This window comes from Methylomonas rivi, assembly GCF_024505165.1.
Taxonomy (GTDB): Bacteria; Pseudomonadota; Gammaproteobacteria; order Methylococcales; family Methylomonadaceae; genus Methylomonas; species Methylomonas rivi.
The window spans coordinates 1-115343 of sequence record NZ_JANIBK010000001.1 but is presented as its reverse complement, the minus strand read 5'-3'; the positions used below and the strand labels follow the sequence as shown (position 1 = coordinate 115343).

General features: G+C 52.0%; 113 protein-coding genes and 3 tRNA genes (1 of these 116 running past the window's edge). 74 read left to right on the top strand and 42 right to left on the bottom strand.

Annotated features, from left to right (window positions below; all coding sequences use genetic code 11):
* From NP596_RS00580 to NP596_RS00515, 14 genes are all read left to right on the top strand, one after another.
* Positions 1-112 carry the 3' portion of an MBL fold metallo-hydrolase RNA specificity domain-containing protein gene (locus NP596_RS00580; RefSeq protein ID WP_256613252.1) on the top strand. The gene continues 1307 nt to the left of window position 1, outside the view, so 112 of the gene's 1419 nt are visible here — the last part of the coding sequence; the start codon falls outside the window, past its left edge; the stop codon is at positions 110-112.
* Positions 113-274: 162 nt separating this feature from the next.
* Positions 275-1264 carry a UDP-N-acetylglucosamine 4,6-dehydratase (inverting) gene (gene pseB, locus NP596_RS00575; RefSeq protein WP_256613251.1) on the top strand — a complete coding sequence of 330 codons (990 nt, stop codon included), beginning with the start codon at positions 275-277 and terminating at the stop codon, positions 1262-1264.
* Between the two features lie 15 nt (positions 1265-1279).
* Positions 1280-2434, top strand: a complete 1155-nt coding sequence (pseC, locus tag NP596_RS00570) for a UDP-4-amino-4,6-dideoxy-N-acetyl-beta-L-altrosamine transaminase (protein WP_256613250.1) — start codon at positions 1280-1282, stop codon at positions 2432-2434.
* A 41-nt stretch (positions 2435-2475) separates the two neighbouring features.
* The gene (gene pseF, locus NP596_RS00565; protein ID WP_256613249.1) at positions 2476-3189 is read left to right on the top strand and encodes a pseudaminic acid cytidylyltransferase; all 714 of its coding nucleotides are present in this window, start codon (positions 2476-2478) and stop codon (positions 3187-3189) included.
* A 4-nt stretch (positions 3190-3193) separates the two neighbouring features.
* Complete coding sequence (gene pseG / locus NP596_RS00560; protein WP_256613248.1) at positions 3194-4234, top strand: UDP-2,4-diacetamido-2,4,6-trideoxy-beta-L-altropyranose hydrolase; 1041 nt, start codon at positions 3194-3196, stop codon at positions 4232-4234.
* An 89-nt stretch (positions 4235-4323) separates the two neighbouring features.
* Complete coding sequence (locus tag NP596_RS00555; RefSeq protein WP_256613247.1) at positions 4324-5238, top strand: class I SAM-dependent methyltransferase; 915 nt, start codon at positions 4324-4326, stop codon at positions 5236-5238.
* Between the two features lie 13 nt (positions 5239-5251).
* On the top strand, positions 5252-6733 hold the full coding sequence (locus tag NP596_RS00550) for a phosphosulfolactate synthase (protein ID WP_256613246.1): 1482 nt from the start codon (positions 5252-5254) through the stop codon (positions 6731-6733).
* A complete protein-coding gene (locus tag NP596_RS00545; protein WP_256613245.1) occupies positions 6730-7947 on the top strand; it encodes an ATP-grasp domain-containing protein in 1218 nt (405 codons plus the stop codon). The genes NP596_RS00550 and NP596_RS00545 overlap by 4 nt, the downstream gene beginning before the upstream one ends.
* 42 nt (positions 7948-7989) lie before the next feature.
* Positions 7990-9033, top strand: coding sequence for a pseudaminic acid synthase (gene pseI / locus NP596_RS00540; protein WP_256613244.1), 1044 nt, complete (start codon positions 7990-7992; stop codon positions 9031-9033).
* A gap of 256 nt (positions 9034-9289) precedes the next feature.
* Positions 9290-10138, top strand: coding sequence for a flagellin N-terminal helical domain-containing protein (locus NP596_RS00535; RefSeq protein ID WP_256613243.1), 849 nt, complete (start codon positions 9290-9292; stop codon positions 10136-10138).
* A gap of 66 nt (positions 10139-10204) precedes the next feature.
* A complete protein-coding gene (locus tag NP596_RS00530) occupies positions 10205-10630 on the top strand; it encodes a flagellar protein FlaG (protein ID WP_256613242.1) in 426 nt (141 codons plus the stop codon).
* Between the two features lie 33 nt (positions 10631-10663).
* Positions 10664-12079: a flagellar filament capping protein FliD gene (gene fliD, locus NP596_RS00525; protein ID WP_256613241.1), complete on the top strand. Its 1416-nt coding sequence runs from the start codon at positions 10664-10666 to the stop codon at positions 12077-12079.
* Between the two features lie 17 nt (positions 12080-12096).
* A complete protein-coding gene (fliS, locus tag NP596_RS00520) occupies positions 12097-12483 on the top strand; it encodes a flagellar export chaperone FliS (protein ID WP_256613240.1) in 387 nt (128 codons plus the stop codon).
* Positions 12470-12814, top strand: coding sequence for a hypothetical protein (locus NP596_RS00515; RefSeq protein WP_256613239.1), 345 nt, complete (start codon positions 12470-12472; stop codon positions 12812-12814). The genes fliS and NP596_RS00515 overlap by 14 nt, the downstream gene beginning before the upstream one ends.
* A 62-nt stretch (positions 12815-12876) precedes the next feature.
* On the opposite strand, the gene NP596_RS00510 is transcribed toward NP596_RS00515, so the two are convergent.
* On the bottom strand, positions 12877-13989 hold the full coding sequence (locus NP596_RS00510; protein WP_256613238.1) for a phosphoserine transaminase: 1113 nt from the start codon (positions 13987-13989) through the stop codon (positions 12877-12879).
* Positions 13990-14021: 32 nt separating this feature from the next.
* Complete coding sequence (locus NP596_RS00505) at positions 14022-15146, bottom strand: ATP-grasp domain-containing protein (RefSeq protein ID WP_256613237.1); 1125 nt, start codon at positions 15144-15146, stop codon at positions 14022-14024.
* Between the two features lie 698 nt (positions 15147-15844).
* Between NP596_RS00505 and NP596_RS00500 the strand changes: the two genes are divergently transcribed.
* From NP596_RS00500 to NP596_RS00445, 12 genes are all read left to right on the top strand, one after another.
* Positions 15845-16918 carry a methyl-accepting chemotaxis protein gene (locus NP596_RS00500; protein ID WP_256613236.1) on the top strand — a complete coding sequence of 358 codons (1074 nt, stop codon included), beginning with the start codon at positions 15845-15847 and terminating at the stop codon, positions 16916-16918.
* Positions 16919-16929: 11 nt separating this feature from the next.
* On the top strand, positions 16930-17298 hold the full coding sequence (locus tag NP596_RS00495; protein WP_013820550.1) for a response regulator: 369 nt from the start codon (positions 16930-16932) through the stop codon (positions 17296-17298).
* A gap of 86 nt (positions 17299-17384) precedes the next feature.
* Complete coding sequence (locus tag NP596_RS00490; RefSeq protein ID WP_256613235.1) at positions 17385-17678, top strand: STAS domain-containing protein; 294 nt, start codon at positions 17385-17387, stop codon at positions 17676-17678.
* Positions 17679-17682: 4 nt separating this feature from the next.
* Positions 17683-19893, top strand: coding sequence for a chemotaxis protein CheA (locus tag NP596_RS00485; RefSeq protein WP_256613234.1), 2211 nt, complete (start codon positions 17683-17685; stop codon positions 19891-19893).
* Positions 19894-19920: 27 nt separating this feature from the next.
* Entirely contained in the window at positions 19921-23724 is a 3804-nt protein-coding gene (locus tag NP596_RS00480; RefSeq protein ID WP_256613233.1) for a methyl-accepting chemotaxis protein, read from the top strand.
* Between the two features lie 9 nt (positions 23725-23733).
* A complete protein-coding gene (locus NP596_RS00475) occupies positions 23734-24285 on the top strand; it encodes a chemotaxis protein CheW (protein ID WP_256613232.1) in 552 nt (183 codons plus the stop codon).
* On the top strand, positions 24272-25123 hold the full coding sequence (locus tag NP596_RS00470; protein ID WP_256613231.1) for a CheR family methyltransferase: 852 nt from the start codon (positions 24272-24274) through the stop codon (positions 25121-25123). The genes NP596_RS00475 and NP596_RS00470 overlap by 14 nt, the downstream gene beginning before the upstream one ends.
* Complete coding sequence (locus NP596_RS00465) at positions 25116-25628, top strand: chemotaxis protein CheD (protein ID WP_256613230.1); 513 nt, start codon at positions 25116-25118, stop codon at positions 25626-25628. The genes NP596_RS00470 and NP596_RS00465 overlap by 8 nt, the downstream gene beginning before the upstream one ends.
* Before the next feature lie 11 nt (positions 25629-25639).
* Complete coding sequence (locus NP596_RS00460) at positions 25640-26716, top strand: protein-glutamate methylesterase/protein-glutamine glutaminase (protein ID WP_256613229.1); 1077 nt, start codon at positions 25640-25642, stop codon at positions 26714-26716.
* 393 nt (positions 26717-27109) lie between these two features.
* Positions 27110-27964 (top strand): flagellin domain-containing protein, encoded by an 855-nt coding sequence (locus NP596_RS00455; RefSeq protein WP_256613228.1) that lies wholly within the window; start codon positions 27110-27112, stop codon positions 27962-27964.
* 21 nt (positions 27965-27985) lie between these two features.
* The gene (locus NP596_RS00450; protein WP_256613227.1) at positions 27986-30499 is read left to right on the top strand and encodes a 6-hydroxymethylpterin diphosphokinase MptE-like protein; all 2514 of its coding nucleotides are present in this window, start codon (positions 27986-27988) and stop codon (positions 30497-30499) included.
* 56 nt (positions 30500-30555) lie between these two features.
* Positions 30556-30756, top strand: coding sequence for a hypothetical protein (locus NP596_RS00445; protein WP_256613226.1), 201 nt, complete (start codon positions 30556-30558; stop codon positions 30754-30756).
* 5 nt (positions 30757-30761) lie between these two features.
* Here the strand turns inward: NP596_RS00445 and NP596_RS00440 are convergent, their stop codons facing one another.
* Positions 30762-31562 (bottom strand): cytochrome C assembly family protein, encoded by an 801-nt coding sequence (locus NP596_RS00440; RefSeq protein ID WP_256613225.1) that lies wholly within the window; start codon positions 31560-31562, stop codon positions 30762-30764.
* Between the two features lie 129 nt (positions 31563-31691).
* Between NP596_RS00440 and ffh the strand changes: the two genes are divergently transcribed.
* The 9 genes from ffh to NP596_RS00395 all read left to right on the top strand — a co-directional run bounded on the left by ffh (position 31692) and on the right by NP596_RS00395 (position 37806).
* Positions 31692-33047 (top strand): signal recognition particle protein, encoded by a 1356-nt coding sequence (gene ffh / locus NP596_RS00435; protein ID WP_256613224.1) that lies wholly within the window; start codon positions 31692-31694, stop codon positions 33045-33047.
* Positions 33048-33130: 83 nt separating this feature from the next.
* On the top strand, positions 33131-33382 hold the full coding sequence (rpsP, locus tag NP596_RS00430) for a 30S ribosomal protein S16 (RefSeq protein WP_256613223.1): 252 nt from the start codon (positions 33131-33133) through the stop codon (positions 33380-33382).
* Between the two features lie 5 nt (positions 33383-33387).
* Positions 33388-33897, top strand: coding sequence for a ribosome maturation factor RimM (gene rimM / locus NP596_RS00425; RefSeq protein ID WP_256613222.1), 510 nt, complete (start codon positions 33388-33390; stop codon positions 33895-33897).
* Positions 33898-33903: 6 nt separating this feature from the next.
* Positions 33904-34665, top strand: coding sequence for a tRNA (guanosine(37)-N1)-methyltransferase TrmD (trmD, locus tag NP596_RS00420; protein WP_256613221.1), 762 nt, complete (start codon positions 33904-33906; stop codon positions 34663-34665).
* Entirely contained in the window at positions 34658-35005 is a 348-nt protein-coding gene (gene rplS / locus NP596_RS00415) for a 50S ribosomal protein L19 (RefSeq protein WP_256613220.1), read from the top strand. The genes trmD and rplS overlap by 8 nt, the downstream gene beginning before the upstream one ends.
* A gap of 92 nt (positions 35006-35097) precedes the next feature.
* Positions 35098-35604 carry a methylated-DNA--[protein]-cysteine S-methyltransferase gene (locus NP596_RS00410; protein WP_256613219.1) on the top strand — a complete coding sequence of 169 codons (507 nt, stop codon included), beginning with the start codon at positions 35098-35100 and terminating at the stop codon, positions 35602-35604.
* Entirely contained in the window at positions 35601-36488 is an 888-nt protein-coding gene (gene xerD / locus NP596_RS00405; protein ID WP_256613218.1) for a site-specific tyrosine recombinase XerD, read from the top strand. The genes NP596_RS00410 and xerD overlap by 4 nt, the downstream gene beginning before the upstream one ends.
* A gap of 3 nt (positions 36489-36491) precedes the next feature.
* Complete coding sequence (gene lpxA, locus NP596_RS00400; protein ID WP_256613217.1) at positions 36492-37268, top strand: acyl-ACP--UDP-N-acetylglucosamine O-acyltransferase; 777 nt, start codon at positions 36492-36494, stop codon at positions 37266-37268.
* A 106-nt stretch (positions 37269-37374) separates the two neighbouring features.
* Positions 37375-37806 carry a DNA-binding transcriptional response regulator gene (locus NP596_RS00395; protein ID WP_256613216.1) on the top strand — a complete coding sequence of 144 codons (432 nt, stop codon included), beginning with the start codon at positions 37375-37377 and terminating at the stop codon, positions 37804-37806.
* Here the strand turns inward: NP596_RS00395 and NP596_RS00390 are convergent.
* The 5 genes from NP596_RS00390 to msrB are packed head-to-tail and all read right to left on the bottom strand — an operon-like array spanning position 37792 to position 44606.
* Positions 37792-39918: a TonB-dependent receptor plug domain-containing protein gene (locus tag NP596_RS00390; protein WP_256613215.1), complete on the bottom strand. Its 2127-nt coding sequence runs from the start codon at positions 39916-39918 to the stop codon at positions 37792-37794. The two genes, NP596_RS00395 and NP596_RS00390, sit on opposite strands and share 15 nt — an antisense overlap.
* 8 nt (positions 39919-39926) lie before the next feature.
* Complete coding sequence (locus tag NP596_RS00385; protein WP_256613214.1) at positions 39927-42287, bottom strand: EAL domain-containing protein; 2361 nt, start codon at positions 42285-42287, stop codon at positions 39927-39929.
* Positions 42280-42852, bottom strand: coding sequence for a YfiR family protein (locus NP596_RS00380; RefSeq protein ID WP_256613213.1), 573 nt, complete (start codon positions 42850-42852; stop codon positions 42280-42282). Before NP596_RS00380 ends, NP596_RS00385 begins: the two co-directional genes overlap by 8 nt.
* Positions 42853-42909: 57 nt before the next feature.
* Positions 42910-44214 (bottom strand): M18 family aminopeptidase, encoded by a 1305-nt coding sequence (locus NP596_RS00375; protein WP_256613212.1) that lies wholly within the window; start codon positions 44212-44214, stop codon positions 42910-42912.
* Positions 44211-44606, bottom strand: a complete 396-nt coding sequence (gene msrB, locus NP596_RS00370; protein WP_256613211.1) for a peptide-methionine (R)-S-oxide reductase MsrB — start codon at positions 44604-44606, stop codon at positions 44211-44213. Before msrB ends, NP596_RS00375 begins: the two co-directional genes overlap by 4 nt.
* Positions 44607-44822: 216 nt before the next feature.
* Here msrB and NP596_RS00365 point away from each other — a divergent pair, with 216 nt between their 5' ends.
* Both NP596_RS00365 and NP596_RS00360 read left to right on the top strand, forming a co-directional pair.
* Positions 44823-46100, top strand: coding sequence for an NAD(P)/FAD-dependent oxidoreductase (locus NP596_RS00365; protein ID WP_256613210.1), 1278 nt, complete (start codon positions 44823-44825; stop codon positions 46098-46100).
* Positions 46101-46109: 9 nt separating this feature from the next.
* Positions 46110-46310 carry a YgaP family membrane protein gene (locus NP596_RS00360; protein ID WP_256613209.1) on the top strand — a complete coding sequence of 67 codons (201 nt, stop codon included), beginning with the start codon at positions 46110-46112 and terminating at the stop codon, positions 46308-46310.
* Positions 46311-46431: 121 nt separating this feature from the next.
* Here the strand turns inward: NP596_RS00360 and NP596_RS00355 are convergent, their stop codons facing one another.
* On the bottom strand, positions 46432-47160 hold the full coding sequence (locus NP596_RS00355; protein ID WP_256613208.1) for a UDP-2,3-diacylglucosamine diphosphatase: 729 nt from the start codon (positions 47158-47160) through the stop codon (positions 46432-46434).
* 49 nt (positions 47161-47209) lie between these two features.
* Positions 47210-47791, bottom strand: a complete 582-nt coding sequence (locus NP596_RS00350) for a peptidylprolyl isomerase (RefSeq protein ID WP_305891628.1) — start codon at positions 47789-47791, stop codon at positions 47210-47212.
* Positions 47792-47902: 111 nt separating this feature from the next.
* Between NP596_RS00350 and cysS the strand changes: the two genes are divergently transcribed.
* Both cysS and fchA read left to right on the top strand, forming a co-directional pair.
* Positions 47903-49276: a cysteine--tRNA ligase gene (cysS, locus tag NP596_RS00345; protein ID WP_256613271.1), complete on the top strand. Its 1374-nt coding sequence runs from the start codon at positions 47903-47905 to the stop codon at positions 49274-49276.
* Between the two features lie 100 nt (positions 49277-49376).
* Positions 49377-50006 (top strand): methenyltetrahydrofolate cyclohydrolase, encoded by a 630-nt coding sequence (gene fchA, locus NP596_RS00340; protein ID WP_256613207.1) that lies wholly within the window; start codon positions 49377-49379, stop codon positions 50004-50006.
* A 55-nt stretch (positions 50007-50061) separates the two neighbouring features.
* Here fchA and NP596_RS00335 read toward each other — a convergent pair whose 3' ends face one another.
* From NP596_RS00335 to queF, 14 genes are all read right to left on the bottom strand, one after another.
* The gene (locus NP596_RS00335; protein ID WP_256613206.1) at positions 50062-50835 is read right to left on the bottom strand and encodes a hypothetical protein; all 774 of its coding nucleotides are present in this window, start codon (positions 50833-50835) and stop codon (positions 50062-50064) included.
* 54 nt (positions 50836-50889) lie between these two features.
* Positions 50890-51396 (bottom strand): thiol peroxidase, encoded by a 507-nt coding sequence (gene tpx, locus NP596_RS00330; protein ID WP_256613205.1) that lies wholly within the window; start codon positions 51394-51396, stop codon positions 50890-50892.
* Between the two features lie 22 nt (positions 51397-51418).
* Complete coding sequence (gene der / locus NP596_RS00325; RefSeq protein ID WP_256613204.1) at positions 51419-52810, bottom strand: ribosome biogenesis GTPase Der; 1392 nt, start codon at positions 52808-52810, stop codon at positions 51419-51421.
* A gap of 5 nt (positions 52811-52815) precedes the next feature.
* Entirely contained in the window at positions 52816-54030 is a 1215-nt protein-coding gene (bamB, locus tag NP596_RS00320; RefSeq protein WP_256613203.1) for an outer membrane protein assembly factor BamB, read from the bottom strand.
* 13 nt (positions 54031-54043) lie between these two features.
* Positions 54044-54706, bottom strand: coding sequence for a tetratricopeptide repeat protein (locus NP596_RS00315; RefSeq protein WP_256613202.1), 663 nt, complete (start codon positions 54704-54706; stop codon positions 54044-54046).
* Between the two features lie 19 nt (positions 54707-54725).
* Complete coding sequence (gene hisS / locus NP596_RS00310; protein WP_256613201.1) at positions 54726-56024, bottom strand: histidine--tRNA ligase; 1299 nt, start codon at positions 56022-56024, stop codon at positions 54726-54728.
* A gap of 17 nt (positions 56025-56041) precedes the next feature.
* Entirely contained in the window at positions 56042-56812 is a 771-nt protein-coding gene (gene pilW / locus NP596_RS00305; protein WP_256613200.1) for a type IV pilus biogenesis/stability protein PilW, read from the bottom strand.
* Entirely contained in the window at positions 56802-57917 is a 1116-nt protein-coding gene (rlmN, locus tag NP596_RS00300; RefSeq protein ID WP_256613199.1) for a dual-specificity RNA methyltransferase RlmN, read from the bottom strand. Before rlmN ends, pilW begins: the two co-directional genes overlap by 11 nt.
* Complete coding sequence (gene ndk, locus NP596_RS00295) at positions 57892-58323, bottom strand: nucleoside-diphosphate kinase (RefSeq protein ID WP_256613198.1); 432 nt, start codon at positions 58321-58323, stop codon at positions 57892-57894. The genes rlmN and ndk overlap by 26 nt, the downstream gene beginning before the upstream one ends.
* Positions 58324-58377: 54 nt before the next feature.
* Positions 58378-60225, bottom strand: coding sequence for a protein translocase subunit SecD (secD, locus tag NP596_RS00290; RefSeq protein WP_256613197.1), 1848 nt, complete (start codon positions 60223-60225; stop codon positions 58378-58380).
* A 76-nt stretch (positions 60226-60301) separates the two neighbouring features.
* Positions 60302-60649: a preprotein translocase subunit YajC gene (gene yajC, locus NP596_RS00285; RefSeq protein WP_256613196.1), complete on the bottom strand. Its 348-nt coding sequence runs from the start codon at positions 60647-60649 to the stop codon at positions 60302-60304.
* A gap of 122 nt (positions 60650-60771) precedes the next feature.
* Positions 60772-61629, bottom strand: a complete 858-nt coding sequence (asd, locus tag NP596_RS00280; protein WP_256613195.1) for an archaetidylserine decarboxylase — start codon at positions 61627-61629, stop codon at positions 60772-60774.
* A complete protein-coding gene (locus NP596_RS00275) occupies positions 61626-61910 on the bottom strand; it encodes an EscU/YscU/HrcU family type III secretion system export apparatus switch protein (RefSeq protein ID WP_013820506.1) in 285 nt (94 codons plus the stop codon). Before NP596_RS00275 ends, asd begins: the two co-directional genes overlap by 4 nt.
* A gap of 6 nt (positions 61911-61916) precedes the next feature.
* Positions 61917-62306, bottom strand: coding sequence for a preQ(1) synthase (queF, locus tag NP596_RS00270; protein ID WP_256613194.1), 390 nt, complete (start codon positions 62304-62306; stop codon positions 61917-61919).
* A 389-nt stretch (positions 62307-62695) separates the two neighbouring features.
* Between queF and NP596_RS00265 the strand changes: the two genes are divergently transcribed.
* The gene (locus NP596_RS00265; RefSeq protein ID WP_256613193.1) at positions 62696-63055 is read left to right on the top strand and encodes a hypothetical protein; all 360 of its coding nucleotides are present in this window, start codon (positions 62696-62698) and stop codon (positions 63053-63055) included.
* 21 nt (positions 63056-63076) lie between these two features.
* Here the strand turns inward: NP596_RS00265 and NP596_RS00260 are convergent, their stop codons facing one another.
* Positions 63077-63649 carry a methyltransferase family protein gene (locus tag NP596_RS00260; RefSeq protein WP_256613192.1) on the bottom strand — a complete coding sequence of 191 codons (573 nt, stop codon included), beginning with the start codon at positions 63647-63649 and terminating at the stop codon, positions 63077-63079.
* A gap of 78 nt (positions 63650-63727) precedes the next feature.
* Here NP596_RS00260 and NP596_RS00255 point away from each other — a divergent pair, with 78 nt between their 5' ends.
* Positions 63728-64423, top strand: coding sequence for an ABC transporter ATP-binding protein (locus NP596_RS00255; RefSeq protein ID WP_256613191.1), 696 nt, complete (start codon positions 63728-63730; stop codon positions 64421-64423).
* 1 nt (position 64424) lies between these two features.
* Positions 64425-66839 carry an FtsX-like permease family protein gene (locus tag NP596_RS00250; RefSeq protein WP_256613190.1) on the top strand — a complete coding sequence of 805 codons (2415 nt, stop codon included), beginning with the start codon at positions 64425-64427 and terminating at the stop codon, positions 66837-66839.
* A gap of 99 nt (positions 66840-66938) precedes the next feature.
* Here NP596_RS00250 and NP596_RS00245 read toward each other — a convergent pair whose 3' ends face one another.
* On the bottom strand, positions 66939-67928 hold the full coding sequence (locus NP596_RS00245) for a magnesium and cobalt transport protein CorA (RefSeq protein WP_256613189.1): 990 nt from the start codon (positions 67926-67928) through the stop codon (positions 66939-66941).
* 281 nt (positions 67929-68209) lie between these two features.
* Between NP596_RS00245 and NP596_RS00240 the strand changes: the two genes are divergently transcribed.
* Genes NP596_RS00240 through NP596_RS00225 form a run of 4 tightly spaced genes read left to right on the top strand, consistent with a single transcriptional unit; the run spans position 68210 to position 72475 of the window.
* A complete protein-coding gene (locus NP596_RS00240; protein ID WP_256613188.1) occupies positions 68210-69547 on the top strand; it encodes a tetratricopeptide repeat protein in 1338 nt (445 codons plus the stop codon).
* A gap of 20 nt (positions 69548-69567) precedes the next feature.
* Positions 69568-70164: a DUF6931 family protein gene (locus NP596_RS00235; RefSeq protein ID WP_256613187.1), complete on the top strand. Its 597-nt coding sequence runs from the start codon at positions 69568-69570 to the stop codon at positions 70162-70164.
* 21 nt (positions 70165-70185) lie between these two features.
* A complete protein-coding gene (locus NP596_RS00230; protein ID WP_256613186.1) occupies positions 70186-70479 on the top strand; it encodes a PAAR domain-containing protein in 294 nt (97 codons plus the stop codon).
* 52 nt (positions 70480-70531) lie between these two features.
* A complete protein-coding gene (locus tag NP596_RS00225; protein ID WP_256613185.1) occupies positions 70532-72475 on the top strand; it encodes a type VI secretion system Vgr family protein in 1944 nt (647 codons plus the stop codon).
* A gap of 18 nt (positions 72476-72493) precedes the next feature.
* Here NP596_RS00225 and NP596_RS00220 read toward each other — a convergent pair whose 3' ends face one another.
* Positions 72494-73252: a PEP-CTERM/exosortase system-associated acyltransferase gene (locus NP596_RS00220; protein ID WP_256613184.1), complete on the bottom strand. Its 759-nt coding sequence runs from the start codon at positions 73250-73252 to the stop codon at positions 72494-72496.
* A gap of 283 nt (positions 73253-73535) precedes the next feature.
* Here NP596_RS00220 and NP596_RS00215 point away from each other — a divergent pair, with 283 nt between their 5' ends.
* Positions 73536-73706: a rubredoxin gene (locus tag NP596_RS00215; protein WP_013820495.1), complete on the top strand. Its 171-nt coding sequence runs from the start codon at positions 73536-73538 to the stop codon at positions 73704-73706.
* A gap of 65 nt (positions 73707-73771) precedes the next feature.
* Here the strand turns inward: NP596_RS00215 and NP596_RS00210 are convergent, their stop codons facing one another.
* The gene (locus NP596_RS00210; RefSeq protein WP_256613183.1) at positions 73772-75478 is read right to left on the bottom strand and encodes a proline--tRNA ligase; all 1707 of its coding nucleotides are present in this window, start codon (positions 75476-75478) and stop codon (positions 73772-73774) included.
* A 171-nt stretch (positions 75479-75649) separates the two neighbouring features.
* Between NP596_RS00210 and NP596_RS00205 the strand changes: the two genes are divergently transcribed.
* Positions 75650-76288 carry a response regulator gene (locus tag NP596_RS00205; RefSeq protein WP_256613270.1) on the top strand — a complete coding sequence of 213 codons (639 nt, stop codon included), beginning with the start codon at positions 75650-75652 and terminating at the stop codon, positions 76286-76288.
* Between the two features lie 41 nt (positions 76289-76329).
* On the opposite strand, the gene NP596_RS00200 is transcribed toward NP596_RS00205, so the two are convergent.
* From NP596_RS00200 to NP596_RS00190, 3 genes are all read right to left on the bottom strand, one after another.
* Positions 76330-77235 (bottom strand): NAD(P)-dependent methylenetetrahydromethanopterin dehydrogenase, encoded by a 906-nt coding sequence (locus NP596_RS00200; protein WP_256613182.1) that lies wholly within the window; start codon positions 77233-77235, stop codon positions 76330-76332.
* A 49-nt stretch (positions 77236-77284) separates the two neighbouring features.
* Complete coding sequence (locus NP596_RS00195) at positions 77285-78193, bottom strand: NAD(P)-dependent methylenetetrahydromethanopterin dehydrogenase (protein ID WP_256613181.1); 909 nt, start codon at positions 78191-78193, stop codon at positions 77285-77287.
* 96 nt (positions 78194-78289) lie between these two features.
* Positions 78290-79084, bottom strand: coding sequence for an inositol monophosphatase family protein (locus NP596_RS00190; protein ID WP_256613180.1), 795 nt, complete (start codon positions 79082-79084; stop codon positions 78290-78292).
* A 92-nt stretch (positions 79085-79176) separates the two neighbouring features.
* Between NP596_RS00190 and NP596_RS00185 the strand changes: the two genes are divergently transcribed.
* The 5 genes from NP596_RS00185 (at position 79177) to NP596_RS00165 (ending at position 82670) form a co-directional block, all read left to right on the top strand.
* Entirely contained in the window at positions 79177-79902 is a 726-nt protein-coding gene (locus NP596_RS00185) for an RNA methyltransferase (RefSeq protein ID WP_256613179.1), read from the top strand.
* Positions 79903-79907: 5 nt separating this feature from the next.
* Positions 79908-80657 (top strand): serine O-acetyltransferase, encoded by a 750-nt coding sequence (gene cysE / locus NP596_RS00180; RefSeq protein ID WP_256613178.1) that lies wholly within the window; start codon positions 79908-79910, stop codon positions 80655-80657.
* An 85-nt stretch (positions 80658-80742) separates the two neighbouring features.
* Entirely contained in the window at positions 80743-81228 is a 486-nt protein-coding gene (locus NP596_RS00175; RefSeq protein WP_256613177.1) for a Fe-S cluster assembly transcription factor, read from the top strand.
* On the top strand, positions 81229-82335 hold the full coding sequence (locus NP596_RS00170) for a cysteine desulfurase family protein (RefSeq protein WP_256613176.1): 1107 nt from the start codon (positions 81229-81231) through the stop codon (positions 82333-82335).
* Between the two features lie 11 nt (positions 82336-82346).
* Positions 82347-82670, top strand: a complete 324-nt coding sequence (locus tag NP596_RS00165) for a HesB/IscA family protein (RefSeq protein ID WP_256613175.1) — start codon at positions 82347-82349, stop codon at positions 82668-82670.
* A 41-nt stretch (positions 82671-82711) separates the two neighbouring features.
* On the opposite strand, the gene NP596_RS00160 is transcribed toward NP596_RS00165, so the two are convergent.
* Entirely contained in the window at positions 82712-83035 is a 324-nt protein-coding gene (locus tag NP596_RS00160; protein ID WP_256613174.1) for a hypothetical protein, read from the bottom strand.
* 171 nt (positions 83036-83206) lie between these two features.
* Between NP596_RS00160 and def the strand changes: the two genes are divergently transcribed.
* The 8 genes from def (at position 83207) to rapA (ending at position 91553) form a co-directional block, all read left to right on the top strand.
* The gene (def, locus tag NP596_RS00155; protein WP_256613173.1) at positions 83207-83734 is read left to right on the top strand and encodes a peptide deformylase; all 528 of its coding nucleotides are present in this window, start codon (positions 83207-83209) and stop codon (positions 83732-83734) included.
* 41 nt (positions 83735-83775) lie between these two features.
* A complete protein-coding gene (locus tag NP596_RS00150; protein WP_371927876.1) occupies positions 83776-84657 on the top strand; it encodes a quinoprotein relay system zinc metallohydrolase 2 in 882 nt (293 codons plus the stop codon).
* Positions 84658-84681: 24 nt separating this feature from the next.
* A complete protein-coding gene (locus NP596_RS00145; RefSeq protein ID WP_256613171.1) occupies positions 84682-85515 on the top strand; it encodes a quinoprotein dehydrogenase-associated SoxYZ-like carrier in 834 nt (277 codons plus the stop codon).
* A gap of 9 nt (positions 85516-85524) precedes the next feature.
* Positions 85525-85848: a DUF2845 domain-containing protein gene (locus tag NP596_RS00140; RefSeq protein ID WP_256613170.1), complete on the top strand. Its 324-nt coding sequence runs from the start codon at positions 85525-85527 to the stop codon at positions 85846-85848.
* A 68-nt stretch (positions 85849-85916) separates the two neighbouring features.
* A complete protein-coding gene (gene cysC, locus NP596_RS00135) occupies positions 85917-86531 on the top strand; it encodes an adenylyl-sulfate kinase (protein ID WP_256613169.1) in 615 nt (204 codons plus the stop codon).
* A 13-nt stretch (positions 86532-86544) separates the two neighbouring features.
* Positions 86545-87504: a DHH family phosphoesterase gene (locus NP596_RS00130; RefSeq protein WP_256613168.1), complete on the top strand. Its 960-nt coding sequence runs from the start codon at positions 86545-86547 to the stop codon at positions 87502-87504.
* Positions 87505-87542: 38 nt separating this feature from the next.
* Positions 87543-88679, top strand: coding sequence for a right-handed parallel beta-helix repeat-containing protein (locus NP596_RS00125; protein ID WP_256613167.1), 1137 nt, complete (start codon positions 87543-87545; stop codon positions 88677-88679).
* A gap of 99 nt (positions 88680-88778) precedes the next feature.
* Complete coding sequence (rapA, locus tag NP596_RS00120; RefSeq protein ID WP_256613166.1) at positions 88779-91553, top strand: RNA polymerase-associated protein RapA; 2775 nt, start codon at positions 88779-88781, stop codon at positions 91551-91553.
* A gap of 48 nt (positions 91554-91601) precedes the next feature.
* Here the strand turns inward: rapA and NP596_RS00115 are convergent, their stop codons facing one another.
* On the bottom strand, positions 91602-91961 hold the full coding sequence (locus tag NP596_RS00115; protein ID WP_256613165.1) for a PilZ domain-containing protein: 360 nt from the start codon (positions 91959-91961) through the stop codon (positions 91602-91604).
* 148 nt (positions 91962-92109) lie between these two features.
* Here NP596_RS00115 and NP596_RS00110 point away from each other — a divergent pair, with 148 nt between their 5' ends.
* Positions 92110-93405, top strand: a complete 1296-nt coding sequence (locus NP596_RS00110) for a DEAD/DEAH box helicase (RefSeq protein WP_256613164.1) — start codon at positions 92110-92112, stop codon at positions 93403-93405.
* Positions 93406-93429: 24 nt separating this feature from the next.
* Here NP596_RS00110 and NP596_RS00105 read toward each other — a convergent pair whose 3' ends face one another.
* From NP596_RS00105 to NP596_RS00090, 4 genes are all read right to left on the bottom strand, one after another.
* Positions 93430-95178, bottom strand: coding sequence for a putative bifunctional diguanylate cyclase/phosphodiesterase (locus NP596_RS00105; RefSeq protein ID WP_256613163.1), 1749 nt, complete (start codon positions 95176-95178; stop codon positions 93430-93432).
* Positions 95179-95183: 5 nt separating this feature from the next.
* Complete coding sequence (locus tag NP596_RS00100; RefSeq protein WP_256613162.1) at positions 95184-95633, bottom strand: response regulator; 450 nt, start codon at positions 95631-95633, stop codon at positions 95184-95186.
* Positions 95630-100705, bottom strand: coding sequence for a PAS domain S-box protein (locus tag NP596_RS00095; protein WP_256613161.1), 5076 nt, complete (start codon positions 100703-100705; stop codon positions 95630-95632). The genes NP596_RS00100 and NP596_RS00095 overlap by 4 nt, the downstream gene beginning before the upstream one ends.
* Positions 100706-100847: 142 nt before the next feature.
* Complete coding sequence (locus NP596_RS00090; RefSeq protein ID WP_256613160.1) at positions 100848-101177, bottom strand: cupin domain-containing protein; 330 nt, start codon at positions 101175-101177, stop codon at positions 100848-100850.
* A 29-nt stretch (positions 101178-101206) separates the two neighbouring features.
* Here NP596_RS00090 and NP596_RS00085 point away from each other — a divergent pair, with 29 nt between their 5' ends.
* Positions 101207-101851 carry an HvfX family Cu-binding RiPP maturation protein gene (locus tag NP596_RS00085; protein WP_256613159.1) on the top strand — a complete coding sequence of 215 codons (645 nt, stop codon included), beginning with the start codon at positions 101207-101209 and terminating at the stop codon, positions 101849-101851.
* On the opposite strand, the gene NP596_RS00080 is transcribed toward NP596_RS00085, so the two are convergent.
* Positions 101841-102167, bottom strand: coding sequence for a DUF2288 domain-containing protein (locus NP596_RS00080; RefSeq protein ID WP_256613158.1), 327 nt, complete (start codon positions 102165-102167; stop codon positions 101841-101843). The genes NP596_RS00085 and NP596_RS00080 overlap by 11 nt on opposite strands.
* A gap of 90 nt (positions 102168-102257) precedes the next feature.
* Here NP596_RS00080 and NP596_RS00075 point away from each other — a divergent pair, with 90 nt between their 5' ends.
* Complete coding sequence (locus NP596_RS00075; protein ID WP_256613157.1) at positions 102258-102959, top strand: TPR end-of-group domain-containing protein; 702 nt, start codon at positions 102258-102260, stop codon at positions 102957-102959.
* Here the strand turns inward: NP596_RS00075 and NP596_RS00070 are convergent.
* Positions 102950-103507, bottom strand: coding sequence for a DUF1415 domain-containing protein (locus NP596_RS00070; protein WP_256613156.1), 558 nt, complete (start codon positions 103505-103507; stop codon positions 102950-102952). The genes NP596_RS00075 and NP596_RS00070 overlap by 10 nt on opposite strands.
* A gap of 11 nt (positions 103508-103518) precedes the next feature.
* On the opposite strand from NP596_RS00070, the gene NP596_RS00065 reads away from it, so the two are divergent.
* A complete protein-coding gene (locus NP596_RS00065) occupies positions 103519-104349 on the top strand; it encodes a thermonuclease family protein (protein ID WP_256613155.1) in 831 nt (276 codons plus the stop codon).
* A gap of 55 nt (positions 104350-104404) precedes the next feature.
* On the opposite strand, the gene NP596_RS21855 is transcribed toward NP596_RS00065, so the two are convergent.
* Positions 104405-105583 (bottom strand): OmpA family protein, encoded by a 1179-nt coding sequence (locus NP596_RS21855; RefSeq protein WP_305891627.1) that lies wholly within the window; start codon positions 105581-105583, stop codon positions 104405-104407.
* A gap of 335 nt (positions 105584-105918) precedes the next feature.
* Between NP596_RS21855 and gltX the strand changes: the two genes are divergently transcribed.
* The 7 genes from gltX (at position 105919) to NP596_RS00025 (ending at position 112106) form a co-directional block, all read left to right on the top strand.
* Positions 105919-107313, top strand: coding sequence for a glutamate--tRNA ligase (gltX, locus tag NP596_RS00055; RefSeq protein ID WP_256613154.1), 1395 nt, complete (start codon positions 105919-105921; stop codon positions 107311-107313).
* A 41-nt stretch (positions 107314-107354) separates the two neighbouring features.
* Positions 107355-107430 (top strand) — tRNA-Ala (locus NP596_RS00050).
* A 25-nt stretch (positions 107431-107455) separates the two neighbouring features.
* Positions 107456-107531: transfer RNA gene (locus NP596_RS00045), tRNA-Glu, on the top strand.
* A gap of 59 nt (positions 107532-107590) precedes the next feature.
* A tRNA-Glu gene (locus NP596_RS00040) sits at positions 107591-107666 on the top strand.
* Between the two features lie 581 nt (positions 107667-108247).
* Entirely contained in the window at positions 108248-109921 is a 1674-nt protein-coding gene (locus tag NP596_RS00035) for an FHA domain-containing protein (protein WP_256613153.1), read from the top strand.
* Positions 109922-110044: 123 nt separating this feature from the next.
* Positions 110045-110584 carry a peroxiredoxin gene (locus NP596_RS00030; protein WP_256613152.1) on the top strand — a complete coding sequence of 180 codons (540 nt, stop codon included), beginning with the start codon at positions 110045-110047 and terminating at the stop codon, positions 110582-110584.
* Between the two features lie 7 nt (positions 110585-110591).
* A complete protein-coding gene (locus NP596_RS00025; RefSeq protein WP_256613151.1) occupies positions 110592-112106 on the top strand; it encodes a phenylacetate--CoA ligase family protein in 1515 nt (504 codons plus the stop codon).
* A gap of 29 nt (positions 112107-112135) precedes the next feature.
* On the opposite strand, the gene trxC is transcribed toward NP596_RS00025, so the two are convergent.
* Positions 112136-112570 carry a thioredoxin TrxC gene (trxC, locus tag NP596_RS00020; RefSeq protein ID WP_256613150.1) on the bottom strand — a complete coding sequence of 145 codons (435 nt, stop codon included), beginning with the start codon at positions 112568-112570 and terminating at the stop codon, positions 112136-112138.
* A 339-nt stretch (positions 112571-112909) separates the two neighbouring features.
* Here trxC and NP596_RS00015 point away from each other — a divergent pair, with 339 nt between their 5' ends.
* Positions 112910-113032 (top strand): hypothetical protein, encoded by a 123-nt coding sequence (locus tag NP596_RS00015; protein WP_256613149.1) that lies wholly within the window; start codon positions 112910-112912, stop codon positions 113030-113032.
* 47 nt (positions 113033-113079) lie between these two features.
* Here the strand turns inward: NP596_RS00015 and fnr are convergent, their stop codons facing one another.
* Positions 113080-113820: a fumarate/nitrate reduction transcriptional regulator Fnr gene (gene fnr, locus NP596_RS00010; RefSeq protein ID WP_256613148.1), complete on the bottom strand. Its 741-nt coding sequence runs from the start codon at positions 113818-113820 to the stop codon at positions 113080-113082.
* A gap of 301 nt (positions 113821-114121) precedes the next feature.
* Here fnr and fabV point away from each other — a divergent pair, with 301 nt between their 5' ends.
* A complete protein-coding gene (gene fabV, locus NP596_RS00005) occupies positions 114122-115312 on the top strand; it encodes an enoyl-ACP reductase FabV (protein ID WP_256613147.1) in 1191 nt (396 codons plus the stop codon).
* Positions 115313-115343: the final 31 nt, after the last annotated feature.

Genomic DNA, 115343 nt, shown 5'->3' with positions numbered 1-115343 from the left:
GCGGAAAAAACCCGCCGAGATTCGTTTGATTCATGGCGACGATGCCGCCAAAAAGGTGCTGCGGCAGGCTTTGGCGGGGCTTTTTCCGGAGATTCGGGTTTTGATTCCCTAAATTTTTGTTAAACCCGGCAAGGCTATTTTGCCGGATTCAGGTGTTAACATATTTGTAAAAGAAGCTTGGTGCGCGTATTCCGGCCTTACGTTTGTAAGTCTTGTTGGGTGGGAACGGCCGCTTGTTTAAATGGTTTAGAATCGAAAAGGTACAATCCAGCGCATGTTAAACGGAAAAAACATATTGATCACCGGCGGCACCGGATCGTTCGGCAAGAAATGCACTCAGTTGATTCTGGAACGTTATAGCCCGAAACGGCTGGTGATTTTTTCCCGGGACGAGCTTAAACAATATGAAATGCGCCAAGTGTTCAATCAAAAGTGCATGCGTTATTTCCTCGGTGACGTCCGCGACCAGAGCCGGCTGAAGCGGGCTCTGGAAGATATCGATGTCGTCATCCATGCCGCCGCGCTGAAGCAGGTGCCGGCGGCGGAATACAATCCGTTCGAATGCATCAAAACCAATGTGCTAGGTGCGCAAAACCTGATAGAAGGCTGCCTGGATACCGGTGTGCAGCGGGTGGTGGCGCTGTCCACCGATAAAGCGGCGGCGCCGATCAATCTGTATGGCGCCACCAAGTTATGTTCGGATAAACTGTTCGTGGCGGCCAACAATATTGCCGGTTCCCGGGATATCCGTTTTAGTGTGGTGCGCTACGGCAATGTCATGGGTAGCCGGGGTTCGGTGATCCCGTTTTTTCTGGAACAGCGTAAAACCGGTGTGTTGCCCATTACCGATCCGGAGATGACCCGCTTCAATATCAGCCTGCTGGAAGGGGTGGAAATGGTGCTGTGGGCGATAGAGAATGCCTGGGGCGGCGAAGTGCTGGTGCCGAAAATTCCTTCCTACCGGATTACCGATCTGGCCATGGCCATAGGCCCGGAATGCGAACATAAAATCGTCGGCGTGCGGCCCGGCGAAAAAATTCACGAGGAAATGATCACCGAAAGCGACAGTTTCAATACCGTGGATTTAGGGCCTTATTTCGCGATTTTACCGGCGGGCGCCAAATACAATATGAAAAACTATTGCGCCCGCACCAGTGCGCAAAAAGTCGAGCCGGGTTTCCGCTACGACAGCGGCAGCAATGAACGGTTTCTCGGCGTGGACGAATTACGAGCCTTGATCGATAACTTCGTGGTCGATGCCTAAACCGCGGAGGCTGTTATGATCCCTTACGGACGGCAACAGATTTCCGATGCCGATATTCAGGCCGTCGTCGAGGTATTGAAATCCGATTATCTGACGCAGGGTCCTGCCGTACCCGCGTTCGAAAACGCCGTGGCCGCCTATTGCGGCGCCGGTCATGCCGTGGCGGTCAATAGCGCCACGTCCGCGCTGCATCTGGCTTGTCTGGCCTTGGGCGTGCGGGCCGGCGATTTCGTCTGGACCAGCCCCATCACTTTCGTGGCCAGCGCCAATTGCGCCTTGTATTGCGGCGCGGAAGTCGATTTTGTCGATATCGATCCCTCGACCTGCAATATCAGTGTGCAAGCCTTGGCGGAAAAATTACATCGTGCCGAGCAATCCGGCCGCCTGCCCAAGGTGGTGATTCCTGTGCATCTGTGCGGGTTGCCCTGCGACATGGCCGAGATTCATCGCTTGAGTAAACGCTACGGTTTTCGCATCCTGGAAGATGCTTCTCATGCCATAGGCGGTAAATATCGAGATCAGCCGATAGGCAACTGCCGTTACTCCGACATTAGCGTTTTCAGCTTTCATCCGGTCAAGATCATCACCACCGGCGAAGGCGGAATGGCGTTAACTAATGATTCCCTGCTGGCCAAGCGTATGACCTTGCTGCGCAGCCACGGTATTACCCGCGAAGCGGCGGAAATGACCCATGAGGCGGACGGCCCCTGGTATTACCAGCAAATCGAACTGGGCTTCAATTACCGCATGACCGATCTGCAAGCGGCATTGGGCTTAAGCCAGCTCAAGCGCCTGGATGCCTTTGTCGCCCGCCGCCACCGGCTGGCCGGGTTTTACCGGCAATACTTGGCCGGTTTGCCGGTGGTGCCGCAGAGCCAGCCGGACGATTGTTATTCGGCATTTCACCTATTCGTGATTCGCTTGCAAAATTCGGATTGTAAAATGCCGCATCGCGAGGTGTTTTGCCGTCTGCGCGACGCCGGGATAGGCGTCAATCTGCATTACATCCCGGTGCATTTGCAGCCGTACTATCGACAACGCGGCTTTAAACCGGGCGATTTCCCGCAAGCCGAACGCTATTACGCCGAAGCCCTTACCCTGCCGCTCTATCCGGATTTGTCCGAGGCGCAGCAATTGCATGTCATCGCAACATTGCGGGCTAGTGTGTAGCAAGGCGTGTCCCGCGCAACATGAGCCAAAAAGAAGAATCAGTGAAAATTGCCGTAATTCCCGCCCGCGGCGGCAGTAAGCGTATCCCGCGTAAAAACGTCAAGGATTTTTGCGGGAAACCCATGATCGCCTGGTCGATAGGCGCCGCGCAGACTTCCGGCTTATTCGATCACATTATCGTCTCCACCGACGACGCCGAAATTGCCGAGGCGGCCAAAACATGGGGCGCGGAAGTGCCTTTCATGCGGCCGCTGGAATTGTCCAACGATTATGTCGGCACCCGCGCGGTTACCAAACACGCTTTGGAATGGGCAATGGCGGCGTACGGCAATATCGCTTACGTCTGTACGATTTATGCCACGGCGCCGTTTATTAAAGCCACGGATTTGAGCGATGGCTTGGCTTTGATGGTTGAAAGCGGCAAGTCGCTGGCCTTCACGGTGACCGGTTTTTCTTACCCGATTCAACGCGCGCTACGCATAACGGAAACCCATGGCGTGGCCATGTTCCAGCCCGAGCACAGAATGACCCGCTCCCAGGACCTTGAACCCGCCTACCACGATGCCGGCCAGTTCTATTGGGCGAAAGCCGAGGCGATCATGCAAGGCATTCCGACGTTTTCCGAGGACGCCGCGCCATTGATTCTGCCGCATTTTCAGGTACAGGATATCGATACCGAAGACGACTGGCTGCGGGCCGAGTTGATGTTCAGAGCCTGGGGAAACTTGCCCGAAACCGGGAAGCGGGGCGGTTAATTGCATGATAATTTTTCGCTGTAACGCCAGCCCCGAGGTGGGCTTGGGGCATCTGGTCCGTTGCCGGGCGCTGGCCTACGCGCTGAAACGGCAAGGCGAGTCCTGCGTGATGGTCGGCCCGCCGAAATCTTATGCCACTGAAGAAGATGCGGAATTTATCGAGGACTGGATAGAGGCTGGGGAATGGGTCTCCGCCGAATGGGATGCCGCGCGTTTTACCGAGATAGTTAGGGATAAATCCGCCGGCTTCGCCGTTTTGGACGATTACCGCATTGATGCGGGCTATCAGAAATTCTTGAGCGCGAAAGGACTGCATTGGTTGCAGTTTGACGGCACCGCCCAAAAACCCTTATGGGCCGATTTGGTGGTTAACGCCAATCCGGCCGCGCGGGCCGATGACTATCGCGATGTGCTGCATAATCCCGGCGCTCAACTGTTGCTGGGGCCAAGGTACGCCGTCTTGCGCGCCGAATTCCCCCCAGTCGCTGCATTACGGCCGGCCGGCCGATCGATCGAACAGGTTTTGGTTGCGTTTGGCGGCGGTGATGATAGGGGTGGCATCGAATTTGCTTTGACATCCTTAATCGAAAATGTGCCGGCTAATTGGCGCTTCGTGGTGATTTCAGGCGGCCATAACCCGCGCAATCCGCAATTGTGCGATTGGGTGGAGACACATGGCCGGGGGCGGGTATCGTTGTCGGTCGATCCCGAAAACGTCGCGGCAATAATGGCGGGTTGCGATCTGGCGGTTATGGCGGGAGGCACCAGTATTTACGAAGCGGCCAGTTGCGGGTTGCCGATGGTTTTAATCGCCATTGCCGATAACCAGATTCGGCCGGCGCGGGCTTTTGCCGACGCCGGGGCGGCGGTTTTTTTGGGGGCATTGCATGAGGTCGGCGCCGGCGATTTGTTGCGCGCGGTATCGAATGTGGCCGCCACCGATAGGCTTAGGCGGGAAATGGTCGAGGCGGCGGGCGCTTGGGTTGACGGTAAAGGCGCGCAACGCCTGGCAAGCAAAATTATCGGTATGATTAGGAAGGAATAATTTTTGCGCGGCCGTTGCGATCAAGAAAACGGCGTGTTGCTTGATGCTTTTGGACGAATCGATTTTATTTAACTCGGCAAATTTTAATCATGACAAGTTTCAGCGTAACTGCATACGGCATTGAAAAAAATAAATACGGTTTTCATGAACTGGTCTCCAAGCCGTCCGAAACCGAGTTGAAGGATTATTACGCGAATAAGTATTATCAACAATCGATCCAGATGCACCAGCACGAATACAGTGCGGAAGATTTGCTTTGGAAGCGGAAAAAACTGGAGCAAAAAGCCTATCTCGCCGAGCAATATAGCGGTAATCCGGCAGGCAACGGGGTGAAGAGATTTCTGGATGTCGGCGCGGGCGAGGGGTTTGCGATGCGCTTTTTTGCCGAAGCCGGTTGGGAGGCCTCGGGCCTGGATTACAGCAGTTACGGATGCACCGTGCATAATCCGGAGATGTTGGAAAATTTGCTCATCGGCGATATTGGAGATTCTATCGATAGGCTGGTCGCGGAAGCGGCGAGTTTCGATTTAATCTTGCTGGACAATATTTTAGAACATGTGCTGGATCCGCTGGCCGTTTTGCAAAAAATCCGGCATCTATTGGCGGACAAGGGCGTGTTGATTATCGAGGTGCCCAACGATTTTTCCAGGTTGCAGCGGGAGTTGATGCATGCCGGCTGCATCGATAGGCCTTTCTGGGTGGTCAAGCCGGATCATATTTCCTATTTTAACGCCGAAGGGTTAACGGCGTTATGCGACGAGGCCGGTTATGCGCGGTTTAAGCTGATTTGCGACTATCCCATCGATTTGGCGCTTTTTAATGACAACACCAATTACGTTATGCATCCCGGAGCCGGCAAGCCGGTTCATAAAGCCAGAATGCGGGTTGAAAACCTCATTCACGATATCTCGATCGATAAGGCCGTTACATTGTATGAGGCGTTTGCCGATCTCGGGCTGGGCCGCAATTTGATCGGGTTGTTCCATAAAAAGTCGGATTTATAAACAGGCATATTCCATGAATGAAATCTTAAAGAAGATGGGGCTGCCTCAAGGCTCCGCCAAGCCGAGAAGCACCGGGTTGACCATGGTGTTGGATAAATCGTTGGGCATCCACGGCGCCATCGATTTGGTCGAGACCGCGGCAGGCTATATAGATACGATTAAATTGGGTTGGGGGACGTGCGCCTTATACCCCGGCGATGTGTTGAGCAAAAAAATTAAAATTTATCGGGACGCGGGCATCAATGTCTGCCCCGGCGGAACCTTTATCGAATCGATATTCGAGTTTGCCGATGTCGAGGCCATGTTCGATTTATTAAAAGATTTGGGTTTCAATACGATAGAGGTGTCTAACGGCATACACCCCGCCATGACGATAAGCGACAAACAGACGATTATCAAAAAGGCGGTTGCCAAAGGCTTTTACACGATCTCCGAAGTCGGGAAAAAATTGCCCGAAGAAGACCGAAAAATGACTTACCGGCACAGGGTCGAAGAAATTAAGCAGGATATTCAAAGCGGTGTCAGCAAGGTGATCATGGAAGCCAGGGAGTCCGGTACGGTGGGAATATTCAATGCGGATGGGCGGATTAATTCCGAGTTGGCCTACGAGTTGTTCCGCAATGTCGATCCGGATAGCGTTTTGTGGGAAGCACCCGCCAAGGAACAGCAAGTCTGGCTATTGCAGAATATCGGTTCCAACGTCAATATCGGCAACGTATCGCCGCTTGATGTGTTGAGCCTGGAGTCCATGCGGCGGGGCCTGAGAGCGGATACCTTCAGAGACTTTTGCAAGGATAGCCGCCGGGTGTTTCTGGAATTGGGGGTCGGCGGGGCGATCAGGGCGCAAAGACGCGGCGACGTGGTGGTGGTGGTGGACGCCTTGCGGGCCAGTACCACCATCGAGCAGTGCATCGCCAAGGGCGCCAAGGAGGTCATTCCGGTCACCAGTGCCACCGATTTGGTCGGCGAAGTCACCATAGGCGAGCGCGGCGGCTCCAAATTGCCCAATGCGGATTACGGCAATAGTCCGTTGTTAATCGGCGCGGATGCCGTCAAGGGCCGGTCGGTGGTCATATCCACCACCAACGGCACCGAGTGCATTATGAGCGCCACAGGTAAAGACAGCGTGGTTTTGGTGGGGGCGCTGACCAACTGTAGCGCGGTAGCCCAGGCGGCGATTGAGATTGCGGCCAAATTAGGGAAAAGCATCACATTGCTTGCCGCCGGTAGAAACAATCAGCCGGCGATTGAAGACAGGGCGGCGGTAACCGAAATCATGAAAAAAATCGGCAATGTGACGCCGCGCGGCGTTTTGGAGCCTTTCTATAGCGACGAGTTGGAAAAAGACTTTCTGGAAAGCGATAGCGGCCTCAATCTGGTGTCCTTGGGCTATATGGACGATGTGGTTTTTTGTTCGAAAATCGATATGTCCGATGCCGTGCCGATTTTCGACGGCAAGCGACTAATCAAATATAGCGCTGAAATGTTTCCATGAAACGAAAACTAATGATCATTGGCGCCGGCCGCGAGCAAGTACCTGCCATTATCAATGCCCGGAAATTGGGGTATGAAACGGTGGTTACGGATATTAATAAGCATGCGCCGGGTTTTGCCTACGCCGATTACGCCGAAGTAGTAAGTACGGCCGATTTCGACGGTAATTTAAAGGTTGCCAAGCAATACCAAATAGACGGCATTATGACGCTGGGTTCCGAGGTGGCCGTGCCCATTGTGGCCAAAATAGCTCGCATGTTGGGGCTGCCGGGGATGTCGGAAGACACGGCGTTGAAAGCCACCAATAAAAACGCCATGCGCGCGGCATTTAAAGCGTTTGCCGTGCCCAGCCCGGTCAGCGAGCCGGTAAACACCTTGGCGGAGGCTGAAAAATTCGCCAACCAATACGGCTATCCGCTGGTGATCAAGCCCAGCAATTCGTCCGGCCAGCGTGGCGTTGAAAAAGTAGTCGATTGGCCGTCGCTGTGCCAGTGCTTCGATGAGGCGATCAAATATTCAACGGACGGTCACGCCATCGTCGAAACGTTTTATGCGGGGCCGGAAATCAATGTCACTGCCGCTGTCGTGACGGGGCAGGTCACGATTTTGTCTTTATCGAACCGGATTACGGCGGCTTCGCCGCACTTCGGTATCGCGGTAGAGCATGTGTTCCCGCCCGACATATCGGCCGAGCAAGCCGGTGCGGTCGAGGCCGCGTCGGTTTTGGCGATTCGGGCGATCGGCCTGGAAAACGGCATTGCCTATCCCCAGGTGGTGGTCGGCGAGGATGGCCCGCAAGTCATCGAAATTGCCGCCAGAATTCCGGGCGGTTTTATGCGGGAAGTGGGCTTGTATCGGTCTGGCATCGATATGATAGATGTGGCGATTCAGCTTGCCATGGGCTGCGCGTTTTCGCTGGCCGACCATGCCGCGATAGAGCCGGTCCCTGCTTTATCGGTGCGATTTATGACCGAGCTGGATTATCCTGTCACGGACAGGCCGGTCGTTGAGATCGAGGGCATAGATGACGCAAAAAGCGCGAACGGAATATTGTCCGTGGACATCCATGCCGAGGCCGGGCGGATGCTGCCTTCCCTGCATAGTTCCGCGGCCCGATTCGGCGCGATAATCGCCAAGGGCAAGGATAGGGACGAGGCGCGTAATAATAGCCGTCTTGCCATGTCGAAAATAAACATTGGCTTTGTTGACGCTTAAGCGGGTCAAAACACGTTTTTAATACACTCTTCCGGACCGTGAATGCAAATTTCCAATCAACGCATAGGTAAAGATCAGCCGCCGTTCATGATTGCCGAAATGTCCGGCAATCACAACCAATCGCTCGAGCGGGCATTGGCCATCGTCGATGCGGCGGCCAATGCCGGCGCGCATGCGATTAAGCTGCAGACCTATACGGCCGATACCATGACGCTGGATGTAACGGAGGGGGAATTCGTGATCGGCGATGCAAACTCTCTGTGGAAGGGGCAAGCGTTGCATGCGCTGTATCAACAAGCTTATACCCCTTGGGAGTGGCACGCGCCCATCATGGCCCGGGCCAGGGAACGCGGTCTGCACTGCTTTAGTTCGCCTTTCGATGAAACGGCGGTGGATTTTCTGGAGACGTTAAATGTACCTTGCTACAAGATTGCCTCTTTCGAATGCGTCGATTTGCCGTTAATTCGCAAGGCGGCCGGCACCGGAAAGCCGCTGTTAATCTCGACCGGCATGGCCTCAATCGCCGAAATTGCCGATGCTGTCGATACAGCCCGCGCGGCGGGGTGCAAAGATCTGGTTTTGTTCAAATGCACCAGCACGTATCCGGCTTCCCCGGAAAATACCAATTTGCGCACCATTGCCCATATGCGGGAATTGTTCGGCTGCGAAGTCGGCCTGTCCGACCATACCCTGGGAATCGGCGCGGCGGTGGCGGCGGTGGCTTTTGGCGCCAGCGTGATCGAAAAACATTTCACGCTTGACCGGGCCGAGGGAGGCGTTGATGCGGCTTTTTCGCTGGAGCCGAATGAATTTGCCGGTTTGGTTGCAGAAACCGAGCGCGCCTGGCAGGCTTTGGGCTGCATCAAATACGGGCCTACGGCGGCGGAAGAAAAGGCCAGATTACGTCGGCGATCGCTTTATATTGCCGAAGACTTGGCTGCGGGAGATGTGCTTACGCCTTTAAATTTGCGGCGTATCCGTCCCGGACATGGGCTGGCGCCAAAGTTTTATGAATTGCTTTTGGGGCGTAAGGTGGCTAAAACTGTGAAGAAGGGCACACCTTTAACATGGGACCTTTTCGAATAATGTTGTCCGTAAAGCAATCCGAAAGCCGCGATGCCCGCTAAAGGCCGTGGGTCGTTATTTTTTAATCGCTTGTTTTCAATGATTTTTTTGTTTTCGGTTTGGGCTGGGTTTTAGGCGGCCAGGAGGGATTAAAAAAATTTTAAAGTATTCCCTGCCGCAGACGATAAATAGGTTGAGTTAAAAAACTTCTTTTAATCAATCAAGAAATGCACTGTTTCGAATGTTGTAAGTCTGAAACAGCGTGGAGGGTGACATCATGGCAATGGTAATCAATACAAATGTTGCATCGTTGAATAGCCAACGTATGCTAGATAGAACGAATATGTCGTTAAAAACCTCGATGGAGAGATTGTCTTCGGGCTTGCGGGTAAACTCTGCAAAAGACGATGCCGCGGGTTTGGCGATTGCGGACAGAATGACTTCTCAAATCCGCGGTATGACAGTGGCTATGCGTAATGCAAACGACGGTATTTCCATGGCGCAAACCGCGGAAAGCGCGATGGGTTCGATTACCGAGACCCTGCAACGGATGCGCGATCTGGGCGTGCAAGCGGCCAACAGAGGCGCGGTGTCGGATTCCGACCGGCAAAAGCTGCAAACCGAATTTAAACAGCTCGGCGATGAGATCAACAGGATCATAGAGAACACCGAATTCAACGGTAAAAAGATCCTGAACGGCAGTTTGGTCGGCGCGATATTTCAAGTGGGTGCGGGGACTTCCACCAATAACCAAATTTCGATTACCGTTTCCGATTTACAAGGCGTTTCCGGTATTAGCGCCGTCGCGGGGGGCGGGGTATCCATAGGTAGCGCTGCTACTTCGGATGGCGTATTGTCCGCTATCAATACTATTGATACGGCGATTTCTAAAATCGACGATTTTCGTGCTACATTGGGTGCCGTGCAAAATCGGTTTACAACCACAATCGGTAATTTACAATCCTCTATCGAAAACCAAAGCGCTGCTCGTTCAAGAATATTGGATGCCGATTTTGCCGTTGAAACCTCCAATTTGAGCCGGTCGCAAATATTGCAGCAAGCGGGTACGGCGATGTTGGCGCAGGCAAACCAATCGACGCAATCCGTGCTTAGTTTGCTTAGATAGTCAAGATAGGAAGGTCACGCGTATCGTGATCTTCCGTTTTTATATGATCAGTATAAGGTGAGCGTCATGAGTAGCGAGATTTCAAATGTGTTGAAGCTATCTCCCGTGACTGTTGTGAATTCAAACAGCAAGCAAGAGTTGCAGCCCGCTAATTCGCCCGGAGTAACCCAAAAACCTCAGCCGCAAGAGCCGGCGGCGGCTGCAGCCGATCCGCAGTCTTCCGCCGAGGCGCAGAGCGAAAAGAGTAAGGCGGATATTACGTTGGGTGCTGTAAAACAGGCAGTTGATAAAGGTAATAGTTTATTTCAGGAAGCGAAGCGTAATCTACAGTTTGAAGTGGATGATGCTACGAAAGAAGTGGTGGTTAAAATTGTCGATAGCGAAAGCGGTGAGGTAGTCCGGCAAATACCCGCGGAAGAAACGCTGGACTTTATACGGCGCATGCAGGAACTGGACGGGCAGCAAGGGTCCATGCTCCAGGACCGTGCTTAACTTCGTTTCGTTCCGAAAAGGTAAGGGGGCAAAATGATAGTATCTTCAACTGGGATAGGTTCCGGTATAGATATTCAGAGTCTTGCCACTCAGTTGGCGAGTGCCGAAGCTCAGCCGGCTTTAAATTCCATCAGCCGTAAAACCAGTGCCGCTAACGCCTTGCTCAGCGGTCTGGGTACCTTGAAGAGTGCGTTGTCCGATTTTAGTAACATTGTGGCTAAACTTAAGGATGGCAATCTTTTTAAAACCTTCAAAACAAGCTCTTCCGATGAGACGGTTTTAAAAGCGACGGCCGCCAGTGGGGCCGTTGCGGGGTCATATGCGGTTGAAGTCGTGCAACTGGCCAAGGCGCAAAAGTCGATTGCGGTGTCGGAATTTAGCAACTCTTCCGCGTTAGTCGGTAGCGGAACATTGACGTTTGACACGCCGTCCGGGTCGTCCTTTAGCGTGACGGCCGACAATACAACCACGCTTGAGGGTTTGCGGGATGCTATTAATCAAGCTTCCGGAAATAGTTTTGTCACGGCCAGTATCGTTAATGTCGACCATGTTTCCACGGGGCCGAGCGATCCCGATAACGGCAAAACCGTTTCAAAGTTGGTATTCACGGCCAAAGATGTAGGTACTAATAACGGCTTTACCGTCACGGGCAGCGATGACGATGGCAATGATGCCGATTTGTCGGGTATGTCCGGTTTCTTTTCTGGAAACCTCCAATCCTTAAGCGACCCTTTAGACGCCATAATAAAAGTCGACCAACAAACTGCTACGCGTAGCAGCAATATCATTTCCGATGTCTTACCCGGCGTAACCCTCGATCTGCAAGGTTCGAATGCCGGCGAGACAGTAGATGTGCAAATCAGTCTTGACGAGGAAGCCGTCAAAACAACCGTGCAAGAATTTGTGGACGGGTACAATAAATTAAGGACTACCACTAAAAACCTTGGAAAATTCGGCGGATCGACCGATGGCAGCGGAACAGGCAATGGCGCGCTGCTTGGCGATTCTACCTTGCGTTTGATTACCGGGCAGATTCGGCAAACCGCAACCGCTACCGTTTCTTCCGCGTCGGGTAGTTACAACTCCTTGGCGATGATAGGCATCAGCATCGATAAGGATGGGGTGATGTCGTTGGACAGCGCCACGCTGACTGAAGCCCTGGATGCCGATATACGATCGGTCAGCGATGTGTTTTCGTCCGAGGATGGTATTTCAACCCGTATGGATAGCCGGTTGGATTTCTTTTTACAGTCCGGCGGTTCTCTGGATACTCGCCAGAATTCGTTGAAAAAACAGATATCGGCTTTGAGTGACCGAAAGCTGGATGTTGAAGAACGGCAAGCGAATTTTCAGGCGATATTACTGAAACAATTCACTGCAATGGATGTGACAGTGGGAACGTTAAATACCACCAGCACTTTTTTAAGTAACTGGATTAGTAATTTGTAAATTAAGAGGAACCTCTTATGTATTCTGCCGCTTATAAAAACCGGGCTCAACATTACACCGAGGTGCATAATGTTGGCGGGATGGGCGAGGACTCGCCGCATCGGCTTATTCAAATGCTGATGGAAGGGTTTCTTGCCAGAGTCAATTCGGCAAAAGGCGCCATGGCGCATGGCGATCTGGAAGGCAAGAGCGTTTTTATTTCCAGGGCCATTGGTATTATTGGCGGATTGAACGAGGCCTTGGATTTGGAGCAAGGCGGCGATTTGGCCGTCAATCTACATCAATTATACGGTTATATTAATGCCCAGTTGCTGCAGGCCAGTTATGAGAATAGCGAAGCCAAGCTGGATGAGGTCGCGGCACTCATGCGGGATATCAAGGAAGCCTGGGATGCTATCGCCTGAACATTCAAGCGAGGTCGATCCGGATTGGATTGGATTGCAGAATGCCATAGTGGAGACCTATGCTGAAAAAATAGAATCGTGTATAAAGCATTCCGCCTGGAAAATGCTGGCGGTTGTTATGGAGGCCAGGCATGCCTATCTGGTCCGGTTATTTTCTCCGGCAGTTTCGGAACAATACAGGACGTTTCTTAAACAACTGGCCGAATCGATTTTGCAGCAGGATGTGCATATTCAGGCGCGCGTCGAAGAGCAGAAAAATATTATTGCCCAACAGCAATTGTCTCTTGATAGAGGGCGTCGGGCGGTGCGAACCTACGCGTCAAATAATTAAGCGCATTTAGTAAAGTCCGATTCAAAAATGGCGATCAAAATCTGAAGATATTCGATTTTTGCCTAGCCGCCAGCGCCATGAAACTTTCGTTGAAAACTCTCCATAAAGTTGGCTAATTCTTCAACGGCTTTTATAGTGACGGCGTTGTAGATCGAGGCGCGCAGGCCGCCAATGGCTCTATGGCCGGCCAGTCCGGAAAATCCCGCCGACTGCGCAGCATCTATAAAGCGCCTTTCAAGTTCGGTTGTAGGAAGATTGAATACAACATTCATTAGAGAGCGGTCGGCGGTGTTCGCGCGGCCTTGGTAAAAGCCGCCGCTTTCGTCTATCTGGCCGTAAAGCAGTTCCGCTTTTCGCCGGTTGATTTGCTCCATGCGTTTCAAGCCGCCAATGTCGTTCATTAGCCAGCGTGTAACCAGCAATACGGCATAGATTGCAAAAACGGGCGGTGTGTTAAAGTTCGAGTGGGCTTTAGCTTGAATCTTGTAGTCGAGAAAACTTGGAAGGTTTGCAGGCGGCGTATGCTCGATCAGATCGTCGCGCACAACGATGACGGTTATGCCCGATGGGCCGATATTTTTCTGAGCGTGCGCATAAATAAGAGAAAAACGCTCGAAATCGTAGGGTTTCGAAAGGAAGTCAGAAGACATGTCGCATATCCTGGGGACATCGTCGCGCCCAAGCACCCGCTGAAATTGCAGCCCTTCCACAGTTTCGTTGGAAATGTAATGCATGTACGGCGCGTCCGGGGAAAAACGGAGTTCGTCGTCGGTAGGTAAGCGTTTAAAATTCGTTTCGACGCCGCTCCAAATAATCCGGACCGGACCTTCAAGTTTGGCTTCCGGAATGGCCTTGCTGCTCCAATATCCCGTTTGTATGTACTCGGCCGCCGCCGATTTCCCTCGCAAGAGCGTCATCGGTACCATGGAAAATTGTTGCGTCGCTCCCCCTTGCAGGAAAAGGACATGGTAATTATCGCTCAAGTCAAGCAGTGTTCGAATGTTGCCTTCAAGTTCGGATATGACCTCCGCAAACCACTCGGAACGATGGCTAATCCCCAGGATCGAAATGCCCAGGCCAGGCACTTTCATGATTTCTTCGCTTAGCTGTAACAGTACATTTTCAGGCAGGGCGCCTGGCCCGCCGGAAAAATTCAGACTATTTTGTAAATTCATTGCGCAGGGTTTGATTCCATTATGGCTTTAAATTAAGCGATTTCTCTGGCAGCGAGGCGGAGTAAATAATCTCGAAATGCCGACGACACCTTTTCCATATGAAAGCGTTTATGGGGGAAAAGCTCTTCATTATCCATGGCATGCACGATCATGGCGTGGTCGATTTCGAAAATCAGCAGCTCGCCGGCGGCTGTTTCCGCGCAATCGATACAGAGATAATCCAGCCCGGTGCGCCGATGAACTTCATTTAAGGCTGTCGCGTGGCGCCGAACGAAGTTATCGAAGTTTTCCATAAACAACCGTTCTTCGTTGCGCTTGGCGGCATCTTCGTACATGCCCGCATTCACGTAGTGAATCATCCAGTGCGACGAAATGGCCATATGGCAAGCAAAGGGGGTTCCGTCGATAATCGCGATTCTGAATTTCCTGAATTGGCCGTCTTGGCCGCTGTAGTCGATAAATTTTGACAAGAAGAAGGTTGCATCTTCAACTCGGGAAAGATATTCCGCAATTTCAGCTGTATTTTCGATTTTGACAAGATCGCGCCCGGCGTGAGAATCGAGAGGCCGCAGGATTATGGGAAAATCATGGTTTGCGATCAATTCGGAAAGAGGTAGCTCAGCATTTGCAACCGATTTGAGGTCGGCGCGGGATATTCTAAATGTCGTGGGGATGAAAAGGCCGGGAATATTTTGCAGAAGTCGGCTGGCGTTATCGCGTCTGGTGCTTGGGATGCATAGCGGTGCATTGATGACAGGCTGCGGCCAGTCTTTTAGTTTTTGGGCTAACGTCTCGATCAGAAGATCGTTTTCTTCCAGTTCGCTAAAGGCAACCATCAGTACATCATGCTCGGGAATCGGTTCGGCCAAAGGATCGCCGGATGAGAGGTAATAATAAGTCAAATCTATATCGGTGTTTTCCAATAAGCAGTCGAGCGGCGTATTAGCGGCCAGATCGCCGGGCGCCATCAGCATCAACAGGCTCAACTTGGCCGGCTGAGAGGATGTGGCAAGATGGTATATCCTGCTCATTTCCAGCGCCTGAGACTGAATTGACAGGCCGATATCGCGCTGTTCGATACATAACATGGCCGTGGCAAGGTTCATCCACAAATTCGAGTTTTCAGGGTTATCGGCGGCTTTAGCGAGCAAGTCCATGCAGGTAGACCTTAAGTCGTCCCCGTTAATGCTCATCCGTAAAAAAGGCGCAAGCCCTATGAATTTGTTGTCGAATTGAACCATAAAAAGGATGCCGGGGGCCTGGATGTTTTAGCTGTTTTATTGCGGTATCGGCTGTCGAGAGCTCGGTTTTCCCTGCAATTGGTTGGGGCTGAAAATTAAGGGCGGTAAATGACGTAACTTCAGTTCAGCCGATAGTATAGTCAAAACGATCCATCGTGGCTCGGTTAATTCTATTCAAAGAGATAAGCCGATTGCGGCGGGGCCAATCACGCCTTTATATCAATTTTCAATCAATCGGCGAAAACGGCCTTGCATAGATCATTATCGGTGGCACACTCCATACCGCTACATCTGGCGGATTCGGCGCCGCACGCCTAACGGTATGGATCGCTCTAAATGTTTTAAGAGCTGATGTTCACCGGATTTTCCGGCGTTTCACCAATTGGGCGAGGTCTGCCGGAGGGACAGGTTGCGTTTTTTGAGTGAAGTTGATAGTGCCGTCACACTAATGTTGCATGAGGGTCGCAAAAAGCCGAGGCAGTGCAAGGTTTTCCGGCGAATCTTGGTATAGCATGCCCGCACTGGTCATTGAGCGGCAATCACACCAATATAAATGTCTATACTACTTTTGTGGCTCCGAATAAAAGCTTAAAACAAGCAAAGGCATTTAATATATGACTCTTTATGACATCCTCGTTTTAGTTTTAACCGGTTTGATCTGCGGTGGTTTTGGCTTTTGGCTGGGTGGAAAAGCCAGTCCAGCTCCCGTTCAAACCCCAATCAATAGCGAACCAACGATTGATGCGAATGCCGTTAAACAGTATGTCAAAAGTATCGATGATTTCTCGCGCTTAATTACGCCGGCATGGGCCGCGCATATCGAGAACTCCCGGCAGGAAATGGAGCGGGCGATTGGCGAGCTGGCCCAGCGTTTTGCCGGTATAACCGTCAGCTTAAATGCCACCTTAAACGCCTCCGGTTCTCCGCTCGGTAATGCTAACGGCGAAATTTTCCTTACCAGTAATCAGCGCTTGCGACAGGTTGTCGGTTCGCTTGAAGCGTCATTGCAAGAAAATTTAATCGTTTTGGAACGGATCCGTTCGCTGACGGGATTTGTCGACGAATTAAAAACCATGGCCAGGGAAGTGGCGCGCATTGCCGATCAAACTAATCTAATTGCATTAAACGCGGCTATTGAGGCTGCCCGGGCGGGCGATGCAGGGCGCGGGTTTGCCGTGGTTGCCGACGAGGTTCGAAAATTATCCAAATTGTCGGGTGAAACCGGAAAATTGATTGGTTCAAAAGTGGAACAGATCAACTTGGCCATGCATTCCACTTTAGTTGCCGTCGAGAAAAGTACGGAAGCTGAAACGTTGGCCGTTTCCTCATCGAACCACAATATTCAAACCGTATTGGAAAATTTGCAGTCGGTTTTCGACGGTCTGCAGCATTATTCCAGCGACTTGAGCCGTTCCGCTCAGGCCATTAAGCATCAAATCGACGAATCCCTGGTGCATTTTCAATTTCAAGACCGCATCGGCCAAGTGCTCATGCATGTCGGCGAGAGCATCGATAAGTTTCCCCATCACATAAGTTCGATCCATGCCGAGGGGGTTGAGGCGCTGCAACCGTTGGATAACGCTGCCATGCTTGAAGCGCTTAAAAGTACCTACACCATGGAAACAGAACACCTCGCGCATGGCGAATCTCCATCTTCTTCACAATCAGACGAAATTACTTTTTTCTAGGAACCGCAAACATGGCAAAAACCATTCTAATTGTTGACGACTCGGCTTCAGTTCGCCAAGTTGTCAAAATCGCATTGACTGGTGCCGGTTACGACGTCATCGAAGGCGTCGACGGCAAAGACGCTCTTAGTAAGCTTACGGGGCAAAAAGTCCATTTGATTATTTCCGATGTGAATATGCCTAATATGGATGGGATTACCTTTGTCAAGGAAGTCAAACAGTTGGCCGCCTACAAATTCACGCCGGTGATTATGCTCACCACCGAATCGCAGGAAGGCAAAAAACAGGAAGGGCAGGCCGCCGGGGCAAAGGCTTGGGTGGTAAAACCGTTCCAACCCGCACAGATGCTGGCAGCAGTTTCTAAGTTGATTTTGCCTTGATTCTTCAAGTGCGAACTTTAATGTTACCCGCACTGAAAAATCTCATATGAGATTTGCGGTAAGCCAGCTTACAGGAATAGTCAGCCATGCAAACTTTAACGATTGAAGACGAGTTGACGATTTTTACTGCCGCCGACCAGAAACCGCGCTTACTTGCCTTTTTGAACTCTGCCGATGATTTGGAAATAAATCTTGCCAAAGTTGATGAAATGGATACGGCCGGGTTGCAATTGTTGATTTTGATGAAACGCGAAGCCGCCCAGACCGGCAAAAAACTAAGGTTTGTGATGCATAGCAAAGTGGTATTGGACATCCTGGAGTTGGCGAATTTGACCTCCGTCTTCGGCGATCAGGTGATATTGGCTCATAACGAGGAGTAGCAACATGAGTTTCGACGAGGAAATGCGCGAAGCGCTGCAGACATTCATCATCGAAAGTCTGGAACTCTTACAAGACATGGAGGAATGTTTGCTCAGCCTTGAAGACGGCGATGATCCAACCGAACGGGTCAATGCCATCTTCAGGGCCGCCCATACCATTAAAGGTTCGTCCGGCTTATTCGGACTCGACCATATTGTGTCTTTCACGCATGTAGTGGAAAGCGTATTGGACGCCTTACGCGATGGAAAACTCGGTATTTCGCCGGAATTAGTAGCGGCTCTGCTGCCGTGTTGCGACCACATCGCACTATTGATTCGAAATGTGGTCGATGGTCAACTGGATGCCGACCCGGCAATTTCGGCGGCCGGACGAGAGCTGATCGATGAATTACAGCAATTTCTGCAACCGGGTTCGGTTGCGGAAAAGGCCGTAACCGTTAGCGAAAAACAAGATATTTTAGAAGCTAGCGGCGGCGGTACCATGGATAGCGGCAATTGGCATCTGTCGCTACGGTTTGGGCCCGATTCGCTGCGCGATGGCATGGACCCGCTATCCTTCATTCGGTACCTGAGTACGCTAGGCAGCATTGCTCAATTGACCACCATTGCCGAAAACATGCCCATAGCGGATCAAATGGATCCGGAAACCTGCTATTTGGGGTTTGAAATCAATTTTAAGAGCGGTGCCGGTAAGGAAGAAATCGAAGGCGTGTTCGAATTCGTCAGGGAAACCAGCACAATTCGGATTCTGCCGATGGACAGCGAAATTGACGAATTCATTTCGCTGATCAAGGAGTTGCCCGAGGACGAAAGTTTCCTCGGCCAGTTGCTGGTCAAAAGCGGCGCCTTGACCAAGCGGGAACTGGAAGACGCTTTAAATCTGCAAGGCGAAGGCGATACAGAGGACGGCGGTCAGGCGGCCAAATCGAAACAGCCCATCGGAGAAATTCTGGTGGAACAGCAGGTTGTACAACAACCTATCGTCAGCGCCGCCCTGGATAAGCAAAAACAAATTAAAGATAACAAAGCCCGCGAAAATCAAAGTATTCGGGTTGATGCCGAAAGATTGGACATATTGATTGATTTGATCGGCGAATTGGTTATTTCCAGTGCCGGCGTTAATTTGCGTGCCTTGGAAACTCGGGAAACCGGCCTGCTGGAAACTACCGGCGAAATGATGCGCTTGGTGGAAGAGGTGCGCGACAGTGCCTTGCAATTGCGGATGGTCCCCATAGGCACCACCTTTAGCCGTTTTCAACGCGTCGTGCGGGATGTCAGCAAGGAACTGGGTAAAGACATCGAATTGATTATCAGCGGCGGCGATACCGAAGTCGACAAATCCGTAGTGGAGAAAATCGGCGACCCTTTGATGCACTTGGTACGCAACTCCATGGATCACGGTATCGAAACCGCCGATCTGCGCCGGCAGCGAAGCAAGCCGGCGCGCGGCAGTTTGCGGTTGAATGCCTATCATGCCTCGGGCAGCATTGTCATCGAAGTCAGCGACGACGGCGGTGGGCTCAATCGCGACAGAATTCTGGAAAAGGCCGTCGAACGCGGCTTGGTTCAACATAATGCGGTAATGAGCGACCAGGATGTCTATGCGCTAATTTTCGAGCCTGGATTCTCCACGGCCCAGCAAGTATCCAATCTCTCCGGGCGCGGCGTCGGCATGGATGTGGTCAAGCGCAACGTCACCGCCTTGCGCGGCAGAATCGAGGTGGAAAGCCAAATCGGCATGGGGACGACCATGCGGATCCATTTGCCGCTGACGCTGGCGATTATAGACGGCTTCATGGTAGGTGTCGGAAAGTCGACATTCGTGATTCCTTTGGATCAAATACTGGAATGCGTGGCCTTGCCGGAAGATACCGGCGATAGAGAATACGTCGATTTGCGCGGCGAGGTGTTGCCTCTGATTCGTTTGCGTCCGTTATTCGAAATCGATTGCGAACCTCCGCGCCGGGAAAACATCGTCGTTGTCGAATATGCCGGCAACAAGGCCGGTTTTATTGTCGACCAACTGCTGGGCGAATTTCAAACCGTCATAAAGCCGCTCAGCAAGCTGTTTGCCCATATCAAAGGGGTTGCCGGCTCGACTATTTTAGGCAGCGGTAAAGTGGCGTTGATTCTGGACGTGCCCAGCCTGTTGGAATATGTAGGCAGCAAAAATGCCTTGGTTCCACCCAGTTTAAGTCAGCATTCAGCCCAATAATTTTAATTTTTGTCTTCGGAGACACCTATGAGCGTTCTAAATCTGTTTGCCAAGCGTGAGCTTGTCGCCGCGGCGGAAAAATTTCAGTCTTTTTTGGATAACAGCAGCAACGGAGTCATTTTTTTCGATCAAAACCTGATTGCAACCCACGCCAGCAAAATGGCGGTGCGGTTGTTCAACGATCATAAGCAGGCATTTGTGGAAACCGTGCCCGAATTTAATATTGCCAAAATCGATGGCGTACGTCTGAGCAGCATGACTTTGATTTCGCATCAAGCGCTCGAAGGCCTGCGTAACAAAAAAAGTTGGACACGCATGCTTGTTTTGGGAAACGAAAAGTTTCATTTCACCCTGACACCTTTCACCGATAGCGAGGACGTTTTTTCAGGCGCCATGCTGGAGTTTTGGTGGGCGACCGAATATCAAAAAATGGAAGAGGAGTCCGCGCGTTCGTCTTCCATTGTTCGGGAAATGACCGTGCCGGTTATGACCTGCGATGAAAATCGAACCATTACTTCGCTCAACCCGGCAGTGTTCCAGCTTTTGGCTCGGCACAAGCCGGCATTGGAAAAGATTTTTCCCGGATTCGACCCCAAAAATTTAATCGGACAAAATATCGATCAATTCCATAAAGACCCGGAATTGCAAAAGCGGATTTTTGCCGATACTAATCGAATGCCTTACAAGAATCGTATCCATATATTAGACATGGCGTTTGATTTGACGGCATTCCCGCTGAAGGACGGCAAGGGCAAAATTACCGGATACGCGGTGGAATGGTTCGATGTAACCGAGGAAGCGCGGGCGGTTAAAGAAATTGACCGAATTACTCAGGATATTACCGATGGCAAATTGAATAAACGCATCGACACAGCGGGGTTTGGCGGAGACATGGCGCATTTGTCGTTGGGCGTCAACCGGATGCTGGATGCCATTATTAATCCTTTAAATAGGGCGGCCGATTATGTCGATCGCATTGCCAAGGGAGCGATCCCCCCTAAGATTGAAGACGAATATCGGGGCGATTTCGGCGCGCTCAAAAACAATTTGAATACCTGTATCGATACTTTGGAGGGTTTGATTCAGCAAATGCAAGACATGGCGGTACAACACGACCTCGGCGACATAGATGTGGCGATCGATGAAAGCCGTTTTTTGGGTAGCTACCGCGCGATGGCCAAAGGCGTTAACGACATGGTGGCCCAGCATATTGCGACGAAGAAAAAAGCCATAGGCGTCTTCAAGGCATTTGGCGAAGGCAACTTCGATGCGCCGATGGAACAATTGCCGGGTAAAAAAGTATTTATCAATGAAATCATTGAATTGGTAAGAGGCAATTTGAAAGGATTTATTGGCGACATGAATCGTATGAGCCGCGAGCATGATGCCGGCGATATCGATGTTTTCATGGATACCGCCAAATTTCAGGGCGATTTTGGCGTGATGGCGAAAGGCGTCAACGACATGGTGGCCGGGCACATCGCGGTGAAGAAAAAAGCCATGGGGGTGGTTAAGGCGTTTGGCGAGGGCAACTTCGACGCGCCGATGGAGCAATTGCCCGGCAAGAAAGCGTTCATTAACGATACCATCGAACTGGTGCGCGGCAATTTGAAAGCCGTAATGGCTGACGCGGACGGTCTTGTTCAGGCCGCGCTGGAGGGGCGCTTGGCGACACGGGCCGATGCAACCAAGCATCTGGGGGATTATCGCAAGCTGGTCGAAGGTGTTAACGCTACCCTGGATGCCGTGATCGGACCTCTGAACGTGGCCGCCGATTACGTCGACAAGATATCCAAGGGCAATATCCCATCGAAAATTACCGATAACTACAACGGCGATTTCAATACCATCAAAAACAACCTCAATAACTGTATCGATGCCATCGGCAGCATGGTGAACGAAGCCGCCAATCTGGAAAAGGCCGCCATCGAAGGCCGTTTGGCCACCCGCGCCGACGCCAGCCAGTATCAGGGGGATTACCGCAAGATCGTCCAAGGCGTCAACAATACCCTGGATGCGGTAATCGGCCCGTTAAACGTGACTGCCGATTACGTCGACCAAATTGCCAAAGGCATTATTCCGCCAACAATTACGGATAACTACAGCGGTGACTTCAACATCATCAAAAACAACCTCAACAATGTTGTCAAAATGATGAACGACTTGCTGGCGCAAACCGACATCATCATCAAGGCCGCCGCCGACGGTGAGTTGGACAAACGCGCGGACGCCTCGTTGTTTACGGGCGGTTGGAACAAACTAGTGATTGGCGTCAACGACACTATCACCAACATCGTCAACCCACTGAACGTCACCGCCGACTATGTCGACCAAATCGCCAAAGGCATCATCCCTCCCACTATCACTACCGAATACAAGGGTCAATACAACGTCATTAAGAGCAACCTCAACGCCGCGGTAAAAATGATGAACGATTTGCTGGCGCAAACCGACATCATCATCAAAGCCGCCGCCGAAGGCGAGCTGGACAAACGTGCCGATGCCGCATTGTTTGCAGGTGGTTGGAACAAACTGGTGCTTGGCGTCAACGATACCATCACCAACATCGTCAATCCGCTGAATGTCACCGCCGACTATGTCGATCGGATTGCCAAGGGTATTGTGCCGCCAATGATTACGACCGAATACAAAGGCCAATATAACGTCATCAAGAGCAACCTCAACGCTGCAGTGAAGATGATGAACGACTTGCTGGCGCAAACCGATATTATCATCAAGGCCGCCGCCGACGGGCAGCTCGATACCCGTGCCGATGCCTCCTTGTTTGTCGGCGGCTGGAACCAATTGGTGGCCGGGGTCAATAAAACCCTGGATGGCGTGATTCTGCCGGTCAACGAAGCGGTTGAAGTATTAACCTTGGTTGAACAAGGCGACCTGACTCGTACCGTCAACGGCGATTACAAAGGCCAACTGGGCGATTTCAAGGACACGGTGAATAACACCATTAGCAAACTCTCGCAGACAATTTCGGAGGTGGTTAGCGCCGCCGACCAGTTGGGTAATGCATCGGAGCAAATCAGTGCTACCTCGCAATCGTTGTCGCAAGCATCCAGCGAACAGGCTGCCAGCGTGGAAGAAACCAGCGCCAGTATTGAAGAAATGGCCGCCAGCATCAATCAAAATGCCGAAAACGCCAAAATCACCGATGGTATGGCGGGTAAAGCGTCTAAGGAGGCCACCGAAGGTGGCATCGCCGTCAAGCAGACGGTGGAAGCCATGAAAAGCATTGCCGGCAAAATCGGCATCATCGATGATATTGCTTACCAAACCAATATGTTGGCGCTAAATGCCGCGATTGAGGCTGCCAGGGCAGGCGATCATGGCAAGGGCTTTGCCGTGGTGGCCGCGGAAGTCAGAAAATTGGCGGAACGCAGCCAAGTGGCCGCGCAGGAAATCGGCGAGCTGGCCGAGAACAGCGTTAAAACCGCTGAAAGCGCCGGCAAATTATTGGATGAAATCGTGCCCAGCATTGCCAAAACATCAGACTTGGTACAAGAAATTGCCGCCGCTTCGCAAGAGCAATCGACAGGGGTCAGTCAAATTAATACGGCCATGAACCAGATGAATCAGATTACTCAACAAAATGCCTCGGCCAGCGAACAGCTGGCGGCCACGGCGGAGGAAATGACCAGTCAAACCGAGCAATTGCAAACGTTGATGAGTTTTTTCAAAATTGAAGGCGAAAAGATAATGCAGAGCCGTCCCACCGGCAAAACGCCGAAAAAAGCCGAAAGGGTAAAACCCGCGGCGCATGTCAGCCGTAACCATGTCGAGGCGGAGTTCGATTTGAGCAAATTCGAGCGCTTCTAGGGAGGCATCATGACCGCGATGACCAAGACAACCGATCAATTACCGGCGAAACAGCATACGGCGGCTGCCGGCCAGTATCTCACCTTCGTATTGGGAGGAGAGGTGTATGCGCTGGGTATTTTAAATATCAAGGAAATCATCGATTACGGCAATCTGACGGAAGTACCTATGATGCCGGCTTTTGTGCGCGGCGTTATTAATCTGCGAGGCAGCGTGGTGCCCGTTGTGGACTTGGCGGCGCGCTTCGGCAAGGGGTGTACCAAAATCGCCAAGCGCACCGGTATCGTGATAGTGGAAACCATTGCCGATAGCGAGGAAGGTAACCAACAAGATATTGGCATCATTGTCGATGCTGTCAATGAAGTGGTTGATATTAGCCAACAGGAAATCGAGCCGCCGCCCAGTTTCGGCACCGGCATCCGCCCCGATTTCATCAATGGCATGGCTAAACGGGATGGCCGCTTTGTCATTTTGTTGAATGTCGGCCGGGTATTGTCGGTGGAGGAGATGTCAAATCTGAGCCGGACGCCCTTAAACAGTGAGGAACATGGCGACGGTTAATCAAAAAACCATGATGCTTAACCATGGCGTTGTCGTATTGCGCCAGAATGAATTTCTCTGGATCAAGGATTATCTGTATAAGCACGCCGGCATCGTATTAAGTGACGGAAAGCAGGCATTGGTGTCCGGACGGCTGGACAAACGTTTGCGGTATCATGGTTTCAATAGTTACAGCGAGTATTTCCGCTTACTCGGTAAGCCGGGTTTCGAACTGGAAACCTCAATGGCTATTGATTTGCTGACCACCAACGAAACGTATTTTTTTAGGGAAGCGAAGCATTTCGAATTTTTGAAAAGCGAATTTTTCCCTAGGCAAAATACCGTCCGGCCCATCAGGGCTTGGAGCGCGGCCAGTTCGAGCGGCGAAGAAGCCTATACCTTGGCCATGGTATTGGCCGAGCACGCCAAAAACAGCCAGTGGGAAATTATCGGTACCGACATATCCACGCGTATTCTTGAAAAAGCGCGCAAAGGTTTGTATTCGCTGAATGCCGCGGAAAAAATCCCCTTGCCGATGCTGAAAAAATATTGCTTGAAAGGAAGCGGCGAATTCGACGGCTTTTTGCTGATCGATGCGGCGTTGCGCAGTCGCGTCAAATTTCTGCACGCCAACCTGATTGATAGGTTGCCCGAGATAGGTAGCTTCGATCTGATTTTTTTGCGCAATGTAATGATCTATTTCGACATGCCGACCAAACAAAAGCTGGTAAGCCGTATTCAAAGCTATTTACGTCCGGGAGGCTATTTCTTCGTTAGCCATTCGGAATCGTTGAACGGTATGCAATGCGATTTAAAAATGATCGCGCCGTCGATTTACCGCAAAAATGACCATGTTTGACCATCTGAATAATCATTTTCGCAAACCCGATTTTTTTATCGATATTTTTCTGCAACCCGGCGAATTTTATTTTGGCGATAGAGAAACGCGCGTTCGAACCTTGCTAGGGTCTTGCGTTGCCATCACGCTTTGGCACCCTCGTCTACAAATCGGCGGCATGTGTCATTACTTGTTACCGTCGCGCTCGGCGAACAACGATAAACACGAGTTGGATGGCCGTTATGCGCATGATGCCATTAGGCTATTTATGCTGGAGTTGGAGCGCTCAAAAACCTGGCCAATAGATTACGAAGTCAAACTGTTCGGTGGTGGCAATCAGTTTCCCGGCCAGGAAAAGCCGAATACGATCAGCATACCGGAAAATAACATTCGAGCTGGCCGCAATATGCTGACCCAGCATGGCTTTGCCGTAAAGGCGGAACACCTTGGGGGCACGGGGCATCGTAATGTGATTTTCGATATGTGGAGCGGTCACGTTTGGCTGAGGCATGTCGCTATACGCTAGGAGTTGAATGCATGCAATCCAATAAAATTAGAGCTTTAATTGTCGACGACTCGGCGGTGGTCCGGCAGGTGCTCACACAAATGCTCGAGAAGTGCGACAGTATAGAGGTGATCGGCGCCGTATCCGATCCGATCTTTGCGATGGCGAAGATGAATCAGGACTGGCCGGATGTGGTGGTTCTCGACGTGGAAATGCCGCGGATGGATGGTATTACCTTTCTAAAAAAAATTATGTCCGTGAGGCCTACGCCGGTTGTGATTTGTTCCACGCTCACCGAAAAAGGGGCGGAAACCACATTGCAAGCATTGTCCGCTGGCGCGGTGGGCATTGTGACCAAACCTAAAGCAGGTTTGAGAAGCTTTTTGGAGGACGATTCCGGAGATATTATTCATGCGGTAAAAGCGGCCGCGATGACCGATATGCGGCGCATGAAAGCCATGACCATGGCAAACTCGAGGCCGTCAGCGATTTCCAAGCCTCAAGCGGATATTTCGAGCGGCAGCTTGGCTATGGCGTCAACTACCGATAGGCTGGTTGCCATAGGCACATCCACCGGAGGGACGCAAGCGTTGGAAATGGTTTTAACCCGGCTTTCGCGCGTTTGTCCGGGTATCGTCATCGTACAGCACATGCCGGAAAAGTTTACCGCGGCCTTTTCCGCGCGCTTGAACAGTCTAAGCGAGATCGAGGTTAAAGAAGCGGCTAGCGGCGACCGGGTGATTCCCGGCCGGGCTTTAATCGCCCCGGGCGGTAAGCATATGTCGATCAGACGTAGCGGCGCCCAGTATGTCGTTGATGTGCAGGATGGGCCATTGGTAAACCGGCACCGTCCGTCCGTGGACGTATTGTTCCGGTCGGTTGCTAAATGGGCAGGCAAAAATGCCTTGGGCATTATCATGACGGGCATGGGCGATGACGGTGCGCGGGGATTGAGGGAGTTATTTAACGCAGGCGCGCAAACCGTTGCCCAGGATGAGCAGAGTTGTGTGGTGTACGGCATGCCTAAAGAGGCTGTTAAACTTGGCGCGGTGCAACAGGAACTGCCTTTGCAGGCCATTGCCGGCTGTATTGAACGTTACGGTAAATAAAATTTAATAACGCTGGATCGAGGATGGTTTTTTCGTTTTTGCCGAAGTTCTCCAGCGCCCCCTCATTTTTTCTCCGCGCAAATGCGGATGTATCCAGACTCTCTACTCTAAGATTGATCAGGCTTGCTTGGTCGCGGCATCGAATAGAATCGAATTACGCACGGCAATACAAACATTACTCCGGCAAGCGGTTGCATCGGCAAATTTCTGCCGGTACTAGGCTGGTGTTTATGCGCTTGCATCCGGATGGGGGCTGTCAAAATATTGGCGAGGTCGTATTTTTGTTTATAAATAATTGAATTAAAAATAAAATTTTGTTTGGCATGAAAAGTGTTTGGTAATAGGCGGCGGCAATAAAGCCTAGTTTATTTATCATTTTTCGGGAGAACCGTCATGCCATCTTCAATGGTCATAAATACCAATATTGCATCGTTGAATAGCCAACGAATGCTAAGCAGAACAAATGAATCGCTGAGCAGCGCCATGGAGAGGCTTTCTTCGGGTTTGCGTGTCAATAGCGCTAAGGATGATGCGGCTGGATTGGCCATTGCCGACCGGATGACTTCTCAAATTCGGGGTATGACCGTGGCAATGAGAAATGCCAACGACGGAATTTCCATGGCTCAGACAGCCGAGGCGGGGATGGGTAACATCACCGAAACTTTACAACGGATGCGGGACCTGGCCATTCAGGCGGCAAACTTTGGTTCCGTCAGTTCGGCGGACCGGGAAAAATTGCAGACCGAATTTAGGCAGCTCGGTAACGAGATTCATCGAATTATTGAAAATACTGAGTTTAACGGCAAGAAAATTCTGAATGGCTCGTTATCAAATGCGATATTTCAGGTGGGGCCGAATACCAGTGCCAATAATCAGATCAGCATCACTATTTCCAATCTTGAAAATATGTCTGGCGTAAATCAATTGTTCGGGAGTTTGGCTTCCATAGGTAGTAATGCAACCTTCTCTAATGTAATGTCAGCCATTACGCATATTGATAAGGCTATTGAGAAAATTGATAATTTTCGTGCTACCCTGGGCGCTATTCAAAACCGTTTTACCACGACAATTTCCAATTTGCAGTCGTCTATTGAAAATCAAAGCGCCGCGCGCTCAAGGATTATGGATGCCGACTTTGCCACGGAAACGGCCCAGTTAAGTAGGGCGCAAATTCTCCAACAAGCGGGTACTGCGATGTTGGCGCAAGCAAACCAATCTACTCAAGGCGTTTTGCGGTTATTGCAATAATTTGGTATTAAAAATCGGGACATGAACGATAATAATGATTTGGTAAGTTCTCATATTCTTGGGCCATTAGCAGTTAACTCATTTGGCGATAAGTTTTTATTTAACTTAAATCGCCATAGTTTCGATAAGGTTAGCGCGAAAACTTTATTTGAAGCAAAGTTTGACGAGGTTTTGTTTAATGAAAATACCTTATATGTAATTGTCGGGACAGACTCGGGGTTGTTGCCGAAATATTTGCGGAATAAAACGATTCCAAAAGGTTCTCGGTATATATTTATCGAGCCGGAATCGGTTTTGACGGTGCTAAGGGAACAAGGCCTACTTGCGCATGCAGAGCAAAATGAACGCATATTGTGTATTAGCTGGCAAGATTGGTCTTCGGCTATTCGTAACTTTAAAATAGCCGATTACTTCTATATTAATGCCGTGCGATCTTTTAATGCGTTCTGTGCTCAAGATGATTTCATAAACGAATATGCGGAGTTGAGCTGGAATATTGTTGAAACTTTGGCGCAATTGAATTGGGAAAATAATACAGCGATTGGGCAGGAAGCATTTATTGACCGGCAAATTAAAAATGTTGCCGATAATAGGCTGCCGGCCAAGCTACTCCAGCATGCCTTTGGCGGACAAACGGTCGTGATTTTGGCGGGGGGGCCGTCATTAGATGAGGCGTTGCCTTGGGTTAGGTTGCACCGGGAACAATTTGTGGTTTTTGCGGTATCCAGAATATCTCGGCAATTATTGGCGGCGGGTATTGAGCCGGATTTCGTTTTTTCCGTGGATCCGCAAGAGATTAGTTTCGACATCAGTAAAGAAATGTTTCGGTTCGGGGCGCGGACGGTTTTTATTTGTTCTTATCATGCCTCATCAAAACTACTGAATCAATGGCAAGGGTTGATGCTGTATCTTGGATCGCGCGTACCCTGGGAATCGCCGTTGAATGTGGCCAATTTGAGTGGCGCCGGACCTACCGTAACCAATGCGGCGCTTAATGTGGCCTACGATTTAGGCTTCAAGCGCGTAATTCTGGCAGGGGTGGACTTGTGTTTCACTAGAGACGGCTTTACTCATGCCAAAGGCAGTAATGAACAGTTGGCAGGCCCCAAACTCAATCTTACCTCCTTGCAAGTGGAAACCAATGGCGGATTTTTGGCGCCGACCGGTAACGATTATGCCCAGGCGATCAAAACGCTGAGTTTGCAGGCCAGAAGAATAGTCCGTTCGGGAGGGCGGGTTATTAACGGCTCGTTAGGGGCGGCCAGGATTGAGGGGGTTGAATATATCCCGCTCTCGGAGATAAAACTCGATGAAACTTCCATTAATGCCAAGTCGGTAGTTGATGCAAAAGTATCTTCTTACGCTTCGGGAGATGATTATTTAACGGATGTATTGGTGGAATTGAAAAGAGCCGAGTTTCAGGTTCAAGCGATCAAGCGATTGGCCGAGAAAGCCCGGCATATTAACGACACTATGTACAATGCTTCCGGGCTGCTCGAAAACTATAAAGATAAAAGAAAGCTGGATCAGATAGAAAAGAAATTCAAACGTCAGCACCGTCATTTCGCCAAATTGGTGAAACGATTCGGTATTAGGCAGTTTATACAGGTGGTTAGGCCTTTTAACGATGAAGATTGGACTTTTGAGGAAGCCAGGCAACTCGGTAATATATACTACGACGCCTATTATGAAGGGACTAAGAAGTTATCTCGGCTGATCGCGGATGCCATACAAAGGGTGCTTGTTCGGCAGCAAGAAAATGAAGCCGATCCCGATTTTGATTTATTGTTCGAACAATGGCGAAAAGATAAAAGTTTTGGCCGGGCGAAGGCGTGGAGGATTAAGCACCCGAATGTGGCGATTTCCGCTGATACGTCGGCCTTATTCAGCGAATTTGAGCGTGAATTCGAGGAAGTTCTTAACCAAAAAGATACCCGGCATTTTGCAAGGATAAAGGCGCGGAGTAAATTAACTATTGTAAGGCAGCGGGCAGGCCTTCTGTTCAAGCATAACAAATTAGAAGAATTGCAGGATTTACTGCTGAGCTTGGATAAGCATGAACAGCAACAAGCCGCGGAACCTTATCGGTATTTGATTAAAGGGTATTTGGCTGAGTTGGCGGGCGATACGGAACTTGCCTTAAATAGCTATCAAAAAATTATTGAGGATGGAGATATTTTGCTTGAGGATGCTTTGATACGCATTGCCAGGATAGGCATCGAGCACAATGATATCCATAATGTGTATTTGGCTTTGGATTGCCTTTCCAAATTGAACCCGGTTTTTTTGCCTTTTTACGCCGAAATACAAAGATTGCAAGGCGATATGCTGGATGCAATCGACGCTTATAGCGCTTACGTGAGTCAATTTCCTTCGGATACGCTGGCGCAAATCAAGCTGGCAATGTTGTATATCGAATGTAAAAGTTATGACGGGGCCGAAATGATGTTGGACTTCATTTTGTCTCAAAAACCGGATCATCAGGCAGCAATCGATATCAAGCGGCAAATGTTGACCGGTAGAGCAATCAATTAAAGCTTGTCCGAGAAGTGCCGAATTGATATGACTATTTTGGGATCGGGAGGTGGGTCGTGGTTGGTTCGATATCCGGCGGTAATGCGCCGGGATTAATGGCGGCGTTGCTGAAAGAGGTTTCGGCAAAACAAAGTCTGGAAGTAACTTTGGCGGCAAAGGCTCGGGATGTGGAAAAAATGCAAGGCGAGGCGGCATTAAAGCTGATAGAAACGGCCGGTAATGTAGCCGGCTCGGGTAAAATCGATGTTCATGCCTAATTGGGTTAGACCCGTTTTAGAATAAGTTCCAATACCAGTTTGCTGCCGAAATAAGCCAGCAACAACAATATAAATCCGACTAATGTCCATTGGATGGCCGTGTTTCCTCGCCATCCATAGCGCATTCTGCCAAGCAAGAGGCTGGAAAATATAATCCAGGCAATAATTGATAGCACGGTTTTATGTACAAGATGCTGAGCAAATAAGTCTTCTATGAAGAGAAAGCCGCTGAATAAAGAAACCGTTAAAAAAAACAGCCCCGTGCCTATCATTTGAAACAATAACGTTTCCATTGCTTGTAAGGGGGGTAGAGCTGCAATCAGGCGTTTGGGGTTATGGCTTCTGAGTTGTTGATCTTGGATAGCTAAAAGTATGGCTTGCAACGCGGCTATATTGAGTAGGCTAAACGCGGTGATCGATGACAGGATATGAATAGTCATCTCCCAATTTTGCGTAGAGATTGGATGGCTTTTTTCCGGAAAAATCATGTCCAGGCCTAGCAGGGCTGCGGCCAATGGCAAAATGGCAATGCCTAGGTTTTCAACCGGTTTATCCAGTGCGGCAATCAATAGCAATAGGACGATAAACAGCGCCACCAGTGTCGCGGCATTGAAAAAGCTGAAGTTAAAGCTATTAAATTCCTGAAAAATCAATATGATATAGATTCCGTGCAGGGTTGCGCCCAGCCATGCCAGTCCGATGGAATTACGGTGCCGTTCGCTACGAGCGATTAATTCTTTGAAAATCAGTATCGAGGCTGCGGTGTAGCTTAAAACCGAAATGATGCCGACAAGAAAGCTATTCATGGCTGAAATATTGGAAATAATCAAAAAGGCGTTGCGAAAGGCTTATGTTAAACTATGCGACCGGATTGTTCTAACCTGTTTCATGTTAGTGCGTGTCAGCCTCAATCATAGAAAATCAAAGACGCAGATATGTTTGATAATTTAACCGACCGCCTAAGCGGTACTCTCAAAAAACTTAAAGGCCAAGGCCGTCTGACCGAGGCAAACATTCAAGATGCGATGCGCGATGTGCGCATGGCGTTGCTGGAAGCCGATGTGGCGTTGCCGGTGGTGACTGACTTTATTCAACAGGTTACCGAGCGTGCCTTGGGGCAGGAAGTGCAATCCAGTCTGTCGCCCGGGCAGGCGATGATTAAGGTGGTGCAGGCCGAGCTTGTAAAAGTCATGGGGTCTGCAAATGAAGAATTGAATTTGCGTACCCAGCCTCCGGCGATTGTGTTGATGGCCGGTCTTCAAGGTGCCGGTAAAACAACCACGGTGGCAAAGCTGGGTCGCCACTTAAAAGAAAAGAAAAAGAAAAAAGTCGGCGTGGTCAGCGTCGACGTCTATCGCCCCGCAGCTATCAAACAATTGCAAACATTGGCGGACGATGTTGGTCTGCGCTTCTTTGAAAGTGAGGCGTCGGAAAATCCTGTCGATATTGTTAATCGTGCCGTGGATGCCGCCAAGCGTCAATTTATCGACGTGTTGATCGTCGACACGGCGGGCCGGCTGCATGTCGATGAGGAAATGATGTCTGAAATCAAGGCTCTGCACGCCGCGATTAAGCCGATCGAGACCTTGTTTGTGGTCGATAGCATGACAGGCCAGGATGCCGCCAATACCGCGAAAGCTTTTCATGACGCCTTGCCGCTGACCGGGGTGATTTTAACCAAGGCCGATGGCGATGCCAGAGGTGGGGCGGCTTTGTCGATTCGGCACATTACCGGCAAGCCGATCAAATTTATCGGGGTGGGCGAAAAAACCGACGCCTTGGAGCCGTTTTATCCCGATCGCTTGGCATCGCGCATTCTGGGGATGGGCGATGTGTTGTCGCTGATCGAGGATATCGAAGAGAAGGTAGACAAGAAAAAAGCCGAGCAACTGGCCAAGAAAATCCAAAAAGGCAAAAGTTTTGACCTTAACGACTTGAAAGAGCAGTTGCAGCAAATGCAAAACATGGGCGGGGTTAGCGCCATGCTGGATAAGTTACCGGGCATGGGAAGCGTGCCGAAAGAAGTTAAAGACAAGGTGAACGACAAGGATCTGGCCCGGCAAATCGCGGTCATCAACTCGATGACGCCGCAGGAACGAAAATTTCCCGACTTGATTAAAGGCAGTCGCAAGCAGCGTATCGCCAACGGTTGCGGTCAAGATCTGCACGATGTCAATCGCATTTTGAAACAGCACAAAATGATGGAAAAGATGATGAAGAAGTTCAGCAAAGGCAATATCGCCAACATGGTGCGCGGCTTAAAGAGCAATATGCGCGGTATGAGAATGTGAGTTTTGTAATTTGTGCTTTCTTTCTATCGAAAATCGCGTAGAATAGTTCAATTAAATTTTGATTCAATGTTCAAGGTATTCAAATGGTAAGCATTCGTTTGTCCAGGGGCGGCGCCAAAAATCGCCCTTTTTATCACGTTGTTGTTACTGATAGCAGAAACAGCCGCGACGGCCGTTATATCGAGCGTTTGGGTTTCTTTAATCCCTTGGCGCGCGGCGGCGAGCAGAGATTGGTTCTGGATGCCGAGCGCGTTCAATACTGGCAGTCCAATGGTGCGCAACCATCTGATCGCGTGGCAAGATTGATCAAAGACGCCGGCAAAGCGGCCGCTTAAGCAATTTGCCAAGCAGTGATTTTCTGAACGCTGGGGAAGTTTCCGGCGTTTTTGGTGTAAAGGGGCTGGTGAAAGTATTTTCGTTTACCGAACCGCGCGAGAACATTTTGCGATATTCGCCTTGGATATTGCAGAAAAACAATCAAACCAGGGAAGTCAAGGTCACTGGCGGTCAACGTCAGGGCAATACTGTTGTGGCAGAGTTGGAAGGCATTGCGGATCGTGATGCCGCGCTGGCACTGATGGGCTGGAAGATTTTAATCCGCAAGCAACAGTTGCCAAAACCGAAGCCCGGCGAATACTACTGGGCGGACTTGGTAGGGCTAAGAGTCGAAACGCAAGAAGGCATACCGCTTGGCGTTGTCGATCATCTGCTGGAAACCGGCGCCAACGATGTTTTGGTGGTTGTGGACGGCGAAAGCGAGCGGTTAATTCCGTTTTTGCAGCAGCATACCGTATTGAATATCGATCTGGATGCGGGCTTGATGGTTGTTGATTGGGAACCGGATTTTTAATACCCAATGCGTTTTGACATCGTTAGCCTGTTTCCTGATATGGTAATGGATGCCGCTAGTTACGGCGTTACCGGTAAGGCGATTGAAAATGGTCTGGTCGATCTGGCGGTTTGGAATCCTCGCGATTTTACCCATGATAGGCATAAAACAGTAGATGACCGGCCTTACGGCGGCGGTCCGGGGATGGTAATGAAATACCAGCCGTTACTGGATGCGGTCAATGCAGCTAAGCGGCATACCCATTTCGCCCGTCGGCGGGTTATTTGTTTAAGTCCGCAAGGCAAATTAATTTCTCAGCAATTGTTGCAGGAAGTCAGTACATCGGAACAATTGATTCTGATTGCCGGCCGTTACGAGGGTATGGACGAGCGCTTTATCGAAAATGTATGCGATGAAGAGTGGTCTTTGGGAGATTATGTGATTAGCGGCGGCGAACTGGCGGCGCTTGTCGTTATAGACTCGGTGACCCGTTTGATTCCCGGCGTGTTAGGCGATGAAGAGTCCGCGAAACAGGACTCGCACTACGACGGATTGTTGGACTGTCCGCACTATACCCGGCCGGAGCAAAGCGATCTGGGGAACGTGCCCGGCGTACTGGTGGGGGGTAATCATGCGGCAATCAAGCGCTGGCGAATGAAGCAATCCCTGGGGCGAACTTGGTTGAGGCGACCGGATTTGCTGAAAAAAATACAATTAACCGCGGAGCAACACGCTTTGCTGAGCGAATTTAAAACTGAAGTTGATAAATTAGGGTGTGGTAATGAGTAAAATTATTGAAGAATTGGAAGCGGCTCAGCTGAAAAAAGATGTGCCGGCATTTGGTCCTGGCGATACCGTAGTCGTGCAGGTGCGCGTAGTGGAAGGTGCGCGGGAAAGGCTGCAGGCATTTGAAGGCATCGTCATTGCCAAACGTAACCGTGGCTTGAACTCTGCTTTTACTGTTAGAAAAATTTCTCACGGTGTCGGTGTTGAGCGCGTATTCCAAACTCACAGTCCTTCAGTGGGCAGCATCGAAGTTAAGCGCCGCGGCGACGTCCGCCGCGCCAAATTGTATTATCTGCGCGACCTGACCGGTAAAGCGGCACGGATCAAAGAAAAATTATCCTGATTCAAACTTAAAACGGGTTCGTGTAATTGGCGAATCGATCCAAAAAAGGCGGCGTTTAGCTGCCTTTTTTTTGTCCGTGATTTGGGAAAGCTATGTCGATAAAGATTGTTTGGCATCATGAAGCCCTTGGTAAGCAAACTAGGCAAACGGTATCCGTATTAAATGCTGAATTAATTCTGACCAAAGTCGGCGATGTTATTGTCGATGCTTCATGGCAAGCGGCGGCGCGGAGCGAAAGGGATCAGTCGGCTCTGGCAAAACAAGTAGAGGCATATTTGCTCAATCCGGATCGCAATCCGCTCGAAGTACAACTTTTAAGGCAGGGTACCGAATATTATCAAAGGATCTGGCAAGCGTTACTGGGTATTCCTTTTGGAGACGTGATCAGCTATTCGGCCTTGGCCGATAAAATGGATTCCGGACCGCGCGCAGTCGCCCAGGCCTGCAAAAATAACCCTTATGCCGGTATCATTCCCTGTCATCGAGTGGTGGCCAAAAGCGGGGTCGGCGGATTTATGGGGCAAAGCCAGGGTGAAATGATTTTGCTGAAGCGCCGGTTGTTGGCGTATGAACGTAGCGTGGCCGAGTCTGCCAAGTGAGCGGTTCAGCGAAAAATATTGAAGCTTTTTTAAATGCCTTATGGTTGGAGTTCGGGCTTAGCGAGAATACTTTGGCGGCCTACGGTAGCGACTTGACCCAGTTCGATAGGTGGCTCAAAAATCGGAGTGTGTTGGAGGTAAGCGAAAACGATATTTCGCGATTTTTGCTGTATCGGCAAAATCAAGGAAATAGCAGCCGCTCGTCTGCTCGGATGTTATCCAGTTTGCGGCGTTTTTACGGTTATTGCGTGCGTGAAAAACAGATCGATACGGATCCCACGCAATTAATCGATGCGCCGCATCTCGGCCGATTGTTGCCTGACTCACTGTCGGAGGACGAGGTCGAAAGACTCCTGCAAACCCCGGAAACTGCGCATTTCCTGGGGTTTAGAGATCGCACCATGTTGGAGTTGTTGTATGCCGCCGGCCTTAGGGTTTCGGAATTGGTGGAGATTACCTTTCAACAGATCAATTTTCGGCAGGGCTGCATACGAATCACCGGGAAAGGTGAAAAAGAGCGCTTGGTGCCCGTGGGCGAGGAAGCGATGGCATGGTTGGAAGGTTATTTGTCTGGGGCCAGGCAGGACATTTTAGGTAACAGGCAAAGCGATTATGTGTTCGTCACTACCCGTGGCAGTTGCATGACGCGGCAGGCATTCTGGCATATTATCAAACGCTATGCCAAACAGGCGGGCATAGACAAGCATCTGTCGCCTCATACCTTAAGGCATGCATTTGCTACTCATTTGCTGAATCATGGCGCGGATTTAAGAGTGGTGCAGCTGCTATTGGGGCATTCGGATTTATCGACCACTCAGATTTATACCCATATCGCGCAGCACCGCTTGAAAGAATTACATACAAAATTTCATCCCAGAGGTTAGTTCATGTCGAATCTTATTCATCCTTTAGCGTATGTGGCGCCTAATGCTCAACTGGCTGCCGGTGTAAGCGTGGGCCCATTTGCCGTGATCGAGGACGGCGCTGTCATTGGCGCCAATTGCCGGATTGGCGCTCATGCTATCGTGCACGGGCGGGTAAAAATGGGCGAAAGCAATATTTTGCACCCGCATGCGGTTTTAGGCGGATTGCCGCAGGATTTGGGCTTCGATCCGCAAACCGAATCCTGGCTGGAGATCGGGGACAACAATGCTTTCAGGGAAGGGTTTACCGCTCATCGGGCGACCAAACCCTCGGCGACCACCAAAATCGGTTCAGGCTGTTATTTCATGAATAATAGCCACGTCGCACATGATTGCAGCGTAGGCGATAAGACTATTTTTGCCAATAATGTAGCGATCGGCGGCCATGTCGAGGTTGGCAATAATGTATTCATGGGCGGGGCCGTGGTTGTGCATCAGTTTTGCCGGATCGGTTCTTATGCAATTGTGCAGGGAACAACGGGTATCAATATGGATGTGATTCCCTTTATGCTGATCGGCGGCCGACCGGCCAAGCATTACCGGCTTAATATCGTCGGTTTAAGGCGGGCCGGGATTGTCGGCGAAAATTACAAGGTGTTATCCAATGCGTTTCGAATGTTGAAAAATAAAAAAAGCCTGGATGAATTGCAAAAAACCGAAGAACTGCAATACTTACTCGACTGGTTGGCGGTAGAATCAAAACGCGGCTTGCACGGTTTTGTTGATATCTCGAATCACTGATATTTCCCGGCGTTCTTTTGGTTTTGTTCGTCTTGATTGAAGAGCGGTTGGTTTCCTTTCTTAATGACGAGTGTATAGCGCTTAGGTTGTGTGCCTTGAACCCAGAATGAAGATTCTCATAATTGATAATACCGGGCAAATATCGGCCAGCTTGGCCGAAGTGGAGGCGGAGTTCGATTGTCTTGCCAATGAAATCCAGGCGTTCAATATTCTGGAAAGGCTGCGGCCGGAGCTGGTTTTTCTGCGTTATGCGTTGCGCGGCGAACAAACGCCGGATTATATTCGGCTGGTGGCTAACGCGTTGCCTGCGGCCAGTGTAATAGTTGTCGGTGAACAAACGTCCGAAGAAGGCGTGCTACAGTGTTTATTGTCCGGCGCTAAAGGCTTTCAAGAACTGCAAGACTTGCGGTATTACAGTTTTCGGTTAGTCCAGGCCGTTAGTCGCGGTGAAGCCTGGGTCAGTAGGCGGGTGGTCGCCAGCTTGCTGGATTCGGTCCGTCAACTGATGCTTGAAAATTCATATTTAAAAGTGCACTGACGCCTCAAAGTAAAAGCTTTGACCGGGAATGGGCAGGTTATTAGGATAGCTGCTGACCGCCGCTTCCCGGCCATGACTATCGAATAAATTGCGCGCCGAAGCGGTTAAATCCAGATGCCCGAACAAGCGCTTGGCGTTTAAGGTCAGGTCTATGGTTTCGTAGTCCGGCAAGGTTCGGGTATCTCCAGAGCTGCTCAAGCGGTGGCCAAGCCAGTTGATTTGAGTTTGGATTTGCCATTTCGGCATAAAATTCCACGCCAGCGCGCTATAAACATGATGTTCCGGTACGTTGCTGACGCGGCGCTGGTTTTCTTCGCTGCGGGCGTATTGCCAAGCGTAATTGCCGCGTAGACTCCATTCGGGGAGAAACTTCCAATCCCATTCGAATTCGCTGCCGTAAGCGCTTTGACCGGCAAGGTTCGTTTCGCTCAAGGGGGCATTTTGAGTGATAAATTCGCCGCCGATCAGGTCTTTGATTTTATAATAATATAGATTGAGTGTGGTTCTGAGGTTAGTTGTCGGCCGATAGTCGAAAGCCAGCTCGGTTGTCTCTATGGTTTCCGGCTGAAGCGATGAGTTGCCAATGAATTGAGGACTATTGCGTTGATATTGTTCCACAAAGCTGGGCGCGCGATAGGCTTGGCCATAGAGGATTTTACCGGTTAATTCGGAGTTGATATCCCAAATCAGCGCCGCGCGTGGATTTAAGGTGCTACCGAAATCCGAATAATGATCGAAACGCAAGCCGGTGGTCAGGTGCCAGTCTTGTGCAAACTGCCACTCATCCTGGATCGCTAGAGACCAAATATCGCGGTGATGGTCGTCCAAGAAAGTAAAAGGTGTACCGGTCAGGTTTTGCAGGCTGCCGGCCGTGGTAGGAAGAGCGGGGCCGTCAAGTACGCCGGCACCAAAATTGCGCGCTTCTTGAGTATTCAGCTCTTCGTAACGGAAGCCGGCGACCATGCGAAGCAGATGGTCGCTAAAGCCTTTGTAGATGCTGGTGACTTCAAAACTGGGGACGGTATTTTTTCTGTTGGAGATGAAGCGCATGCCGTCGGGAAATCTAACCATACCCAGGATTTGCGATGGCTGATTCGTTGCATTACCCGTTGAGTCGATGGGTAGGATAGAACCCGGAGGCGTGTTGTATATATTGGCATTGACATCGGTATGTAAAAAACTGGCATGCGCTTGCAGTTCCCAGTCGTCGAAATCGTTTTCAGTCGAGTAGCGTACATCCGCTAAAAAGTTGCTGCCATTTAATTTGCCTTTATTGTCCAATGCTCCGCCCGTGCCCGCTCGAAAGCCGGCATCGGTTTCATTAAAGGCCCAGAACCCTAAATCCCAATGTTTACGTTGTAAATTCAGATGGCCATTCCAGCGCTCGTTTTGGGTCTGCATGGGGCCGGGCGCGGATGAAAAGCCGGTGCCCGTCAAGGCATCGGCTTGAATAATCCGGTCGGGGTCGGCGCCATTATGGCTGTATTGCAAACTGGCGGCGAGGTCCCAGCCTTGCCATTGTCCGCCGTACTGCCCCCAACTGCTTTTGGTATCCGCATTGCCGCCGCGCGCGCCCACCGTAACGCCATCCAAATCGGCGGCTTTTTTGGTAACGATATTGATTACGCCGGCAAAGGCATCCGCGCCATAGAGCGCGGAACCCGGCCCTCGGATGACTTCGATCCGCTGTATGTTCTCGACCGGAATGACCATGCCGGCCATATGCGTGCCCTGTTGCGGTACCGAAAAGCGGGTACCGTTCATCATCAGCAATACTTCGGAGTTGGTATCGTTACGCATCCCGCGCATGCTGTAACTGTAATCGTTGGTAACCGGTTGGATAGTGACGTGCATGCCGGGTACGGTTTCAAGAATTTCGTGCAACTCGGTGGCGCCCATGGAGGCGATTTGCTCTGAGGTGATGACGCTGGTGACGGCAGCCGAGTGGGACAGGCTTTTCAGGGTGCCGGAGGCGATGCTGACGGAAATATCGGAGAGTTGCGCGGGAGATAGTTCCATCAAATCGTCCATGTCATGCTGTGCGTGCGCAGCACTGCCCATGCAACTCAGCAGCAAATATGGCATTAACTGTAGTTTGGGACGGTATTGCATGCTGTTTCTCAAAGCTCTTTTAAAGGAACCGGCTTGGCGATGCCATAGCCTTGTGCGTAGTTAACGCCCAGTGTTTTCAGTAGTTCGAAAATGTTTTTATTTTCTACAAATTCGGCAATGGTTTTTTTATTCATGACATGGCCCACTTCGTTAATCGCTTTCACCATGGTCCAGTCGATCTTGTCTTCCAGAATGTCTTTTACAAACAAACCGTCAATTTTCAAAAAGTCCACCGGCAAGTTTTTTAAGTAAGCGAAAGAGGATAAACCGCTGCCGAAATCGTCCAATGAAAACAGGCAACCTTTTTTACGCAAGGTGTCGATAAATTGTTTGGCATAGGATAAATTGCTGATGGCAGCTGTTTCGGTGATTTCAAAGCAAATTTTATAAGTCGGAATTTGCCACTTGCGGAATTGCTTGCTGATGAAATCCAACATGGTTTCATCGGATAAGGATAGTCCCGATAAGTTGACCGAACAAAGTTCGACGCGCTCGATAAATCCGGGGGTGCTGCTCAGGTACTCGAACAAATTGCTGATCACCCAGCGGTCCAGGGCGGGGGCAATATTGTAACGTTCGGCGGCGGGTAAAAATGCGCCGGGCGGAATAATGTTGCCTTGTTCGTCGCGGTAGCGCAGCAAGGTTTCAAAGTGTAAGCCTTCTTCGCTATGCATAGTGGGGACAATTAGTTGCCCATACAATTGAAAGCGGTTCTCTTCTATACCCAATCTGATTTTTTCCACCCATTGCATTTCGCCCTGGCGCTCGGCCAAGTCTTCATCGGTTGAGCTGAAGATGTGTATGCGGTTACGGCCTTTTTCCTTGGCGGCATAACAGGCCGCATCGGCTTCTTTTAAAATGTCCACCGCATTGCCTCGGGTACGGTCAATGGAAGCAATGCCGATACTGACACTAATGCTGAAACTCCGGTTATCCCAGGCGAATTGAAAGTCGCAAATAGAGGTACGCAGTTTTTCGCAGGTGAGTAATGCTTGTTCTATATTGCAATGCGACATCAAGATGCCGAATTCGTCGCCGCCCAAACGGGCCAGCACATCGGTTTTACGCACTTGCTGGCGCAGTAATTCGCCGAGTTGGCGCAGTAATTCATCGCCCGCCAAATGGCCGCAGGTGTCGTTTACGACCTTGAATTGATCCAAATCCAGATAACACATGACGTGAATACTGTTGTCTGCCTGGGCTTGTTCGACCAGCGTTTGGATATATTCGTCGAATTGCCGGCGGTTGGTTAGGCCGGTGAGTTCGTCGTGACTGGCCTGATAGGCAATTTTATCGGCAAGGCGGCGGGTTTCGGTGATGTCTTCGCATACCAGCAATAAATGTTGCTGGTTCTGCGCGGTATCCACCAGTCTGGCGGTTTGCCTGACCCAAATAATGTTGCCGTTCCGGCAGATCAAACGCACTTCCTGTTTTTGAACTTGATGAGGGGTTGCCACGCAGTCATTGAAAAAACCGCGGCTAACGGCGATATCTTCGGGATGGGTAAAACTGAAGATGGACATGCCTATGAATTGATTGGCGCCGAGCCCGATTTGTTTGGCGCCGAATTGGTTCACCGATTGAATTTGACCGCTTAGACTCAGGTCGAACACCATGGTCGGATTGTTGTCGTATAAGGCCTGAAAGTTATTTTTTAATGCCAGCAGGCTATTGTTTTTGTATTCTATGGTTTCCAGCATACTGTTAAATGAATCCACCAGAATGCCGATTTCGTCCTCGCTGTGTTTGTTCGCGCGAACCGAATAATCATGATTCAGGCCGATTTTCTGCGCCGTCTTCGCTAGTAAGGTAATAGGTTTGGCTACCCGGTTGAGCAACGGCATGGTCATTAAAAACGAACCTACCAAGGCAATAAATAAAACGACCAACACCAGGCCGACAAATTGCAATTGCCGAATCAGGGCGCCGCTCAGGTCGGCCTCGATCAATACACCGCCTATTCGCTCCTGATCCTGCAGCATGGGCTGGTAAACCTGCAAGGTCAGTTGGTCTACCCGTGTATGCAGTTGATTTGAGCGCAATGGGCAAGGCGTAAGGTTGATGGCTAATTCGGCAAACAGTTGCTGTTGTTTGCCGTATACGCAAGCGCTTCTAAAATCGGGTAGTTTGGTTAATGGCGACAGGTTTTCCTTGGCCAAGGCAGGGTCATCGAACATAACCGCGGCAATACTGCGGTTGGCAATCAGATTCGCCGCGGCCGAGAAGTCTTCCATGGCCTTGCGTTTAACTTCGGTGACGTTGGTGGCAAACAGAATCATAAACGCGAACAGCATCGCGAACAGGCTGGAAACCAGGATGATGGAAAACAGTTTGGATTTAATGGAAAAACGCGAGAACCAGCTACTCATGCTCATCCTCCCCAACGACGGTCGACACTTCGATCAGCTTGGCGCTAATGCCCAGGCCGCTCTGTTTTAAAACCTTGAGGTTAATATGCAGTTTGACTTTTTCTTGCTCCAGCGCAAAGCCGATCATACCGCCGGATTCCGCAAAAAAAGGCTGGCTGCTTACCGTCAGGCTATTCGATAGATTAGCCACCAATAAGGCGTTGGGAATGGCCTCATTAATACGGATATCCGTGTTGTCCAGGTAGACAAGCTGGCAGTTTTTTACCTGCTTAATATTGTCGTAACGGAAGATGCGGATAGGTTTGTCCTGTACGGTTTTTGCTTCCAAGCTATCCAGCAAATCCTGAAAAGGATCGCCTCCCACCAAGCAGATATTAAAAGTCGTGCCTTGCAGAGCGGGCCAGGTAATGAATTTGGTGAAATTGTAAAGATAGGCGGCTTTGATTTTGTATTCGAGGCTTTCCTCGGCCCGTGCTATGCCGACCGTTAGACTAATCAGCAGCACAAACCGGGTGACGGCCACAAACAGAGGTGTGGACAGACCGTCTTTTACGAACAAAACCAAAATATATCCTTATCAGTAGAAACCTGCAGACAAGAATAGTAGAAGTTTGTATTAAAGCTACATGGCGGCGAAGAACTGATTCAGCACTTTAATCAGGTAACCATGATCCAAGGTGCCGGCGCTCTCGCGGACGCTATGCATGGCCCACATCGGATTGCCGACATCGACGGTCGCCATGCCCAGTTTGGCGGAGGCGATCGGGCCTATGGTACTGCCGCAGGGCAAATCGCCGCGATGGGCGTATTTCTGGTAAGGCACCTCGGCTTGTTGGCACAGATCGATAAAGGCGGCCGCGGACAGGCAATTCGAGGCGTAGCGGTGGTTGGCATTGATTTTGATAGCAGGCCCTTGATTGACGCACAGTTTATGGCCAGTCTCGTAGGCATTGGGAAAATTAGGCTGATAGGCATGTGCCATGTCGGCACTGATCATCAGGCTGTTGGCCAGCGCGCGTTGGTAGCCTTGCTTGTCTATAGTTTGGGCCAGGGCAATGCGTTCCAGTACGTCCGGCAGAAAGCTGCCCGCCGCGCCTTTACAGCTTTCGCTGCCGATTTCTTCATGATCGAAAAAAGCGCATACCAAAGTATTGCCGCTGTGCAAGGCGGCATCATTTAATAGGGCGGTTATGCCGGCGTGGCAGGACGTCAGGTTGTCCAATTGGCTGTTGGCGTAAAATGCTTGGTTTTCGCCCCAGAACGCACCTTTTTGGGTGTCATGGATATTGAACTCCCAACTTAAAATTTGTTGGGCTTCCAGGCCGGAGGCGCCGGTCAATAAAGACGTAAACTGATCGGACGGCAATTGCTGGTCGGTAGCCGAGGCAAAAATCAACGGTAGCTCGGTTTGTTTGTTCAGTTTCAGTCCGTCTTCGTTGACGGCTCGGTTCATATGGATCGCCAGATTAGGCAACCTCAGCAGCGGTTGCTCGAAGCGAACCAAACGGCTGGCGATTTTGCCGTTAGCCGTACGATAGGCAATCCGGCCGGCCAAGCTCAAATCCCGGTCGCTAAAGGTAGCCAAAATCGGGCCGCCGTATACTTCCACCGATAAGCGCAGCAAATTGTCGCTTTTGATGGCAGGATTGGGCTTTAAACGTAAACCGGGGGAATCGGTATGGGCGCCGAGGATTTTAAAACCATGCTCGGCTGGGTTTTTACGCCCCGCGACAAAGACGATAATCGATGATTCATCGCGCACCACATAATAACGTCCGCCCGCGGTCAAACACCAGTCGTCCTTCTCATCCAGCCGTTGGAATTTAAACGCGTGCAAACGCTGTTCCAGGGTGGCGATAACATGCCAGGGGCTGGGGCTGGCGTCGATAAAATCCAGACAATCTTGTACCTGTTGCTGTGCACTCATGGTTTATCTTGCAGTTCTAACGCCACGGAATTGATGCAATAGCGCAGGCCCGTAGGTTGGGGGCCGTCGGGAAAAACATGGCCCAGATGGGCCCCGCACTTGCCGCAGGTGACCTCGATGCGGTGCATGCCATGGCTATGGTCTTCATGTTCGCTCAGACTGGTATCGTTTAAAGGTTCCCAAAAGCTGGGCCAGCCGCAGCCCGAATGGAATTTATGTTCGGAAGCAAACAAAGCCTCTCCGCAACACACGCAATGATAAATGCCGGGCGCGGTGCAATCGGTGTATTTGCCGGTAAAAGGCGGTTCGGTACCTTTTTCGCGGCAGACATGAAATTGTTCGGGGGTGAGTTTTTCCCGCCAGTTTGCGTCATTATCAGCTTGGTTGGTCATAGGTATGTTCCCGTTTGCATCTTTCAAGGAAGGCTATTGTACGCCGCAAGACTTTTTCTGCATAACGCGCTATGCTCGGAGATGAGAATATTTTTGTTGCAAATATAATCAAATGCTAATATTCTTGATGCTCTGTTTTCCGAAGCCGATAATTCAATAATAAATGTCCGCGACACGGCCGGGAAAACTGTTTATTCATTCAAAGAGGTGATTGCTATGGCTAGAATTGTGGTTTTAGGTGCGGGTATCGGCGGTGTGCCGATGGCCTATGAAATGCGGGAAGTGCTTGGTAAGGAACACGAGGTGGCGGTAATTTCCGATTCGCCCACCTTTCACTTTGTGCCTTCTAATCCTTGGATTCCGCCCAAGTGGCGTAAACCGGAAGATTTGAAAATCGAACTGGCGCCGGTGATGAAGAAAAAAGGCATCAACTTCATCCAAAAGGCTGCCGTCAAGGTTGATGCCGCCAACAATAAAATCGATTTGGACGATGGCACTTCGGAAGCATACGATTACTTGGTGATCGCCACCGGTCCTCGATTGGCGTTTGACGAGGTGCCCGGATTGGGGCCGCACGGCGGGCATACCTCCTCCGTTTGCCACGTCGATCACGCTGCGGTTGCCGCTCAGGATTGGGAAAAATTCATGGCGGATCCGGGGCCGATTGTGATCGGTGCGGTACAAGGTGCTTCCTGCTTCGGGCCGGCATACGAGTATCTGATGATTCTGGAAACCGAATTGCGCAAACGTAAAATTCGCGACAAAGTGCCTATGATGTTTGTGACTTCCGAGCCTTATGTCGGTCATTTGGGCTTGGGCGGTGTTGGCGATACCAGAGGTTTGTTGGAAAGCGCGTTGCGCGATAAAACCATCAAATGGATTTCGAATGCTAAGGTCGATAAGATCGAGCCGGGAATGATGTATGTTACCGAGGTGGATAATGACGGTAACGAAAAGAAAAAACACGAACTCCCCTTTAAGCATTCGATGATGTTACCTGCTTTTACCGGCGTCGATGCGGTACGCAATTGCGGTGTGGAAGGCTTGGTAAATCCACGCGGATTTGTCATTGTCGATCAACATCAGCGTAATCCGACCTACAAAAATATTTATTCTGTCGGCGTCTGCGTGGCATTGCCGCCAGTGGAAAAAACCCCGGTGCCGGTGGGTACGCCCAAAACCGGTTACATGATCGAATCCATGGTCACCGCCACCGCGCATAATATTCGCGACGAACTGGCCGGCAAGGAACCGTCCGATATTCCCAGCCTCAGCGCTCTATGCCTGGCCGACCTGGGCGACACCGGGGTAGCATTTTTGGCCGTGCCGCAAATTCCGCCGCGCAACACCACCTGGTCTAACCATGGCAAATGGGTGCATTTGGCCAAAATCGGTTTTGAAAAATACTTTATGCGTAAAATCAGAAAAGGTATCAGCGAACCATTCTATGAACGCATGATGCTGAAACTGATGGGCGTAGTGCGTTTGAAATAGGAGCTTGTCATGTCTATCGATCGCATGGTAATGGCGTTTGCCGGTGGTTTTATTTTGATCAGCCTGGGCTTGGCTCACTGGCACTCGCCGAATTGGCTTTGGTTCACGGCTTTTGTGGGCGCCAATTTGTTACAGGCCTCGTTTACCGGCTTTTGCCCGTTGGCTATCATTTTGAAAAAACTGGGGGTAAAACCCGGCTGTGCTTTTTAAAAAAATGATTACCGAGTGAACTTCTGGGTATATCCGGAGTCTATTTGCGCGGAGATAGTAACGAATCCGGTGGTGCGAAGAGTTAATCGAAGTGCCGCCGGATTTTTTTTGCCCGCCGGTTTTATGCCAGCCTTTCCCTCTGAAAGGCTCGTCCGTTCCAGCATAAACATTCCCCACTGTCTTTGTTCCAGTCCGCCAATACAATACGCAGGGCAGGCAGGCCATCAACGGTGAAGTCGTGCGTTGCGGGACGGTGGGTATGGCCGTGAATCAGGGTCCGGCAACGATGTTTTTGCAGAACCTCCGCAACCGTTTGCAGATTGACATCCATGATCTCCAGGGGTTTGTTGCGCTTATGGAAGTAGCTGCGCAAGCGATACCAGCGGGCCGCTAGAAGCCGTAGCCATAAAGGTTTGGATAGCACGTTTCGCTGCCATTCAACGCTATGGGATTTGATCCGGAAGGCCTGATAAGGCAAATCGTCGGTGCATAACAAATCGCCGTGGGTCAGCAGGGTAGGGTGGCCGTTTAAATCGATCACGCTGTATTCCTCCAGCAGGGTCACGCCGGTTTGTTCGGCAAAGCGCGAACCCAGCAGGAAATCGCGGTTGCCTTGCAGCAAGAAAACCCGGGTGCCGGCATCGCTTAGCGCTTTAAGGGCCGTTTTGATAGTTTTATTGGGCGGCGTATTGTCGTCGTCGCCTATCCAGGCATCGAATAAATCGCCGAGTATGTATAAGGCCCGCGCGCGTCCGGCGCGGTGCTGTAAAAAACTTAGAAAACGCCGGGTAATATCGGGTTTTTCCAGCGAGAGGTGTAGGTCAGAGATGAACAGGATGTCTGTTTTCAAGGGATGATAGGCGGCTCCGCCCAAGGCCGGCGGAACCTGAATCAATGGCTTATTCGACGATTTCGGCTTTTTCGATGACGATATCGGTTTTGGGTACATCCTGATGCATGCCGCGGTTAGCGGTCGGCTGTTTGGCCATCTCGTCGACCACGTCCATGCCTTCGATCACTTCGCCGAATACCGCATAACCCCAGCCGCTGGGGGTAGGGCTGGTGTGGTCCAGAAAACTGTTGTCCTTATAGTTGATGAAAAACTGCGCGGTGGCGGAATTCGGATCGTTGGTGCGCGCCATCGCCAGCGTGCCGCGTTTGTTTTTCAAACCGTTATCGGCTTCGTTTTTGATCGGTGCCTTGGTTTCTTTTTGCGCAAAGCCGGTATCGAAGCCGCCGCCTTGCGCCATAAAACCGGGAATCACGCGGTGAAAAATCGTGCCGTCATAAAAACCGCTTTTGACGTATTCGGCGAAATTGGCGGCGGAAACCGGGGCTTTAACGTTATCCAGTTGGATCACGAAAGCGCCCAGCGAAGTGGTCATTTTTACTTTGGTTTGGGTGTCGGACATTTGTTTTTCCGTTGCAAAAGAAAGAGTTGAGAACAAAAACAGCATCAGGTAAACAAAGGATTTGCGCATAATAGCTCCTAAAAATCGCTGCAAGCCGGCAATTCTAGGTGTTTTTATCTTGAAAGAGAAGCCGGAATCTTGATAGATTGCCCGGTCTTTAGCTGTATTCCATTCAATCCGATGCTGAAAATCTACAACACCCTGACTCGAAGCAAGCAAGAATTCATTCCCAAACGGTCCGGCAAAGTCGGCATGTATGTCTGCGGCATGACGGTGTACGACTACTGCCATATCGGCCATGCCAGGGTGATGGTGGTGTTCGATACCGTGGCGCGCTATTTACGGTATTCGGGCTACGAATTGACCTATGTGCGGAACGTTACCGACATCGACGACAAGATCATTCAGCGGGCCAACGAAAACGGCGAGGATTTTTCCGCGCTAACCGAGCGTTTCATAGTAGCGATGCATGAAGACGAACGGGCGTTGGCCGTATTGCCGCCGGACATCGAGCCCAAGGCCACCCAGTCGATTGCCGACATCATTGCCATGATCGCCAAGCTGATCGAGCGCGAGTACGCCTACGTCGGCGCAAACGGCGATGTGTTTTATGCGGTGAACCGCTTTCAGGGCTACGGCAAATTGTCCGGCAAAAACATCGAAGACCTGAATGCCGGTGAACGGGTGGATGTGGATAACGCCAAACGCGATCCTTTGGATTTCGTGTTGTGGAAAATGGCCAAGCCCGGCGAGCCGTATTGGGATTCGCCTTGGGGGCAAGGCCGGCCCGGCTGGCATATCGAATGCTCGGCGATGTCCACCTGCTGCTTGGGTAACCATTTCGATATACACGGCGGCGGCATGGACCTGCAATTTCCGCATCACGAAAACGAAATCGCCCAATCCGAAGGCGCCACCGGCGAGCCCTTCGTCAATTACTGGATGCATAACGGCTTCGTGCGGGTCAACGAAGAAAAAATGTCCAAATCGCTGGGTAATTTTTTTACGGTGCGCGAGGTGCTCAAGCAATACCGCCCGGAAGTGATCCGCTTCTTCATCCTGTCCAGCCATTACCGCAGCCCGTTGAATTACTCCGACGAACAATTGGACGATGCCGGCGCGGCGCTGACCCGGTTGTATACCGCTTTGAGGTGCATCGAGATTACCGATGTGGCTATCGACGCCGATTATAAACTGCGTTTCGAGCAGGCGATGGACGACGATTTTAATACGCCGGTGGCGCTAGCCGTGTTGTTCGATTTGGCCCGTGAACTGAATAAAGCCGAAGATAAAACCCAGTTGGCAGCCAGCTTAAAGCAGTTGGCGGGCATTCTTGGTTTGTTGCAGGACGATCCCGACGGTTTTTTGAAAGGCGGTACCGGCAACGAAAGCTTGGCGGAAGCCGAGATCGACCAACTTATAGCGGCCCGTAAAGCCGCCAAAGTCAACAAAGACTGGGCGCAGGCCGATGCGATTCGCGATCGACTCAAAGAACATGGCATCGTGTTGGAAGACGTGGCGGGCGGTAATACTATCTGGCGCCGCGAGAATTAATCGACTGAAGTAGGCCGGAATAAGCCGATAGGCGTTTCCGGCGGAAGCGGATTGCCGGAAACGCTAACGCTTATTCCGGCCTACACCCTATAGATAAGACATGACGGAAATCAAAGACAAATCGGTGGAAACCTTCCTGGACGAACTGGCCAGCAGACAAGCCACGCCCGGCGGCGGCAGCGCCGCAGCGGTGATGGGTGCGCAGGGGGCTGCCTTGGTTAGCATGGTTTGCAATCTCACCATAGGCAAGCCCAAATACGCGGAGGTCGAAGCCGACCTGCGGGTCTTGCTGGCCGAGGCCGAAGACTTGCGGGCGGTGTTGGTCGGTATGATCAAGGCCGATGTCGATGTGTTCGGCAAGCTGATGGCTTGTTATGCGTTGCCCAAAGCCAATGACGAAGAAAAAGCCCATCGCAGCGCGCAAATCCAGACCGTGTTGCGGGAAGCCACCGAAGTGCCCTTGGCCTGCGCCAAGGCCTGTGCCAAAGCCATGGCCTTGAGCAGGGTGGCGGCCGAGAAAGGCAATCTGGGCGTGATCAGCGACGCCGGCGTGGCGGTCATGGCGGCCTATGCCGGGTTGAAAAGCGCGGCTTTGAATGTGGCTATCAACGCCGCCGGTTTGAAAGACCGCGAATTCGCCGAAGCCAAATTGGCGGAATTACAGGCGCTTATGCAAAATGCCGATAGTGAAGCGGAAGAGATTTATCGGATTGTTAAAGCCAAATTATAGTTTGTGCCCACGATGCGCGGACCCACGGATCGAGGCGTTGATTTTGGCTTAACGCCTAGTCTTCGCCGGCGGGTTTGAGCGTGTCCAAAATGCCCAAGGTATCGATTAATGCCACGGTAATCGGCGAAACGCCGATTACCGTGGCGGCCACGCAGCGTCCTTCTCCATCCTTTAAGCCTTGCACAACTTCAGCCAAACCCTTGCAAAGGTATTGATTGCACACATTCGAGCGGATTGAGCGGGGCAGGCAGCAACCGTTCTCGGCATGGTAAATGCAACTGTTTTCATAGCCGGTCTCGGGCACAAAGCTAAGATAATGCTCAATAATGCGGGTATCCGCCAAGGGCAATAGCCGCCATTGCAAGCGCCGGATTGTGCCCGGTTCGAGCCAGGCGGAGTCGCCTCCCGTGGCGCAGCAATGGCCGCCGCACAGTCCGCAGGCGGCACCTAAGACAGGCAAATCGGCCTGCTTGGCGTCTATGCCATTGGTGGTGGTCGAGGTTTCCTTGATTTCGAATTCCTGATCCGGCAATTCTCCGGCTTCAATTACGATATGTTCCAGATGTTGCCGTAAGGCCTCAATGCGGGCGCCGGACAATGGCACTAGCCGCTTGGTGTTGCGGGGCAGAACAGCCACGCCGGCGTTTTTTGCCTGCCAGGAGGCCGGCAGGCCGGCGCGAATTATCCGTAATGCGGTCTGGCGCCGCTGCCTCTGTTGGAAATCGACATCCTTGCGGCGGCACTCCGGGTTGTCGCACAGGCCGCGGATGCTTTGTATCGTAGAGAGCTCGCATCCGCATCCACGGCAATGGCGGGGTTGCCCGGACATATGGTTATGGCGAAATAACGGGGTTTCGGGGCGGGAAATGCCGAACGGTCGGGTTTAATCCTGATGGGCGAGTACCGCCAAGGCGCCGGCGTAATCCGGTTCGTCGGCGATTTCGCTGACCAATTGCGTGTAGATGACCCGGTCGTTTTCATCGATGATTACTATCGCGCGCGCGGTCAGGCCGGCCAAAATACTATCCAGCAACTGTACGCCGTAATCGTGGGCGAAATTGGAGCGGAAAGTGGACAGCGCGGTGACGTGCTTGATGCCTTCGATCTCGCAGAAACGGGCCTGGGCGAACGGCAGGTCGGCGGAAATCGTTAAAACCGCCGTGTTATCGAGATGGGCGGCCTTTTCGTTGAATTTGCGGGTAGAGGTGGCGCAAGTCGGGGTATCCAAGCTGGGCACGATATTCATCACCTTGCGTTTGCCGGCAAACTCCGCCAGACCCACATCCTGCATTTTGCGGTTGGTGAGTTTGAAGTCGGGCGCTTTGCCGCCGACAGCGGGCAGATCGCCTAGGGTGTTGATGGGTTTGCCTTGAAAGGTAATGGTGGCCATGTGTGCGCTCCCGAGTGAATATTTATTTTTTGCGTTTGGTAAAATCGATCAGGCGCTTGCGTTTTTTCACCTGCCTATCGCTTAATTTGTTTTTCTGGCCCTGAAACGGATTTTCGGGCGACTTGAACACCAAGCGGACCGGGGTGCCTTTTAGGCGCAGTTGTTCGCGGTAGTAGTTCATCAAAAACCGCTTGTATGAGTCGGGCAAGGAATCGGTTTGTACGCCGTGAATCACCACCACCGGCGGGTTGCGGCCGCCCTGGTGGGCGTATTTCAGCTTGATGCGGCGGCCGCCGACCAAGGGCGGCTGATGCGAGGCCACGGCGTCGCTGAGGATGCGGGTCAATACCGGGGTGGACATGTCTATCATGGCCGCGTCGTACAGGCTGTGTACCACGTCGAACAGCTTACCCACTCCGCTACCGTGCAATGCTGAAATCGGGTGTTTTTCGGCAAAATCCAAAAACGGCAATTTGATTTCGATCTGTTTTTTGACGAAAGCCCTGTGCTCTGCGTCCAGGCCGTCCCATTTATTCAAGCCGATAATCAAGGCTCGCCCGGCTTCCAGCACCAGCCCCAGAATATGCGCATCCTGGTCGGTGACGCCTTCGCGGGCGTCGATCAGGTAAATCACTACATGGGCCTTTTCAATGGCTTGCAGGGATTTGATGATGCTGAATTTTTCCACGGTCAGCGATACCTTGGCGCGGCGGCGCATGCCGGCGGTATCGATCAGGGTAAATTTTTCGCCGTTGCGCTCGAAAGGTATATAAATACTGTCGCGGGTGGTGCCGGCTTCGTCGAACACCACTACCCGTTCTTCGCCCAGCAGGCGGTTGACCAGCGTCGACTTGCCGACGTTGGGCCGGCCGACGACGGCAATGGCGATACCGGGGTCTTGTTCCTGGAATTCGTCTTCCACGGGTGGAATCAGATCGTCGATGCGGCCCAGCAATTCATGCACATTGCGGCCATGCGAGGCGGCAATCGGTACAGGCTCGCCCAGCGCCAGGCTATAAAAGTCGTGGGTGACGGTATTGCTGTCGATACCGTCGATTTTATTGACCACCAATACCACCGGTTTGCCCAATTTGCGCAACATGTCGGCGATGGCTTCGTCGGAGGCGTTGATGCCGTCGCGGGCATCGACCATAAAGAACACCACGTCGGCTTCCTGCAGGGCGATCTCCACCTGCTTTTTGGCGAAAACGTCTATGCCTTCCAGGTCGTCGGTGATGCCGCCGGTATCGACCACCAGGCAGTCGCGTTCGCCGCGCTTGACGCGGCCGTATTGGCGGTCGCGGGTCAGGCCGGGATAGTCGGCCACCAGCGCCTCCCGGCTGCGGGTTAAATAATTGAAAAGGGTGGATTTGCCGACATTGGGCCGGCCAACCAAGGCGATGACTGGGAGCATAGTGTTTATCTCGCTTTTAAGGCTGCGAGGGTGCCGTCTTTTGCGTAAATGTATACAGTTCCGCCGACGATAACCGGTTTGGCTTCGATCGGCGAGCTTGCGACTTGAATGCGACCGAGCAGCCTGCCGTCGCTAATGGATAACCAGTGCACATAGCCTTCGAAGTCGCCGGCCACGACATAATTGTCGTAAACCACGGCTGCCGTCAGTTGGCGGTTATGCAAGTCTTTTTGTTTCCACAACGAGGCGCCGTTGCGTTGGTCCAGTTGCGAAACCTCGCTTTTGGTATCGCTGATATACAAATAGCGGTAATCGGCGCTGATGCCGGTATACGAAGAGATTTCGGGATTACGCCAGATGATGTCGCCATCCACTTCCGATACCGAAGTGGTGCCGCCATTGAAACTGGAGATAAAGATGGCGCCGCGGCTTTCCACCGGATCGACGTCCAAATCGACCAGCCGTTCGACTTCGGAGCGGCCGGTAGGCATGGCGATAGTGGCTTCCCAGAGGCTTTTGCCGTCGTTGAGTTGCAAGGCCTGCAACTTGCCGTTGGCCGAGCCGACGATGGCGGTGTTGTCAATGACGATAGGGGCGCCGGCGCCGCGTATGCTCAAGGCCGGTACGCTGCTTTCCGATAGCCATAATTGGGCGCCGTCCGCTTCCCGCAAACCGATGACCTTGCCGTCGGTGGTGCGTACGATCACGATGCCGTTGGCAATGACAGGCACGGCCTGTACTTCGCTTGGCACATTGGTCAGCCATTTTTGTTCGCCGCTGCCGATATCGAAAGCAATCACTTCGCCGGACGTGCAACCCATGACCAAAACTTGCCGGCCCAGGCCGGGACCGGAGGAAAACTCAAATTCGCCGCCGGTTTCCCAAATCAAATCCCCCGTCGCCGCGTTGCGGGCTTGCAGGGTGCCTTTACGGTCGCCGGCGAATATTCTGTCTCCCTGTACGGCGGGAATCAATTTCAGATATTGCTTGTCCGCGCCGTTGCCCACCGATTCCTTCCACAGCACGTCGATTTGTAATTCGGCTGCGTATTCGAGCAAGGGCGCCGGCGGATCGGCACTGTCGTCTTCGCCGAAAATACTGTCGGACAGTCCCGACAGCATTTCGCGGCCCGCGTCCAACCCCGCGCAACCGGAAAGCAACAGCAGGCCGGCAAACAATACCGGGATAGTGCGAAAAGACATGGGCACGGGTTTCAGCATGATTTCAAGCGTGTCACTGCGGTAAGTTTGCTGCCGCCGGGTTGAAGGCAGGCGCTGCAATGTCATCCAGTTTGAATTGGGTCAAGGCGGTGGCCTGTCCGGTTCTGATGGCGTTTTGGTAGGCGGTGCGGGCTTCGTCCAAACGGTCCATGGCGACGTATAAATCGCCCTCCAGTTCGTCGTAGCTGGCGGCAAAACCTTCGGCTTTCGCCGGGTCGACGGCTGCAATCAATTTCAAACCTTCTTCATGTTGACCGGTAGCCAGCATCAGTTGTGTCAAACGCAGGCGGGCAACGTGCCGCAATTGTTCGTCGCCGGCATTTTGTACTTGTTGTTGCAGAATGGCCTTGGCCGCTTCCAGATCGCCCGCGTCGACTTTACTTTTGGCTTTTGCCAGCGCGGCAAAATGCGCGTAAGCCATTGAGCCGTGTTCGACGGCCAGTTGATCGGCCAGTTTCTCGATTGCGGCCGAATCGTTTTTGGCGGCGCTGGCGAGCAGGTTTTGATAAAGCTGCGAGGCCTGGCTGCGTTGCTCCAATTGACGGTTTTGCCAGACATTCCATCCGGTCACCAGCAAAATGGCGGTGACGACGCCGGCAATCAGGGAGCTGTTATTGGCTTCCCACCATTTTTTCAACTGTTCGACTTGTTCTTCTTCGGTATCGTAAATAGCCACGGTGTTTCCCGGTTAAAAGTTATGCAATGGATTTGCTGCGATGCCAGGCCTTCAGCGTTTCCAGCAAGGCGGCATGGCTTAATGTGGTTTGTTCCTGCTCGATGCGAAGCGATTTTAAGGCGGCTTCGCCGCGTTGGGCTTCGTCGTCGCCTATGATAATCGCAAACGCCGCGCCGGACTTGTCGGCTTTTTTAAATTGGCTTTTGAAGCTGCCGCCGCCGCAATTGACTTGCAATTTCAAGCCGTCAATCCGGTCGCGGAGGTGTTCGCTCAGCAACAGGCCGGCCTTTTCGGCTGCCGAGCCGACCCGGATCAAGTAAACGTCCACGCCGGGTTCGATAGACACGGTTTCCAGTTGCTCGACCAAGGCCAGAATGCGTTCCATGCCCATCGCAAAGCCGATGGCGTGGTTGGCCTTGCCGCCCAGTTGTTCGATCAGGCCGTCGTAACGGCCGCCGGCGCAGATGGTGCCTTGGGCGCCGAGTTCGTCGGTGACCCACTCGAACACGGTCTTGCCGTAGTAATCCAGACCGCGCACCAGGCGGGTGTTCAGCTGATAACTAATGCCCAGATCGTCCAGCATGCTTTTCAGGCTGTCGAAATGTTGCAAACTGTCTTCGCCCAAATGTTCCAATAATACCGGCGCCTCGCGCAACATTAATTGCATGTCCGGGTTTTTGCTGTCCAAAATCCGTAGCGGATTGGTTTCCAGCCGGCGCAGACTGTCTTCATCCAGCACGTCGATGTGTTGCTTGAAATACTCGACCAGAACGCCGCGATAGGCGGCGCGCTCGGCACTGGTGCCCAGAGAATTCAACTGTAATTCCACTTTGTCGCGGATACCGAGTTTCTTCCACAGCCGGTCGGTCAGCAATATCATTTCCGCGTCGATATCCGGGCCGGGCATGCCGTAGGTTTCCACGCCCAGTTGATAGAATTGCCGGTAGCGGCCTTTTTGCGGACGTTCGTGCCGAAACATCGGGCCGTAATACCACAGCCGGTGGCTTTGGTTATGCAGCAAGCCGTGTTCCAGGCAGGCGCGCAAACAGCCGGCGGTGCCCTCCGGACGCAAGGTCAGCGAATCGCCGTTTCTGTCGTCGAACGTGTACATTTCCTTTTCGACGATGTCGGTGACTTCGCCGATGGAACGTTTGAATAGCTCGGTTTTTTCGACGATGGGCAGGCGGATCTCCTGATATCCGTAACCGCCGAGCACTTGCCGGGCGTTCTGTTCCAGCCACTGCCAGTAAGGAGATTGCTCGGGCAGAATGTCGTGCATGCCGCGGATGGCCTGAATGGCCTGTTGTTGTTTTGCCATGTGTATTCGTTGCCGGATTATTTGCTTATCGCGGTTTTGGCTTGTAGGGCCTCGGTGGAGGTTGGAAAATTAATCAGTAATTGTTCTTTGTAGTTTTCCGCCGCCTGATGGTTGCCCAGCGCCCGTTCGGTTTGAAAGCCGAACCACAGGCTTTCCGGCGTGTGCTTGGCGACGGCCAGATAACGCTCCAAAAATGCCCGCGCCGACATGTATTGCCGGTTGTTGTAGCTGATTTTCAGCATTTCCAGCAAGGCGGGCGGATATTCGGGTTCGGCGAACAAGGCGCGGCGCAGATACTCTTCGCCCTTGGCCGGGTCGTTTTGCAGCAGCAGACAGATGCCGATATTGCTCAAGGCCAGCCAAGGCCGTTGATTCATCGGCGAATCCAAGGCTTCCCGCAGCATCGCCATGCCTTTATCGTGTTTGCCGCGTTCGCATAAAAAACGCCCGTAATTGTTTTTGGTGCTGTAATTGTCCGGGTCTTTGCCGATGGCGGCTTGGTAAAAGTCGGTAGCTTGTTCGTCGTCCTTGATGCGTTCGTAAAACACCGCCAGCGCATTCAGGGTTTCCGGGTTGCCGGACTCCAGGTCGTATGCCTTTTCCAGTTTTTCCTTGGCCACTTCCAGCATGCCCATCTCCAGATACCGGACGCCCATTTGTAAATTCAGGTTGGCTTTTTCATGGCTGCTCATGCCCTTGCCGCCGAAATCGGGCAGCAGGCCGCAGGCACCGAGTAAGGTGCAAGCGGCCGAGACAGCCCAAAAACGCCGGCCATGCTTACATGGCATGGGGCGCGGTCCTCGCGGTTTGCAGTTTTAAATGCCGGCGGCTTTTGTCCTGGACTTGACCGACCAACTGTCCGCAAGCGGCATCGATATCCTCGCCACGGGTCTTCCTGATGGTGGTGACGATGCCGGCATTGTGCAAAATGTCGCGGAACTTCAAAATCGCCGCCATCTCCGAACAACGGTATTGCGATTGCGGAAATGGGTTGAACGGAATCAGGTTGACTTTGGATGGCACGTGGCTGAGCAGCTTAACCAAGGCTTTGGCGTGCTCGGCGCTGTCGTTGATGCCGTCCAGCATTACATATTCGAAGGTAATGTGCTTTCGCGGGCCGGCTTTGGCGTAGGCGCGGCAGGCGTCCATCAGTTGTGCCAGCGGGTATTTTTGGTTGATCGGCACCAGTTCGTCGCGCAAGGCGTCGATTGGGGCGTGCAACGAAACCGCCATGCTGACGTCGCAGACGTCGGCCAAACGGTGCATGGCCGGTACCACGCCGGAGGTGCTGATGGTGACCCGGCGTTTGGACAAGCCGAAGGCAAAGTCGTCCATCATCAAATTCATGGCGGCAACGACATTGTCGAAATTCAGTAACGGTTCGCCCATGCCCATCATCACTACGTTGGTGATCCTGTGCTCAGGGCCCAGGCGCTGTTGCGCCAGATACAATTGGCCGATGACTTCCGCAGTGGACAGGTTGCGATTGAAGCCTTGTTGGGCGGTGGAACAAAAACTACAGGCCAGGGCACAACCGACTTGCGAGGAAATGCACAAGGTGGCGCGGCGCTCTTCCGGAATGTAGACGGTTTCCACCTTATTGCCGCAATGGGTCTGCATGGCCCATTTGCAGGTGCCGTCCGAAGCCAGTTGTTCGGCGACGATTTCCGGGGTACGGATGCAGCAGTTTTCCTTGAGATAGCCGCGCAGGGATTTGCTCAGGTTGGTCATGTCGTCGAAATCGACGACGCCTTCCTGATAAATCCATTTCAGCAGCTGGGTGGCCCGAAATGGTTTTTCCCCCAGACCGACAAAAAAGGCTTGCAGGCCTTTTCTGTCGAAATCCAGCAGATTGATAGTTGCCGGCTTAGCGGATGCGATCGCAGAGTTCATCGGCCGAGAAGAAGTAAGCGATTTCTTTCGCGGCGGATTCCGGTGCATCGGAACCGTGCACGGCATTTTCATCGATGCTGACGGCGAAATCGGCGCGAATGGTGCCGGGCGCGGCTTCCTTGGGATTGGTGGCGCCCATCAGTTCGCGGTTTTTCAGTACCGCGTTTTCGCCTTCCAACACTTGTACGACGACGGGGCCGGAAATCATGAAGCTAACCAAGTCTTTGAAAAAACCGCGTTCTTTATGCTCGGCATAAAAACCTTCGGCTTGTTCCTGGCTCAATTGCAGCATTTTGGATGCGACCACCCGCAAACCGTTTTTTTCGAAGCGGCTGACAATTTCTCCTATCACGTTTTTAGCGACTGCATCCGGCTTGATGATAGAGAAAGTACGTTCAATTGCCATTATTTAAACTCCAGTTAAGGTTAATGATAAAAATTTCCGAAAATTATAACTTGATTAGATGGACAGTTTTTCGACCCGGCGGTTGTCGCCGTAGAGCCAGTTCACCAGCATGCGGGTGCCGGTAATGGCGGTAAACATCGAGGTCAGAATGCCCAGGCACAGCACCACCGCAAAACCTTTCACCGGGCCGGTACCGAAACCGAACAATAACAAGGCTACCAGCAAGGTGGTGACGTTGGAGTCCAGAATGGTGGAGAACGCTTTTTCATAGCCGACGAAAATACTGGCTTGCGGGCTGTTGCCGTTGCGCAGTTCCTCGCGGATGCGTTCGTTGATGAGGACGTTGGCGTCCACCGCCATGCCCACGGTCAACACGATGCCGGCCATGCCGGGCAGGGTCAGGGTGGCTTGCAACAGGGACAGAATGGCAATCAGCAACACTACGTTGAAGATCAGCGCAAAGTTGGCGATCAAACCGAAGGCCCGGTAGTAGATGACCATGAACACCACCACCAGCAGGAAGCCGATGTTGATCGACAGCATGCCCTGGTCGATGTTTTCCTGGCCCAAACTAGGGCCGACCGTGCGTTCTTCGACGATTTCAACCGGCGCGGCCAATGCGCCCGCTCTTAATAACAGGGCCAATGTACGGGCTTCCTGCGGACTGTCCAGGCCGGTGGTTTGGAAGCGTTTGCTGAAAGAGTCGCGAATGGTGGCGACGCTGATGACTTTTTCGACTTTTTCCTTATGTTGAACTTTTTGGCCGTCGACGATCTGGGTTTCGGACTTGTATTCGATGAATACCACCGCCATCGGCTTGCCGATGTTTTCCTGGGTCAGCTTGCCCATTTTCTTGGCGCCGATGCCGTCCAGCGTAATGAAAACGGCGGCTTGGCCGTCTTGGTCCAAACCGGACGAGGCGTCGGTAATCTGATCGCCGGTGACGATGACCGAGCGTTTCAGCAATAGCGGGGCACCGTTTTTGTCGTAATACACGCGGCTGCCCACCGGCACGTGGCCTTCCAAAGCCGATTTGACGTCGTGTTCCACGTCCACCAGGCGGTATTCCAGAGTGGCGGTGGTGCCCAGCAGTTCCTTGGCGCGCGCGGTATCCTGCACGCCCGGCAATTGCACCACGATGCGGTTGCCGCCCTGTTGTTGGATGATGGGTTCCGCTACGCCCAGTTCGTTAACCCGGTTGCGCAGGGTGGTAATGTTTTGGTCCAGCGCGGACTTTTTGATGGCCAAGATCTCGCGTTCCGGAAGGGTCAGCAGAAATTCGTTGGGGCCGCTTTCGGCCAGATCGAGGTTGCGAAAATCTTTGTTTAATACCGCTGCCGCGGCCACCCGATTTTCCTCGTCGGGCAGTACCACTTTAATGCCGTTGGCTTCCTTGGAAACGGATTGATAACGTACCTTGGCGTCTCTGAAGGCGCCGCGGATGTCGTTGTTGTAACGTTCGTCCGCTTGTTTCAGGGCGGTATCCATGTCCACTTCCAGCAGAAAATGCACGCCGCCGCGCAAGTCCAGGCCCAAATACATGGGTTCCGCGCCCAGCGCATTCAACCAGCCGGGGGTTGCCGGAGCCAGATTCAACGCCACGGTGGCCTGGTTGGCCATTTTGTTTCTGAGCAGGTCCGCGGCCTTCATTTGCTCGTCGGTGTTATTGAAACGGGCCAGGATTTTACCGTCTTTAAAGTCGAGGGTTTTGACGGTAAAGCCGGCGTCTTTAAGCGTGGCGGCCACTTTGTCGGCTTGCGCCTGTTCCAGCGGAGTCGAGTTGCTGGAAGCCAGTTGCACCGCCGGATCGTTGCCGAAAAGATTGGGTAGCGAATAAATGAGGGCAAAAACCAGAACGGTCAGGACCAGGATGTTTTTCCAAAGCGGGAAGTGATTTTGCATGGGTTTCCGTTAAAGCAGAGACAACTGCGCTGTTACCGAAGGTCAAGTGTGAATGGATAGGTAAATGACAGAAAACTTAAACTTTGGGTTTTTTGTTCAAGGTTTTGTAAGTGCCTTTCGGCATCATGTTGGCGATGGCATGGCGTTGTACTTGAATGAAGCTGTTTTCGGCCACTTCCAGTTTGACGAAGTTGTCGTCCAGCTCCGCGACTTTGCCTAAAATGCCGCCGGTGGTGACGACTTCCGCACCTTTGTTCAGCGCCGCCAGCATTTGCTTTTGTTCTTTGTTGCGTTTGGATTGCGGGCGGATGAACAGAAAATAAAAGAAAACTAAAATACCCAATGGAAACAGCATGCCTTCGAAACCGGGTTGTGAAGTTGCGGGCGCGGCTTGGGCCATGGCGTCGGAGATAAAAAAGCTCATTGTTGTCCTCTTAAAATTATTATCGTCGTGTTGTAAAGAGTGTCCGGTGCCGGACCGGAAAGTCGGGCATTATGCCACAGTCGGGCCGGTTATCGCATATCGGCTTGATTTTAGAGTTGTTATCAAAAACAACGACCTATCTGTTCGCCCAGTTTTACGGGCTTGCCGGCGGTCAGTTCGTCCAGCCAGGCTATTTTGTCCTTGCCGAATAGCACGATAATGGTGGAGCCCATATTGAAGCGGCCCATTTCCGCGCCTTTTTCCAGAGTGGGGGCATTGTCCTGGTATTTCCAGGTCCTGGCGGTATCAACGGTTGGCGGGGTGACGACGCCGTGCCAAACCGTTTCCACGCTGGACACGAAAATCGCCCCAACCAAAACCAGCGCCATGGGGCCGGCTTCGGTATCGAACATACAGACCACGCGTTCGTTGCGGGCAAATAAGTTGGGCACGGCATTGACGGTGGTATTGTTGACGCTAAACAGGCGGCCGGGGATATGCACCATTTCTTTCAGGGTACCGGTCAGCGGCATATGCAGGCGGTGATAATCCTTGGGAGAGAGGTATATGGTCGTGAAAGAGCCGTTCTCAAAGGCTTTGGCGCGCTCGGCGTCGCCGCCCAGTAACTCCAGTGCCGTATAGCTATGGCCCTTGGCTTGAAATATCCGGCCGCCCTCTATAGGGCCGGCCTGACTGACGGCGCCGTCGGCGGGGCAGGTGATGGCATCATGTGCTGCCGCTACGGGCCGGCAACCTTCCGTTAATTCACGGGTGAAGAATTTATTGAAGCTGGCGTAATGATCCAGATCCTGAACTTTGGCTTCGCTCATGTTGACCCCGTAAAGGCGGATGATCAGTTTGATGAACAGGTTCTTCCATAATCTGTTTTCGCAGTGAGTGAGCTTGGACATCATTCCGGACAGCGCGTGATGCGGTAGAGCGTATTGGGGAAGTACGGTAACTATATCTTTTAAGGTCATGATTCGGAGTCGGGGGTTTTTCCGCTGATAAAATAGGCAAAGGCGATCACTTCGGCGACGGCGATATACAGCTGCTGCGGTATTTCGTCGCCCAGCGGTACTTGGGCCAGGATGCGCGCCAGTTCGGGTTCGTTTTGCAGCGGCACGCCGTGTTTTTCGGCAATCGCTAAAATTTGCTGAGCGGTAAACCCTTCGCCTTTGGCGGTGACTTTCGGCGCATTTTTGCCGTCGTATTTTAAGGCGACGGCAATGTCGCTGTTATAAAAGGTTCTGCCGCTCACGGTTGCTCAGGGCAGGTTGACCACTGCCGGCGCCTGCCAGTCCCGGTTGCGGTGTTCGGCAATCACTGTTGTGTAAATGCCGCCGCGCACATTAAACTCGGCGCGCAGACGCATGAAGTTAGGCGAAATCGCTGAAACGATATGGTCGAGGATTTCGTTGGTTACCGCTTCGTGAAAGGCGCCGCGCTCGCGGAACGTCCACATATAAAGTTTCAGCGATTTCAATTCGACGCATAGTTTATCCGGTACATATTCGAGCACCAGTTTGGCGAAGTCGGGCTGGCCGGTCATCGGGCACAGGCAGGTGAATTCGGGGATGTCGATGCGAATGGTAAAATCGCGTTCCGGTCTGGGGTTTTCGAAAGTGGTCAAATCTGAGCTGGGTTTTGTAGTCATTGCTGGTTTTCGTTAGTTTAATGGTAACTATTCAGCGTAGGTTGGGTTAGGCGCTAGCCGTAACCCAACGCATCGGCTTATGGCGGTGCCACGGCTTCGATTGCCGGGTTATGCTCTATCGAGCTAACCCAACCTACGCAATTGATCCGCATTGGCTGGCATTCACTGAATAGTTGCGTTTAATGAATCCGCATACCGCGTCCTTGAATTTTATCAGCTATGCGCGTGGAAAAAATTAAAGATTAACTTCAAGGATTTGCAAAACGGGTCGGGCATAGTGTGCGCTAAGTCGGTTTATTCGAAATATCCGCCGGTACTCTTGCAAAATTGCGCTAAAATTCCGCCGTAGTATCACCCGATGCTATCGATGTTTCCATGGGAGGTCGATGATGGACATTACCGCATTAAATCAAAAAAACATACCCGTCGGTCGGAGTAGTGCGGCCGGCGCAAATGCAACGGAAGTTGACGGCTTAGCTAGCCAAAGAAACGTTGCCCCCACGGGCCGCGACGGCGAGAAGGACAATAGTGTGGCCCGCGATAGCGCCACCATCTCCACGGAAGCCTTGCAGTTGTCTAACACGGCTTCCGTGAAACAGGCGACTAATCAAACGCAAATTCCGGATCGCCAAAAAGCGCAGGAAGCGGCCAGCAATATTATTTCCGCTATCCAAAGCAACCCTGCCCAAGCAAAAGATGCCTTCGCCAACGCTTCTCCAACCAGAGCGGCGAATGCCCTGGCGGCTTAAACGCTAGCGCGGCGCCCTGGTTCAATAAAGCCAGGGCAGTAGGCGCCAGCTGGTTCGGCTATATTCGCGATAGGCTACGCCGAACGCTTGCAGCAGCATCCGTTCTTCTATCGTTATTCGTATCCGAAAGCCCCGGAAAATGGGCACGGTTAAACACAATAAGGCTAGAAAATCCCCCATTGCCCAGCCGGCCGCGGCAAGCGCCAGCAGCAAACCCGTGTATGCCGGGTGGCGAACGGCGCGGTAAGGGCCGCTGGTAATCAAGCGGTGTTGCTGTTGGATCGCGACATCTGTGGTAAAAAACCGGCCCAAGTGTTTAACCGCCCAAAACCTAAGGCTCAAACCGCAGCCGAAAACCAACATTGCCAGTAATTGCCGGGGTAGATAAGGCATGGGAATCGGCAGCCACGCCAAGTATTTAAAACCAAAGGCCAACACTAAACTACCCAAAACACTCCGCCAGAGCCAGCGTTGCGAACGCCGTTCCAGTTTCAGGATAGATTGCCGGTCCGGGCGCGATTGCCGGGCCAAACTAATCTCCGCGAAGACCCAAAGCAGGCAAAGCGCCAGCCAAGCGAGGCGAACGGATGTCATTAAGGTTCCTGTTTGAATGGTATGAAATCAGCCGGCGCGGCCAAGCCTCATGTAACATACCGCAATTTGCCGGCCGATATGAAAAAGATCATCGAACTGAAACAGGTTTATAAGGCCTATCCGCAGGCCGGTGCGCCGCAGACTGTTTTGCACGATATCAATCTGGCAATCTTTCCCGGCGAATTTGTCGCTATCGTCGGCCCGTCCGGCAACGGCAAATCGACGTTACTGAATTTGTTGACCGGCATCGACCATCCCAGCCGCGGCCAAGTGATCGTAAACGGCGCCGCCCTGCGGGAACTGAGTAACGAAAAGCTGACGCGCTGGCGCGGTGCCAATGTCGGCATTGTATTTCAATTTTTTCAATTGTTGCCGACTTTAAATCTGCTGCAAAACACCGTGTTGCCGATGGATTTCTTGGGCAAGCTGCCCAAACGCCAGCGCCGGGAACGGGCCATGCAATTATTGGAGCAGGTCGGTCTGGCCGATGCCGCCGACCGTTTACCCAGTCAGGTTTCCGGCGGGCAACAGCAACGGGCGGCGATTGCCCGCGCTTTGGCGAACGATCCGCCGCTGATTGTGGCCGACGAACCCACCGGTAATCTGGATGCCGCCACGGCCGACGCGGTGTTCGATTTGTTTGCCCATCTGCGCGATCAAGGCAAGACGCTGGTGATGGTGACGCACAACGAAGCGCTCGCCGATGCCGCCAGCCGCAAGCTGGAAATCCGTTCCGGCCGCATTCATGCCGATACGCCGGCGCGGGTAGGCTGATTTGCATACCTTATGGCATAAGGCGATTGCCGACCTGGGGCTGTCCAAGTCGCGGAGTCTGCTGGCCGTGGCCAGTATGGCGGCCGGCGTGTTTTGTGTCGGCGTCTTGTTCGGCATGATCGATTTGCAACTCAGCCAAATGGACGCAGCCCACAGGTTGTCGCAACCGTCGCATATCAATCTGATTTTACGCGGCGATGCCGACATGGCGTTGCTGGCAAAGGTCAAAGCCTTGCCCGGTGTGGCCGCTGTCGATACCCAAACGCCTGTTTCCGTGCGGTTTCGGCGTTCGGATGCCGCTGCTTGGGAGTTGGCGACCCTGATCGTTCGTGCCGATTATGCAGCGCAACGCTTCGATAAAATCAGTCTGGATACCGGTCGGTGGCCTTCCGCCGGGCAGATAGCCGTTGAAAATTTATCGGCCCGGTATACCGGTTTGCGGATTGGCGACAGTCTGGAATTGGAAACCAAAGCGGGTAATCGCCGTGTTGCGATTGGCGGCGTTGTGCGGCATCCTTTCGTCAAGCCGCCGAAATTCGGCGGTCAACTGCATTTTTTTACCGACCCTGCCGGTGCGGCGGGGTTTGGCGTGTCCGAGCATACTTTTCGCCAGCTATTGCTGCAAGTGACGCCTCCTTATAGCGAGGATAAAGCCCGCGCAGTGGCTAGCGAGGTGAGTGGCTTGCTGTCCAAGCACGGCATTACCGTGAATGTCACGCTGTTGCAGGATCCGGAAAAACACTGGGGCCGGCCTTTCATGGCCGGTATTAATGGCGTTTTGCAAATCATGGCTATGGTCTCGCTGGTTTTGGCCAGCGTGCTGATCCTGAATACCGTGTCCGCGCATATTGCCCAACAAACCGATCAGATCGGCGTGATGAAAGCATTGGGGGGCGGCCGCTTTACCATAGCCTCGGTTTATCTGCTTGAAATCCTGGGGTGGGCATTGCTGGCGATCGCGCTGGCGATGCCCATCGGTTTGCTGGCGGCATACCTGAGTGCTTGCCAATTGTTGGCGGTGTTCAATATCGACTGCGGCGATTTTCATTATTCGCCCCGGGCGGTTTACCTGATGGTGTTGGGCGGCATCCTGGCGCCGTTGTCGGCCGCATTGGGGCCGATTTGGTGGAGATCCGGCCTGAATGTGCGAATCGCCATGGCCAGTTATGGCCTTGGCGCGGATTTTGGCGGCAACCGTTTCGATTTTTGGGTGGAACGCCTTGGCGCCCGCTGCTTGTCGACCTTGCACGCGGCGGCCCTGGGCAACCTGTTTCGGCATAAGGGCCGCTTTGTTTTGACGCAAAGCGTGTTAATCATTGCCGGGATCCTGTTTATGGTATTGATGAGTCTGGCCGCTTCGCTGAATTTAACGCTGGATAATGAAATGGACCGTAGCCGGTATACGGTGCGGTTGGGGTTCGCTGCCGACCAACCGGCGGACAAAATCAGGGAAATCGCCCTATCATTGCCGAGCAGCCGGCAAATCGAAGTGTGGCGGCGTCTGCCGTTGGAAATGGCTAAAAACGGTCGGGTGTTACGGCAAAAAGGCAGTCTGGGGGTGCAAATGCTGGCGCTGCCGGCCGCCGGAGACATGTATCGGCCTTTGATCGAATCCGGGCGCTGGTTCAATGCCGAAGACGTCGGACAGCCTGTGTTGGTACTGAGCACCGACACCGCCGCTTTAAACGGCATTCGGGCGGGCGATTGGCTGGACGTGGCGATAGGGTCAAAGCGGCAACGTTGGCAAGCGATAGGCACTTACCGTTGGTTGGCCGGCACCAACTACAGCGTCGAACCGGTTTACGCGCTGCTGGAAACTATTCAGCCGCAGGCGCAACAGCCGGAGTTAGCCACTTTTGCCTTGATACAAGCCCCGATGGCTTCTCTTGCCGAGGAAGCCGATTATCTGCGGGCTTTAAAAAGCCGTTTTCAAGCTGCCGGGATGCCTTTGGATGTCTATAACACTCAGGCTAAACTGGAACAACGCCAATTTGCCCGCAATCAGTTTAAACCCATGCTAGGGACGCTGATGGGGTTGGCAAGCATGATTGCGGCCGTGGGAGGCATCGGTTTGTCCGGGACCTTGGCCATCGGCGTATTGCAACGCACGCGGGAAATCGGGGTGCTGCGGGCCATCGGGGCGCCTTCTAAAGCCATATTCGGTTTGTTTTTGAGCGAAGGGCTGCTGCACGGCATGTTGGCCTGGGTTTTGAGTTTACCGTTGGCCTATCTGGCGGCCGAACCTATGACCGAACAACTGGGCCGGACATTATTCGGCATGGCATTGGATTTTACTTTTGCCGGTTGGGCGGCGGTCTATTGGCTGGGCATGGTACTCGGTCTGGCTGGGCTGGCCTCCTATTGGCCGGCCCGTAAGGCCGCGGGCATGACGGTCGGCAAGAGTCTGGCGCATTGAACCGGCAAACTTTAGCGTTGCGGCGAAAATACCGGCCAACGCATCCGGCGGCGGATGCGGCGGCGGATGCGGCCAAACCCGGCGGAGGTTAATATTGGATTATAGCCAGCCCGACCGTTTTAAGCGCCAATACAGCAGTAAACTACCGATCGAAACACCTCCGACCACTAGCGGATAGCTGTATTCCCATTCCAGTTCCGGCATGTGTTTAAAGTTCATGCCATACCAGCTGAACAGCATGGTGGGAATGGCCAGGATGGCGCCCCAGCCGGCCAGCCGTTTCACCACTTCGTTTTGCCTGACGGTCTCAAAAGTCAAATGTACCTGCATGGCGGCGATCAGCATTTCCCGCATGCCGTCCATGGCGCGGTCGATGCGGCTGATATGGTCGGCAATATCCCGGAAGTACAGGCGTACGTCCTTGGGGATATTGATCTCGTGCGAATGCATCAACACGTTGCAAATATCGATGACCGGCATGATGATGCCTTGCATCTGAATGAGTTCGCGCTTTAATTCGTACAGGCCTTCCATGGTTTGCCGGCTGGGGTGGTTGGCGAATATCGCCGATTCCAGGGCGTCGAAACGGGCTTGCAAGCCGTCCAATACCGGTATGTAATTGTCGACGATAAAGTCCATGATGGCATAAAGTGCAAATCCGGGGCCCTTGGCCAGTTGGTGCGGCAAGGCTTCGCAGCGGGCGCGGACTTTGCTATGGCCCAGAGAAGCTCCATGGCGGACCGTGACTAGAAAATGGCTGCCGACGAAAAAATGGGTTTCGCCGAACTCGATACCGTCATTTGCCAGCACGGCGGTATGCAACACAATAAACAGCGAGTCGCCGTATTCTTCGAGTTTCGGCCTTTGGTGGGCCGAGCGGGCGTCTTCCACCGCCAATTCATGCAAACCGAATGCGTTTTGTATGCTGGCGAGCAACGCCGGGTCAGGTTCGCGCAGGCCCAGCCAGATAAAATGATCGGGTTGCCTGATGGCTTCGCCGATGCTGTCCATGTCGATATCGCCTACGCTGACCCCGTGTAGGTAGGCGACGCCTTTCATGATCATGTTGTTATCGTTGGGGTTTGGCAAGAATGGTCTCCGGGTTGTATGGGGCTTGCGAGCGGATTAAGGCGCGGCGCGGTTTTCATGCACCGCCCGAAGCGGCCATGTTGTTTGTATAAAAGTCGGCAGCCTAAAAATAGGCTGCTAAATTTGATCGATTATCATGAAGCGGTTTAATCTTTATGGCAAATTGCCGAACCTTATCGATCAGCCGCGGCATTTTAGGGCTATAGTTGTACTGCAAAACACCAAGCCGTTTTTCTTGGCGACACACGGCGGATTTTATTTTTTAAGTGTTGGGTTGATTCATGACAAATAAAGACGGGCCGGCCGCCAAAGCGCTGGATTTGGATTATGCGCTGGCTTTGGCCATCAGGCTGCATCAAGCGCGGGAACTGGATGACGCGGAAGAGCTGTACCGCACTATCCTCGGGCAATACCCCCGTTTTCCGGAAGCGCTGCATTTTTTGGGTTTGCTGAGGCACCAAAAGGGCGATAACGCGCAAGCGATCCGGCTGATCGAGCAGGCGATTGCGGAAGCGCCGGCGTATTCGGATGCCCATAACAATTTAGGCAACATATTTAACCGGCTGGAGGATTTTGAAAAAGCCGCGGACAGCTATAGCCAGGCGCTGGAGTTAAACCCGGATAATGCGGCGGCGTTTAATAATTTTGGGGTGGTGTTAAGCCAGTTGTCGCGGATAGAAGACGCGATAGAGGCTTTTTCCAAGGCGATTGCGCTGATGCCGGGAAATGCCGAATTTTATCGTAACCTGGGTAATGCCTATAAAAAACAGGGCGAATTTGCCAAATGCATCGAGGCGTATCGGAAAGTTATCGGTTTAAAACCTTACAATGCCGAAAATTACGAAAACCTGTGCGCGGCGATGTGTCTGCAGGGCAAGGCCGAAGACGCCATTGTGTTAGTGAAGGAATGGCTGGAACACGATCCGGCAAATCCCTTGGCGTTGCACCGCTTGCGGTCGTATACCGGCGAATTCGATTTACCCAGGGCCTCGGACGAATATATTGTCCAAACATTCGATGATTTTGCCGATAGTTTCGATATGGTGCTCAAGCGCCTGGAGTACAAGGCGCCGTTTTTGGTCTCCGACGCGGTAAAGGAAATTTTTAGTCAAGCCGAAACGGGTTTGGATATTCTGGATGCCGGTTGCGGAACCGGCCTGTGCGGGCCTTTGCTGAAACCTTATGCCAAATATTTGGCGGGGGTTGATTTGTCCGCCAAAATGCTGGAAAAAGCCAAAAAACGCGGATGTTACGACGATTTGCTGCATGCCGAGTTAACCGAATGCATCGCCTCGTATCCGGCGCGCTGCGATGTGATTGTCTCGGCGGATACTTTGGTTTACTTTGGCGATCTGCAAGCGGTATGTTTGGCGGCGGCGTCGGCGTTAGTACCCGCCGGCCACTTCGTTTTTACCTTGGAACGGACCGAGGAAAATATCGCGCAAGGGTTTAAAATTCAGCCGCATGGACGGTTCGGCCATACGGAAGCGTATGTCGAAAATGTCTTGATGTTGGCCGGCTTGGCGCCGATTTTATTGGAAAAGGTCATGTTACGCTATGAAGGCGGAGTCCCGGTCGATGGGTTTTTGGTAGTTGCCCGCAAGGTTTTGAATCAGTAAAGCTAACGAGTGGAAAATATATGGCTGATTTGGTGTCATTAAATAAGGTTTTAATCCCGAGGGCGGCGCTCATTTGCCAGGATATTGAGCTTGACCAATCGGCCAGGGCCTGTCTGGCCGCCGATCCCGCGCCGGTGGATTTTTTGAAAAGCCTGATCGAGCAAAAATTGTATCCGGATGCCGTGCGTTTTTTGGCTAGGGCGTTACCGAAACGGGAGGCGGTTTGGTGGGCGTGCCTGAGTGCGCGCAGTTGCATGCAGGAAAAGCCCGAGCCGAAATTGGTGCAAGCCGTGGAAGCGGCCGAGGCATGGGTCTATAAGCCTACTGAAACGAATCGGCGCCAAGCCTTTAATGCCGCCGAAGCCGCGTCGTTCGAAAATCCCGCGGCCTGGGCGGGCATGGGGGCTTTCTGGAGCGAGGGCAGCATGGCGCCGGAAAACGTTCCGGCGGTACCGCCGGCGGACAATTTGACCGCCAAGGCCGTGGCTGGCGCGGTGATGTTGGCGGCGGTGCAAAGCCAGCCGGAAAAAGCTAATGATAAGTATCTGTTTTTTCTGGAACAGGGTGTCGACATTGCCAATGGTGGCAATGGTCGGCTTTGGCAACAAGCCGGCTAAAACGTAAAAGAGGATAGGGTTATGGGTCAGCCTGCCGCGAGAATCACCGATATGCATGTGTGTCCGATGTTTACCGGCCCGGTGCCGCATGTCGGAGGGCCTATTTTGCCGCCTGGCGCTATTACAACCCTGATCGGTAAGATGCCGGCCGCGCGGGTTGGGGATATGGCTGTCTGTGTGGGGCCGCCCGATGCAATAGTCAAAGGGTCGGCGACGGTTTTGATCGGCAAAATGCCGGCGGCCAGAATGGGCGATCAGACCGCTCATGGCGGGGTGATTGTGCTGGGTTGCCCGACGGTTTTGATAGGCGGCTGACCCTGCGCTGAAAATGTTACACAAATGATAAGCGGACTATAGGACTTCAATCATGGCTCTATCTCAAGTTGATCGGATAGCATCGGTAACCACGCCGTTGGGCGAGACTGATTTGCTGTTATATCGAATGACCGGCACCGAGCATTTGAGCCAGTTATTCGAATATGAGTTGGAGTTGCTCAGCGAAAAGAACGATATCGATTTAAAGGCTTTGCTGGGCAAAAACGCCACGGTCAAACTATTGTTGCCGGACGGCAAGCATCGCTCTTTTCATGGCGTGGTGACCCGTATCAGTCTGTTCGGCATGTTGGGCCGCTTATATTATTACCGGGCGACCTTGCGGCCTAAGCCTTGGTTGTTGTCCAGAACCGGTAATTGCAGAATCTTTTCCAATTTATCGGTGCCGGATATCGTCAAGAAAGTGTTGGCCGAGCACGGCTATACCGATTTAGAAAATAAATTGTCCGGCACCTATGAGCCGCGCGAATATTGCGTGCAGTATCGGGAAAGCGATTTTAATTTTATCAGCCGCCTGATGGAGTCGGAGGGTATTTACTATTACTTTAAACATACCGACAGCCAGCATACCATGGTGCTGTGCGACGACAGTTCCGGTCATGCGCAACCGCCCAAGCAGACAGTCCGTTATTTGCCGCCCGAAAATCAAGGCCGGCGTAAAGAAGAGCATATATTCGACTGGCGGGTCAGCGAGGAAATCCAAAGCGGGGTTTACGAGCATGACGACTTCGATTTCGAGAAGCCGAAAGCCGAGTTGAAAACCACCTCTAACGATCCCGGCGGACATGAGGAAGACGGCAAGGAAGTGTACGATTACCCCGGCAATTACATCAAAACGGCGAATGGGGATCATTACGCCAAAGTCAGAATGCAGGAGATGCGGGCCGGGTTTGAGTATATTTCCGCCTCCGGCAACACGCGCAACTTGGCGGCAGGCAATAAATTCGACCTGATCGAGTTTCCGCGCAAAGACCAAAACCAGGAATATATTGCCGTTTCCACCCAAATACAGCTGCAAAACAATGGTTACGAATCATTCGGTATTGCCGATTGCATGGAACCTTATCAGTGCTTGTATACGGTCATCAGCAGCAAATTCAATTATCGGGCGCCTAGAATCAGCCGCATTCCGATAGTGCAAGGCGTGCAAACCGCCATAGTGGTGGGAAAATCCGGCGACGAGATTACCACCGATAAATACGGCCGCGTCAAAGTGCAGTTTCATTGGGACCGCGAGGGTAAGAACGACGAAAACAGTTCCTGTTGGGTGCGGGTAGCCCAAGTGTGGGCGGGCAAAAACTGGGGGGCCATCCATATTCCGCGGATCGGACAGGAAGTGATCGTGGATTTTCTGGAGGGGAATCCGGACCGGCCCATCATAACCGGGCGGGTTTATAATGCGGACCAAATGCCTCCTTACGATCTGGACGCCAATAAAACCCAAAGCGGGATAAAGTCGCGCAGCAGCAAGGACGGCTCGTCGGATAATTTTAATGAAATTCGCTTCGAAGACAAAAAAGGCGACGAAGAACTGTACATGCATGCCGAAAAGAACTTTACCCGCGTGGTAGAGAACGACGATGTGCATACTATCGGTTTCGACAAAAAGGATCCCGGCGACCAGAAAGTCGATATTTACAATGATCGAACCGTGACGCTGGACCAGGGTAACGATTTGCTCACCGTCAAAATGGGCAATAGAACGGCAGAGATCAAGCAGGGGAATGACGAGATCACGGTAGGCATGGGCAACCGCACGGTCAAGGTAAACACGGGCAAAATCACCGAAGAAGCGATGCAGTCGATTGAGCTGAAAGTGGGCCAGAACAGCGTGAAAATCGATCAGACCGGCGTAACGATTAAGGGCTTGATGATTAAAATAGAAGGGCAAACCACCACGGATCTTAAAGGCCTCACCACCACGGTTAGCGGCGATGCCATGCTAACCGTCAAGGGTGGTGTAGTGATGATTAATTAAACGCCGAAAGCCGTTTTTTTAAGCGTAAGCGGTTTTTTGCATGCCCGACGCTTGTTCCTTGAAGACGTCGGAGTAAACAGCAAAGCCGTTTTTGTAATCGGTTAACCACAATGGGTTTTGCAGAATATTTTTAACCGATATCTCGTAAGGCGTGCGTACCCCTTTATGGTCGCAGGGGGCGCCGATTTGCGACAGTTCGAAACCTTCCCGTCTGATAAAGCATGCCAGCGCGGGTGCCACGATAAAATACCAATAGTCCAAATTATTTTCCGAAGAATAGTCGACCGCGGCTTTAAACAGTCCCCAAATCATGCTGCGGGTTTGATTTTTGAAATTATAAAACGATCGGACTTTTTCGCTCTCCGCAGAGATTTCTTGCTCGGGTAATCCGTAGGGCGCAAAGCGTTTGGAAGAAAAACGCCGGGCTTCCTTGATGACGCACAACCTGGACATTTCCACCGAGGCCTTGCGTTTAACGTGGCTGATAGGTTGATGAGAGGCGCTATGTTTTTCGAACGGCAATGTGCCATTTTTGTTGAAAACCAAGCGTAATCCCCCCAGCCAATGGCCGGATATTTTGTGCCGGACTAAAAAATGCACGGCGTTATCGTCCCATTCATCGGACTCCATCTCGTCAGGGTAAAGCGTTTTGTCTTCAAAGCCCATTTCCTCGCAATAGACTTGATACCTAAGGTTGTAATGAATTTGTCTGCTTTCCGGCGTGTCCGCCAGGAAAACCTCAAAACAGTTATCAAAAGATTGCTTTTCGGAAACCAATGTAAAACTCCATAAGCTATTGGAAATAGTCCGTGGCTTAAATTCATCGCCGGGAGGGCGGCTAAATTTAAGTTTCGGAACAATTTTAGACTATATCTTTTACAGCGAATGTAAGCTTAAGCTTAAGATTGGATTAAAATCATATGACGAGTTGAAGTAGTCGTGCCGGTAAGGTTGGGCTAAATCCGGGTAATGCCAAAAACTTCGTGGTTTTTTTTTGCCGGTCTCTTGGCTACAATCTCTGCCGTTGATTGATATACATCATATAAACCGGGAGAAAAAAATGGCTGAATTCAGAAAGTACAAATGCAAAACCTGTGGTCATATTTACGATGAGCAGTTGGGCGATCCTCGCAATGGCGTTGCGCCGGGCACTCGTTGGGAAGATGTGCCGGAAGATTGGGGCTGCCCAAAGTGCGGCGCTGTGAAAGCCATGTTTACCTTAATGCGTTAAGCCGATTCGGATAGCTATCTATGCAAAAAAGGGCGCTACGGCGCCCTTTTTATTAAGTGTAAAGTTTAAGCCAGTTTACTTTTCAGGAAGTCGACGATTTCCGAAAAAGGAATTTCGCGGCTTTCATGCTCGGTACGTCCCTGGTACTCGACCATGCCGCTATCGAGCCCGCGGTCGCCAATCACAATCCGATGCGGGATGCCGATCAGTTCCATATCCGAGAACATGAACCCGGCCCGGACTTTTCTGTCGTCCAATAGCACTTCAATGCCTGCATCCAATAATTCGCGGTATATTTTTTCCACCGTTTCCAGCAGTCGGTCGGATTTATGCATGTTCATCGGGCAAATGGCGACCTGGAAAGGCGCCAGTTCGTTGGGCCAAATAATGCCGCGCTCGTCATGGCCTTGTTCTATGGCGGCCGCCACCACGCGGGAAATGCCGATACCGTAGCAGCCCATCAGCATGATTTGGTTTTTGCCGGCTTCATTGATGATGGCGGCATTCATGGCCGCGCTGTATTTGTCGCCCAGTTGAAAGATATGGCCGACTTCGATGCCGCGGGCGATGGTGATTCGACCTTGTCTGTCCGGACTGGGGTCGCCTTCCACCACCATGCGTAAGTCGGCGGTTGCCGGCAGAGGCAGGTCGCGCGCCCAGTTGACGCCGCTGTAATGTTTTCCGTCCCGGTTGGCGCCGCAGATGAAGTCGGCCATTAAGGCGGTAGCGCGGTCGGCGACGATGGGTATTTTTAACTCGATGGGGCCAAGCGAGCCGGGCTTGCAGCCGCAAGTGGCGATAATTTCTTCATCGCCGGCGAATTGCAGCGGCGAGAGTACGCCGGGAATTTTTTCGGCTTTGATAGGGTTTAACTCGTGGTCGCCCCTCAGCAGCAAGGCGACCAATCTGTTGTCGTCGCCTCGTACGATCAAGGTCTTCAGGCATTGTTCGGCGCCGACATTGAAAAACCGGCTGACTTCTTCGATGCTGTGCTGGTTGGGAGTGTCTACCAGGGTTAAGGTTTCGGCCGCTTCAGGGCGTTCGCCTTGGGGTGCCAAGGCTTCGGCTTTTTCGACGTTGGCGGCATAATTGCTGGCGTCTGAAAAGGCAATCGCATCTTCGCCGGAATCGGCCAGCACATGGAATTCATGCGATACCGCGCCGCCAATGGCGCCGGAGTCGGCGATGACGGCGCGGAATTTCAATCCGAAGCGGTTAAAGATATTGGTATAGGTTTGATACATTACATTGTAGGTTTTTTGCAGAGACTCTTGGTCGAGATGGAACGAATAGGCGTCCTTCATCACAAACTCGCGCGAACGCATGACGCCGAAACGGGGACGGATTTCATCGCGGAATTTGGTCTGAATCTGGTAATAAGTGATCGGCAATTGCTTGTAGCTTTTCAGTTCGTTGCGGGCCAAGTCGGTGATAATTTCTTCATGCGTCGGCCCCAGGCAAAATTCGCGGGCATGGCGGTCTTGCATGCGTGCCAGTTCCGGTCCATATTTTTCCCAGCGGCCGGTTTCCTGCCAGAGTTCGGCCGGCTGCAGCGCCGGCATCAATACTTCCAGCGCACCTGCTTTGTTCATTTCCTCCCGCGTAATGTGTTCCACTTTACGCAAGACTCGCAGCCCCAAAGGCAGCCAAGTATAGATGCCGGCCGCAATTTTACGGATTAGGCCGGCGCGTATCATAAGCTTGTGGCTGGCGATTTCGGCATCGGCGGGGGTTTCTTTTACGGTGTTGAGTGGAAATTGGGATGTGCGCATATTGATGAAGTTTTATTGAGTCGATAAGCAGCTATTTTACCGGTTAAGCGGTAAACTGAGAATGTAATAGGGGGTTAATTTTACGGTAAAAATGGCCTATCATGAGCGAGTTTGTGTAATCCGGCTATATTTTGAAGCACGCACCGATGACATTGTCAGGTATTGGAAAATATGATTAAGGTTTTGCTGGTTGATGATCACGAGTTGATAAGAAGCGGGGTCGAGGCATTGCTGAATGCATTCGAAGACATTTCCGTGGTTGCCGTTTGCGATTGCGGCGAAAAGGCTTTGCAAATAATGGAGGCCGAGCTGCCCGACGTGGTGTTGATGGATGTGAATATGCCGGGCATGGGCGGTTTTGAAGCCTGCAGGAGGATTTTACAGCGCTTTCCCAAGGTCAAAATAGTCGGTTTATCCGTGCACAATGGCGGAGCGATACCGCAGCAATTATTAAAACTGGGGGTTGAAGGGTTTGTTTCCAAGGCTTCGCCGGTCAGCGAAATGGTAGGAGCTATTAGGGCTGTAATGTCCGGGAAGCGTTATTTATGCCAGGATGTAGCCAGCAATCTGGTATTCGAATCGATGGAGGGCGGCGAAGCCTCGCCGTTTTCGCAATTGTCGCAGCGCGAAGCGGAAGTGGCGCAGATGATATTAAAAGGCAAGGGCATTCAGGAGATCGCCGAAGCATTGACGCTTAGCGATAAAACCGTCAATACCTACCGCTACCGGCTATACGCGAAATTGAAGATCAAAAACGATGTCGAGTTGACTCGGCTGGCGGTTAAGCACCATTATTCCGAACCGATCTAAATCCGCTGAGTTACCCGCCCAAGGCGGGCGGGTCGCCGAGATTAAACCAAGCCGCGCGCTTTGCCGAAGGCCTCTCTGAAATCGATAACGACGGGCTTGTCGCTCTCCAACATGGATTTTAACAATTCATGCTGTAATTGATATTTGACGTTGCCGACCGCCAGCGCGCCTACCCCAACGGCCTTTGGCGATTGGGCGGCATGCAGCATGGGGATTGCCATATCGTTGGCGGAGATACCCTCGATTCCAGCCGGTGGAACCGCATTCACATCGCCGGCCACTTTTAGTTGCCGGGTTTGAGCCAATACCGCGGCGCTTAATACCCGAATGCCCGCTTTGGCGGTGCAGAACACAATGTCGGCATCCGCCAGCAAGGCGATTTTGTCCGCATCGGTTCTGGCGACGGCGCCGCTCATGTTGGCGTTAAAACGCCGGTTGTATTGTTTGGCAGCGTCGTTTGCGGTCTCCGCGGACAAGTGGTCGACCAAAACGGTGTCGGCACCTTGTAATGACGCAATGATGCCGGTGGCAATGCCGACCGGGCCGGTGCCGCCGAATACCAAGGCCTTGCAGTCCGATAATGCCTTGCCGTGAACGTCTCTTAGGGCTTTTTCCACACAGGCCACCAAGGCGGCGGCGGTGGTGTAAGCGCCGCTGGGATCGGCAAACACGGAAATCTCGAACGGCGGCACCATGGCCGGCTGGGTGGCTTGCAGCATGTCGATGGCCAAGCCGATGTCGCGGCCGCCGATAAAGATTCCGGTTTTTTTGATGCCGGACGGGCTGCGCGAAAAAATGGCATCCTGGGTCAGATTCTGGATGTTTTCCAGTTTGACGTTGGAGTACGGCATCAGCACGTCAAAACCGGCATCGAGCGCCATGTTGATGTCAAACGGACTATTGTTTGGCATCGGGTCGAACATATGAAGTATGCTGCGTTTTGACATTTTGATCTTAACCTCGGTAATTGACGGGTGCTGGCGCTTACAAAACGCGTTAATTAGACGACTTGATAAATTCGCGGGCTACTTCGAAAGCGTGCTCAAAGTGCAGGAATAAAGGTTTGTCGCATTCCAGCATGCGTTTCAACAAGCGGCTCTGGGCCTGATATTTGATGTTGCCGATGGCCAAGGCGCCGATGGCGACCGCGCCGCTGGTGGAGCCGGCCAGCGGCTTGCCGTTGTCGAATGCATCCACGCCGGCAATGCCCGCGGGCGGGACGGCGTTAACGTCCGCAACTACCTTCAATTGCGGTGCGGCGGCGATCAGATCGGCGCCGAGCAATTCGATGCCGGCGGCGCCGGTAGCGAACACGATGTCCGCGGTTTGCATATATTCGGCTTTGTCGGCATCGGCGCCGGCGGTAATGGCGATTTTACCGTCGCCAAATTCTTCGCTGCAAAGTTCGGCGGTGCGCTGGGCTTTATCCAGCTGCCTGCCGACGATTCTGACATGGGCGCCGGCCTGAGCGGCAATAACGGCCGCGGCTTGGCCGACCGGGCCGGTGCCGCCGAGGGCCAGAATATTTTTACCTTCCAGCGTGGTGCCGAATTTGTCGGCCAATTCTTTTTCAACCGCCGCTACCATGCCGGCGGCGGTAGTGAATGCGCCGCTGGGGTCTGCGAACACGGACACTTCGAACGGAGGAAACATGGAGTTTTTCGCCAGTTTCAACATGTCCATGGCTTGTTTGGTTTCGCGGCCGCCGATGAAAATAGCGGTACGTTTTAAACCTTTCGGGCTGCGGGAGAAAATCGCGTCTTGCACCAAACCGCGCACTTCGCTGGGCTCGACATTGATGTAAGGAACCGCCTGGATCCAGCCGGCATCCATCGCCATGTTGACGTCGAAAGGGCTTAGGTTTTTGGCTGTAGTCAGCATGTGTAGGATGAAAGGTTTTTCCATGATTTCCTCTTAGATTTTGATTAGCCTTCAAGTATAAAAGAAAAGGCAAGTCGATAACAATTTTAGGTCTTGCGGCGAATAATGCCAGCCGACGGTTTATTTGAGCTTGTCGGTAACGTGCGGGGCAATGGCGTGATACATCAACTGGTGCATGCGCGGATTGCCGACGATGATGTTGCCGGATTGCAGGTATTTGTCGTTAAAGGAAAAGTCCGTGGCGACGCCGCCGGCTTCCTGAATCAGTAATACCCCGGCGGCAACGTCCCATTCCTTGACGCCGATTTCCCAAAAGGCATCCAGTCGGCCGCAGGCTACATAGGCCATATCCAGCGCCGCGGCGCCGGCCCGGCGAATCCCGGCCGTATCGGCGGCGATGGCTTTGAACATACCCAGATAGGGTTCGATATGCTCCATGGTTTTGAACGGAAAGCCGGTGCCGATCAGCGCGCCGCGCATGCTGGCCTGTTTGGTGACGCGGATCTTACGGTTATTCAGCATGGCGCCGCCGCCGCGTTCGGCGGTGAAAAGCTCGTCGCGGACCGGGTCGTATATGACGCCGATTTCCAACTTGTTTTTCAACTTGAGAGCAATCGATACGGCATATTGCGGAAAACCGTGCAAAAAGTTGGTGGTGCCGTCCAGGGGGTCTATGACCCACACATAATCGTTACCCCGATGGTGGCCGCTTTCTTCCGCCAAGATAGCGTGGTCGGGAAAGGCCGCGCGGATGACTTTAATGATTTCTTGCTCGGCCATGCGGTCGACTTCCGACGCATAATCGTTGCGGCTTTTTTGATCGATAGTCAGTTTTTCGATATTGTTGGAAGAACGTTGAATCAGGTCGCCGGCGTTACGCGCTGCGCGCACGGCTATATTAAGCATGGGATGCATAGATCGAATTGGTAATGAGCAGTTAGAAAACCCCGATAGCATAGCAAATCTTTTGTTAGAATCGCCGGTTTTTTAGTGGTCGGAAACTGTCTTTGCTGTCTAATTTTAAGGTCGTTTTAGTGGAAACATCGCACCCGGGCAATATCGGCGCCGTCGCCCGGGCCATGAAGAACATGGGCATGAATCAGTTGCGGCTGGTCTCGCCGAAGTTGTTTCCGCATGCCGATGCCACGGCCCGCGCCTCCGGAGCGGACGATGTGTTGCGTGCCGCCACGGTCTATTCTTCGTTGCCGGAAGCGATAGCCGATTGCCGGATTGTTTTGGGTTCCAGCGCCCGTGACAGGACCATCAGCTGGCCGTCGGTAACCGCGCGCGAAGCTGCCGGGAAATGGGTGGGCCGTAGCGGCGAGGATAATATCGCCCTGGTATTTGGCCGGGAAAATTCCGGCTTAAAAAACCATGAGCTGGATCTTTGCCATTATTTATTGCGGATTCCCTGCGATCCTGAATACAGCTCGTTAAACTTGGCGGCCGCGGTACAAGTGGTCTGTTATGAATTGTTTGTCGCCAGCGGCCTGGAATATCCGAGTAGCATTGGCGATCGGGGCGATGAGCCCTTGGCGACGGCGGAGCAAATGGAAGGTTTTTATCGGCATTTACTGCAGACCATGGCGGATATCGGTTTTTTACATCCGGAGCGTTCCAAGTCTATCATGCGCCGCTTACGCCGCCTGTTTAACCGCGCTCAGTTGGACACCAAGGAGCTGGATATATTGCGCGGTATCTTGCGCTTCTCTCAAAATCACAATTTAAAGTAATCGCCATGTTCAGCCGAATTCAAGAAGATATTCAATGCGTTTTTGCGCGCGATCCGGCGGCGCAGTCAATATTTGAGGTGATAACGACTTATCCGGGCTTTCATGCGGTCTTGATCCATCGGCTCAGTCATGGTTTGTGGCGGCGCGGTCTGCATTGGCCGGCGCGCTATGTGTCGTTTTTGGGCCGCTGGTTGACGGGGATCGAAATACACCCCGGCGCGCGGATCGGCCGGCGTTTTTTTATCGACCACGGCATGGGCGTGGTGATTGGGGAGACGGCCGTGATCGGCGACGATTGCACGCTTTATCACGGTGTGACGCTGGGCGGCACCAGTTGGAACAAGGGCAAGCGACATCCTACCTTGAAAAATGGGGTGGTAATCGGTGCCGGCGCCAAAGTGCTGGGGCCGATTGAAATCGGCGAGGGCGCCCGGGTCGGTTCCAATTCGGTCGTAGTCAAGCCGGTGCCGGATGGCGTTACCGTGGTAGGGATTCCCGCCCATATTATCGACGGCAAGGCGAAACAGGAGAAAGCCCGGCGCGATGCGACGGCGCAAAAAATCGGCTTCGACGCCTATGGGGCCACCGATATGCCTGATCCTATTGCCAATGCGATTAATCTGATGTTGGACCATATTCATCAAATGGACAAGCAGATCGAAACCATGTGCCAAAAGCTGAATGACGCCGGCATTCAATGCGGCGAAAAAAATATGCCCCAGTTGGACGATTGCCAGATTAAGGATAAAACCTGAAATCGCTAGAAGCGCAATACTTGACTAAAATAGTAGGTTTATTTATAGTCTCCCTACTTTAACTAAGTTTAATGAGGAGGCCTTTATGCGACTTACCACCAAAGGGCGCTATGCGGTCACGGCCATGCTGGATTTGGCCTATCACAGCCAAAAGCATCCCGTCACTTTAACCGACATCGCTACCCGGCAGACCATTTCGTTATCGTATCTGGAGCAATTGTTTGCGAGGTTGCGCAAAGCCGGCATGGTCAAGGGCGTGAGAGGCCCGGGCGGCGGTTACACCTTAAGCCGCGGGGCGCGCGAAATCAATATTGCCGACATTATCGAGGCCGTCGACGAGCCTGTCGATTCCACCAAGTGCGGCGGAAAATCCAACTGCCACAATGATCAGCCGTGCATCACGCACGATTTGTGGATGGGATTGAGCGAACAAATTCGCGCTTACCTGAAACAAATTACCCTGGGCCAGTTGCTGGAAAGAGAGCTGGTCAGCGAAGTGGCGAAAAGGCAGGCCAAGCAGTCCGAACAGGTTATCGATATTCAGACGCTGCAGGAACGAAAATCGGCTTAAATGATCTATTTTGATCACAATGCCACCACGCCGGTTGACGAACGGGTGGTGGAGGCCATGTTGCCGTATTTTCGGCAACTGTACGGCAACCCTTCCAGTTTATATCGATTGGGGCGTATCGCCCGTAGCGCCGTGGACACCGCCCGCGAACAAGTGGCGGCGTTGATCGATGTGCCAGCCGCGCAAATCCTGTTCACCAACGGCGGTACCGAAGCCAATGCATTGGCTCTTGCCAGCGCGCGGGGCAGACGGTTATGGGTTTCGGCTATCGAGCACCCGGCAGTGGCTGAAAATGCATTTCGCCGGGCGGAACATTACCGGGCTGTCAATGCCCTGCCGGCCGATACCGCGGGCGTGGTATTGCCCGGGACGATTGCGGAACAAGGCCTGCAAGCCGGCGACTTCGTGTCGTTGATGTTGGCGAACAATGAAACCGGGGCTATTCAACCGGTAGCCGACTGGGCGGATAAAATCAAGGCGGTCGGCGGATTGCTGCATACCGATGCGGTTCAGGCCATGGGTAAAATGCCGGTCAGTTTTAAGCGGCTGGGGGTGGATTTGATGAGTTTGTCCAGCCATAAAATATACGGCCCCAAAGGTTGCGGGGCTTTGGCATGGCAAGCCGGCGTCGACATACAGCCATTGCTTTACGGCGGCGAACAAGAGCGCGGACTAAGGGCCGGAACCGAAAATGTACCGGCAATTGTGGGATTCGGTAAGGCCGCGGAATTGGCGCGGTTGGAACTTGAGCAGCGAATTGCGCGCATGCAAACTCTTAGGGGTATCCTGGAGCGGCAATTAAAGACGATTCCGGGAGTGGTGATTTTTGCCGAACAAGCGGAACGCTTGCCCAATACCGTACAATTCGGTATCCCAGCAGTCAATGGCGAAATGCTGCTGATGCAGTTGGACCAAAAGAATATCGCCGTTTCCAGCGGCTCGGCCTGCGCTACGGGTTCAGAGCACATCAGCCCGGTTTTGGCCGCGATGGCCGTGGATGCTTTATTGGCCAAATCCGCTATTCGGGTTAGCCTAGGTAAAGACAATACGGAACAGGAAATCGATCAATTCGTCAGTGTTTTAACAACATTGCTTGCAAGAAATTAGGAGAGAACGGTATGAGTATTACGGTGACCGAGCGCGCGGCGAATCAGATCCGCAAACAGTTGCAAAAACGCGGTTCCGGATTGGGCTTGCGTTTGGGTGTGAAACCGGCGGGATGTTCCGGTTACGCTTATGTGCTGGATTATGCAGATGAACCGGCCGCGGATGAAATCGTGTTCGATCAGTTCGATGTCAAGGTGCTGGTTAAGCAGGCGGATCTGGATAAACTGAATGGTATAGAGCTGGATTATGCCAGAGAGGGCTTTAACGAAGCCTTTAAGTTTAATAATCCCAATGTCAAGGGTATGTGCGGTTGCGGGGAAAGTTTTAGCGTCTGAGCGTGAAATCGACACCGGCAATTAGCCGGTGCCGCACGGCGTTATTTGGCCGGTTCTGATTTTTTGCCGTCTTCCGCTTTGTCGCCGCTTGGGGCGGGGGCGGCTTTTTTGCCGGCACAAACAGCTTCGATGGCTTTTTTGTCGGTGGTTTTATCTTTCATTTGGCCGCCGCATTTTCCTTCTCCGCAGGCGCCGTCCTTCATTTTAGAAGCACCGTCTTTTTCGGCTTCCGCGGTTTGCATATAGCCCGAATTCAAGTCCTGCATGGCGAATGGATTGTTGCCGGGTTGCGCGGCGTTGGCGGCGAAAGGCAGTAAGGAAGCGCTCATTGCCAATGCAAAAGGTGTTTTTTGAATTTTTTTCATATTGTCTCCTGGTTGATGTGGTGGGGATATCCCGGCACAAGTGCCTGTTTCGTCTCCCGGTTACTATCACAAAAAAGCGTATGAAAGTAAAGGTGAGTAAATTCTAATAAACAACAGTATACTGCCGTCTGCTAACATGGTTGATATAAGTTATTTATCCTGGGTTTTAAGATGAGCGAAAAGCCTGAAATTGTGCAATTGGGGGCAGAGGTATTGCGCCAAAAAGCACTGCCTATTGATGATTTCACCTGTGCGAAGTTCCATGTCTTACTGAGCGATTTGCAAAATGCGATGCTGGAAAGCAACGGTGTCGGCATTGCCGCGCCGCAACTCGGCGTTTCCCGTCAGATTATTATTGTCGCGTCGCGGCCTACGGCACGTTACCCGAAAGCGCCCGACATGGCGCCTGTCGCGATGGTTAATCCGCGTTTTCGGATAGTGGATGATAATGTCGTCAAGGATTGGGAAGGTTGTTTGAGCGTGCCGGGTATTCGCGCTCTGGTGCCGCGCTATCGCTCCGTGCGGGTGGACTACCAAGACGCGCACGGGCGGCCGGGGCGGATGATTTTAGAAGACTTTCCCGCGCGAGTATTTCAGCATGAGTACGATCATTTACAAGGCTTGGTGTATCTGGATAGAGTCGAAACCAATCAAGACATTATTTCGGAATCCGAGTTTTTCAAACGAATAGCGGCTTAGGGTGCGATATGCGGTTATTGCTTGTTGGTTTAGGATTGTTGATGAACGCCGCAAGCTGGGCCTTGCCAGCCTTGCCGGTAACGGAAGCTGCACCGGGGGTGTTTGTTCATCGCTCCGAACATCATTGGCCCGACCGCGAAAATCACGGTGAAATCGCCAATATCGGTTTTATCGTCGGCGACGACTGCGTGGCGGTCATCGATAGCGGCGGTAGTCCGCAACAAGGCATTGCGTTGCGCCAGGCGGTAAAAAAAGTCACTGCCAAACCCATATGTTATGTGATCAATACCCATGTACACCCGGATCATATCTATGGAAACAGGGCGTTCAAAAACAAGGGGGTACGCTTTGTCGGTCATTACAAATTGGCGCGCGCCATGGCTACCCGCGCGCCGCACTATTTGAGTAAGGCCGATGAGTTGTTGGATATCCGCGTCAGTCCGGACAACATTATTCCGCCCGATTTACAAGTCAAACAGACCATGAGCTTGAATTTGGGTAACCGCGAATTGGTGTTAACGGCGCACCCGGCCGCGCATACCGATAATGACTTAAGCGTTTACGATAAAAATACCGATACACTGTGGCTGGCCGATTTGCTGTTTTTAGAGCATATTCCTGTGATCGACGGCAGCATCCGAGGTTGGCTGAAAGAATTGCGGCGGCTGGCGCAAAATCATTACAAATTGGTAATACCCGGACACGGTCCATTAGTGAAAGATTGGCCGCTCGGTTCGCAGCCGCATATAGCCTATTTAGAGCAATTGGCCGGCGAAATCCGGGCCATGCTCAAACAAGGCAAAACCTTGGAATATGCCGTCGATCATGCGGGTTTATCGGCAAAAAAAAACTGGCAATTGTTTGAGCAATTTCACCGTAAAAACGTCACCATTGCCTTTGCGGAACTTGAGTGGGAAGACTGAATAATTAACGCCTGAGAGAAACTCATGAAAAATTTAGCCAAATTTGTCTTTTTGATTATGCTGCTGCCGGCTGCCGCGTTGGCCGAAGGCGGCGATGATGACAGTACCTGGAACAATACCCTGAAGACGCAGTTTTTTGCCGGCAAAACCATTGAGGAGTCGGATGCGGTCATCGAGCTGGAAGCGCCTTACCGGGCGGAAGATCCGGCGATCGTACCGGTCAAGGTAACGAGTAAAATGCCGCAAGGCAAAGACAAATACATCAAAAAAATCTGGGTGCTGGTGGATAAAAATCCATTTCCGTTTGTCGGCGAATTCGAATTTTTTCCGGAAAGCGGCAAGGCGGATTTAGCCATGCGGGTGCGGGTGAATACCTACAGCAATATCCGCGCGATCGCCGAAACCAATGACGGCAAACTGACCATGAGCAAAAAGTTCGTCAAGGCCAGCGGCGGTTGTTCCGCGCCGGTTGGAGCGGACTTGGACGAGGCCATGAAACGATTGGGGAAAGTCAAGTTCCGTTTGGATGACGGCATGAAGCCCGGCCAGCCGACCGAAGCACAGCTAATGATCAGTCACCCCAATCTGACGGGTATGCAGATGGATCAGATGACTAGATACGTTAGGAAATCGCATTTCATCGATCAGCTTAAAGTCACTTTTAACGATAAGCCGGTATTGAACGCCAAAATCGATATTGCCATCAGTGCCGACCCCAATTTCCGTTTTTATTTCATACCGGACAAGCCGGGCGAGTTGAAGGCCGAATTCAGCGATATTTCCTGCGAGTCGCCCGTCAGCAGAAAAGTATGCGATAAAGGCGCCAGTTATTCCCAGCAATACGCGGTCACCCCTTAAAGGGAACGGATGAAAACCCTGGTGCTGGCGTTGTGCCTGATTTTGGCCTCGACGGATGCGCTGGCTTTTCGTTGCGGCCGCAAGTTGGTGCAGGTAGGCGATTATAAGCCGGACGTATTGGAAAAGTGCGGCGAGCCTGAGTGGGCCGACAGGCGGTATGGCATGCGGGCCAGCCGTTTGCGGCACCCTTACGGTGCGTTGGAGTTGGATCAGTACGAAGAAGTGGTTATTGACGAATGGGTATATAACTTCGGTCCCAGGCGATTTAAACAATTTTTACAGTTTGAAAATGGAGTTTTAAAAAAAATTGAAAATCTGGAATATGGGCGTTGAGTAAGTCAGGCCTTCTAGCTAAATGGGTCTTTTCCACTTCACATAATAGGCTTTAGCCGAATAATTTTATGAACAAACAAAGCAGCAATACCGTTTGGCATCACTCGACGGTAACGAGGGTCAGGCGGGAACAACAGAATGGACATAAGTCGGTTATTTTATGGTTTACCGGCTTATCGGGAGCGGGAAAATCAACCCTGGCGCATGCTGTTGAAGAGCGTCTATATCAACTGGGTTGCAGAACATTCGTGCTGGATGGCGATAATGTCAGGCATGGTCTGTGCGGGGATTTGGGATTTTCCGACCAGGACCGGCAGGAAAACATACGCCGGATTGCCGAATTGGCTAAATTGATGTTGGAAGCGGGAACCATTGCGCTGACAGCCTTCATTTCCCCGTTTCGGGCGGAACGTAATTTGGCCAGAAAATTAGTGCCGCACGGCGATTTTATTGAAATTTACTGTAGTTGCGATCTGGCTATTTGCGAAGAACGCGATGTAAAAGGTTTGTATAAAAAGGCCCGGCAAGGGGAAATTAAGTATTTTACAGGCATCTCCTCTCCCTACGAGGCGCCGGAAAAGCCGGAGTTGAAAGTCGATACCGGCAAGTACAGTTTGGACGAGTGTGTCGAGCAAGTGCTGCTGCTGCTGCAAGAGCGCGGCGTCGTGTCAAGAAAACCATAAGGCTGGTCTGTAAATGAACTTTGATGTGTTTAACGGCGATGCGGACGGAATCTGCGCCTTGCTGCAATTGCGCTTGGCCGAGCCGGCCGATTCGATATTGGTTACGGGAGTCAAACGGGACATAAGCTTGTTAAAACGGGTCGATGCCAAGGCGGGCGACCGCGTCAACGTTCTGGATATATCGCTTGATAAAAACCGTCAGCCGCTCATGGATTTATTGGATCGGCGGGTTGAGGTTTTTTACGCCGATCATCACCAAGCCACGGACATTCCCGTCAACCCGCTATTAACGGCCTTGATAAACACGGATGCCAATGTGTGCACCAGTTTGCTGGTGGATCAGTATTTAGGCCGCCGCTTTAGCGCTTGGGCAGTAACCGCGGCTTTTGGAGATAATCTGACGGACAAGGCCGTTTCCGTGGCGCATGGGTTAAATTTATCCGATGACCAAATCGAATCGTTAAAGCAGCTTGGGATATGTTTGAATTACAATGGTTACGGTACGAATCTTGAAGATTTAAATTTTGCCCCGGATGCGCTGTATCGGTTTTTATATGGATATGAATCGCCGTTGGCTTTTATGGCTGATCGGCGCGATATTTATCAGGCCCTGCTGGACGGTTATGCCAACGATATGCGCTTGGCCAAGCGGACAAAAGCCGAATTTCAAACCGAACACGCGGCGCTTTTTATTCTGCCGGATGAAAAGTGGGCCCGTCGCGTTAGCGGGGTTTGGAGTAATGAGTTAGCCAATCTCCATCCAGGCCGCGCGCATGCGGTTTTGAGTTTGAACGAGCGTGGAGGGTACGTGGTAAGTGTAAGAGCGCCCTTGAATAATAAAGCGGGCGCGGACGTATTATGCGCCAAATTTCCAAGCGGCGGCGGCAGGATGGCGGCGGCTGGAATCAATCACTTGGAAACGGATAGGCTTTCCGAGTTTATGGAGGCTTTTGTTTCATATTATTCCCGATAAGGTAAGGTTATTCTATATGCTCTCGATAGGGTATCGGCTTGATTAAGCGCTTAAATAAATTAATAGTGGGATATATGGCTCTGGTGGGCTTTGTAGCGCATATTGGGTTGGTTTACGTTTTAATCGGCAATCCCAAAATCCGCTATGGTATAGAGAATAAATTTTTTACGGTGTCTGAAAAGAATAAAAAAAATTCCGCCGAGATTCAAGAGGAGATAAACGCTTCTTTCGGTAAATGGACGCCAAAATACATTAATCAACTTGGCGAGAATAAAATCTTAGTGAACGGGCGCGAGTTTCCGGATTTGACGTCCGCGTTAGATGCTCTGCGGGACGGCGATACGTTGGAATTGGGCGCCGGCGTTTATAAAACACCGCTTTTTATTCGTAAAAACGGGATTACGGTTGTTGGGAGGGGGCATGTTATATTCGACGGTGCCGTTGCCGGCGGTAAAGGCGCGATTGTTATAAAAGGAAATTCCGCTACTATCGATAATATCGAATGTAGAGGCATTAAGGTTCCCGATCAAAATGGTGCCTGCGTAAGATTGGAAGGCGGTAACCTGCTGTTAAATCATGTGTACTTCCATGATAGCGAACAAGGGCTGCTGACGGGTAAGCAACCGGAGCTCGTTAAAATCAAGGACAGTAGATTCGAGTTGTTAGGGCGGCGTGGGAAGTCGCATGGAATATATGTTGGCGTCGGCGGAGAACTTTATATTGAAGACAGTTTGTTTATTGCCGCGGTCGATCAAGGCCACGAAATAAAATCCCGGGCAAGGGTAACGGAGATTGTTAGAAGCGTAGTGGCTTCTCTGTCGTCCGATAGCAGTAGGCTTATCGATATACCGAATGGCGGCATTGTCAGTATTCGCAATTCTATTTTAGAAAAAGGCCCCGGCTCCGTGAACTCCGATTTGATTGGATATGGCTTGGAAGGCTATAAACATAAAAGTAATTATGTCGAGTTGAAAAATAATGTCGTGATTATGGAGAGAAAGGGGCGGAACAATTTACTGCATGCGGCGGGGGAGGATGTCGAGACTAAGTTTGATTCGAATGTTTTTGTCGGTAAAGAAGAGGTGGTTGTCGATGGCGTCAATATCTGGTATCAGAGCCGGGAAAAATCAGGCATAAAAGATTACCCATTTATTCCCTTGCCCTATATGGAATAATATTTATTGAATAATACGGTCAAACTAATACTTTTAGCTCGATTAGAGTGCTGTTTCTTTTTCTTTAAAATTTTTAAATATTTATAATACGCGTTTTTAATGATTGATTTTATTCCCGGCCAACGCTGGATTAGTAATACCGAGTCCGAACTCGGTTTAGGCATGATTTTGGAAGCGGAGTTTAACCGCGTTACGGTACTGTTTTTGGCCACGGGCGACAAGCGGGTTTATGCGCGGGACAATGCGCCGTTGACCCGGGTGCGGTTTGCCGAAGGCGACGTGGTTGAATCCATCGAATATTGCAAAATTACCGTGCAACAAGTGCAGCAACAAAATGGGTTGCTGAGCTATTTCGGGTTGGACGAGGATGGCCGGTTTCAGCAAATCGATGAAATGGAACTGAATCACCACATACAGTTCAATAAGCCGCAGGACCGCCTGTTTACCGGGCAATTCGATCCCAGCGCCTGGTTTAGTTTGCGATATGAAACTTGGCGGCGTCAGCAGCGGCATCAACAATCCGCGGTGAAAGGTTTGCAGGGCGCGCGGGCCGCGTTGATTCCGCACCAATTATACATTGCCCATCAAGCGGCCAACCGGATTGCCCCCAGGATTATGCTGGCGGACGAAGTGGGCTTGGGTAAAACCATTGAAGCGGGTTTGATTCTGCAACACCGTCTGATTAATGGCTTAAGCCAACGGGTTTTGATAGTGGTGCCGGAAGCCCTGATGTATCAATGGTTGGTTGAGATGCTTCGCCGCTTCAATCTGCGCTTCAGCCTGTTGGACGAAACCCGTTGCTTGGCATGTCGGGAAGATGGCGATAATCCGTTTTCGACTGAACAATTGGTGCTCTGCAGCCAGCAGTTTTTTGCCGATTTCCCCGAGCGCCAGACACAAGCGTTGGATGCCGGCTGGGACATGGTCGTGGTCGATGAAGCCCACCATCTGGAATGGAGCGAAGCCACGCCCAGCGCCGACTACCTGTTTGTCGAAAAATTGGCCAATAGCGTGGATGGTTTGATTTTACTGACTGCGACACCTGAGCAATTAGGCAAGGAAAGCCACTTTGCCCGTTTACGCTTGCTGGATCCCGACCGTTTTTACAGTTTTCGGCACTTCGTCGCGGAAGAAAGCCAGTTTGCCCCGGTCGCCGAGTTGGCCAACCGCCTGATCTCCGGTCAAGCATTGCCCGCGGACGAGCAAGTCCGGCTTAAAACTCTGCTACAGCACGACAATGTTGAAACGCTGCTGCAGCAGTTCAACGCGCAGCCGACGGATGCGAATGTGCGGGAAGAATTGATCAAATTGTTGCTGGACCATCACGGCACCGGGCGGATTCTGTTCAGAAATTCCCGACATACCGTGCAAGGCTTTCCGGACCGGGAACGCTACGGCTATCCGTTGCAGGGCGAGCCGGGCGCCGATTTGGCAAGCAGCCCGTACTTTTTATGGCTGGTGGATAAATTAAAGGCGCTGGGCGAGGAAAAGACCTTGTTGATCTGCCAACGCGCCGAAACGGTGATTCAACTGGATCAACTCTTGCGCCAACATTTGGGCCATGTGGCGGCGGTGTTTCATGAGGGTATGAGCATTGTGGAGCGGGACCGGGCCGCGGCATTTTTTGCCGACGACGAAAGCCGGGCTCAGGTATTGCTGTGTTCGGAAATCGGCAGCGAAGGCCGGAATTTTCAATTTGTCCGGCATTTGATTTTATTCGATCTACCGCAAAATCCGGACTTGTTGCAACAACGTATCGGCCGGCTGGACCGCATCGGTCAAAAACAAGTGATTCAAATTCACATTCCGTATTTAGAAAATAGTTCGCAACATCTACTGTTCCGATGGTATGAAGAAGGTCTGGATGCTTTTAGACATAATTGTTCCGCGGCCGGCCATGTCGCCAAGCAGATGGGCGCGCAATTGAAGGCGTTATTGGCTGGTCGGGATCAAGCCGATATCGAAGGCTTTATTGCCGCGACCAGAGCCCTGAGCGAACGGATAGAAACCGAATTGCAAAACGGCCGCGACCAGCTATTGGAACTGAACTCCTGCCGCCCGGCGGAAGCGGCCGAGCTGATTCGGCAGCTGGAAACCATCGAAAACGACGGTAGTTTATGGCCTTATATGGAAGCGCTGTTCGATTGCTATGGGGTGGATGTCGAATACCACTCCAAACATTGCCATATCCTTTGGCCGAGCGAGAATTTACGTATCGCGCATTTTCCGATGTTGCAAGACGACGGCGTGACCGTTACCGTGGACAGGGACATCGCCCTGGCGCGGGAAGATATGCAGTTTCTGACGCAGGAACACCCGATGGTGCTATCGGCCATGGATTTGGTGTTGTCCAGCGAAACCGGCAATGCCGCGGTCAGTGTTATTAAGCAGCCGAACTTGAAAGCCGGGCAGTTTTTATTGGAACTGCTGTTTATCGCGGAATGCAGCGCGCCGGCGGCGTTGCAGATCGGCCGTTTTTTACCGCCTACGCCGCTCAGGGTTTTGATCGACCAGAATAAAAAGGATTTAACCGCTGCAATTTCACACGATTCCATGCTGGATACACCGGACAGTATCGATAAAGAGCAGATTGGGCAGTTTTTAAACAGCCAGCGCCAACATATTCAGGATATGCTCAACGCCGGCGAACAAAAGGCTAAAGCGTTGATGCAAGGTTTGATTGCCGAAAGCAGCAACCGCATGATTGCGGCGTTCACCGGCGAAATCAAGCGCATGGTCAGATTGAAGAAAATCAACCCCGGCATCAAGGATCAGGAAATTCAACAATTAAAGGAAATGACCATGCTGGCGCACGAAAGCATCCAGGATGCGCAATTGCGATTGGATGCGGTGCGCTTCGTCATCACCGGTTAATTGGCGGCGCCCGTTGGCGCGTTGGCCTTTAACCGGGGAGCGATGAGATTAAGCGGTTTTGATCAAAACCGTGGTTTCGTCGAGTTCCACGCATTCGAACATCAAGTCGTCGATGGAGCCGTGCACATGGTCTACATAATGCAGTCCGCACTCGTCGTTCGAGGCTTGATGCTTTAAAATGCCGTGAACGCAGAAAGGCGTATTCGATTCAGGCAACAGCATATTAATCCTGATATTGCCTGTCATGTCCGTGGCGATGGGTTGTTTTAACTTAACCCGGATGCCTGTATAGCTAATGTCTATAATGTCCGCATCCAAGGCGATTTCTTGTTGTTCCGAGTTAAAAATTAACCCGGCCTGTAAGCCTTTGGGTTTGATGCGTTTGTGTATGCGTTTTTCCGGCTTCATGCGGTTTTCTCCATCTAGCGGTTATGCTTGCCTGCCTTGGGCTGTTTTTTTTTATAGCCTTATTGAATTGTATAGGTTTTTAATAAAAATACCATGTGCGGGATGATTTTATTTGCCGTTGGATACGGCGCTTATTTAAGGTTAATGAATGACATTTTCAGAATTGGCTCTCTCCGAGCAGTTGCTACAAGCTGTCGCGGAACAAGGCTATATAACACCCACGCCGATCCAGGCTCAAGCCATACCGGTGATTTTGCAAGGCCGCGATGTTTTGGCGGGGGCGCAGACCGGCACCGGTAAAACGGCGGGGTTTACCTTACCCTTGCTGCAGATTTTGCAGCGGCAAGCGATACCGCAAAAACCGCGTCCGGTGCGGGTGTTGATTTTGACCCCCACCCGGGAACTGGCCATGCAGGTCTACGAAAGTGTCAAAACCTACGGCAAGCATTTGCCGTTTTTTGCCGAAGCCATTTATGGCGGCGTCAGTATTAATCCGCAGATTCAAAAAATTCAGCGCGGCACCGACATTGTGATAGCCACGCCGGGGCGGCTGCTGGACTTGATTCAGCAACAGCACTTGAGCCTTTCCCACGTCCAACATTTTGTGCTGGACGAGGCCGACCGCATGCTGGATATGGGCTTTATTCGCGATATCCGCAAAATCATTGCCCTATTGCCGGCCAAGCGGCAAAACCTGTTGTTTTCCGCTACCTATGCGCCGGAAATCGGCGCCTTGGCCGAGCAGATTTTAAATGATCCGGTGGAAATCGCCGTCGCCAAAAAAAATGCCGCCGCCGATACCATATCGCAATTGATTTACCCGATCAAGCGCGAAAACAAGCGCGAGCTGCTGTCTTTTTTAATCGGCAACGGAAATTGGCAACAAGTGTTGGTATTCGTCAGAACCAAGCACGGCGCCGACCGCTTGGCGAAGCAATTAATCAAGGACGGCATCCGCTGCGCCGCCTTGCATGGCGATAAAAGCCAGGGGGCGCGGGTGCGGGCCTTGGAAGATTTCAAGGCCGGCAAAATCACCGCATTGATTGCCACCGACATCGCCGCGCGCGGCCTGGATATCGATCAGTTACCGCATGTGGTCAATTTCGATTTGCCGCAAGTGGCGGAAGATTATGTGCACCGCATCGGCCGTACCGGCCGGGCCGGGGCGGATGGACAGGCGATTTCCCTGGTCGATCCGGAGGAGGCCTATTTACTGGCGGCCATCGAAAAATTGTTGAAACGGGAAATTCCGCGCGTCGCCGATACGGGTTATGAAAAAGTCTCGCTCATCGTGACTAACAGCAAGCCCAAATCGGCCGAAAAGAAAATAGCCGCGCCGAATCAAAATCAAACTAAACGCCACCCCGCGGATAAAAGACGCTCCGGAAGTGCCGGGCAGAAAAAACCGAGTACGAACGGGAACAAAAGCCGATTCCGCGGCTAGCTTTGCGGAAATCGTTGGGAAGATTTAGGCGATATACGTTGTCGCGGTAGACGGATTGGGTAAGCTTAGTAAAAAAGTTTCGAAATCCTCGATGGGCATCGGTTTACCGAACAAGTAGCCCTGAAAGGCCTTGCAATCCAAAATTTCCAGCAGTTCGAACTGTTCCTGGGTTTCCACGCCTTCGGCAACCACATCCATGCCGAATTTTTGCCCCATGCTGATGACTATATGCACCAAAAAGGCGTCGTTGCTGTCGAAGGTGGCGCTGACGATAAAACTGCGGTCGATCTTGATTTGATTGAAGGGTAGTCGTTTAAGATAGCTGAGGGATGAATAGCCGGTACCGAAGTCGTCCAGGGATAAATAGAACCCTAATGCTCTCAGGCGCTTCATCTTGGCAATGGCGTCTTCGACGTTAATCAATACCATGCTTTCGGTCAATTCCAGTTTCAGTTTTGCCGGATCGATACCGATACGTTCCGCTGTTTTTTGCACAATATCGACGAAGTTATGTTGCTTGAATTGCTGAGCGCTGACATTGACGGCGATAGTCAAATGTTGCCGAAAGGGGCAGTCCGCCCAAGCCTTGACCTGTAAGCAAGCGGTTTCCAGGACCCATTGGCCTATGGTTTCGATCTGGTTGGTTTCCTCTGCCAGCGGAATAAAATCGCTTGGCGGGATCATGCCCATACTGTCGTGCCGCCAACGAATCAGCGCCTCGGCACCGAGCGGATAGCCTTGCGTATCCACCTGTATTTGGTAGAAAAGTTGAAACTGCTGTTTACTGATTGCCTGCCGCAAGGCGTTTTCCATGTCGACGCGTTCTTCCAGCGTTTTTTGCATGGTAGGGTCGAAAAATCGTAAGGTATTGCGTCCGGCTTTTTTGGCTTCGTACATCGATGTATCGGCTTGGGTGAGCAAGTGGTCCAGTTGGCTCTTGTCGCCATGGAATAGGGCAACGCCAATACTGCAGGAAGAGTAATGCTCGTAGTTGTTTAATAAACAGGGCTGGTTTAGCGTGGCGACGATTTTATCGCCGATTACTTTTGCTTGAATTGCCGCGTGGTCGGCGTCTAGGCCAAGGTCTTCCAGCATGACCACAAATTCGTCGCCGCCCAAGCGGGCGACCGTGTCTTCGTCGCGCACACAGGATTTCAGTTGCATCGCCACTTGTTTAAGCAGGATATCGCCATAATGATGGCCTTTGGTGTCGTTCAGATTTTTGAAATGGTCCATATCGAGATAAAGCAAGGCGCCGTAATGTTTACTGCGCGCGCTGCTTAGCAATGCGTGTTCCAGCCTGTCCATCAGCAGCCGGCGATTGGGTAACTGGGTTAATGGGTCGTAAAAAGCTAAATGGCGAATGGTCTTTTCGGACTCGCGTTGCCGGCGGCGAACTTCGGCGTCGCGCAACTCCCGCTCGATTGCTGGCAATAAGCGCGCCATATTGTCTTTCATGATGTAATCGCTGGCACCGGCTTTCATGGCCCTTACCGCCGCTTCTTCGCCGATACTGCCGGATACGATGATGATGGGTATGTCGAGCTCGGCTTCATGCACCATGCGTAAAGCCGATTCGGAACTGAAGCCGGGCAGGTTATGGTCGGTGATGATGACGTCCCAGTCGGTTTTTTTTAAAGCGGTATCGAGTTGTATCGCGCTGTCTATCCGGTGCAAGGCGGGTAGGTAGCCGCCCAGCCGCAATTCGCGTTCCAGCAGCATGGCATCGTCCTCCGAGTCTTCAATCAGCAATACCGATAATGGCTTGGTCATTTGCGTTACCAAGCTTGGGGCGGCGAAACATTGAGCACCAGCCAATACAGGCCCAGTTGACGCACTGCTTCCATAAACTGTTCGAAATCAACCGGTTTGCGGATGAAACTATTAGCGCCTAGTTCATAACTGCCGACGATATCGCGGTCTTCATTCGAGGTGGTCAGAATGACGACAGGCTGCAGTCGGGTTCGGATATCGGCGCGAATGCGTTTCAATACTTCCAGGCCATCCAGTTTGGGCAGTTTCAGATCCAGCAATATGACCTGCGGCTGGTTTGCCGCGTCGCGGCCGGCGTGCGCGCCGGTTCCGAACAGATAGTCCAGCGCTTCCACGCCGTCTCGAGCAACCACTACTTGATTAAGAATGTTGTTCTTCCGTAGTGCCCGTAAAGTCAGGGCTTCGTCATCGGGATTATCCTCGACCAAAAGAATTATTTTGTTATTGTCGTTCACGCTTCCCTCCTCGGTTGTTGATTGTCGTCGGTCAATTCTTCCCGTGCAAGGGTGAAATAAAAAGTTGTTTTTTGGTCGACTTCGCTTTCGGCCCAGATACGGCCGCCATGGCGATGAATAATACGTTTCACCGTTGCCAAGCCGATACCGGTGCCTTCGAATTGATCGCGATGGTGCAAGCGTTGGAAAGGCCTGAATAATTTATCGGCATAGTGCATATCGAAGCCCGCGCCATTATCGCCGATGTAATAAACGGTTTCGCCATTCTGTGCCAAGCTGCCGCATTCTATACGCGGATTCGCCTGTTTGGCGCTGTATTTCCAGGCATTGCCCAATAGGTTTTCCAAGGCAATTTTAAGCAGGCCGGGATCGCCGTTGACCCGCATCCCTGGCTCGATCCGGGTTTCGACTTGGTGTTCGGGGTTTGCTTCCCGCAACTGGCGGAGTACCGTATCCGCCAGGCTGCTTAGATCAACCGGCGCGTGTTTGAGAATGGCGCGGGTGATGCGCGATAATTTTAAGAGGTCGTCAATCAGAATGCCCATTCTCTGACTGGCGCCGCGAACGCGTTCGAGATAATTTCGGCCCGTGCCGTCCAGTTTGTCGCCGTAGTCTTCGAGCAATGCTTGACTGAAACCATCAATGCCGCGCAAGGGCGCCCGTAAGTCGTGGGATACCGAATAGGCAAACGCTTCCAGTTCCTGATTTACCGCCTCGAGTTCCGCCGTGCGCTTTGTTACCAAGGTTTCCAGGTGGTTCCGATACAGCAGCAATTCCTGTTCGGCCAATTTCGCCTGGGTGATGTCTTGAACCGTGCCTATCGAGCGGATGGCTTGGTCTTGCCGGTAGAAAGTCTCGCCGCGTTCGTGCACGTATTTAATACGGCCGTCCGTTGTTTGCAGGCGGTGGATGATGTTGTAGTTGCCGTGGTTTTTGACCGAGTCGAGATAGGCGGTGTTAACTAACGCCCGGTCTTCGGGGTGGACGGTTTCCAGAAAAGCTTCATAGGAGGCGCTAAATTGTGCCGGATCGAGCTCGAAAATACGAAAAATTTCTTCCGACCAATCCAGCTTGTTATTGATTAAATCCAGTTCCCAACTGCCGATTTGCGCCAATCTTTGCGCTTCCTTCAACGAGAACTCGCTGGTGCGCAGTTGATTTTCCAAGCGTTTACGCTCGGTAATATCCGTAATAAAACCAAACCACACAACAGAGTCATCCGCTTCCCGCTCCGGTAAAGAATTCCCGAATAGCCATCTTTCCGTGCCATCGGCATATCGCACACGATATTCATATTGCCAAGGCTCCAGAGTTTCGGCCGATATTCGGATCGAATCGATGATGCCTTGGAAATCGTCAGGGTGTAAAACCGCCAAAACCGCGGATGCATCCTCGGCCACGCTCTCGGGGGTAGCACGATAGATATCTCGTATGGCCTCGCTGGCATAAGGAAAACAGGACGAACCATCCGGACGAAGCTTGTATTGATATATCACTCCAGGAAGTCGGGAGGCTATCTTGGACTGAAGATCGTAAAGTTGTCGCAGATTATTTTCCGCGCGTTTACGCTCGCTAATATCGCGAATGAAGGAAAAAAAGCGGCCGCCTGCCACCGGCAAAAATACCGTACTGACTTCCACCGGCCATGTCGAGCCGTCTTTTGCGCGGTGTCTGGACTCAAATACGGCATGTTTTTCTTGTTTCAGTAACTGAATGCGCTCGACAATTTCCGAAGAGGGCATGTTGGCGTCCAGATCCATTATGCTCATGGCCAATAACTCGTTTTGACTGTAGCCCGAGCGTCGGCAATAACTATCGCTGACCTGAAGTAAGCGGCCATACGTATCGACCAACCAAAAACTGTCGGGCGAGGCTTCGATGACGCCGCGGTAAAAAGCTTCCCGCTCCTGCAATTTTTGTTCGGCGAGTTTGCGCATATCGATGTCGGTATGTGTCCCCAGCATGCGCAAGGGTTGGCCATCGGGCGTATATTCCACCACGCTGCCTTGGGACAGTATCCATTTCCATTCTCCGGAACGCATGCGCAAACGGAACTCGACTTTATATTCCCGTAACTCGCCGGCGATGTAACTATGGTAGGTCTTCCCCACTCGCTCCCTGTCATCGGGATGTAAACGTTCGAACCAAGTCGTATACGTTTCACTGAAATTATCCGGGTCATAACCCAGCATTAGCGGATATTCAGGGCTGACGATCGCTTTTCCGCTTTCTAAGTCAAGATCGAACATGCCCTGATTGGCGGCCCGCAAAGCCAGTCGTAAACGCTGTTCGGAAACATTCAGTTCATCCCGGGTATGTTTTTCCTCGGTAATATCCATGCAGGAGCCAATATAGCCAATGAATTCGCCGTTGGCGTCATGGCGCGGTAAGCCTTGGTCGAATAACCAGCGGTATTCCCCGTCATGGCGCCGCAGGCGATATTCCATCGCAAAGGGTTGCCGCGCATCGAAGGCGCTGACATAGGTCGACAGGCAGTGTTCGAAATCTTCCGGATGTACGCCTTCGGTCCAGCCGTTACCTTTTTCCTGTTCAAACGTCCGGCCGGTGAACTCCAGCCAGCACCGATTAAACCAGTCGCACTGCTTGTCAAGGCCGGAAGTCCAAATCAAGGCCGGAGAAGCATTGGCAAGGGTGTCGAATCTCTGCAACATCTGCCGCTGCAACTCTTCCAGTCGATAACGTTCGCTGATGTCCAGAAAAGAAGCGATCATGGCGATAGGCTTACCATCTTTGTCATAGGCAATATTCCCGGAAATCTCCACCTCGAATAATTCGCCGCTTTTTTTCAACCCCGTTAACTGTCCGCGCCAGGATTGCTTGGTATTGATCATGGCCGTCATGATCTCTTGGGCAAGCGCCGGGGCTTGCCATAATATAGTCGCCGGCTTGCCCAAGGTTTCCCCGGCGTCCGCATATCCCCAAAGCGCTAAAAAACTGTCGTTGACGTAGGTAAGATTACCGTATAAATCCGCCATGGCAACCGCGTTTAGCGAAGTTTTAAGCGCGTTGTCGCGAATGCGCAGCGCGTTTTCGGCATTTTTACGGTTGCTGATGTCGGAAATGCTGCCGCGAATCAGGTTGCGGCCTTCCATGGGCATGCGCAGCAGGCGTATTTCGCAGGGAATCTCCCGGCCGGCAGCGTTGAGATGAATCCATTCGAAAACAGGTGCGCCGCCGGCTAGGGCCTCCCGAATTTTGTCTTCGGCGGCTTCCGCCGACAAACGGCCGTCGGCTTGTCTCGGCGGACTTAGCGTTACAGGCGTGCAATGAGGCAGTTGTTCGCGCGATACGCCGAAAAGTTGCAAGGTATTGCTGTTGGCATCCACAAAACATTTCTTGTCGACATCTAACACCATGATGGCTTCCGGGGCATACTCGCTTAGCAGGCGGTAGCGCTGTTCGCTTTCCGCTAACGCTTTTTGCGCCGTTTTCAGGTCGCTGATATCGCGCATAACGGTGGACAGAAAATTGATTTCACCCCGTGCGTCGCGGTTAGCCAAAATAACCTGAGAAACCGGAATCTCGCGTCCTGCCGAGGTTAGCAGCGCCGTTTCCCCCTGCCAGGAACCCTGCAGTTTTGCGGCGGGGATGCCCTGTCCCGAAATTATTTCGAGCGCCCAAGCAGGGTGAAGATCGGCAATAACCAATTCTGAAACGGGCCGGTCGCCAAGTGCCAGCATGGCGCGTCCGGCACGGTTGATATAAGTAATATTGGCTTGCAAATCAGCGGTACTGACGAAGTCGGTAGTAGACTCGAGGATCGCAATCAGACGGTTACGTTCGGCTTCGGTTAGTTTATGTTGGCGTATCTGCATTTTTAACGAGACCAGGCCGAAACCAATCAGGCATAGGCCGGTGAGCAGAGCGAACGATAAAGCGATCAGGGCATGGTTTTCATCGGTCCGGGCTTGATTCTCGAGCTGCGCCAAACTGTTTTTTTCAGCCAGAATGATCGCATCCATTTTTGTCCGGATTTGCCGGTTAATCCGCTCGCCTTCCCCTTGACCCAATAAGTCGGCAGCTTCCCTTAGACCTTTTTCTTGCCGCAACCGGATGATGTCGTCACCGATCCGGTTTCTAACGGCGATCAAGGATTCCAGTACGGACAGTTGTTTCAGTTGCTCCGGATCGGTTGTCAGGTTCCGTATCTCCGCCAGATTGGCGTGCAGTCTTATGCGGGAGTGCTCAAGCGATGTAATAAATGTTTCGTGCCCGGTAATGACGAATCCGCGATTGGCGGCAATGCTTTGTTCGGCTTCGGCGGCAACTTTTTCCAGCCGCCATAAAACTTCATACAATTTAATATGCCGGTTGCCGCTTTCGGCGGCGCGCCGTGAATTGAGGATAGTGGCTGCAACGGCTAGGGATAGCAGTGCCAAAGCCAGGCCGAAGGCGATATTCGGCAACTTGTACCGCCAGCGTGCGAAAACACCCGTTTCCGCGGTGGTTGCCAAAATACCGGCCGATAATAGTAAGAAGCCCACGGTGGTATGGATGGCCGCGGGTTTATAGGCGCCGATCAAAGGCATGGTTTGTATGCCGAACAAATAACCTAGCATGGTCAGCACGGGTACGGCCGAGATGGCCAGTACCGCATATTGCACGATTGCCTGAGTTTGACGTTTTCCGAGCAGTAAAATCGAGCCGCTAAAAATTGAAAAGAGCAGCGCGGTTTGCGGCGTCATGCGTGCCGGATGCTGGTTGCTGTAGGAGGCTCCCGGCGGTACCTGAAACAACAGGTTGTCGATGGCGAGGTTTAAATCGAATATATATTGGACAAATGTGAGTATTCCAAATGAAATGACCAGCCATGCCGTCATTTGGGATATCCATTTTGCGATTCCTTTGTCAGGCGCTATGGTCAGCATGCTTAATGAAATACCGGTCAGCATGAAGCCGACAGCAGTATTGGGTTTCATGGTGGTAAGCCCGGGAAGAACGCTTTTCAGCATATTGATATCCAGTGCCCAGCCGCATAGAACAATAAATCCCAAGGCAATAGTGAAGATGCCGGCGCTACGGCTGATTAACAATGCGGATGTGTACTGCATGGGTCTCATAATCCTGGGGTATGGAAAAAAGCCGAGCATATAATCCCTTACTGTCCTTATCCTTTAACGGCACAGAATACGTTTGGGGTATGAATAGTGTCAACAGCCGCATCTGGGGTAAAGATAGTCGTTGCGGCTCCGTTTAGTCGCGGATATGGATGGCTAGCCAGATACTCACCCGATCGGCGGCGGTCCACTCCACCCGATGCTTGCAATGCGCGGGCAGCAGCAGATAATCCCCGGGGTTCAGTTCGACCGGCTCGGCGTCGATAAAGCCGATTCTGGCTTTACCTTGCAACAATATCACCCATTCGGCTTGTTCTTGATCGTACCAAGCGTTTTCTGCGCTATAGTGGCCCTGGGATAATATGCGTTCGATGCGAACGGTGGGATTCTCAAGCAACGTTTGGCATAATTCTTCCGGTAGTTGTCGGGGAATATCGGCAAACAAGGATGCGGGGCTGATGTTCATATCTCAATCGGGTTACACGAGGAGGGAACATGAATAATAAAACTTTTTCCGAACTAATGACGCTGGCTCTTGAAAAAGCGCCCGATACGGTAGGCGTGCTGAGTCGGGCTTTTGACAAGGCCCGGTTTTTGGATTTTTTGGCGCCGTTGCTGCTTCGCTTATATTTGGCGCCGGTATTCTGGATGGCCGGCAGCAAAAAATTCACTAATTTTTCCGAAACCGCCGAATGGTTCGGCAATGCCGAATGGGGCTTGGGTTTGCCGGTGCCTTATCTGTTGGTGTTTTTGGTCGGCTTGTTTGAAACCGTGGGTGCGTTGCTATTGCTGCTGGGGTTGGCGACCCGGCTGATAGCCTTGCCGTTAATGGTGATCATGGTGTTTGCGGCCATTACCACGCACTGGAGCAACGGCTGGCTGGCTATTGCCGCGGGCAGCGGATTTTTCGCCAGCGACCGCACGGTGGGAGCGATGGAGCGCCTGCAACAGGCCAAGGACATTTTGCAATCGCAAGGGGATTATCAATGGTTGACGGAAAACGGCAGCTTGGTGATTCTAAACAACGGCATCGAATTCGCCGCCACCTATTTTATTATGCTGCTGGTGCTGTTTTTTATGGGCGGCGGCCGGTTTGTCAGTGCGGACTATTGGCTGGCGCGGCGTTATTTCAGCGATTGAACGGGAGTGGGCGGGCGGCTGCGTCCTGTACTAAGATCCAGGGTTTAACCACAACCGCCCAAACCTCGGCGTTATTGCCGAACCAATCTTCCGCCTGCCGGTCGCTGACGGGGGCAACGCGTTTGGTTTGCAGCCAGTCTTGTACAATCTGTTTATTGTCCGAGGAAAATTGATAGGCGACTTCCACTAAATCCAGCTCTTTTTCGACGTTTATCGCCAAGCCGGCGGCAAAAAAGCGCTGCAATTCCTGCCAGGAGATCAGCGAGGTTTCCTGGTTAAGTTTGGCCTTTTCCATGTCGCGCGGGGTGACTGTCATTTTATGTTCCGGTTATAGGCGGTGATGTTGTAGACTTTGGCGCTATTTTATCGCAAACCCGCCGTAAAACAGACTAGCGAGGAGTCAGTCATGTCACTTTTAAGTTCCCTTAAAAAGCGTTCCACTCTGGATGCCGCCATCAAGCAGGTGGCGCAAGCCCGTAAAAGCGAGGCCGGTAGGGCCGAGCAGCTGTATAAAAGCGCCTATCAAGGCTTTGCCAGCGTCATCGCCGATAATTTGATGTTCTCGGAAGCGTTATATAATTGGGGTTTTGCCTTGCTGCACGAAGCCAGAAGCAAGCAAGTAGCCGAAGCCATTGAAATCTATGAAGATGCTATTTCCAAGTTTTCATTTTGCTTGCTGACCGCGCCCAATTATCTGGGGGCCGCCATTGACGGCGGGGTGGCGTTTATGGAACTGGCCCGCATCAGTCCGGAAGACGGTAAAATCAGTTTGTACGGTCTGGCGGAAGATTTTTTCGAAAAAGCCTGCCGGATTCAAAAAGGCAGCGCGGCGTATAATCTGGCCTGTATCAATGCTTTGCGCGGCGACGAGCAGGCCTGTCAGCAGTTTTTGCAGCAAGCCAAGGATTTCGGCAGTTTGCCGGACCAAGCCAATATTCTTCAAGACGAGGATATGGATAACGTTAAACAGGTGCCGTGGTTTATTGAGTTTATCGAAGCCTTGAAAGCCCAGCCCGGGCAGAAGAGGGAAAAATTGGTCGACGCCGAAATCAATGGCGAGCCATCGTTCAAGTTAAAAAAGACCGAGGATTTCGATTACTATTCATGATAGCAGGCCGCCAACAGGGTTTGTAACTTTTCCAGGCCCAGTTCGCGAGTCAGTTTGATATTGCGGGCCGGAATATTTTCCGGGTCGGGGTAAGTCGCCACGGCGCGTTCTATGCTTGACTCGCGGATAATATGCAGCATGGGGTAGGGCGAACGGTTGGTGTAATTGGCCGGGTCGTCTTGCTCCAACTCGCTGGCCATTTCAAAGCAATAGTCGGGGTGAAAGCTGGCCAGTTGGTAAATTCCTTCATAGTGCTGTGCATGTAATAGTCGCTCGGCAATGTCCAGCATGTCCAGATAGTCGTCAAAATCCTTAAAGCCGTTCGGTAAAATCAGTAATGTGGTTTCCGTTTCGGGGTTCTCGTCCAGAAACCGGCATTCTTCGATTAAGGTTTCCAGCGCGGTTTCCGCGCGGTCTGTGCGCGAAACGCGGTAACGAATACTGTTTCTTTGTTGTTCGCGGCGGGCGAACGGGCAAATATTGAAGGCAATGATAAATTTAGTTAGCCAGTTTTGGGTGGCGCCGATAACGTGTTGGTCGCTGATCATAAGGGGTAAGTATGTTGAATAAGACCGTTGCGTTGCAAGTTTGCCTGTTGGCGATATTACCCTCGACAGGGCATGCCGACGTGTTTGAGTGGACCGACGGGCAGGGTCGGCATCATTATGCCGACCGTAAGCAAGCCAATGCCAAAATTTTAACAGTTGAGCCGGGGGTAAGTTACTACCGGGTGGAAAAAGTCTTTGACGGCGACACGATTTTGTTGAGCGATGGGCGGAAAGTGCGTTTGTTGGGCGTGAATACGCCTGAAATTGCCGGCCGTAACAAAAATGCCGAACCCGGCGGCGAACAAGCCAAGGCGTGGTTGCGGCAGCGGATAGAGCACCAAAAAGTCAGACTGGAAGGCGATGTCGAAAAGCATGACAAATACCAGCGCAGTCTGGCTTATGTGTTTACCGAAGATAAGACACTGATAAACCTGGAGTTGGTGAGACAGGGGTTGGCGGCGGTGAATATTTATCCGCCGAATCTCAAATACGTGCAGGCCTTGCTTGACGCGCAACAAAACGCCGAGCGGGCGGGATTGGGAATATGGGCTTTGCCGGCGTATGCGCCGCAGCCGTTTGATGCCCTGAACGGAGAGAATTATCGAGGCTGGAAGCGCGTAACGGGCAAGGTGCGCGCGTTAAAGCGAACGGCCAAATACAGTTATTTACAGTTTTCGGATCGCGCTTCGGTTCGCGTCGAAAATACAACCTTGAACCTGTTTCCGCCGCTGCGAAACTATGTCGGCCAATCGATTGAAGCGCGGGGTTGGGTGGCTAAAAATAAAGACCGTTTTGCGGTGCAGGCGCGCCATTCCGGCGACATAAAACCCTTGAAAAACTGATTCGCCAGGCAAAAAAAAGGGAGGCTAGGCCTCCCTTTCGGGTTAACGCCGAATGTTATTTATCGGTGCGTTTGTAGTTGACTCGGCGGTTATAGGCGCGGCCTTCGTCGGTTTCGTTGGATTCGACAGGTTGCGATTCGCCGAAGCCCACGGTAGTCAAGCGGCTTGCTTTCACGCCCTGGCTGACCAGTTCGTTTTTCACGGATAGCGCCCGGCGCTCGGACAAGTCCTGGTTGTAGGCGTCGCTGCCGTAACTGTCGGTGTGGCCTTGGATTTCTATGGTCAGGCCTGGGTTGAGCTTCATGACGTCAACCGCATTTTTGATCATGGGATGGTATTTCGATTTGACTTTATCGCTGTCGAAATCGAACAACACGCCATGGAAGGCCCAGCAACCGTCTTTATCGACAATCGCACCTTTCGGGGTATCGGGGCATTTGTCGGCGCAATTGTTGACGCCGTCATGATCGTCATCCTGGGTAGAGCAATCTTGCGGAGAGCCTGGTTTAAAGAAGACTTGTTTAACGAAATCGCTCATGCCGGCGGGGCTGGAAATGGCTTTGGCGTCGGTAGCCATGCCGCAACCGGCCGCGCTGACGATTTCCTGTAAGCCGGCTTGACCCGCAATATCGGCGTCGTTGCCCACCCATACGGTATACACGCACAACCTGTCGCCATATTGGGCCTTCAATGCTTCCGCCGCGGGCACGGGGGAAACTTCATCCATGCCGTCGCTGAAGACAAGCAGGGCGATATTGCCTGGGGCGGAGGCGATATCTTTACTGCTTTCGGTTAGCGCCGTAGCCAATGGGGTGCCGCCGCTTGAGCACTGCAAAGACGTAATGGCGCTTTCGAAGCCGCTGACGGAATAGTTTTGCAGCGGTTGGTTTAATTGGGTATTTCCCCACTTTAAACAGGGGCCAAAGCCGAAACTACGCAACCCTGAAGATAAGCTAATGTCTGGGATGGTTCTGTTGAATTTGTTCAACAGGTTTTTTTCCACGTCCAGCTTGGTGCCGCTATATTCCGCCGAGTTCAGATAGGTTTTGCTCATCGAAGAGGATGAGTCGTTCAGCACGAAAAAACTGTTGGTCTTTTGCACCAGCAAGCCGGCCCGAACTTGGGCGTTCAGATCGTCGGCTTGGAAGGCCTGAAAATTATTGCTGGATTGCGTGGCGCAACCGGATAATATCGCACCCGCTAAGGCTGCGGTGACAGTAAGCATTTTTTGCATTAATAATCTCCCGTTTGTTTTTGATTATCGGTAATTTACCCTTAGTTAGGAGTCTAGCATTATTTGGCTGCTATTCCAGTTTGATATCTTATTTTTTACAGCTTACGTTCAACTTAAACGTGTGCCGTGGAATAATACAGGTTTTTATGCCGATAGCGCTATGTTTAGCCAACTCGCTTTAGCGAGTGCTTTATGCGTTGATATTGATGGCAAGCCGGCCTAGGCCTCAACCGCGGCTTAAATTCAGATCAATGGCTTGGTGGAGTGCGTTTTTATGCGGCCATTCGCTATCGGCGGAATGTGCCGACGGATTTTTTAACAGGTAAATAATAGTAATGAGTATAAGAACCCGCTTTGCCCCCAGCCCCACCGGTTATCTGCATGTGGGAGGCGCCAGAACCGCCCTGTTTTCCTGGTTATATGCCCGCAAACATGGCGGCAAATTCATTTTGCGCATCGAAGACACCGATCTGGAGCGTTCCAGCCAGGAATCCGTTAATGCCATTCTGGAAGGCATGACATGGCTGGGTTTGGAGTATGACGAAGGCCCGTTCTATCAAACTCATAGGTTCGACCGCTATAAAGAGGTGATTCAGCAATTGCTGGATCAAGGCGACGCTTATTATTGCTATTGCAGCCGCGAAGAACTGGACGCTTTGCGCGAACAGCAAATGGCAGCCAAGGAAAAGCCGCGCTACAACGGCAAGTGCCGGAACGGCTCCGAAGGCGACGGAGAGCGGGTGGTGCGGTTTAAAAATCCCGAGCAAGGCGAGGTCGTTATTGATGACTTGGTCAAGGGCCGTATCGTGGTCGCCAACAAAGAACTGGACGATTTGATCATCGCTCGTTCCGACGGTACGCCGACCTATAATTTGACCGTGGTGGTCGACGATATGGATATGGGGGTGACCCATGTTATTCGCGGCGATGACCACGTCAACAATACGCCGAGGCAGATCAATATCCTGAAAGCCTTGGGGGCTCACTTGCCGGTGTATGCGCACGTGCCGATGATTCTGGGTTCGGATGGGGCGCGCCTGTCCAAGCGTCACGGCGCGGTCAGCGTAATGCAGTATCGTAACGATGGTTATTTGCCCGAAGCGTTATTGAATTATCTGGTGCGCCTGGGCTGGTCGCATGGCGATCAGGAGTTGTTCAGTATTGATGAGATGATAGAGCTGTTCGAGCTGGAAAAAGTCAACGTATCGGCATCGACCTTCAATACCGAAAAATTGATTTGGTTGAATCATCAATACATCATGACCAGCGATCCCGCTCACGTGGCCCACCATTTGAGTTGGCATTTGGGGGAGCGCGGTATCGATCCCACCAGCGGGCCGGCCTTGGTTGAGGTAGTGAAGGCGCAGCGGGAACGCTGTAAAACCCTGGTGGATATGGCGGAGGAAAGCTTGTACTTTTATCGCGATTTCGAAGCTTACGACGAAAAAGCGGTGAAGAAAAATTTCAAGGCCGGTGTCGACGACATCTTGCAGCATCTGTGGAGCCGCTTCGACGCCGTTGAGGCGTGGGAAGCCGAAACCCTGCATCAAGTGGTGCTGAACAGCGCCGAACAGTTGCAATTGAACCTGGGTAAGGTGGCTCAGCCATTGCGGATTGCCGTCTGCGGCTGCGGCGTGTCGCCGGCTATCGATGTGACCCTGCGTTTGCTGGGCAAGGAGAAAACCCTGGATAGAATTGCCCGCGCGATTAGCTTTATAAAAAATAACTAGACAACAATGTAAAAGTCCGTATAATGTGCGGTCTCAACTACGGGGCCATAGCTCAGCTGGGAGAGCGCTTGCATGGCATGCAAGAGGTCAGGAGTTCGATCCTCCTTGGCTCCACCAATGTAGTTGATTGTTTAAAGTCTTAGTCCCCATCGTCTAGTGGCCTAGGACACCGCCCTTTCACGGCGGTAACCGGGGTTCGAACCCCCGTGGGGACGCCAATCGTTAGGTTGGCAAACGTTAAACATTCACACCACGCAGTTTTACTGCACCAGTCTTAGTCCCCATCGTCTAGTGGCCTAGGACACCGCCCTTTCACGGCGGTAACCGGGGTTCGAACCCCCGTGGGGACGCCAATTATTTTCCATCGCCAGCCTTCTGTAATGTTTGCTTTAGCTGACGGCTGCATTCCTGCTCTCGAAAGCCTGATTTTTAATTGTGGCATTCAATTCGGCCATGTTTCGGCGGATTGTTCACGAGCGACTATCTGCACTGTGTTTAAATAAATCGCGTTTACGGCAAAAATTTAGGCGATTCCCATCACTGAGGGATTTCGTTCTCCGGCCAGTGTTTGTCTATGCTGGCATGGCTAAAAACGCCAGGCTACCCCTAAGTCGTCATTACCAGTTGCAGGTCACAACCAATGGTGTCGGCCTATCACTTTCAAAGCCGTTTTCACATGCAAAAATTGCAATTTTCAGTTCTGCTTGCCGACTTAAAATACTTGTACGGAAAACCCGCCGATTCTTAACGATCTATAACAAGTTGCCGTTGACTATTTCGAAGTGTATTACAATCGAAACCGGCCGTTTTACAAATCGGTCCGTTGCGCCGACTGAGCCGTTTAAATATTAAAAAATGTCGCGATTTGAAGTTTCCGTGATAACCGGGCAAAGGCCGGATTAACATAATCGAACTTGATTGGTAGCCGATTCCAATGAACGATGACAAAACCAGAATCAAGCCTGACATTACCGTCAATACCAACCAGGACGATGACCGAACTGTTTTGGCGCCAAATAGAAGGGATGAGCTGGAGATTGACTTATTAAATACTCAAGGAAACGTGCTTGGGCATTTTAGGTTTTCCGATCGATTTACAGTGGGACGGGCGGCGGATAATAGCATTGTCATTTCTCATGATGTGGTTAGCCGCTACCACATGGAGATCAAGCAAGAGTCCGGTGTTTGGTGGCTGTATAATCTTAATAGCACAAATGGCGTTTTCATCGATGGCCGTTTGATATCCAACAAGGAAGCCTTGCATTTTCCGGTTCTGATTGCCTTGGGTGTTGCCGGTTTTTATCTCAGAATACGGCAACGTACCCATGCGGTGCCGGCTGTTCCTTCTTCTCCGGCGTCCAGCCCAACGGTTTTGAATCCTGGTACCCAAGCCGATACCGCCTCATCGCACCGGAATGTATCGCAGGCCGATATTGAAGCACGTTTACTAGCCGCGGAAGATAGTCCGGATATGGGGGATTACACGCTGATGGCGCGGCGGGTTATTCATAAAGACCGGGTCAAGCGCTCCAAGAGTTATAAAAAAGTTATCTGGGCCTTGGCGGGGCTGTTCGGGGTGGCGGTAGCCTTGGTGACGTATCAGCAAATAGCCTTGGAAAACACCCGCAAATTGGCGATCGATATGTTCTACGACATTAAATCGCTGGAAGTGAATATCTCTCAGGCGGATATTAAGCTGGAGGAAAGCGCGGCGGTTTTGGATGAAACGCTTGCGGCAATTAATACCGAAAAACTCAGAATATCCCAAGAGCAATTGAAATTGCAGCAGGAGAAAATTGCCGCCGAAAGGCTGCGCATGCGCCAGGAGCGGGCGCGCTTGGCGAGCATGAAGGCCAAATACCGGCAATATGTCGAAGAGGCCAACAGCCTTAGATTAAGATTTCCAACTGCTGCACAATATGAAAACGAGTTAATTGCCAAGGTTGCGCGCGAACTGGGCGAGAGCGAATTGGAACTGCCGGAAGAATTCGTTTCCGAAGTGCATAAATACATTCAGTATTGGCAGGGCACATCGAGGCTGCAGACTGCCATAAGTACGCTGGAGAAAAACAATTTGTTGGCGCCGGTTATTGCCACGTTGGAAAATTACGGTCTGCCCTTGTATTTTATTTACTTGCCTTTGCAAGAAAGTAATTACGATACGCGCGCGATAGGCCCCGAGACCCGCTTCGGCATAGCCAAGGGGGCCTGGCAGTTGCTGGCAAGCACCGCGCGGGAATATGGCGTAACGCCGGGGCCGCTGGCCGATGTGCCTGAATATGACGAACAGGACGGCCGTTTCGATTTCGCCCAAGCTACTCAGGCCGGCATTAAATACCTCCGAAAAATCTATAGCACCGAGGCCCAAGCCTCCGGATTGTTGGTAATGGCCAGTTATAACTACGGCGATAACCGCGTGAAAAGCATGATTAAACAATTGCCCGATAACCCGCGGGACAGGAATTTTTGGACGTTCCTGCAAAATTACGAACTACCCGCGGAAACCCGCGATTATGTGTTCTATATTTTTTCCGCCGCCGTCATAGGCGAAGATCCGGAGCATTTCGGTTTTAAATTCAATCCGCCGCTATACAAACTAAAATCCTGAAATGTTGCCATTTCATGGCTTAATTGACTTTTGAGGTGAGCTGGTATGATGGAAGACTGTTGCCGAGGCGACTTTGCAGCGTATTTTTAAATGCTTCTCTGACGGATTTTTCCGAGGTTGCTTATGTCGGTTATGTTTAGCGCTCGTTGGGTATTTCTGCTGTTTTCAATGGGCTTGATATGGGGTTCCGCTGCGCGCGCGGACACATTGCAGGTCGGCCGGGAGGCGCCGTTATTTCAATTGACGGCCTATGACGGCAGCGAGATGCGTTTGCTGGACCGGCAAAACAAAGGCTGGACAGTATTGTATTTTTACCCCAAAGCCGGCACGCCGGGCTGTACCGCGCAAGCCTGCGCGTTTCGCGACGCCATTAACGCCATTCGCGCGCAAAATGCCGAGGTGTTCGGCATCAGCACCGATGATCTTGCCGACCTGAAAGCGTTTCACGAAAAACACAATCTGTCGTTCAGCTTACTGTCGGATCCCGACGCCGAGGTCACGGAGCGTTACGGCGTGAAGATGCCGGTGCTGAACATGGCCAAGCGCTGGACGTTTATTATCGATCCAGCGCTGGTGATTCGGCAGATTGACGACGATGTCGACCCCGCGCTGGACGCAAACCGGGTGGCAACAAGTTTAAAACGCTTGCAAGCCGGCCAATAGAGGTTTCATGTTCAAGCAAAATATCTCAAACACCGAAGCCGCTTTTCAGCGATATCTCGGTACTCCGCTGGATCAACTGCTGGAGGAGCGGCTTTCGGTCGATCCGCAAGCCCGCGTATTGGCTCTGTTTAAGCGTTGCGCCGAACAGGTACCGGCTTATCGCGACTTTTTGGAAACGCGAAAAATCGATCTCGCCGAGATTGCCGATTACCCCGCGTTTCAAACCGTGCCCCTGATGAACAAAGCCAATTACATGCAAGCGTATGCATTGCCGCGGCGCTGCTTCGGCGGCAGCTTGCACGGCGCTGATCGGGTGGCTGTATCGTCCGGCTCTACCGGCCAACCGACTTTTTGGCCGCGTTCGGCGGCGTACGAGTTGGATGTGGCGGTACGTTTCGAGCAGGTTTTTGTGGATAGTTTTGCGGCTGATCGACGCAGCACCTTGGCGGTGGTCTGTTTTGCGTTGGGTAACTGGGTGGGCGGCTTGTTTACTACGTCTTGCTGCTGGCATTTGGCGCGCAAAGGGTATCCGCTGATGGTGGCGACGCCCGGCAACAACAAAGCGGAAATTTTCCGGGTGGTGCGGGAGTTGGCGCCGCATTTCGAACAGACCGTGCTGTTGGGTTATCCGCCGTTTGTTAAAGATGTGCTGGACGCCGGAGCCGCCGAGGGCATGGCGTGGGCGGAATACCGCACAAAATTGGTATTTGCCGGCGAGGTTTTCAGCGAAGAGTGGCGGACGCTGCTCGGGCAGCGTAGCGGCTCGCTACAGCCTTGTTTCGACTCGGCTTCGCTGTACGGTACCGCCGACGGCGGCGTGTTGGGTAACGAGACGCCGTTCAGTGTCGCCATACGCCGCTGGTTGGCCGATCGGCCGCGAGCCGCCCGCGAATTGTTCGGCGAATCGCGTCTGCCTACCTTGGTGCAATACGATCCCTGCAACCGGTTTTTTGAAGTGCATGAAAATACCCTGGTGGTGTCCGGCGAAAACAGCGTACCGCTGCTGCGCTACCATATTGCCGATAAAGGCGGGGTGCTGGGTTTCGATGAAATGTGGGATTTTTTGAAACAACACGGTATTCAGTCAATTGCTGATCTGGGTTTACCGGTGGATTTCAAACCACGAGCATTGCCTTTTGTGTTTGTATTCGGCCGGGCGGATTTTACGGTGTCCTATTACGGCGCCAATATTTACCCGGAAAACATATCGGTCGGCTTGGAGCAGGCCGATGTTGCACGGTGGGTAACCGGAAAGTTCGTGTTGCAAGTGCTGGACACGCCTGCAGGAGATAAGGCATTACGGGTTGCCGTGGAATTGCAGCCGGATGTTCCGCCGGATCGTCTCTTGCGAGAAACCATCGAAGTCGCCATAAAACAGCAGTTATTGAGGCTGAACAGCGAATTCGCAAATTACACGCCCGCCGAGCGGCAACTGCCACACGTTACATTACATGGCTTTGCCGACCCGGATTATTTCCCGCTCGGCGTCAAACACCGCTACACCCGTACATCCGCCGAGTAGCCGCCTTAGTCCACTTGCATGCGGTAAGTTTACAAATGGCTTGTCGCCCAGCGCGCGATGTCCTGTGCGCTCATCGCGCCCGCTTGTCTGGCCCGCTCGCGTCCGCCTTTAAACAAAATCAATGTCGGAATGCTGCGTATGTTGTAACGGGCGCTGATGGCGGCCTCGGTTTCCGTATTCAGCTTGCCGAGGCGGATATCCGGTTCCAGCATTTGTGCGGCTTGTGCAAAAGCCGGCGCCATCATCTTACAGGGCCCGCACCAATCCGCCCAGAAATCGACCAGCAGCGGAATATCGTTACGGGTAAGGTGTTTGTCAAAATTTTGGCTGTTCAATTGCAACGGATGCGCATCGAAAATAGCTTGATGACAGAGGCCGCATTTTGGATTTTGCCGCAGACGCGGAGCCGGCAGCCGGTTGGTAGCCGAACAATGCGGGCAGACGATATGTAAGTTTTCGCTCATAGAGGAACCATGGAGTTAAAAGCTTTGAACACGGATCGTTATAAAGGTAATTCCGCGGTCGAAAAGGCTGGTCCGAGTTTATCAAGAAAGTACCGTGCATAGGTACAAGCCGTAACTGCCGGTCTTATCGTCCGCGGGTTGCGCTGTTTTTTGTCCCCGCTACAGTCGATTTTCGAAAACGCATAAGCAAAGGTCAATCCATTTGATCTATATCAAACGGGGGATGCGGATTACTGCAATGATGGCCGAAAGCCACTTAGGCTTTTTGGCCTCCGACTTAATTAGCCTGCCGGTTAATTAAAGGGGAGGCGGACTCAATCTACTATACGAGAATAATGTATGAAAAAAATCAGCCAAATTTTGTTGATCATGCTTGCCGCTTCAACCCTACTGACCGCCTGCGGCGAGCAAGGCGTCGGCCCAAGCAAACCAAAGCCGGACGCGGCTAAAACCGCCGGTTAAGGCGATTTAGCCAAGATATTACCGTGTTAAACGATGACGCGGTAATATCAAACAGCCGCTACCGCCGTACATGCTTGCGGGCAGGCATTTACAATCAGCTGCAATGCTTGCATGTTATTGATCATAATCCCTCTCTGCTTGACGGTGATTACGCCTTGCCGGCCGAGCAAACCTAATTGCCTGCTGACGGTTTCAATCGTCAACCCCAAGTAGTTGGCAATGTCGTATCGACTCATCGTCAAATTAAACAAGGTGCTTGAAAAACCCAGTGCCGCATAACGGTTTGACAGCATCAACAAAAAAGTCGCCATGCGCTGTTTGGCCGGACGATGCCCGAGCAATATCTTGTCGTGATCGGAAGCGATTTCCTTGCCCAGGGTACGCATCAATTGTTTTTGCAAGCCGGGTATGCCGGCGCAGAGTTCATTGAGTTGCGCCAAAGGCAATTCGCAGACCGATGCCGTTTCCAAGGCCATGGCGGAACAATTGAAACGGCCGTGCTGGAAGGCATCCAGTCCCATCAATTCGCCGGGCAAATAAAAACCTATGGTCTGTTCCTCGCCGTCCGCCGTGGCTATAAAGCTGCGAAAAGAACCGGATTTTATGGCATATAGACTTTCGCAGGTTTGGCCCTGCGCATAGAGCAACTGGTCGGTTTGTAACGGATTTTTGTTTTTGATAATGCCGGTGAGTTGCGCCACTTCCTGGGGTTGCAAGCCATGGGGCAGGCATAAATCGGCCAGTTTGCAGTTAGGGCAGCTGATGCGGTGTGTGATGAATTCAGGCACAAGTCTCCTGCAATTAGGGATGCGTGGCGGACATATTAGCAGAGCCGAACGCTTGCCGGTAATAGCGCGGCTAAATTAGAAATCTGAGTTACAAACGAATCCCGGATAAGGCAACAAAAATAGTTTTGCCACCAGATTGACAGTCATCAGCTCCCCGCTTTATCGGCTTTCCGTATTTTCAATGAGTCGACATTAATTTTCCTGTTCGGCCATGTCATGGGATAAACTTTAGGGTTTACAACGAAGAGGTTGCCAAAGCAGCCCTATTCTTAATTTTTCATGGCTTGAGTTGAGGAGCAACATGATTATCAAACCTCGCGTACGCGGCTTTATGTGCGTTACCACCCATCCGGTCGGCTGCGAAGCCAATGTCAAACAGCAGATCGATTACGTCAAAACCGGCGGCTCCATTGCCAATGGCCCGAAAAACGTACTGATATTGGGCGCGTCCACCGGTTACGGACTGGCTTCGCGCATCGTCTCCGCATTCGGTGCCGGCGCTAAAACCCTGGGGGTATTCTTCGAGCGCGAGGGTACGGCCGATAAGCCGGGCACGCCGGGTTGGTACAATTCCGCCGCCTTTCATAAGTTTGCCGAAGCGGAAGGCCTATACGCCAAAAGTATCAACGGCGACGCTTTTTCCGATGAAATCAAGGAAAAAACCATTAACGCTATTAAGCAGGACATGGGCAAAGTCGATCTGGTGATCTACAGTCTGGCCGCGCCGCGCCGCACGCACCCGAAAACCGGCGTTACCCACAATTCGACCCTGAAACCGATCGGTAAGGATCTGGTGCAAAACGGCATCGATACCGATAAAGAGGTGATTAAATCCTTTACCTTACCGGCCGCCACGCAGGAAGAAATCGATAACACCGTGGCCGTAATGGGCGGCGAAGACTGGCAAATGTGGATAGACGCCTTGGCCGAAGCCGATGTGCTGGCGGAAGGCGCCAAAACCACCGCCTTTACCTATCTGGGCGAAAAAGTCACCTGGGATATTTACTGGCACGGAACTATAGGCGCGGCCAAGAAAGACCTGGACAAACGCGTGATCGATATTCGCGCCAAACTGGCCGCCCTGGGCGGCGATGCTCGTGTTTCGGTTTTAAAAGCCGTGGTTACGCAAGCCAGCGCGGCGATTCCGGTGATGCCGCTGTATTTGGCCTTGTTGTTTAAAGTCATGAAGGAACAGGGCACCCATGAAGGCTGTATCGAGCAGGTCAACGGCTTGTTCCGCGACAGTTTGTACGGCGCCAGCCCGATACTGGACGACGAAGGCCGCCTGCGCGCCGATTTGAAAGAATTGCAACCGCAAGTGCAGGATAAGGTCAACGCCTTGTGGCAACAGGTCAACAACGACAATATCAACGCCTTGACCGATTTCGCCGGCTATAAACACGAGTTTATGAAATTGTTCGGTTTCGAGGTGGACGGCGTCGATTACGAAGCCGACGTCAATCCCGAAGCGCCGATCAATAATTTGGCTTAAATTCTGTCGTATCTGGTTCCCACGGTCCTCC

Excerpts from the sequence above, each read along its gene's own strand:
- NP596_RS00015 (WP_256613149.1), top strand. The coding sequence starts at position 112,910 with ATGAAAAAAATCAGCCAAATTTTGTTGATCATGCTTGCCGCTTCAACC.
- NP596_RS00105 (WP_256613163.1), bottom strand. The coding sequence starts at position 95,178 with ATGACCAAGCCATTATCGGTATTGCTGATTGAAGACTCGGAGGACGAT.
- NP596_RS00375 (WP_256613212.1), bottom strand. The coding sequence starts at position 44,214 with ATGAGTGCACAGCAACAGGTACAAGATTGTCTGGATTTTATCGACGCC.
- NP596_RS00460 (WP_256613229.1), top strand. The coding sequence starts at position 25,640 with ATGCAATCCAATAAAATTAGAGCTTTAATTGTCGACGACTCGGCGGTG.
- rlmN (WP_256613199.1), bottom strand. The coding sequence starts at position 57,917 with ATGAACTCTGCGATCGCATCCGCTAAGCCGGCAACTATCAATCTGCTG.
- NP596_RS00070 (WP_256613156.1), bottom strand. The coding sequence starts at position 103,507 with ATGATCAGCGACCAACACGTTATCGGCGCCACCCAAAACTGGCTAACT.
- NP596_RS00535 (WP_256613243.1), top strand. The coding sequence starts at position 9,290 with ATGGCAATGGTAATCAATACAAATGTTGCATCGTTGAATAGCCAACGT.
- NP596_RS00390 (WP_256613215.1), bottom strand. The coding sequence starts at position 39,918 with ATGCAATACCGTCCCAAACTACAGTTAATGCCATATTTGCTGCTGAGT.
- NP596_RS00210 (WP_256613183.1), bottom strand. The coding sequence starts at position 75,478 with ATGCGCACATCCCAATTTCCACTCAACACCGTAAAAGAAACCCCCGCC.
- NP596_RS00455 (WP_256613228.1), top strand. The coding sequence starts at position 27,110 with ATGCCATCTTCAATGGTCATAAATACCAATATTGCATCGTTGAATAGC.
- NP596_RS00495 (WP_013820550.1), top strand. The coding sequence starts at position 16,930 with ATGGCAAAAACCATTCTAATTGTTGACGACTCGGCTTCAGTTCGCCAA.
- NP596_RS00145 (WP_256613171.1), top strand. The coding sequence starts at position 84,682 with ATGAAAAATTTAGCCAAATTTGTCTTTTTGATTATGCTGCTGCCGGCT.
- cysE (WP_256613178.1), top strand. The coding sequence starts at position 79,908 with ATGTTCAGCCGAATTCAAGAAGATATTCAATGCGTTTTTGCGCGCGAT.
- NP596_RS00235 (WP_256613187.1), top strand. The coding sequence starts at position 69,568 with ATGGCTGATTTGGTGTCATTAAATAAGGTTTTAATCCCGAGGGCGGCG.
- NP596_RS00360 (WP_256613209.1), top strand. The coding sequence starts at position 46,110 with ATGTCTATCGATCGCATGGTAATGGCGTTTGCCGGTGGTTTTATTTTG.
- rapA (WP_256613166.1), top strand. The coding sequence starts at position 88,779 with ATGATTGATTTTATTCCCGGCCAACGCTGGATTAGTAATACCGAGTCC.
- NP596_RS00350 (WP_305891628.1), bottom strand. The coding sequence starts at position 47,791 with ATGCGCAAATCCTTTGTTTACCTGATGCTGTTTTTGTTCTCAACTCTT.
- NP596_RS00505 (WP_256613237.1), bottom strand. The coding sequence starts at position 15,146 with ATGGACTTGCTCGCTAAAGCCGCCGATAACCCTGAAAACTCGAATTTG.
- pilW (WP_256613200.1), bottom strand. The coding sequence starts at position 56,812 with ATGCCATGTAAGCATGGCCGGCGTTTTTGGGCTGTCTCGGCCGCTTGC.
- NP596_RS00470 (WP_256613231.1), top strand. The coding sequence starts at position 24,272 with ATGGCGACGGTTAATCAAAAAACCATGATGCTTAACCATGGCGTTGTC.
- NP596_RS00485 (WP_256613234.1), top strand. The coding sequence starts at position 17,683 with ATGAGTTTCGACGAGGAAATGCGCGAAGCGCTGCAGACATTCATCATC.
- NP596_RS00225 (WP_256613185.1), top strand. The coding sequence starts at position 70,532 with ATGGCTCTATCTCAAGTTGATCGGATAGCATCGGTAACCACGCCGTTG.
- def (WP_256613173.1), top strand. The coding sequence starts at position 83,207 with ATGAGCGAAAAGCCTGAAATTGTGCAATTGGGGGCAGAGGTATTGCGC.
- NP596_RS00165 (WP_256613175.1), top strand. The coding sequence starts at position 82,347 with ATGAGTATTACGGTGACCGAGCGCGCGGCGAATCAGATCCGCAAACAG.
- NP596_RS00150 (WP_371927876.1), top strand. The coding sequence starts at position 83,776 with ATGAACGCCGCAAGCTGGGCCTTGCCAGCCTTGCCGGTAACGGAAGCT.
- rplS (WP_256613220.1), top strand. The coding sequence starts at position 34,658 with ATGAGTAAAATTATTGAAGAATTGGAAGCGGCTCAGCTGAAAAAAGAT.
- cysC (WP_256613169.1), top strand. The coding sequence starts at position 85,917 with ATGAACAAACAAAGCAGCAATACCGTTTGGCATCACTCGACGGTAACG.
- yajC (WP_256613196.1), bottom strand. The coding sequence starts at position 60,649 with ATGAGCTTTTTTATCTCCGACGCCATGGCCCAAGCCGCGCCCGCAACT.
- NP596_RS00200 (WP_256613182.1), bottom strand. The coding sequence starts at position 77,235 with ATGTCAAAACGCAGCATACTTCATATGTTCGACCCGATGCCAAACAAT.
- NP596_RS00475 (WP_256613232.1), top strand. The coding sequence starts at position 23,734 with ATGACCGCGATGACCAAGACAACCGATCAATTACCGGCGAAACAGCAT.
- NP596_RS00550 (WP_256613246.1), top strand. The coding sequence starts at position 5,252 with ATGAATGAAATCTTAAAGAAGATGGGGCTGCCTCAAGGCTCCGCCAAG.
- der (WP_256613204.1), bottom strand. The coding sequence starts at position 52,810 with ATGCTCCCAGTCATCGCCTTGGTTGGCCGGCCCAATGTCGGCAAATCC.
- pseC (WP_256613250.1), top strand. The coding sequence starts at position 1,280 with ATGATCCCTTACGGACGGCAACAGATTTCCGATGCCGATATTCAGGCC.
- trxC (WP_256613150.1), bottom strand. The coding sequence starts at position 112,570 with ATGAGCGAAAACTTACATATCGTCTGCCCGCATTGTTCGGCTACCAAC.
- fliD (WP_256613241.1), top strand. The coding sequence starts at position 10,664 with ATGATAGTATCTTCAACTGGGATAGGTTCCGGTATAGATATTCAGAGT.
- NP596_RS00075 (WP_256613157.1), top strand. The coding sequence starts at position 102,258 with ATGTCACTTTTAAGTTCCCTTAAAAAGCGTTCCACTCTGGATGCCGCC.
- pseB (WP_256613251.1), top strand. The coding sequence starts at position 275 with ATGTTAAACGGAAAAAACATATTGATCACCGGCGGCACCGGATCGTTC.
- rpsP (WP_256613223.1), top strand. The coding sequence starts at position 33,131 with ATGGTAAGCATTCGTTTGTCCAGGGGCGGCGCCAAAAATCGCCCTTTT.
- pseI (WP_256613244.1), top strand. The coding sequence starts at position 7,990 with ATGCAAATTTCCAATCAACGCATAGGTAAAGATCAGCCGCCGTTCATG.
- hisS (WP_256613201.1), bottom strand. The coding sequence starts at position 56,024 with ATGGCAAAACAACAACAGGCCATTCAGGCCATCCGCGGCATGCACGAC.
- NP596_RS00240 (WP_256613188.1), top strand. The coding sequence starts at position 68,210 with ATGACAAATAAAGACGGGCCGGCCGCCAAAGCGCTGGATTTGGATTAT.
- NP596_RS00480 (WP_256613233.1), top strand. The coding sequence starts at position 19,921 with ATGAGCGTTCTAAATCTGTTTGCCAAGCGTGAGCTTGTCGCCGCGGCG.
- cysS (WP_256613271.1), top strand. The coding sequence starts at position 47,903 with ATGCTGAAAATCTACAACACCCTGACTCGAAGCAAGCAAGAATTCATT.
- NP596_RS00545 (WP_256613245.1), top strand. The coding sequence starts at position 6,730 with ATGAAACGAAAACTAATGATCATTGGCGCCGGCCGCGAGCAAGTACCT.
- tpx (WP_256613205.1), bottom strand. The coding sequence starts at position 51,396 with ATGGCCACCATTACCTTTCAAGGCAAACCCATCAACACCCTAGGCGAT.
- NP596_RS00195 (WP_256613181.1), bottom strand. The coding sequence starts at position 78,193 with ATGGAAAAACCTTTCATCCTACACATGCTGACTACAGCCAAAAACCTA.
- pseG (WP_256613248.1), top strand. The coding sequence starts at position 3,194 with ATGATAATTTTTCGCTGTAACGCCAGCCCCGAGGTGGGCTTGGGGCAT.
- NP596_RS21855 (WP_305891627.1), bottom strand. The coding sequence starts at position 105,583 with ATGCAAAAAATGCTTACTGTCACCGCAGCCTTAGCGGGTGCGATATTA.
- NP596_RS00440 (WP_256613225.1), bottom strand. The coding sequence starts at position 31,562 with ATGAATAGCTTTCTTGTCGGCATCATTTCGGTTTTAAGCTACACCGCA.
- NP596_RS00205 (WP_256613270.1), top strand. The coding sequence starts at position 75,650 with ATGATTAAGGTTTTGCTGGTTGATGATCACGAGTTGATAAGAAGCGGG.
- trmD (WP_256613221.1), top strand. The coding sequence starts at position 33,904 with ATGCGTTTTGACATCGTTAGCCTGTTTCCTGATATGGTAATGGATGCC.
- NP596_RS00510 (WP_256613238.1), bottom strand. The coding sequence starts at position 13,989 with ATGAATTTACAAAATAGTCTGAATTTTTCCGGCGGGCCAGGCGCCCTG.
- asd (WP_256613195.1), bottom strand. The coding sequence starts at position 61,629 with ATGACCTTAAAAGATATAGTTACCGTACTTCCCCAATACGCTCTACCG.
- fchA (WP_256613207.1), top strand. The coding sequence starts at position 49,377 with ATGACGGAAATCAAAGACAAATCGGTGGAAACCTTCCTGGACGAACTG.
- ffh (WP_256613224.1), top strand. The coding sequence starts at position 31,692 with ATGTTTGATAATTTAACCGACCGCCTAAGCGGTACTCTCAAAAAACTT.
- fabV (WP_256613147.1), top strand. The coding sequence starts at position 114,122 with ATGATTATCAAACCTCGCGTACGCGGCTTTATGTGCGTTACCACCCAT.
- NP596_RS00500 (WP_256613236.1), top strand. The coding sequence starts at position 15,845 with ATGACTCTTTATGACATCCTCGTTTTAGTTTTAACCGGTTTGATCTGC.
- NP596_RS00085 (WP_256613159.1), top strand. The coding sequence starts at position 101,207 with ATGAATAATAAAACTTTTTCCGAACTAATGACGCTGGCTCTTGAAAAA.
- gltX (WP_256613154.1), top strand. The coding sequence starts at position 105,919 with ATGAGTATAAGAACCCGCTTTGCCCCCAGCCCCACCGGTTATCTGCAT.
- NP596_RS00035 (WP_256613153.1), top strand. The coding sequence starts at position 108,248 with ATGAACGATGACAAAACCAGAATCAAGCCTGACATTACCGTCAATACC.
- NP596_RS00190 (WP_256613180.1), bottom strand. The coding sequence starts at position 79,084 with ATGCATCCCATGCTTAATATAGCCGTGCGCGCAGCGCGTAACGCCGGC.
- NP596_RS00175 (WP_256613177.1), top strand. The coding sequence starts at position 80,743 with ATGCGACTTACCACCAAAGGGCGCTATGCGGTCACGGCCATGCTGGAT.
- NP596_RS00490 (WP_256613235.1), top strand. The coding sequence starts at position 17,385 with ATGCAAACTTTAACGATTGAAGACGAGTTGACGATTTTTACTGCCGCC.
- secD (WP_256613197.1), bottom strand. The coding sequence starts at position 60,225 with ATGCAAAATCACTTCCCGCTTTGGAAAAACATCCTGGTCCTGACCGTT.
- NP596_RS00385 (WP_256613214.1), bottom strand. The coding sequence starts at position 42,287 with ATGAGTAGCTGGTTCTCGCGTTTTTCCATTAAATCCAAACTGTTTTCC.
- NP596_RS00065 (WP_256613155.1), top strand. The coding sequence starts at position 103,519 with ATGTTGAATAAGACCGTTGCGTTGCAAGTTTGCCTGTTGGCGATATTA.
- NP596_RS00215 (WP_013820495.1), top strand. The coding sequence starts at position 73,536 with ATGGCTGAATTCAGAAAGTACAAATGCAAAACCTGTGGTCATATTTAC.
- NP596_RS00170 (WP_256613176.1), top strand. The coding sequence starts at position 81,229 with ATGATCTATTTTGATCACAATGCCACCACGCCGGTTGACGAACGGGTG.
- NP596_RS00025 (WP_256613151.1), top strand. The coding sequence starts at position 110,592 with ATGTTCAAGCAAAATATCTCAAACACCGAAGCCGCTTTTCAGCGATAT.
- NP596_RS00365 (WP_256613210.1), top strand. The coding sequence starts at position 44,823 with ATGGCTAGAATTGTGGTTTTAGGTGCGGGTATCGGCGGTGTGCCGATG.
- NP596_RS00530 (WP_256613242.1), top strand. The coding sequence starts at position 10,205 with ATGAGTAGCGAGATTTCAAATGTGTTGAAGCTATCTCCCGTGACTGTT.
- NP596_RS00515 (WP_256613239.1), top strand. The coding sequence starts at position 12,470 with ATGCTATCGCCTGAACATTCAAGCGAGGTCGATCCGGATTGGATTGGA.
- NP596_RS00260 (WP_256613192.1), bottom strand. The coding sequence starts at position 63,649 with ATGACATCCGTTCGCCTCGCTTGGCTGGCGCTTTGCCTGCTTTGGGTC.
- NP596_RS00115 (WP_256613165.1), bottom strand. The coding sequence starts at position 91,961 with ATGAAGCCGGAAAAACGCATACACAAACGCATCAAACCCAAAGGCTTA.
- NP596_RS00255 (WP_256613191.1), top strand. The coding sequence starts at position 63,728 with ATGAAAAAGATCATCGAACTGAAACAGGTTTATAAGGCCTATCCGCAG.
- NP596_RS00410 (WP_256613219.1), top strand. The coding sequence starts at position 35,098 with ATGTCGATAAAGATTGTTTGGCATCATGAAGCCCTTGGTAAGCAAACT.
- lpxA (WP_256613217.1), top strand. The coding sequence starts at position 36,492 with ATGTCGAATCTTATTCATCCTTTAGCGTATGTGGCGCCTAATGCTCAA.
- NP596_RS00030 (WP_256613152.1), top strand. The coding sequence starts at position 110,045 with ATGTCGGTTATGTTTAGCGCTCGTTGGGTATTTCTGCTGTTTTCAATG.
- NP596_RS00265 (WP_256613193.1), top strand. The coding sequence starts at position 62,696 with ATGGACATTACCGCATTAAATCAAAAAAACATACCCGTCGGTCGGAGT.
- fliS (WP_256613240.1), top strand. The coding sequence starts at position 12,097 with ATGTATTCTGCCGCTTATAAAAACCGGGCTCAACATTACACCGAGGTG.
- NP596_RS00335 (WP_256613206.1), bottom strand. The coding sequence starts at position 50,835 with ATGTCCGGGCAACCCCGCCATTGCCGTGGATGCGGATGCGAGCTCTCT.
- NP596_RS00555 (WP_256613247.1), top strand. The coding sequence starts at position 4,324 with ATGACAAGTTTCAGCGTAACTGCATACGGCATTGAAAAAAATAAATAC.
- bamB (WP_256613203.1), bottom strand. The coding sequence starts at position 54,030 with ATGCTGAAACCCGTGCCCATGTCTTTTCGCACTATCCCGGTATTGTTT.
- NP596_RS00465 (WP_256613230.1), top strand. The coding sequence starts at position 25,116 with ATGTTTGACCATCTGAATAATCATTTTCGCAAACCCGATTTTTTTATC.
- NP596_RS00080 (WP_256613158.1), bottom strand. The coding sequence starts at position 102,167 with ATGACAGTCACCCCGCGCGACATGGAAAAGGCCAAACTTAACCAGGAA.
- queF (WP_256613194.1), bottom strand. The coding sequence starts at position 62,306 with ATGACTACAAAACCCAGCTCAGATTTGACCACTTTCGAAAACCCCAGA.
- msrB (WP_256613211.1), bottom strand. The coding sequence starts at position 44,606 with ATGACCAACCAAGCTGATAATGACGCAAACTGGCGGGAAAAACTCACC.
- NP596_RS00095 (WP_256613161.1), bottom strand. The coding sequence starts at position 100,705 with ATGCAGTACACATCCGCATTGTTAATCAGCCGTAGCGCCGGCATCTTC.
- NP596_RS00110 (WP_256613164.1), top strand. The coding sequence starts at position 92,110 with ATGACATTTTCAGAATTGGCTCTCTCCGAGCAGTTGCTACAAGCTGTC.
- NP596_RS00130 (WP_256613168.1), top strand. The coding sequence starts at position 86,545 with ATGAACTTTGATGTGTTTAACGGCGATGCGGACGGAATCTGCGCCTTG.
- NP596_RS00140 (WP_256613170.1), top strand. The coding sequence starts at position 85,525 with ATGAAAACCCTGGTGCTGGCGTTGTGCCTGATTTTGGCCTCGACGGAT.
- NP596_RS00395 (WP_256613216.1), top strand. The coding sequence starts at position 37,375 with ATGAAGATTCTCATAATTGATAATACCGGGCAAATATCGGCCAGCTTG.
- NP596_RS00450 (WP_256613227.1), top strand. The coding sequence starts at position 27,986 with ATGAACGATAATAATGATTTGGTAAGTTCTCATATTCTTGGGCCATTA.
- ndk (WP_256613198.1), bottom strand. The coding sequence starts at position 58,323 with ATGGCAATTGAACGTACTTTCTCTATCATCAAGCCGGATGCAGTCGCT.
- NP596_RS00230 (WP_256613186.1), top strand. The coding sequence starts at position 70,186 with ATGGGTCAGCCTGCCGCGAGAATCACCGATATGCATGTGTGTCCGATG.
- NP596_RS00090 (WP_256613160.1), bottom strand. The coding sequence starts at position 101,177 with ATGAACATCAGCCCCGCATCCTTGTTTGCCGATATTCCCCGACAACTA.
- NP596_RS00160 (WP_256613174.1), bottom strand. The coding sequence starts at position 83,035 with ATGAAAAAAATTCAAAAAACACCTTTTGCATTGGCAATGAGCGCTTCC.